This is a genomic window from Xanthomonas arboricola pv. juglandis (genome assembly GCF_001013475.1).
In the GTDB taxonomy this organism is placed as follows: domain Bacteria; phylum Pseudomonadota; class Gammaproteobacteria; order Xanthomonadales; family Xanthomonadaceae; genus Xanthomonas; species Xanthomonas arboricola.
The window spans coordinates 230,686-341,733 of sequence record NZ_JZEF01000001.1 but is presented as its reverse complement, the minus strand read 5'-3'; the positions used below and the strand labels follow the sequence as shown (position 1 = coordinate 341,733).

Below are 111,048 nucleotides of genomic sequence, written 5' to 3'. Positions count from 1 at the left end.
CGTCAGCATCAACGAGCCATTTTTTCAGGGCCATTTCCCCACCCGCCCGGTGATGCCCGGCGTGCTGATCATCGAGGCACTGGCGCAGGCCGGTGGCGTGATGACCCAGCTCGGCCTGGGGCGCGACGCGCTGTCCAAGCTGTTTTACATGGTCAAGGTCGACAATGCCCGCTTCAACAAGCAGGTGGTGCCGGGCGACGTGCTGATGCTGGAAGTGCAGATGAAGCGCCTGATCCGCAACATGGGGTGCTATTACGGCGAGGCCAAGGTCAACGGCGAAGTCGTGGCCAGTGCTGAAGTCATGTGCGCCGGCGCCAAGGAATAACCCGTTTTTGGAGGTGAGACACGATGCGTGATCAAGCACCCTTGATTCATCCCACCGCCGTCATCGATCCGTCGGCGCAGCTGGCCAGCGATGTGCGCGTGGGCGCGTTTTCGCTGATCGGCGCCGATGTGCAGATCGATGCGGGCACCGAGGTGGGGCCGCATTGCTCGATCCACGGCCCGACCCGGATCGGCCGCAACAACCGCTTCATCGGCCACGCCGCGATCGGCGGCGAACCGCAGGACAAGAAATACGCCGGCGAGCGCACCGAACTGGTGATCGGCGACGGCAACGTGATCCGCGAGTTCGTCACCATCAATCGCGGCACCGGCGGCGGTGGCGGCATCACCGTGGTCGGCGACGACAACTGGATGCTGGCCTACACCCACGTGGCGCACGACTGCCATGTCGGCAACCACTGCGTGTTCTCCAACAACACCACGCTGGCCGGCCATGTCACCGTGGGCGACTACGTGATCATCAGCGGCTTTGCCGGCGCGCATCAGTTCTGCCGGATCGGCGCGCACGCCTTCCTCGGCATGGGTGCGCTGACCAACGGCGACGTGCCGCCGTTCACCATGGTCGGCAGCGAATCGCTGGGCCGCCCGCGCGGCATCAACAGCGAAGGGCTCAAGCGGCGCGGCTTCGATGCCGAGCGCATCACCGCGATCAAGCGCGCCTACCGCACGCTGTACGTCGCCGGCCTGCCGCTGGCCGAAGCCAAGCTGCAGCTGGCCGAACAGGCCAAGAGCAGCGAAGACGTGCGCGGGCTGCTCGAGTTCATCGAGGCGGCGGAAAGGCCGTTGTTGCGATGACGGGAATCGGGAATCGGGAATCGGGAATCGATGCAGGCGCGCACGCTGACACGCCTGCCGCCGGCCCATCGCCGGCACTTCCGATTCCCCATTCCCCACTCCCGATTCCCAGCGCGCAAACGCGCGCCCCGCGCATCGCGCTGATCGCTGGCGAAGCCTCCGGCGACATCCTGGGTGCGGGTCTGATCGAACAGCTGCGTCGCCGCTATCCGGGCGCCGAATTCGTCGGCATCGGTGGCGATGCGATGCGTGGTGCCGGCTGCCAGACTTGGTTCGATGCCAGCGAGCTGGCGGTGATGGGGCTGACCGAAGTGCTGCAGCATCTGCCGCGGCTGTTGAAGCTGCGCCGCGCCTTCCGCGAACGGGTGCTGGCGTGGAAGCCGGACGTGTTCATCGGCATCGACGCACCCGATTTCAATCTGTCGGTCGAGCGTTGGCTCAAGCAGCGCGGCGTGCGCACCGTGCATTACGTCAGCCCGTCGGTCTGGGCCTGGCGCGAGAAGCGTGCGGAAAAGATCGGCGCCAGCGCCGACCTGGTGCTGTGCCTGTTTCCGATGGAGCCGCCGATCTATGCCAGGCACGGCATCGATGCGCGCTTTGTCGGCCACCCGATGGCCGACGACATCGCCTACCAGGCCGATCGCGAGGCCGCGCGCGCCAAGCTGGGTCTGTCCGCGTCCAGCACCGTGCTGGCGGTGTTGCCCGGTAGCCGCCACGGCGAAATCAGCAAGCTCGGCGATACCTTCTTCCAGGCCGCCTGGCTGGTGTCCGAGCACCTGCCCAACCTGCACGTGCTGGTTCCCGCGGCCAACCCCGGCTGCAAGCAGCTGCTGGCCGAACAATTGTCGCGGTCGTCGCTGCCGGTGCTGCGTTCGCACCTGCTCGACGGCCAGGCGCGCACCGCGATGCTGGCCGCCGACGTGGTGCTGCTCGCGTCGGGCACCGCCACGCTGGAGGCGATGCTGGTCAAGCGCCCGATGGTGGTCGGCTACAAGGTCGCCCCGCTCACCTACCGCATCGTCAGGACGCTGGGCCTGCTCAAGGTCAACCGCTACGCGCTGCCCAACATCCTGGCCAACGACGACCTCGCCCCCGAGCTGATGCAGGACGACTGCACCCCGGAACGGCTGTGCGTGGCCCTGCTGGACTGGTTCAAGCACCCGGAAAAGGTCGCCGCCCTGCAACCGCGCTATCTCGCCCTGCACGCCGAACTGCGCCGCGACGCATCGGCACGCGCGGCCGATGCGGTGGCTGGGCTGCTGGAGGGCCGGGATTCGGGAGTAGGGATTGGGGATTCGGCAGGAGCAAAAGCGTGAAAATCATCGCTGCGGGCGCCCACGCCGAGGCGCGCCAGTCGCCCTTGTTCGGCCAATCCCAAATCCCCAATGCCGAATCCCGGCGTCTGATTGCCGGTGTCGACGAAGCGGGCCGCGGCCCGCTTGCCGGGCCGGTGGCGGTGGCGGCAGTGGTGTTCGACCCGAGCAAGCCGCGCATCAACGGGCTGGACGATTCCAAGCAGCTGAGCGCGCAGCGGCGCGAGCAGTTGTATGCGCGCATCGTCGAGCGGGCGCTGGCGTGGTCGGTGGTGCTGATCGACAGCGAGGAGATCGACCGCATCAATATCTACCAGGCGACCATGCTCGGCATGCGGCGTGCGGTGGAGGGCGTGGCGCATGTGGCCGGGTTTGCGCGCATCGACGGCAACCGGGTGCCCAAGGGCCTGCCCTGCCCGGCCGAGGCCTTGATCGGCGGCGATGCGCTCGATCGCGCCATCATGGCGGCCTCGATCGTGGCCAAGGTCACCCGCGACCGCCTGATGCACGAGCTGCACGCCCAGCACCCGGAATACCGCTTCGACCAGCACAAGGGCTATGCCACGCCGGTGCATCTGGCCGCGCTGCGCAGCCACGGACCGTGCCCGCAGCACCGCCGCAGCTTCGCCCCGGTGCGGCGTGCGTTGGGCATCGAGGCGACGCAGTCGCCGTGGGACGTGCCCTGTGCGGCCCCGGCCGATGACCTGCTGCTGGCCGACTGACCGACCGCCCTCCGGGCGAACCTGAAACGGTAATGGCGTCCTCCATCGCTTGGCGCGCATGCCGCCGCTGCGGCCATGGCCTGGAGCGTCGCGTCCCGCACACGCAGCCCCGCACGCCCCCCGATCCGCGCAATCGCCGCCGTCGCGCTGCGCGCAGCTAGCCGAAGCCTGAATCGGCCGCACCGCCCAGCCCCCGTGGCAGCTGGCCGCGGCCCTGCGCCGGCGCTGTCAAGCCTTGTTCGACCCGACCACGCTCGCTACCCTGACCACGCATTATTCCGGTCTCGCATGTCCACTTCCCGCTTCGTCCATCTGCACGTCCACACCGAGTTCTCGCTGGCGGATTCCACCATCCGTGTGCCGGAGAAACCGGATCAGGCTGACCCGAAAAAGGCCAAGCAGGCCAACCTGCTGAGCCGCGCGGTCGAACTCGACATGCCCGCGCTGGCGGTCACCGACCTCAACAACCTGTTCGCGCTGGTCAAGTTCTACAAGGCCGCCGAAGGCGTGGGCATCAAGCCGATCGCCGGCGCCGACGTGATGATCGCCACCCCGGACATGACGCCCTGGCGCATGACCCTGCTGTGCCGGGACCGCGAAGGCTACCTGAGCCTGTCGCGCCTGCTGACCCGCGCCTGGATGGAAGGCCACCGCCCCGAAGGCGGCGTGGCGATCCACCCGGAGTGGCTGCAGAGCGGCCACGCCAACCTGTTCGCCCTGGCCGGGCGCGACAGCCTGGCCGGGCGCCTGTTCGGCGAAGGCCGCGCCGACCTGGCCGAGCAGCAGCTGGCCGACTGGCAGCGCGTGTTCGGCGACGGCCTGCACCTGGAACTGACCCGCACCGGGCGCGAGGGCGAGGAACGTTTCAACCAGTTCGCGCTGCATGCGGCCGGCGTGCGCGGCCTGCCGGTGGTGGCCAGCAACGATGTGCGCTTCCTGTACGCCAGCGACTTCAATGCGCACGAGGCGCGGGTGTGCATTTCCTCCGGCCGCGTGCTCGACGATCCCAAACGTCCGCGCGAGTACAGCGACCAGCAGTACCTGAAGTCCGGCGACGAAATGGCCGCGCTGTTCGCCGATGTGCCCGACGCGATCGACAACACGCTGGCGCTGGCGCAGCGCTGCAACATCGAGATGCGCCTGGGCACCTACTTCCTGCCCGCCTACCCGGTGCCGGAAGACGAGACGCTGGACAGCTGGATCCGCAGCCAGTCGCGCGATGGCCTGGCCGCGCGCCTGGAAAAGAACCCGATCGCGCCCGGCAAGACCCGCCAGGACTATGTCGACCGGCTGGAATTCGAGCTGGACACCATCATCAAGATGGGCTTCCCCGGCTACTTCCTGATCGTGGCCGACTTCATCCAGTGGGGCAAGAACCAGGGCATTCCGATCGGCCCGGGCCGCGGTTCCGGTGCCGGCTCGCTGGTGGCGTGGGCACTGCAGATCACCGACCTGGATCCGCTGCCGTACAACCTGCTGTTCGAGCGCTTCCTCAACCCGGAACGCGTGTCGATGCCCGACTTCGACATCGACTTCTGCATGGATCGCCGCGACGAGGTGATCGACTACGTGGCGCGCAAGTACGGGCGCGAACGGGTCAGCCAGATCATCACCTACGGCACCATGGCGGCCAAGGCGGTGGTGCGCGACGCCGGGCGCGTGCTCGGCTTCAGCTATGGTCTGGTCGACAGCGTCGCCAAGCTGATCCCCAACATCCTGGGCATCACGCTCAAGGATGCGATGGGCGAAGGCAAGGACTCGGAGATGGCCTCGCCGGACCTGATCCAGCGCTATCAGGTCGAGGACGACGTGCGCGACCTGATGGATCTGGCCCGTCAGCTCGAGGACCTCACCCGCAACGCCGGCAAGCACGCCGGCGGCGTGGTGATCGCCCCCGAGCCGCTCTCCGAGTTCTGCCCGCTGTTCGCCGAACACGACCAGGACGGGCGCGGCAAGAACCAGGTCACCCAGTTCGACAAGGACGACGTCGAAGCGGTCGGCCTGGTCAAGTTCGACTTCCTCGGCCTGCGCACGCTGACCATCATCGACTGGGCGGTCAAGGCGATCAACGTGCGCCACGCACGCGCCGGCATCGACCCGGTCGACATCAGCGCCATTCCGCTCGACGATGCCCCCACCTACAAGGGCGTGTTCGCCTCGGGCAATACCGGCGCGGTGTTCCAGTTCGAATCCTCGGGCATGCGCCGCCTGCTCAAGGACGCGCGCCCGGACCGTTTCGAAGACCTGATCGCGCTGGTGTCGCTGTACCGCCCCGGCCCGATGGACCTGATCCCGGATTTCAACGCACGTAAGCACGGCCAGCAGGAGATCATCTACCCGGATCCGCGCACCGAAGTCATCCTCAAGGACACCTACGGCATCATGGTGTACCAGGAGCAGGTGATGCAGATGGCGCAGATCGTCGGCGATTATTCGCTGGGCGGCGCCGACCTGCTGCGCCGCGCGATGGGCAAGAAGGTGCCGGCCGAAATGGCCAAGCACCGCGAGATCTTCCGCGAAGGCGCGGCCAAGGGCGGAGTGAGCGCGGCCAAGGCCGACGAAATCTTCGACCTGATGGAGAAGTTCGCCGGCTACGGCTTCAACAAGTCGCACGCTGCCGCCTACGCGCTGGTCAGCTACCAGACCGCCTGGCTGAAACGGCATTACCCGGCCGAGTTCATGGCCGCGACGCTGTCCTCGGACATGGACAACACCGACAAGGTGGTGGGCTTTCTCGATGAGGTGCGCAATCTCGGCCTGACCGTCAAGCCGCCGCGCGTCAATGAGTCGGCCTACATGTTCGAGGCCGCCAGCCCGGACACCATCCAGTACGGCCTGGGCGCGATCAAGGGCGTCGGCCAGGGCGCCTGCGAGGCGATCGTCGAAGAACGCCAGCGCGGCGGCCCCTACACCACCCTGCTGGATTTCTGCACGCGCGTAGGCACCGCCAAGCTCAACCGGCGCACGCTGGAAGCGATGATCAATGCCGGCGCGATGGACGGGCTGGGCAAGAACCGCGCCTCGCTGATGCTGCAGCTGCCGGAAGTGGTCAAGGCCACCGAGCAGCTGGCGCGCGAACGCGCCTCGGGCCAGAACTCGCTGTTCGGCGGGCCGGACCCGAGCGCGCCGGCGCTGCGTCTGGACCTGCCGGAAAGCAAGGAATGGCCGCTGGGCCAGTTGCTCACCGGCGAGCGCGAAACGCTGGGCTTCTATCTCAGCGGTCACCCGTTCGACCCGCACCGCGACGAAGTGCGCGAGCTGGTCGGCTGCGACCTGGGCGCGCTGGAGAAGATCCTCGCCTCGCAACAACGTGGCGGCGGCGGTGGCGGCGATGGCGAAAAACGCGCCTGGCGCCCGGAAGTCAGCGCAATCCTGGCCGGCCAGGTGATCGGCGTGCGGCGCAAGGGCGACAGCCAGGTGTTCGTGCAGCTCGAAGACGGCCGTGGCCGGGTCGAATGCAGCGCGTTCTCCGATGCGATGGCCGAGTTCGGACATCTGCTCACCCGCGACCGCATCCTGATCGTCAAGGGCGGCCTGCGCGAGGACGAATTCAACGGCGGCTACAGCCTGCGCATCCGCCAATGCTGGGACTACGAGCAGATCTGCGCCGACCACGCGCAGCGCCTGTCGCTGCGCCTGGACCTGCGCGAGAAACAGGCCTGGAAGCGCATCGACGCGCTGCTGGCCAAGCACCGCCCCGGCAAGACCCCCCTGCGCCTGGACCTGCTGCTGCGCGCCCCGACCGGCGGCGTGGCCGGCATGCTCGACCTCAACGGCAGCCACTCGGTGCGGATCGACCAGCAACTGATGGACAACCTGCGCGCCGACCCCGCGGTGCGGACCCTGAAGATCAAGTACAGCCCTCCGTGGGCTTGAGAATGGGGAGTCGGGAATGGGGAATCGCAAAAGCGAGGCCGCCATCCGCCCTGCTTTGATTCCCGATTCCCGATTCCCGATTCTCCTAACCCCACCGTACGGGTTCATCGGACGCATTCGGCTACACTCCCCGCCTTACGTTGACGACACCACTGCATGAATCCTAACTACCTCGACTTCGAGCAACCCATCGCCGATCTGGAAGCAAAGATCCAGGAACTGCGCAAGGCCAGCACCGGTCCTGCAGTCAACGTGGACACCGAGGTGCGTGCGCTGCGCGACAAGCTGCGCGTGCGTACCGCACAGATCTTCCGCGACCTGTCGGCCTGGCAGGTCTCGCAGCTGGCGCGCCACCCGCAGCGCCCGTACACGCTGGACTACATCAACACCATCTGCGACGAATTCCAGGAACTGGCCGGCGACCGTGCCTATGCCGACGACAAGGCGATCGTCGGTGGCCTGGGCCGCATCGATGGCCGCGCGGTGGTGATCATCGGCCACCAGAAGGGCCGCGACACCAAGAGCAAGGTCGCCCGCAATTTCGGCATGCCGCGCCCGGAGGGCTACCGCAAGGCGCTGCGCCTGATGAAGCTGGCCGAGCGTTTCCGCCTGCCGCTGCTGACCTTTATCGACACCCCGGGCGCCTACCCGGGCATCGGCGCCGAAGAGCGCGGCCAGTCCGAAGCGATCGCGCGCAACCTGCTGGAGATGGCCGAGCTTAAGATCCCGGTGATCTGCACCGTGATCGGCGAAGGCGGCTCCGGCGGCGCGCTGGCGATCGGCGTGGGCGACCGCACCTTGATGCTGGAATACGGCACCTATTCGGTGATTTCGCCCGAAGGCTGCGCCTCGATCCTGTGGAAGGACGCGGCCAAGGCCAAGGACGCGGCCGAGCAGCTCGGCTTGACCGCCAAGCGCCTGAAAGGCTTGGGCCTGGTCGACAAGGTGATCCGCGAACCCACCGGCGGCGCGCACCGCAATCCCGAGCAGATGGGCAAGCGCCTCAAGGCGGTGCTGCTCAACGAGCTGGAAGCGCTGGAAAAGCTGCCGGTCGAGGGCCTGCTGCAGCGTCGTTACGAGCGCCTGCGCAGCTACGGCGCCTACGAAGGCAACTGATCGGCGGCAAGCCGGGGCGATAGTGCTGCACGCAGCATTGCCAGCCAGCAAGACGATTGGCCACCATGGAAGGATCTGTTCGGATATGAGCCCGCTACTTCTGCTGTCGCTGGTATTGCAGGCTGCCTGCTGCGTGCACGTGGTGCGCAGCGGCCGCCCGCTGTACTGGATCTTCATCCTGCTGGCGTTTTCGTTGCTGGCAGTCCTGGTCTACGTGTGCGTGGCGGTGATCCCGGACCTGCGCAACGACCCGACGGCGCGCCGTGGCCTGCGCAAGGTGCGTCAGCGCATCGATCCGCAACGCGAACAACGCGATGCATCGCGCCAGCTGGATGTGGCCGACACCCCCGAGAATCGCCGCCGCCTCGCGCAGACACTGCTGGAACAGGGCGACTACGCGCGTGCCGCCGAGCTGTATCAGGGCGCGCTGCGCGGCATCTACCAGGACGATCCGGACCTGATGCTGGGCTTGGCCAAGGCCCAGTACGGGCTGGGCCAGGCCGCAGAGACACGCAAGACGCTGGACGCGTTGATCGCGGCCAATCCGAATTTCCGCTCGCACGACGGGCACCTGCTGTATGCGCGCGCAGTCGAAGACAGCGGCAGCATCGACGAGGCGCTGCACGAGTACGAAACGCTTGCGCAAGGCTATCCGGGCGAAGAAGCGCGCGTGCGTTATGCGCAGCTGTTGTTGCGCGCCGCGCGCCCGCAAGACGCCAGGGCCGTCTTCGAGCAGGTGCTGCGCCACGCAGCCGCCTCGCCCAAGCATTACCAGCGCGAGCAACGCGCCTGGATCGACTTGGCGCGCAAGGGACTGAGCGAGCTCGGCGCGCAGGCGTGATCTCCGCCTGACGCAATACTCGAGCTGCGAAACACGGATGGCGCGCGCATCGTGTTCCCAGAAGACCCGGTACGCAACCGAGGGCGCTGCCATGCCCAGAAGGATGGGATAGCGGCAAGCCTGAAGGCCCGGATCGATCACCTGCTGCAATTGTCGGTGCAGCCGTTTCGCAATGGCGCCTTGGCGGAATCCCTCGACTATCCGCGCCACATCACCGCAGTGCTGCGCGAACACACCAGCGACGACCGGCGCATCCGGCAAGCGCATGCACCGCCCGGGTGTTGTGTCAGAACGGCTTGGCCAGCACCAGCCAGATCACCCCTACCAGCAACACCACCGGCACTTCATTGAACAACCGCAATGCGCGGCCGCTGGGCAGGCTGCGGCCCTGGTCCACGCCCTTCAACCAGCGCCCGGCCACGATGTAATGCGCCAGGATCAAGGCCACCGCAAACAGTTTTGCGTGCAGCCAGCCACCGGCCACCATCGTCGGGAAATCCGGAATCACCCGATAGCCCTGCCACAGCACCGCGCCCAGCAGCAGCGCCAGCCCCAGCATGCTGTGGCCGAATTTGTAGAGGCGGCGCCCCATCAGCACCAGGCGCGTGCGCACCGCAGGCTCGGCACCGGCTTCGGCGATATTGACCAGGATGCGTGGCAGGTAGAACACCGCCGCCATCCACGCAGTAACGAACAACAGATGGAAGGTCTTGATCCACAGGTACAAGGTCATGTGCTGGCTTCGCTGGCTGGCGTAGGATGGCCCGCATTTTCACCTATCCGCCGACGCGAAAGCACCTGACGTCCATGTCCGAACCCGACGACAAGCAGTACGACGCCCACTATTTCCGCCGCTGGTACCGGGATGCCGGGCTGGCCGACCCTGCGCGCCTGCGACGCAAGGTCGCACTGGCGGTGAGCCAGGCCGAGTACTACCTGGAGCGCCCGATCCGCAGCGTGCTGGATATCGGCTGCGGCGAGGCGGCCTGGCGCGCGCCATTGTTGGCGCTGCGTCCCAAGCTGAGCTATCTGGGCTTCGACAGCAGCGCCTACGCGGTGCAGCGTTACGGACGCAGCCGACAGATCCACCCTGCCCGCTTCGGCGATTTCGCCTGGCTGCGCCCGTGCGCGCCAGTGGATCTGCTGATCTGCTCGGACGTGCTGCATTACGTGCCCACGCGCGAGTTCAACCAGGGCCTGCCGGGGTTGGCCGAGATGTGCGCGGGCATGGCATTTCTGGAGACCTTCGCCGAAGAGGACGCCTTCGAAGGCGACCACGATGGTTTTCAGGCGCGGCCGGCGCGCTGGTATCGGCGCCGCTTCGCCAGCGTGGGGTTTGCTGCGCTCGGCTCGCACTGCTGGTTGTCGCCGCAGTTGGCCGATGAGGCGGCTGCGCTGGAGCGCGGCTGAGCAGGACGTTGGCCGGTTGAGGCACGCACGGCGAGTGGCTTCGCCGCGCACCCTCACCCCAACCCCTCTCCCGCAGGAGGGGGGCTTTATTCCGCTCATCGCCCCGCAGGCAGAGCGGCTTCATTCCCTTCTCCCGCCGGGAGAAGGTGCCCCGCAGGGGCGGATGAGGTTGCGTGCGAAGCCTTGTGGGGATTGAACGCTGATAAAGGTTGAGTGCACTGCGCTTCGCCCTGCACCTCACCCATCCTCCCCTGCAGAAAAGAGGACTCGTCCAGCAGCCGTGGGTTCTGCGACGAACGCGCGCTTTCGGCTCGCGCAGCCATCCAAAGAATTACCACTAACGGCAAAGCAAATCACGGCAAATCAGGCCGCTGACGCCTGCCATAAGTCGTATGACAGCCTCTACCGTCCGCAGCCCCATTAAGGTGCAAATGCGCCAAAGGGGGTATGCTGCGCGGCAGCAAAGAGCCGCACGGATGGGTGGAATGCTTTATCAACTGCACGAGCTGACCCGCAATCTGCTAGCCCCTTGGGTGCACCAGGCCCAGGCGAACGCCAAGATGTTCTCCGACCCCGACAGTCTGTGGGCCTCGCTCCCTGGCGCCGAACGCATGGCGGCCGGCAACGAGCTGTTCCATCGCCTGGGCAAGGAATACGAAAAGCCGGCCTGGGCGCTCGACGACGTCGAGGTCGACGGCCATTCGTTGCCGATCATCGAACGCGAAGTGCTGAGCAAGCCGTTCTGCCGTCTGCTGCGCTTCAAGCGTTTCAGCGACCATGTCGAGCTGATCGGCACGATGAAGCAGCAGCCGGCCGTGCTGGTGGTGGCGCCCTTGTCCGGCCACCACGCCACCTTGCTGCGCGATACCGTGCGCACCCTGCTGCGTAACCACAAGGTCTATGTCACCGACTGGGTCGACGCGCGCATGGTGCCGCTGGAAGCCGGCGCTTTCCGGCTCGAGGACTACATCAGCTACATCCAGGAGTTCATCCGTCACATCGGCGCCGAGCGCCTGCATGTGGTGAGCGTGTGTCAGCCCACCGTGCCGGTGCTTGCAGCGGTGTCGTTGATGGCCACCAACGATGAGCCCACGCCGCGCTCGCTGGTGATGATGGGCGGGCCGATCGATGCGCGCCGCAGCCCGACCCAGGTCAACAACCTGGCCACCGAAAACGGCATCGAGTGGTTCCAGAACAACCTGATCCACACCGTGCCATTCCCGTATCCGGGCCACGGCCGGCAGGTGTATCCGGGCTTCCTGCAGCATGCCGGCTTCCTGTCGATGAACCCCAACCGGCACGTGATGTCGCATTGGGATTTCTACACCGATCTGGTCAAGGGTGACCTGCAGGACGCGCAGGCGCACCGGCAGTTCTACGACGAGTACAACGCCGTGCTCGACATGCCGGCCGAGTATTACCTGGACACCATCCGCGTGGTGTTCCAGGACTTCCTGCTGCCGCAGGGCAAGTGGAAAGTGGATGGCCAACTGGTCAAGCCGTCGGCGATCCGCAATACCGCACTGCTCAGCATCGAAGGCGAACTGGACGATATCGCCGGTCTTGGCCAGACCGAAGCGGTGCACGATCTGTGCACCGGGATCGACGCGGCGCATCGTCGTCATCTGGTAGTGGAAGGTGCCGGCCACTACGGCATCTTCAGCGGCCGTCGCTGGCGCGAAGTGGTGTACCCGCAGGTGCGCGAATTCATCGCTCGCTACGATGCCGACCCGGTCGGCAGCCGCGACCCCGCCACCGTCACCCCGATCCGCAAGCGCGGCAAACGCGCCTGATTGGCCGACAAATCGGCCGACAAAAACGCCCCTTGGTCGAGACCGATCAAGGGGCGTTTTTTATGCGCAGATTTTTGGTTTGAGTAGACATAGCGCACTGCGTGGCGACGTGCGCGGCGCCCGCACCAGACAGTTGCCGGTCGCTTTATTGAAAGTGCTTGCCACCACGCACACCGACCATCTTCGATGGTCCTTGCCCGCCCACCGTCGCGGGACCTTACGCGGCACGGATGCCGCGTAAGAGCCTACAAGGACGTACTTGCGGCGTGTCCTGCGATGGTGGGCGGGCAAGGGCCCTGCTGCCAAGCCGCAGATCAAACGCTACGCAGCCAACACCAGGCCTTCGCGCAGCAACGTCGGTTGAGTGCAGTCAAACACCTCGGGTCGTCGAGCGCGCGGTGCCCTCGCCGCTCGCGGGACACGCCGTGAATCCGTCCCTGGAGGCTCCTCAGCGGCGTCCATGCCGCTAAGGGTCCCGCAACCGGCGAGGACACCGCACCAGAGCGTTGGTCGGTTGCTTTGTCTAAAACCATGCACACCGACCATCTCGACTGGTCCTTGCCCGCCCACCGTCGCGGGACCTTACGCGGCATGGATGCCGCGTAAGCGCCTACAGGGACGTACTTGCGGCGTGTCCTGCGATGGTGGGCGGGCAAGGGCCCTGCAGCCAAGCCACAGAGCGGCCGTCCTGCAACTGCTCCATCCACACTACCCAATCACCCACGCGACAAACGAAATTCATATCGTCGCGTCTGTCAGGGTTTGCACTGCAGACCACGCAGCAGCAAGACGATCGCAGCCGCGTGCCACACAACCCGCAATCACACGATGCACTCAGCCTTCACCGTTCTTGACGAGCAAGTGCTTGGCGAACATGCCGTGCAGCTTACCGAAGGCGCGTGCCAGATGCAGCGTGACGAACAGCAGCAGCACGCCCACGACGAACAACGGCAGCGTCATCCAAGCGCTGGTGACATCCACGCCATCCCAGGTCAGCACCGCCGTGTTGTCGAACAGCAGCACCAGCGGAGATGCGGCCAGGCCCAGCGCCAACGACAACAAGGTGGTGAACACGCTGAAGTAGACGATGCCCAGCGGCAGCATCAGCAGGAAGTACAGCATCGTGCTCCAGGTGCGCGCATCGGTGAACATTGCGCCGATGCGTTGTAGCCAGCCACCTTGCGGCCCCGGATGGGCCGGACGACGCGGCATGCGCACGCCCAGCAGCGTCTCCACCACGCGGCCTTCCACCAGTGATAGCACCCGCACCGATCCGAAGAACAGCACCAGCAACGGCACGCCGATGATCAGGATCATCAAGCCGGCCGACAGGCTCGCACCGGTGATCACCCAGGTGAAATAGAACACGCCGGTGACCAGCGACAGCAGCATGTAGAACAGCGCGCCGTAACTGCGTGGATCGGCAGCCACGCCGAAGAACCTGCCGAGCCACGAAGTGCGTCTGCGCGGCAGCGGCGGGCGCAGTGCACGTGTCACCGTCACTTCGGTTTCGCGATAGATCTCGGCCACTTCATCCGGCGCACCGTAGCTGCCTGCCACGCCGGCGATTACTTCCGCTTCGCTCTTGCCGGCCTGCTCGGCCAGTTCGGCGCGTAGATACTCTTCGGCGTCGTAGAGCGCGTCCTGGATCATCGCCGGGTCCGCGCCGGCCAGGGCCTGGCGCAGTTGTGCCAGGTAATCGGGAATGGTGGTCGGCAACGGGCGTGCCTGCGCAATGGTCGTCATGAGTGGGTCCCCTCCAGCACTGAGTCAACGGAATCGCGGGTGGCGCGCCAGGCGGCGGTCCAGTCGCGCAGGCAATCACGCCCGGTTTGGGTGATGCGGTAATAGCGCCGCGGTGGGCCGGACGCCGACGGCTCGACATGGCTTTGCAGCAACCCTGCCCCCTCCAGATTGCGCAGCACCGGATACAACGCGCTCTGCTTGCCGCTCAGCACGCCATCCAGCCGCTCCATGCGCTTGGCGATCAGATAGCCGTACAGCGGCTCCTCGGCCTGCGCCAGCACTGCCAGTAGCGCCAGCGACACCGTGCCCGCACTCAGCTCTTTCTGAAATTTCCGCAGGTAGGCATCGGGTTCGCTCATCGGCCATCTCCGCTAGGTCGAAGGCAATGCTATTGCGAAGTTGGGTATAGTGGATGTGCCGGTAGTCATGAGAATTGAGAATCGGGAGTGGGGAATCGGAAAAGCACGTCCCGTCACCCGCGTCGCTTATGTGGTCTCCGATGGCTTTATTGCCGGTGTACCGAATCATTTTTTTGAGAGTCGTGCGCTGCCGACGAAGCGTGCTCTACCGACTCCCCATTCCCGATTCCCCACTCCCGGCTTCATCAACGCGCTCATGTGCTTAGAACCATTGGGTTACTCCCTTTGCGGCAGCGCTCCACTACAGTCATTGCCCACTGGGCCGATACCACTCGCTCAGACGACTCACTTTTTTCGATAGGGCGACACGATGCGACTAGCACGCTTGGCACAGCCGGCTATGGCTGAAACTTCCTTTGGTGCCACCCGGCGCCTGTGCCTGGCGATCGGGTTGTCACTGCCGGGACTGGGGTTTGCGCAGGCGCAGACCGGGCAGGTCAATGCCGAGCAGGCCCAACCGGAGCCGGTGAAGGCTGCACCCGCCGCTCCGGCAGCGCCCGCTGCTGCGAAGGGTTATCCGCTGGAAGCGCAGGGCTGGGGCGCCAAGCAGGGCGGCAACATGTGGCAGGTGCGTTGGGCCGAAGACTGGTCGTATCTAAAGGATCCGTCCAAGCGCAAGAGTCCGTTCGATCCGCTCAAGTACATTCCGCTCAATGAATCGGGCGATGTGTATGTCTCGCTCAGTAACGAATTGCGCGTGCGCAGCAACACCATCACCAATCCCGGTTTGATTCCCGGCAGCCATTCGCAGCAGCAGTATCTGTTGCGCGCGTTCTTCGGCGCCGACTTCCATGTCGGCGAGCACTTCCGTCTGTATACGGAACTGGCGCACGGCAGCCTGGACGGACGCAACGAAGGTGCCAAGGCCGGCACGCAGGAAAACAACGCGATCCTGCAGCAGGTGTTCTTCGATGTGAAGGGCCGTGTCGCCGATGCCGACCTCGGCCTGCGTGTCGGCCGTCAGGTGTTTGTCGATGGCCCCGTCACGCTGATGGCATTGCGCGACAACACCGATATCTTCGTGACCTTCAACGGCGTACGCGCCTGGGCGATCGGCGAAAAGACACGTGTGGACCTGTTCGATTTCAACTTCAACCTCGATGGCACCGAAGGCCTGGGCGACGATCGCATCGACCGCTCGCGGCACTTCCGCGGCGTGGTCGGCGGCTATCGCATGCCGACCGCCAAGCCGATGTATCTGGAACCGTTCTTCTACCAGTTCCGTAACGACAATCAGGTCTGGGGACGGCAGACCGCCGAAGAAAACCGCAACTATTACGGCCTGCGCCTGTGGGGCAATGTGGGCAAGCTGCGCACCGACTCGTTCGTGACCGTGCAGCGCGGCAGCTACGGCGGGCGCGATCTGCGTGCCTACATGGCCAGCACCTCCAATGCCTGGACGCTGAGCGAATCGGGCTGGAAACCGCGGCTGGGCTTCCATAGCGAAATCGCTTCCGGCGGCGGTGGCTCCTCCGGCACCGGCACGCTGCGCAACAACAACTTCCTCTATGGCAATACGATCTACTTCAGCTGGGCGACGTTCTTCGGCCCGGTCAACCTGGTCACCGCCGCGCCCACGTTCACCTTCTCGCCCACTTCCAAGATCACCGTGAACCTGGAATGGGAGACGCTATGGCGGCAGACCACCAGCGATGCGATCTACAACAACCAGGCACGCGCCTACGCCCGCACGCAGAGCACCGGCGAGCGCCGCATCGGCACCATGCCGCGCATCAACGCCACCTGGAACATCGACCCGAACTGGTCGGTGACCTTCCGCGCCGAACACCTGATGGCCGGGCCCGCGCTCGAAAAGGCCGGTTACGGCGATTCGACCTTCGTGATGGGCTGGTTGAATTTCCGGTTCTAAGCAGGGGCATCACACTGATGTAGCGACTGACAACGCCGTCCGGGATCCGTTCCTGGGTGGCGTTGTCCGTTATGCAATCAGCGATGCGTGCTTGCCTGCACTGGTGTCGCCTTCTTCAGCCGCAAGTGTCACGGCTTGCCCTGCATCGCTGCTGCCTGTGCCACCTTGCTTGCCGCCAATGGCATCTGCAGGTTGGCGTGATCGCTGCGCGCGTAACGCGGCAGTTCTAGCGTCTTTCCATCTTTTACAGCGGTGATGTCGCGCCCTGGTCGGATCAGCGTGGCGGGCAGTTGATCCAGGCGCTGCGCCAGCGTCTGTTGCTCGGCAGGATGCGCACGTAGCCACAGCACTGCCGAGGTCAGCCGCGTTGTCGCGGCCAGATCCTGCAACTGCCATTGATACTGCGCGCTATCCATATGCTCCACGTCGGCGAACAGGCAGCCGATTGCGTTAGCGATACAGGCGAAGGTCACTGTTGGCGCGGCGGGTATGGCACTGGTCGCCACCTTGCGGTCCTGCTCCAGCTGCGTGCGCACGTCGGTGTGGCAGGCCCAGGTGTAATACGGCGCGGTCAGTGCACGGGTTCGTTCAACGTCCAGCAGCGGCGGTACCAACCTGTCGTACCAGCGCCGCTGCTCGCCGCCGGCTTCGACGACCGCGCGGTAATTGGCGCTGACCAAGCGTGCTTCGCCGCGTAGACCTCTACACAGGCTGGTCTCATCCATCGTCAACGGCGCAAATGCCGCTTGGCAATGCGCAGGTAACGGCTGGGCGGACGGCAGTTCGCTCAGCATGTCGGTGAACAGCTCGGCGTTACCGCGCAACATGGCTGCCCCGATCATCGTCGCGATCAGTGTGTCCTGACCGCGCAGCAGCACGCGCGCCACCTGTGCGTCCGCACACACGCCAGACAACGCAGCCTGCTGGCGGCCCTGGACGAAGTCCAGCGCGTGCTGGGTCATCGGCACACTCAACCCCTGCAACTCCGGCAGCGGTGTGTCGGCACGGGTCGGAAACAGATTGCGGTAGTAGTCACGCGATGACAGCGTGGCGGCGCGCTGCAACAGCGGCGCCTGTGACATCAGCGCATCGGCATAGGCTTGGGGCTGAGCGCGCACCTTGTCCAGGCAGTCTGGGGTGGACCAGTTGCACTTGGGCGGTGCGGCGGCTGGCCACGGCGGCGTGCGCGGATAGCGCGCTGCGTCGCTGACAAAACCGGCCGCAGTCCTGGTGTTCGCAAACCGCTGCAGATCGCGTGCCATCACGACGTCCTGTTCGGTAGCCGGCACGGCATACGGCAGCAACCAGAGTGCAGCAAATAGATTCGAGCCTGCCGGCGGTGCGGCTGGTGGTTGATCGATCTGCGCCAACGCCTGGCGCTGCGCATCAGGAATCGGCCAGCGCGCGGAGATCGCGTACAGGGCCACCAGCAGGGCGATCAGGATGCATAGCCCCAGCAGGGCCGACTTGAGGAATTTGGCGAGCATGCGGGGGGGCAACCGTCCGTGGATGAGCTGTGCCATCTTAGAGCGGCCCGGACAGAGCTGCGAGTGGCATACGCCGATGCGCACTTGCCGTCTCCCCGGCGAACAAGGCGCGCCGCGCGCCTGCACCGGACGCGGCCGAATGCCTACAATGCGCGTATGTCCGAATCCCCCACTCCGCCCACCCGCCCTTCCCTGCAACGCGTCTTTCTGACCGGTTTGCTCACCCTGCTGCCGGTCTGGTTGACCTGGGTGGTGGTGAAGTTCGTGTTCTCGCTGTTATCGGGCATCAGCAGCCCGTGGGTGGTGCCGTTGTCCGAACGCATCGCCGCCTCGTTCCCCGACTATCTAGGCTGGATCAAAGCGCTGTGGGTGCAGAACACAATTGCGCTGATCGCCACCGTGGGCGCGATCCTGTTCGTCGGCATCCTGAGCCGGCGCGTGATCGGCCAGCGCCTGCTGCGCTGGTTCGAGGCGATCATGCGGCGCATCCCGCTGGCCAGCGTGGTGTACGACAGCGCGCGCAAATTGCTCGACATCCTGCAGACCCAGCCCGGCAGCACCCAGCGCGTGGTGCTGATCGACTTCCCGCACCGGGACATGAAGTCGGTCGGCCTGGTCACGCGGGTGATCAAGGAACAGGGCACCGGCCGCGAGCTGGCAGCGGTGTACGTGCCGACCACGCCCAACCCGACCTCCGGCTATCTGGAGATCGTGCCGGTGGAGCTGCTCACGCCCACCGACTGGAGCGTGGACCAGGCGATGAGCTTCATCATCTCCGGCGGCGCAGTGGCGCCCGAATCGGTTCCCTTTACCCGTACCGCGGATCGCTAAAGCCATGACACAGGTGCGCACCCTCGACGATCGTGCGGTTCGCCTGTTCATTGCGCTGGCCGCGTTCTTCTGCGTCAACGCGGCATTGGCCGAGTTCATCGGGGTCAAGATCTTCGCGCTGGAAGACACCCTCGGCATCGCGCCGTTGAACTGGAACCTGTTCGGCCAGACCGGCTCGCTCAGCTTCACCGCCGGCACCTTGCTGTGGCCGGTGGTGTTCATCATGACCGACACCATCAACGAGTTCTTCGGCAGCCGCGGGGTGCGTTTCATCTCGTGGGTGGCGGTGGCGCTGATCGGCTACGGCTTCGTGTTCGCGTTCGCCGCCATCGCACTGGCGCCGGCGGGTTGGTGGGTCACGGCGGCGCAGAGCCAGGGCGTGCCCGACTACCAGGCCGCCTTTGCAGCGGTGTTCGGCCAGGGGCTATGGACGATCGGCGGGTCGCTGGTGGCCTTCCTGTTCGGCCAGTTGATCGATGTGTCGGTGTTCCATCGCATCCGCCGCGCCACCGGCGAAAAGCACGTGTGGCTGCGCGCCACCGGCTCCACGGCGGTGTCGCAGTTGGTGGACAGCTTCGTGGTGATCTACATCGCCTTCGTGCTCGGCCCGCAGCATTGGTCTACCGACCAGTTCCTGGCGGTGAGCACGCTCAACTACGTCTACAAGATGGGCTTTGCGATCGCACTGATCCCGCTGCTGTATCTGGCGCGCCGCGCCATCGGCGCATACCTGGGCGCCGAGCGCGCCGAGCAACTGCGCGAAGAAGCCGCCGCCGGCTGACAACGCGAAAACCTGCCGGCCGCAGCGCTGCCAGGCGAGGGCCGGCGCCCGTGGCGGTGGCTTCCACTCGGCCTCATCGGTCATGCATGTCGCCGGCCTGACGGTCGCTCGCTGCGTTTGCCGATCACGCAACACCCGCAGCGACCGCCCATCGAAATTTTGTTCAATCCGTCGCCGCGCTCGCTGGCCATGCTGTTGCGCCCCGCTACGGATTCCGCGCCATGGACCATCTTGTCGCAATGGCCAGCTTCGCGCTGGTGTGCTCGATTTCGCCCGGGCCGGTCAACCTGGTCGCGCTGAGCACCGGCGCCAGCGCCGGCGCGCGTGCCGGGCACGGCCATGTGATCGGCGCCACCGTCGGCTTCGTCGCGCTGCTGTTGCTGGTGGGCATGGGACTGCAGCAGGTGCTGCTGCGCTGGCCGCTGCTCGGCCGTGCATTGCATCTGGCCGGGGTGGCGTTTCTGCTCTACATGGCCTGGCGCCTGCTGCGCGACGATGGCGTCATCCAGACCGCCGGGGCGCGCCCGGCGGCCTCGTTCTGGACCGGTGCGGCGATGCAATGGCTCAACCCCAAGGCCTGGTTGGCGGCGACCTCCGGCGTTGCCCTGTATGCGACGGCAGGCACCACGCAGCTGGCGGGTTTTGCGGCGTTGTATGCGTTGATCTGCTATCCCTCGCTAGGGTGCTGGTTGCTGGCCGGCGCCGTGCTGCGGCGGCATGTGCAGGTGCCAAGGCAGCTGCGGCGGTTGAACCGGGTGCTGGCCGCGCTGCTGGTGCTGAGCGCGGTCTATCTGTTGCTGGAATGGGGCACGGCATTGCGGTAATGCCCTGGCGTCACCGCCCAGGCACGTTTGAAGCTGCGCTGCAGATGCGCCTGGTCGGCGTAGCCATGCGCGTAGGCGACCTCGGCAATGTCACCGCCGCGCCGCAAGGCCTCGCGCGCACGCTGGAAACGGCAATCCAGCAAATACGCATGCGGGGTCAGCCCGTGCGCCTGACGGAAGCCGCGAATCAAGCGCGGTGCCGGCATCCCGGCCAGCGTGCACAGCTCGCGTAGCGAGACCGCACGTGCATGATGGGTCTGCAGATACTCGGCCACCTGCTGCATCGGCCCGGTATCGACCGCGAGCGCACGACTGATCGGCTCCACATGCAGATACAGCCGCGCCACGAACGCGATCAACGCACTCTCGCGTGCCAGCGCATCGGCGTTGCCATCGGTCAATACGGCATGCATGCGCTCGAAGGCGGTATAGGCTGCCGGGGTCTGACACAGCGGCGCTGCCAGCATGTGCACATCCGCATTGGCGGCCAGGCCGAGTGCGCGTTGTTGTTCGCGCAGCCACGCCACGTCCAGATACAGCATGCGGAACGACCAGTCCTGCTGCTGATCCGGATTGCAGGCATGCACATCGCCAGGGTTGATCAGGGTCAGCGACCGCGCACCCACCTGCGCTTGCATGCGTCCATTGCGATAGCGCGCCAGCCCGCGATCGATCGCGCCCACCGACCATTGCTCATGCGTATGCGCGGCATAACACAGGCTGCGGCTGTTGATCACCTGGCGCAGTTCGACGAAGGGCAACGCCGGATCGCGCCAGAAGCCCTGCCCACCCTGCACGGGCAGCTGCGTCCCGCATGTCGATTCATCCCTTGGCATATGCGCAAGCCTATCGCACTGCAACATGCCTGCGTGCTGCAGGCGTGCGCAGCGGACTTCATGAATTCCAGGCGCGCCCCGTGTGCCGCATGGGTGGCCGGAACGGTGCGGATCGGGCAAGCTCCCCGCTCGCTTGTTCCCGGAGCCGGTAATGCCCCTCAGCTTTTCCCGCCTGCTGTCCCTGGCCCTGGCCGCCGTGCTGAGCCTGTCAGTGGCAGCGCCCGCCGACGCGGCCAAGAAGAAAACCGGCAAGGCACAGACCACGCAAACCCGCGCCAAGGCGAGCAAGGGCAAGAAGACCGCCAAGCCGGCGGCCAAGACCACCAAGGCCGCCAAGGGTGGCAAAGCCGCCAAGCCAAGGCCGCGTGCCGTGGCCGCACCGGTGGTGCTGACCAAGGCGCAGCAGCTCAATTTGCTCTACGACCAGTACTGGGATGCCTCGCTCAAGCTCAACCCGCTGCAGGCCACCTTCCAGGGCGAGACCCGCTACAACGACCAGTTGCCCAACTTCCTGTCGCCGGCGTTCCGCCAGCAGTCGCACGACTTCACCGTGCTGTGGCTGGGCAAGGCCGAGGCGCTAGGACCGGACGGGCTGAGCGGGCAGGACCTGCTGAGCTACCAGATCTTCGTGCGCGATGCGCGCAGCGCACTGGCGGCCGAGCAGTTCCCCAGCTGGATGCTGCCGATCAACCAGTTCTACAACATCGCCAGCATCGCGGTGGTGTTGGGCTCGGGCACCGGTGCGCAGCCGTTCAAGACGGTCAAGGACTACGACAACTGGTCGCGGCGCGCGGTGGGCATCCCTGACCTGTTCGACCAGGCCATCACCAACATGCGCGCCGGCATGCAGGCCGGCGTGGTGCAGCCGAAGGTATTGATGCAGAAGGTGCTGCCGCAGCTGGACGCGATCATTGCGCGCAATGCCGAAGACAGCCTGTTCTGGGGCCCGGTGCGCAACCTGCCGGCAGACATGCCCGAGGCCGATAAGCAGCGCATCACCGCCGAGTACAAGCGGCTGATCGAAGTGCGGATCATGCCGGCGTACCGGGCACTGCGTGGCTTCATCGCCACCGAGTACCTGCCGGCCTGCCGCGACACCGACGGCCTGACCGCGCTGCCCAATGGCGCGGCCTGGTACGCCTACGACGTGCGCCAGAGCACCACCTCCGAGCTGACCCCGGAGCAGATCCATCAGGTCGGGCTGGACGAGGTCGCGCGCCTGCAGGCAGAAATCGCCACGCTGGCCAAGCAGGTCAGGTTCCGCGGCAACCTGCCCAAGTTCTACAAGTTCATGCAGACCGACAGGCGCTTTGCGTTCCGCAGCGAGACCGAACTGCTGGGCTATTACCGCGGCCTGCAGGGACGCGTGCAGGCTGCGGTGCCGCGCCTGTTCAATGTGCAGGGCATGCCGGCGCTGGAAGTGCGCGTGGTGGAACCGCAGCGTGCGCAGTCGGCCGCCAGCGGCTCGTACATGCGCCCCAGCGGCGACGGCAGCACACCGGGCGTGTTCTACGTCAACACCTCCGACCTGGACACGCGCCGGACCTGGGAGACCGAGAGCCTGTATCTGCACGAGGCCATCCCCGGCCACCATTTCCAGCTCGGGCTGCAGCAGCAGCTGACCGACCTGCCCAAGTTCCGCCGCCTGGGCGGCGAGACTGCCTATATCGAGGGCTGGGGGCTGTACGCCGAATCGCTGGGCCGCGAACTGGGCCTGTATCAGGACCCGTACAACTACTACGGCTATCTGCAGAATGCGTTGTGGCGCGCAATTCGCCTGGTCACCGACACCGGCCTGCACAGCAAGGGCTGGACCCGTACCCAGGCGATCGACTACATGCTCAACAACTCGGCCATGACCCGGACCGATGCCGAGGCCGAGGTGGACCGCTACATGGCCATCCCCGGCCAGGCGTTGGCCTACAAGGTCGGCGAGATGAAGATCGCGCAGTTGCGTGAGCAGGCGCAACGCGAACTGGGCCCGCGCTTCGATGTGCGCGCCTTCCACACCGAAGTGCTCAAGGACGGCTCGGTGCCGCTGGATATCCTGCAGGACAAGATCCAGCGCTGGATCGCCACGCAGAAGGGCTGAGGCAGCTCAGCCCGCCACCCGCGCACGCGCCAGCGCGGCGATGTCGCGCGGTGTGGTGCGGCAGCAACCGCCGATCAGCCGCGCACCGGCCGCCAGCCACTGCGCATGCTGGTCGGCCAGGGTGCAGGCGGTCGTGCTGCCGGCATGCCACTGTTTTGCGCCGGCATCGTAGTGCTCGCCGGAATTGGGGTACACCACCAGCGGCAGCGCCGTCAGCGCGGACAATGTCTGCAACGCGGCGGTGACCTGCTCCAGCGCAATGCAGTTGATGCCCACCGCGATCACCTGCGCGCACGCATCCAGCGCGGGGATGACCTGCGCCAGCGCGGTGCCATCGCTCAAATGTGCCGCATCGCGCAGGGTGAACGAGAACCACGCATGCAGCTGCGGGAACTCCTCCAGCAGCAGGCGCAGCGCGACGATCTCGTTGGCCGACGGCAGCGTCTCGCAAGCCAGCACATCCACCCCCGCCTCAGCCAACGCGGCGATGCGCGGGCGATGGAAGTCCATCAGTTGCGCCAGCGGCAGGGCGTAGTCGCCCCGGTATTCCGAGCCATCGGCCAGGTAGGCGCCATACGGCCCGACCGACCCGGCCACCCATAACGGCGCGTCCTGTGGTTGCGCCTGCAGATGATCGACACGCGCCTGCGCGGCCAGGGCCACGCTGCGTGCGATCAGCGCCTGCGATTGCGCCAGGTCCAGCCCGCGCGCGGCAAAGCCCAGCGGCGTGGCCTGGTAGCTGGCAGTGATGGCGCACTGCGCGCCGGCAGCGAAATAGTCGCGATGCACCTGATAGATCAGCTCCGGCTGTTCCATCAGCACCCGCGCCGACCACAGCGCATCGTTGAGGTCGCAGCCGCGCTGCTCCAGTTCGGTGGCGAGCGCGCCATCCAGCAGCACGTAGCCGTCCTGCTGCAGCGCCTGGCTGAAAGGCGCACCGGCACGCGGCTGGCGCGGAAGAATCGTCATGCGGGTTGCCTCCTGCTCGCAAGCCATTGGGTGAATGCATAGGCGCCATAGCACAGCGCCACAAACGGAATGCCGCACCACAGCGCAATGCGCTGCTGCGGATCGAATGCTAGGCCGATGCAGGCCAGCAGACAGAGTGCAAAGCCCAGCAGCGGCGTCCACGGATACCACGGTGCGCGATAGGCCAGGCTCTCCGGCGCGATGCCATCGCGCAGCAACTGGCGACGGAAACGGTAGTGCGAGGCGCAGATGCTCAACCACACCACCACCACCGCAAAGCCGGACACCGCCGAAATCGCCACGAACACGGTATCGGCCGCATAGACGCCGGTGAGCAGCGCCAACAGGCCGCCCAGCATGCTCAGTACCAGGGCCGGCAACGGGATGCCGCGCCGGGTCAGGCCTGCGAGCCGCGCCGGCAGCGTGCCTTCGTTGGCCAGCGACCACAGCATGCGCGCGGCCGCATACAGGCCGGAATTGGCCGCCGACAGGATCGCGGTCAGGATCACCGCATTCAACACATCAGCCGCATACGGGATGCCCAGCAACTCGAACGCGCGCACGAACGGGCTGGTGTCCACCGCCGCCTGCTCGGCCGGCAGCAACGCGGCCAGCACCAGCACGGTGCCGACGAACAACACCACCAGCCGCACCAGCGTGGTGCGGATCGCCAGCGGAATCGCACGCGCCGGCTGCGCGGTTTCGCCAGCGGCCACGCCGATCAACTCGGTGCCGGAAAAAGCGAAGTTCACTGCCACCATCGTCATCAGGATCGGCAGCGTGCCTTGCGCAAACCAGCCGTCGGCGCGCAGGTGGCGCAATCCGGGGGCCGGCGACCCATCGGCCAACGGCAGCACGCCGATCACCGCCGCGCCGCCAAGCACGATGAACAGCACGATCGTGATCACCTTGATCAGCGAGAACCAGAATTCGCCTTCGGCAAACCAGCGCGCCGACACCGTGTTCAGGCCGAAGATCAGCGCGCAGAACAGCAGGCACCACGGCCATGCCGGCGTGTGCGGGAACCAGTACTGCATGCAGAACGCCGCCGCAGTCAGGCTCGATCCCAGCGCCACCGTCCAGGTGAGCCAGTACAACCACGCCACCACGTACCCGGTGGCCGGGCCGAGATAACGCGCGGCATACACATGGAAGGCGCCGGTCTGCGGCATCGCCACCGCCAGCTCGCCCAGGCACTGCATCACCAGATACACCACCAGCGCGCCGATCAGATAGGCGATCACCGTGCCGAGCGCGCCGGTGCTGGCGATGATGTAGCCAGTATTGAAGAACAGGCCGGTGCCGATCACGCCACCCAGCGACAACATCACCAGATGGCGCACCTGCATGCTGCGCTGGAATTGCGGTGCGGCGGTCGGCGACGATTCGGGCATGGGTGCATCTGATCGGGGGGAAGCTGCATCCTGCCACGCGCAGGCAGACGGGCACAGCCGTGTGCGGGCGAGCCGTGAGCCATGAGCTTTCGCTGACTGACGGGCGGCGATGCTGCCGATTGGTTTCCGCAGGCCCTCGGCATGCCGCATCATCGCCATCCAGCTGCGCAAACATCTGCGCGCGGCCGGTTTGCCCACAAACCTGCCAATGCCACAGCACGGTGCATGCGATGACCTTGCTGCGCTCTGCATCGTGGGCACACGCCTGCCCTCTATGTGCGACGCGCCCTTGACCGTGCCGGGTCGAGCTGCACCTGCACGCGGGCATGCGCGCCGCTGTCTTCGTCTTCGATGACTACGCCGCCGACCTTGGGATGCTGCGCGTTGGCGCCGAGCGTGATCGCCGGCGCCTCGATCATGCCGTGCCGCAGGCTGCGCGGTGCGCCCAGCGAAGCGCTGCGCGAGACCTGCACCTTCGGCCGCAAATCATGCAGCAGTTCGCGCGAGATCTCGCGCAGGAAGCGCGAGGGCAGGACGTTCGCCGTGCCGGTCAGGGATCGAGCCGGCAATAGGCGCCCGGTGTATAGCCAAAGCTCGCACTCATCGCGTTGCGAAACTCGGCGAACGTAAAGTCGGTCGCCACCCGCATCAACACGCCGGCATAGGCACCGCCGGTTCTGCCGCCGCTGCCGGTGCCCCACTGCACCTGCCAGGTCGCGTAGGTGTTACCGTCGTGGGTCTGGGCGCGCTGCAGGTCCACGCGCAGGCCTTTGACCTCTTCCATGTCCGCAATCACGCCTTCGCTGTTGGCGTAGTTGGCGGGGACTTGGATCACGGTAGCGTCGTTGACCTCGCTGCGGCGGATGCCGACATGGTTGGCGATCTTCGCCGCCAGGTAGTCGTCGAGCACATGCCTGCGGATCTTGGTGGTGGCACTGCTGAACGTGCCGGTGCCGTTGTTGGTGTAGGTGGTCATGGAGACAGTCATCTGGTGTTGGGTGGATGCGCGGATGGACGACGGCGCCGGGCCGGTCAAAGTTGGTGCAGGCGTTCGATGAACCCGGCGCGGTCCTCGATGCGCTGTTCGGTCGCGATCAGCGGCCTGTCCTGCCAGGTCGCCCTGCCCACGCGGGCGAGAGTTGCCTCGGCACCGCGGAGATCGCAGGCAGTCATCACTCCCTCGCTCGCGGTCAACTGCGCATAGCGGATCAGCACCCGTTCGTGTGCGGTGTAGACCACCTGGCTGGACGTAGCCGCGGTCATCTCGGCCAGCACGGTCTCGGGCTGCTCAACTAGCGCAGGCAACCGGCCCGATGTCAGCGATTCGATGCGACTGCAGTTGCAGATGCCCGTCCAGCCGGCGAACACGCCGTGCTCGGTGAGCAGTGGGGCCAGTTGCGGCAGCGAGGCCAGCGAAAAGCAGGTATCAACGATCAGCGCCGGCGTGCGGATGCCGATGGCGACCAGATCCGCGATGAAGCGCTGGAACATGGCGACATCGCAGCAGCCGTTGAACTGGGTCGGTGCGCCGTGGTTGTCGACGTCGCCGTGGCCGCCGCCGATCCACAACGTGTCGTAATGCAACTGCGGCGTGTCCTGCTCGGTGCGCGGCAAGGCTGCGACGATCGCGTCGCGACCGGGCATCGCGTCGGCCGGGTGCAGGATCACATGAACGCCCTGCGGGATGGATTTGAGATGCGGCGGGTGGAACGCGAGAATGGACATGGGTAGGCTCCGCTGGCATGGAAGGACGATGCCCCGGCGGCGTCATGCAAACGCGCACCGATACGACATCGGTGTCCAGCATCGGTTGCGTCGACAATGCAGCCCATCGGCAAACCCCTGACATCGGCCTGCCACGCGGAGGATGTTGGCGCTGCACGTCCGTGCTGGCGCCATTTGCGAGTCAGCCGTGCCGTGGTCCTCGATGTGCACGCACGGAGCGCTGCGTCACGCGCATTGCATGACTCCCGCCCGATGTCGACCGGCTATCGTGCCAAGCGCACGCAGACGGGCACAGCCGTGCGTAGACGAGCGGTGAAACAGGGCCTGCGGCTAACTCTCGGGCGGTTATGCTGCCGATTGGTTTCTGCTGGTCCTCTGACATGCCGCACCATTACCTTCCGTCTGCGCAAACATCCGCGCACTGCCTGCTTGCTGGGGGCGTGCCCACAAATCTGCCAATGCCACAGCACCCTGCGTGCGATGACGCTGCTGCGTCCTGCATCGTGGGCACGCGCCCGCCATCTGCATGCGAGGCGCCGCCGAGCGTGCCGGCACTGCCCGGCTGGTCGACGTCAATGCGTTGGAGCGCGGCATGATGCTCGCCGGCATCCACCATGTGGCGATCATCGCCGGCAACTACGCGGTGTCCAAACGGTTCTACTGCGACATCCTGGGCTTGCGGGTGCTCGATGAGCATTATCGGCAGGCGCGCGATTCCTGGAAGCTGGATCTGGCACTGCCCGATGGCGGCCAGATCGAGCTGTTCTCGTTTCCCGCCGCACCGCTGCGTCCCAGCCGCCCGGAAGCACGCGGCCTGCGCCATCTCGCCTTCCGCGTCGAGGATCTGGACGCGGCCGTGGCGCATCTCACTGCGCATGGCGTGGTCACCGAAGACATCCGCATCGACGAGTACACCGGCCGCCGCTTCACCTTCTTCGCCGACCCGGATGACCTGCCGCTGGAGTTGTACGAAGTGGGTTGAGCGCAGCATCCCCTGCGGGTTCGGTCACATCCGCCGCACGGTCATGTCGAGCAGGCGTAGTCGATCGTCTCTGTGACTTTCGGCGCATGCGGCACTGCGGTCACGCCGTGAAGATCAAGCCACCCAGGACACAGGAACCGTCCATGCTGCAGATCCGTGCGCTGTCCAAGACCTACGCCAACGGCGTGCATGCGCTGCAAGGCATCACGCTCGACATCCCGCGCGGCATGTTCGGCTTGCTGGGGCCAAACGGCGCCGGCAAGTCGTCGCTGATGCGCACGCTGGCCACGCTGCAGGAACCCGACTCGGGTAGCGTCAGCCTGACCGACGCCGATGGCAGCAGCATCGACGTACTCGCCGACAAGGACGCATTGCGGCGCCGGCTGGGCTATCTACCGCAGGATTTCGGGGTGTACCCGAAGGTGAGCGCGCTGGACATGCTCGATCACTTCGCCGTGCTCAAGGGGCTCACCGATCGCGGCCAACGCAAGGAGGTGGTCGAGCGACTATTGCAGCAGGTCAACCTGTGGGACGCGCGCAAGCGCAAGCTCGGCACCTATTCCGGCGGCATGCGGCAACGCTTCGGCATTGCGCAGGCGCTGCTGGGCAATCCGCAACTGGTCATCGTCGACGAGCCCACCGCCGGGCTGGATCCGGAGGAGCGCAATCGTTTTCTCAATCTGCTGGCCGAAATCGGCGAAAACGTGGTGGTGATCCTGTCCACCCATATCGTCGAAGACGTCACCGACCTGTGTCCGACGATGGCCATCATGAACAAGGGCCAGGTGCTGCTGAGTGGGCGGCCTGCCGATGCGATCGACATGCTGCATCAGCAGGTCTGGCGCAAACAGGTCAGCAAGCAGGCATTGCCCGATTACGAGGCGCGCTTCACCGTGCTGTCCACACGTTTGATTGCCGGCCACCCGGTGATCCACGTGTTCAGTGCCGACTGCCCGGAGCCGGGGTTCGAACAGGTCGCTCCCGATCTTGAGGATGTCTATTTCCAGCGCCTGCGCAAGCAAGCGCTGGCCGCCTGACGGAGCGCGGCGATGATCATGGCGTTCCTGCGCTTCGAGCTGCGCGAACAACTGCGCTCGCCCTTGCTGTGGCTGCTGGCCGCGCTATACGCGTTGCTGGCGTTTGCCGCGCTGTCCAGCGATGCGGTGCAGATCGGCGGCGGCATCGGCAACGTGCTGCGCAATGCGCCCACGGTGATCGCCACGCTGCTGGGGCTTTTCAGCCTGCTTGGCCTGCTGGTGATCACCCTGTTCGTCAGCAATGCCCTGCTGCGCGACTTTGACCTGGGCACTGCCGAGCTGGTGTTTTCCACACCGATACGGCGGCGCGACTACCTGCTCGGCCGCATCGGTGCTGCACTGATCGCCGGCATGCTGATGTATGTGGTGATCGCGCTGGGCATGTTCGCCGCGCAGTTCATGCCGTGGATCGATCAGGCGCGGCTCGGGCCGGTCGCGGTGCTGCCCTATCTGTGGTCGCTGCTGGTACTGGTGCTGCCCAACCTGCTGTTCACCACCGCGCTGCTGTCGGTGCTGGCGGTGACCACGCGCAGCATCCTGTGGGTCTACATCGGCGTGATCGTGTTCTTCGTACTGTACGGCGTGAGCCGTGCGCTGATGGCCGACCTGGACAATGTGTGGATTGCCACGCTGGCCGACCCGCTCGGCATTCGCGCGCTATCGCAGACGTTGCGCTACTGGTCGGTGGAGCAGCGCAACCACCAGTTGCCGCCGCTGACCGGTTACCTGCTCGCCAATCGCGCGGTGTGGCTGGGTATGAGCGGTGTGTTGTTTGCCGCCACCTTCGCGCTGTTCCGTACCGAGCGCAGCGGGACGCGGCGGCGCCGTGGTGTGGCGTCGGTTACGCCCGCTGATGCACCTCCCGCCAGCACGCGCGTCAGCACGACACGCCTGACGGTCACCCCGCGCTTTGGCGCGGCCACTGCATGGCGGCAACTGCTGCGCCAGATCCGCTTCGACACGCTGGGCGTGCTGCGCAGCGCGCCGTTCGTGGTGCTGCTGATGCTGGGCCTGGCCAACTTCATTCCGACCGCGCTGTTCAAAGCGCGCTATTACGGCACTGCCGTGCTGCCGGTGACCTCGTTGATGCTGGAGGCGCTGCAGAACAGCTACAGCTTTCTGCTGATCATCGTGGTGCTGTTCTATGCCGGCGAACTGGTGTGGAAGGAGCGCAGCAACCGCATCGACGGCATCACCGACGCGATGCCGGTCCCCGATTGGGTGCCGCTGCTCGGCAAGTTCGTCGCCTTGCTGGCGGTGATCGCCAGCTTCCAGGCCGCCGGTGCGTTGACCTCGATCGCGCTGCAGCTGGGCCGTGGCTATACCAGCATCGAGCCGCTGCTGTATCTCAAGACGCTGGCGCTGGGCTCGGTGCTGTACGTGCTGATGGGCGGCATGGCGCTGGCGCTGCAGGTGCTGAGCAACAACAAGTTCGTCGGCTATGCGCTGCTGATGCTGGTGTTGATCGGGCAATCGGTGCTGTCGATGCTCGACTACACCCAGAACCTCTACACCTTCGGCGGTTGGCCCAACGCGCCATATTCGGACATGAACGGCTACGGGCACTTCCTGCCCGGCCAGTTGTGGTTCCAGGGCTACTGGGGCGTGTTCCTGCTGGCGCTGCTCCTGCTGTCCTCGGCGTTCTGGCCGCGCGGCGTGGGCCATGGCCTGCACCAGCGCGTGCGGCTGGCGTTACGGCGCCTGCGCAGCCCGACCGGTGCGGCCCTGGCGATCACCCTGCTCGGCTTCGCGGCGATCGGCGGCTGGCTGTACTGGAACACCAACGTCTACAACAGCTTCCTGTCGCCGGAACAACAGCTGGACCTGCAGGCACGCTACGAGCGCGATTACCGCAAGTACAAGGATCTGCCGCAGCCGCGCATCGTCGCCGTCGACAACCACGTCGACCTGCATCCGGAAACCCAGTCGGTCGTGGTCGATGCCACCTGGACGGTGCGCAACACCCACCCCACACCGATCAGCGAAGTGCACATCGGCATGCAGGGCCGCACTGGCGACCGCAGCCTGGTCAAGGTGGATCTGGGCGGGCAGACGCTGACCACGCACGATATCCCAGCCGGCTATCGCATCTACCGCCTGCAGACACCGCTGCAGCCCGGGCAGGAGCGCGTGTTCCGCTTCCGCGTGGACCAGCACCCGCACGGCCTCACCGCCGAGCAGGCGCAAACCGAACTGGTCGCCAACGGCAGCTTCTTCAACACCACCCGGCTGCCCTGGTTCGGCTACAACACGCAGGCCGAGATCAGCGACCGCAACGAGCGCCGCAAGCGCGGCCTGGGCGAACCCACCCGCATGCCCAAGCTCGAAGACCAGGCCGCGCGCGCCAACACCTACGTCAGCAACGATGCCGACTGGCTCGCTTTCGCCAGCACCGTCTGCACCGCGCCGGACCAGATCGCGCTGGCGCCGGGCTATCTGCAACAGGAATTCCAACGCAATGGCAGGCGCTGCTTCCGCTACGTGATGGATCGCCCCATGCTCAATTTCTACGCCTACCTGTCGGCACGCTGGGAAGTGCGCAAGGCGCGTTACAAGAACATCCCGATCGAGATCTATTACGACCCCAAGCATCCGTACAACGTGCAGCGCATGATCGAGAGCGTGCAGAAATCGCTGGCCTATTACGAAGCCAACTTCAGCCCGTATCAGCATCATCAGGTGCGCATCATCGAGTTCCCCGGCTACGCGCGGTTTGCGCAGTCGTTCGCCAATACCATTCCCTACTCCGAGTCGATCGGCTTCATCGCCGACCTGCGCGACAAGAACGACATCGACTACGTGTTCTATGTCACCGCGCACGAAGTGGCGCACCAGTGGTGGGCGCACCAGGTGATCGGTGCGAACGTGCAGGGCGCCACCCTGCTGTCCGAATCGCTGGCGCAGTATTCGGCGTTGATGGTGATGGAGCGCGAGTACGGACGCGCGCATATGCGCAGTTTCCTCCGCTACGAGCTGGATCGCTACCTGGAAGGCCGTGGCGGCGAAGCCATCGAGGAATTGCCGCTGTATCGGGTGGAGGATCAGCAATACATCCACTACCGCAAGGGGTCGCTGGCGTTCTATCGGCTGCGCGAGGACATTGGCGAGCAGGCGCTCAATCGCGCATTGCAGCGCTTTCTAGCGGCCAAGGCCTTTCAACAACCGCCTTACACCACCTCGGCCGAGCTGCTGCAGGCCATTCGGGCCGAGGCACGCCCGGACCAGCAAGGCCTGATCACCGACCTGTTCGAGAAGATCACCTTCTACGACAACCGCGTGGTCAGCGCGCAGGCACGCAAGCGCCCCGATGGCCGCTTCGAGGTGACCGTGCAAACGCAGGCGGCCAAGCTGCAGGCCGATGGCAAGGGCAAGGAGCATGCAGTGCCGCTGGACGACTGGATCGAGGTGGCGATCTACGGCGCTCCGGCCGGCAAGGACGCGCAAGCGCCGGTGCTGGCCTTGCAACGGCAGCACGTCACCAGCGCCGCGCCCAGTTTCACCATGACCGTGGACCGCCTGCCGGTCGAAGCCGGCTTCGATCCGGACAACAAGCTGATCGACCGCGTGCCGGCAGACAACCGCAAGCAGGTGACGCTGCAGTAGCCGAATGAACGCATTCCGCAGCGCGTCTTTCCGCCACCATACTCCACGGTATACATTCCGGTCAGGCCGTCGACGGCGGCCATAGCAATCCCTGGGAGGGGACACATGCGCAAGACCTTCAAGACCCTGATGCTGGCCCTGCCGCTGGCCGCCGCCTCGCTGCTGGCCCAGGCCGCCGATTCGCCGGTGGGCCGCTGGAAGACCATCGACGACGAGACCGGCAAGCCCAAGTCGGTGGTGCAGATCGAACAGCTCGGCAACGGCACGCTGAGCGGCAAGGTGGTCGACATCCTGCAGTCCAACCACGGGCCCAACCCGACCTGCGACAAGTGCGATGGCGCGCTCAAGGGCAAGCCGATCAAGGGCATGACCATCCTGTGGGGCCTCAAGCCGGACGGCACCGCGGTGTGGAGCGGCGGCTCGGTGCTCGACCCGGCCAAGGGCAAGACCTACAAGGCCAAGGTCACCCTGACCGACGGCGGCAAGAAGCTGCAGATGCGCGGCTATGTCGGCATCGAGGCGTTGGGCCGGACCCAGACCTGGATTCGCGAATAGCCGGGAATCGGGAATCGGGATTGGGGAATCGGTACGAGCAGGCGCCCGTGAGGGCGCCTTTTTTGCATGTGCCCATCCTGACGCTACGCGCGCGGCCAAACACCTACGCGCTTCGACAACATGGCCGCATGACCCTGCTTTGACCGATTCCCCAATCCCGATTCCCGATTCCCAGCCCCAATCCCGGCTCTCGACTAATGCGATAATCGGCTGTCCCCCGCATTACGCCTGCCATGACCCGCACCGCACTCGTCACCACCGCCCTGCCCTACGCCAACGGGCCGCTGCATCTTGGCCATCTGGTCGGCTACATCCAGGCCGACATCTGGGTGCGCGCGCGCCGGCTGCGCGGCGACAAGACCTGGTTCGTCTGCGCCGACGACACCCACGGCACGCCGATCATGCTCGCCGCCGAAAAGGCCGGGGTCACCCCGGAAGCCTTCATCGCCAACATTCAGGCCAGCCATGAGCGCGATTTCGCCGCGTTCGGGGTGACCTTCGATCATTACGATTCGACCAATTCGCCGGTCAATCGCGCGCTCACCGAGGCGTTCTACACCAGGCTGGAGGCCGCCGGTCACATCAGCCGGCGCTCGGTGGCGCAGTTCTACGACCCGGCCAAGGGCATGTTCCTGCCGGATCGCTACATCAAGGGCATCTGCCCCAACTGCGGCAGCGCCGACCAGTACGGCGACAACTGCGAGATCTGCGGCGCCACCTACGCGCCGACCGAGCTGAAGGAGCCCAAATCGGTGATCTCCGGCGCCACGCCGGAGCTGCGCGACTCGGAGCATTTCTTCTTCGAAGTGGGCCATTTCGACGGATTTTTGCGCGAGTGGCTGGCCGGCGATGTGGCGCTGCCCGGGGTCAAGGCCAAGCTCAAGGAATGGCTGGACACCGAAGGCGGCCTGCGCGCCTGGGACATCTCGCGCGATGCGCCGTATTTCGGTTTCCAGATTCCCGGCCAGCCGGGCAAGTATTTCTACGTGTGGCTGGACGCGCCGATCGGCTACCTGTGCAGCTTCAAGACGCTGTGCGCGCAGATGGGCGAAGACTTCGATGCGCATCTGGTGGCCGGCACGCAGACCGAGCTGCATCACTTCATCGGCAAGGACATCGTCAATTTCCACGGCCTGTTCTGGCCGGCGGTGCTGCACGGCACCGGCCATCGCGCGCCGACCCGGCTGCACGTCAACGGCTACCTCACCGTGGACGGCGCCAAGATGTCCAAGTCGCGCGGCACCTTCGTGATGGCGCGGACCTTCCTGGACGTGGGCCTGGAACCGGAGGCGCTGCGCTATTACTTCGCGGCCAAGTCTTCCGGCGGCGTGGACGACCTGGACCTCAACCTTGGCGATTTCATCGCGCGGGTGAATGCGGATCTGGTCGGCAAGTTCGTCAACCTGGCCAGCCGCTGCGCAGGCTTCATCGGCAAGCGCTTCGACGGCAAACTGGCCGACGCCCTGCCCGACCCGGCGCAGTACGACCGCTTCGTCGCCGCGCTGGCGCCGATCCGCGAGGCCTACGAGCGCAACGATGCGGCCAGCGCGATCCGCCAGACCATGGCGCTGGCCGACGAGGCCAACAAGTACATCGACGACACCAAGCCGTGGGTGATCGCCAAGCAGGACGGCGCCGATGCGCAACTGCAATCGGTGTGCACGCAGGGCCTGAACCTGTTCCGGATCCTGGTGGCCGCGCTCAAGCCGATCCTGCCGCGCACCTGTGCCGAGGCCGAAGCCTTCCTGTCGGCACCGATGACCAGTTGGGAAGACGTCGCCCGCCCGCTGACCGCGCACGTGATCCAGCCCTACACCGCCCTGTTCACCCGTATCGACCCCAAACTGATCGACGCCATGACCGACGCTTCAAAAGACACCATGGCCGCGCCCGCAACCCAGGCTGCGGCCACCGTCAGCACTGCAAAAGTGGCCAAAACCGATGCAAAAGCGGCTACGCCGGCCAATCCCCCTACGTCCGTTTCGAATACAGGTCTTATTGGCATCGACGATTTCGCCAAGCTCGACCTGCGCATCGGCAAGGTGCTGGTGTGCGAATTCGTGGAAGGCTCGGACAAGCTGCTGCGCTTCGAACTGGATGCCGGCGAACTGGGCAAGCGCCAGATCTTCTCGGGCATCCGCGCCAGCTATGGCGAACCGGAAGCGCTGGTCGGCCGCAGCGTGGTGTTCATCGCCAACCTGGCCCCGCGCAAGATGCGCTTCGGCATCAGCGAAGGCATGATCCTGTCGGCCGGCTTCGACGGCGGCGCGCTGGCACTGCTGGACGCCGATGGTGGTGCGCAGCCGGGGATGCCGGTGCGGTGAAGCGGGATTGGGGGCGGGAATCGGGAATCGGGAATCGGGAATCGTAGAAGCTACAGCTCATTGTTGAGGGAGACCTGACACGCGTGCCTGGCCCGACCCCTCATCCGCCCCTGCGGGGTACCTTCTCCCGGTGAGAGAAGGTACAGACACTACGCCTCCAACCAATCCCCACTCCCGACTCCCCAATCCCCGCCCCCATGCACCTGGCCCTGTTCGACTTCGACCACACCATCACCACCTGCGACAGCTATGCGCGCTTCCTGCGCAAGGTGGCGACGCCTGCGCAGCTGGCGACGGCGAAGTGGCAGGCCGGTCCGTGGGTGTTCGGCTATCGGGTCGGGCTGGTCTCCGCACACGCCTTGCGTGCGCGCGTCACGCACCTGGTCTTCAGTGGTCGCTCGCTGGATGAGATGGCCGCCCATGGGGCTGACCATGCACGCAACGCCTTGCCCGGGATGTTGCGTGCCCAGATGATGCGACGCATCGACTGGCACCAGGCGCAGGGGCATGAAGTGGTGCTGGTGTCCGGCTCGCTGGACCTGTATCTGCAGCCGTGGTGCGCCCAGCATGACCTGTCGTTGATCTGCAACAAGCTGGAACACCACGCCGGCGTGCTGAGCGGGCGCTATGCGGATGGCGATTGCGGTCCGCACAAGGCCGCGCAGATCCGCCTGCGCTACGACCTGTCGCACTACGAATGCGTGCATGCCTACGGCGATAGCCGCGAGGACAAACCGATGCTGGCGCTGGCGCAGCAGCGCTGGTATCGCGGCAACCTGCTGCACTGACATGCACATCGCAACGCCTGCCTCATCGCCCGATCTGGTCGAACGCCTCGACCGCCTGCTGCCGCAGACCCAGTGCGGCCAGTGCGGTTACGACGGCTGTCGCCCGTATGCGCAAGCCATGGCCAATGGCCTGGCCGACGTCGATCACTGCCCGCCCGGCGGCGACGCCGGGGCACGCGCGTTGGCGCACGTGCTGCAGCGTCCTGCACGCCCATACGACCGCAGCCGTGGCAGCCACACGCCGCCGCAGGTGGCCTGGATCGTGGAGGCCGACTGCATCGGCTGCACCAAATGCATCCAGGCCTGCCCGGTGGACGCCATCGTCGGCGGCGCCAAGCACATGCATACGGTGATCGCCGCGCTGTGCACCGGTTGCGAGCTGTGCCTGCCGGCCTGCCCGGTGGACTGCATCACGCTGCACCCAGGCGGCTGACACGCTGGCGAGTCGGCATGCATCCGACACAGCGCTGGCCAGCGTTGCGCGTATCGCACCGCGACGCCATCCCTGACCATCGGCACCGGCCGCCAACGACGCCCTGTTTGTCGGGAACGTCCTGACGCGTCCGGCGCATCCGTGCTGCGGATGCGCTCGTATTGGTAGGCACTCCCATCGAGGAATCCGCCGATGCGCCCACTCGCCGCCGCCCTTGCCGCGCTCGCCACCGTCTGCCGGCCGATTCCGCCGTTGTTGCTGCTGGTGCTGGGCGGCCTGCCGCTGAGTGCGGCTGCGGTCACCCGTGTGGATGGCGATGCCTTCGATGGCGACAGCGGCGCGCTGCGCTATCGCGAGTCGCACTGGCTGCTCGGCGATGGCGGACGCGTGGTGCTGTATCGCTGCCCGGATGGGCGCCCGTTCGCGCGCAAGCAGGTCGATGGCGGCGGCAGCTCGCCCGACTTCAGCCTGATCGACGGCCGCGACGGCTATCGCCAGGGCGTGCGGCAACGCAACGGCGTGCGCGAGATGTTCCAGCAGGAGCCCGGCAAGGCCGAGCAGCGCACGCCACTGCCGGCCGACGACGGCCCACGCGTGATCGATGCCGGCTTCGATGCCTACCTGCGCAACAACTGGGAGGCGCTCGCCAGCGCGCCGCAACGCGTGGACTTCGTGCTGCCCAGCCTGCAACGCCAGCTGGCGTTCCGTGTCGAGCGCATCGGCGATACCGGCGGCGAGCGCCGGTTTCGCTTGAGCCTGGATGCCTGGTACGGCGCGGCGGTGCCCTCGCTCGAAGTGCGTTATGCCATCGCCGACAAGCGTCTGTTGCAATTCCGTGGCGTGGGCAATCTGCGCGACGACCACGGCCGCTATCCGCATGTTCGCATCGTTTTTCCGGACACCGCTGCGCGTGCCGTCGGCGCCGATGAGCTGCGCCAGGCGCGCGAGCAGCCGCTGGCCAGGAGTTGCAGCGCCCCGTGAGCCAGACACCTGCCATCTTCACGTTCGACCACACGCGGTTGCGTACAACGGCCCGGTCATCCCTTTCCCCTACAGGACCATCGCCATGGCCAAGGCCTACCTCTGGATCAACGCAGTGCTCTACGTCGTCCTGGCGATCTGGTGCACGCTCTCGCCGGCCAAGACCGCCAATGTCGTGGGTTACACCCAGCTCTCGCCGGCCGGGCAATCGGAATACCTGGTCATCTACGGCGGCCTGCAGCTGGGCATGGCGTTCCTGTTCGGCTACTTCGCATGGATCGATCAACCGCGCACCGGCCTGCTGGTCGCACTCGCGTTCTACGTGCCGATCGTGCTGTTCCGCAGCGTCTCGCTGGCGCGCCTGTGGCCGGTCTCCGCACCCACGGTGGCATTGGCAGGGGTCGAGATCCTGTTGCTGCTCGCGGCAGTGCTACTGTGGTTTCAGCGCAAGTGAAGGACAGCATCAGCACAGTCCGGTAGCATCGCCCTCACCTCAAAAAACGCCCGACCGCATGAGTGCCATCCCTGGCCACGACGACGATGAAGCCGGACGACTGCTGACCGCCACCGCGGGCGGCGACCGGCATGCCTTCGAGGCGCTGTACCGGCAGACCTCGCCCAAACTGTTCGGGGTTTGCCTGCGCATGATCCCGCAACGTGCCGAAGCCGAAGAGGTGCTGCAGGACGTGTTCACGCTGATCTGGCACAAGGCCGGGCAGTTCGATCCCACCCGTGCACGCGGGCTCACCTGGTTGGCGATGATCGCGCGCAACAAGGCCATCGACCATCTGCGCGCCAATGCACCGCAACGCCGCAATGTGGCGCTGGACGATGCCGGCGAATTGCGCGCCGGCGATGCCTCGCCGCTGGAGCGCACCGAGCGCGCCAGCACGCGCCGCCGCATCGACCATTGCCTGGCCGAGCTGGAGCCGCCGCGCAGCGAATTGATCCGCACCGCGTTTTTCGACGGCATCACCTACGAAGAACTCGCCGCGCGCACCGACACACCGATCGGCACGGTCAAAAGCTGGATCCGCCGCGGCCTGGCCAAACTCAAGGCATGTCTGGAACGATGAGCACGCCCTTTCCCATCGACCAGGAACCGCCGCGCGACGTGCTGGCCGGCGAATACGTGCTGGGCCTGCTCAGCGCCGACCAGCGCCTGGCTGCCGAACAACGCGTCGCCACCGACGGCCAGTTCGCCCAGGCGGTGACGCAGTGGCAGGAACATCTGGCGCCGTTGCTGGACGAAATCGCCGCAGTGACGCCGCCCGGCCAGGTCTGGGCACGCATCCGCCAGACGCTGGGCTTCGATACGCCGTTGCATGCGGTGGCCTCCGCGCCATCGGCAACGCCGCCGTCAGGCACGCCAAAGCCAGCGGTGTGGAACAGCGTGCGGTTCTGGCGCTGGGCAAGCGCCGCTGGCCTGGCCACTGCCGCGGTCTGCGTGCTGGCGCTGTTGAACCTGCGCACGCCGCCGGCACCGGTGCAGCCGCCGCCGGGCACCGGTCCGGTGGTGCAGACACCGGTTACGCCGCCTGCGACCACCGCGCCGGCAACCGGTATCGCGATGACCTCCACGCTGGCCACCGAAGACGGCCGCCCGGGTTATGTCGCCTTGATGGATGCCGACAAGCACACCATCACGGTGACGCCGCTGGACCGCACCGCCACCGCCGACAAGGTGCCCGAGTTGTGGCTGATCACGCCGGACGGCAAGGCGCATTCGATGGGTACCTTCGACGACCAGCGGGCACGCCGCGCGCAGATTCCCGATCAGCTGATGCCCATGCTCAGCAACGAGGCCATTCTGGCCGTTACGCTGGAGCCGCCAGGCGGCGCACCGGGCGGCATTGCCACCGGGACCGTAGTGGCCAAGGGCGGCATCAGCACACTGGCAATGGCGCCCTGATCCGGCGCGCCTGACGCCGCCTGCGACCACGTCGCAGGCGGCGGCTTCCAAGCAACAGCCTCATCCGCCTCAACCCTGGCGTGCGCCGTTGAATGTGTGCGCAATTGCGCGATTCGTTCGCACCGGCACGCCAAGCGCGCGCACGCATGCGACGATCAAACCGGCTGGTGCATCTGTTTGCCGGCGGCGTCCGTAAAGGGTCACGACTACACACGGAGAACCACGCGTGCCGAGTACTGGCTTTGACCCACATGCCGCGCCGCCGCAGCCTGCCGAAACCCGCTGTCTCGGGTGGCTCGCAGCACGCACCGGCAGCCTGCGTCGTTGGGTGGATTCGCAAACCGACGAGCCGCTGGACGAGGCACGCGCAGACCGCATCGACTGGCTGCGTGCCCTGCCCTTCATCGCGCTGCACCTGGCCTGCCTGGCGGTGTTCTGGGTCGGTGCGTCCTGGTTCGCGGTCGGCGTGGCGGTGGCCTTGTACGCACTGCGCATGTTCGCGCTGACCGGGTTCTATCACCGCTATTTCTCGCACCGCGCGTTCAAGACCTCGCGCGTGCTGCAGTTCCTGTTTGCGGCCCTCGGCGCCACCTGCGTGCAACGCGGGCCGCTGTGGTGGGCCGCGCATCATCGCAACCATCACCGCCATACCGACACCGGCCGCGATCCGCATTCGCCGGCGCAGCACGGCTTCTGGTGGAGCCACACCGGCTGGTTCCTGACCCCGCGCAACTTCCGCACCGATTGGGAGGTCATCCCCGACCTGCGTCGCTTTGCCGAGCTGCGCTTTCTGGACCGCTTCGACATCGTGATGCCGGTGCTGCTGGCGATCGGGCTGTACCTGCTCGGCGACTGGCTGGCGGTTGCCGCGCCCGCATTGAAGACCAACGGTGCGCAGCTGCTGGTGTGGGGCTTTGTGATCTCCACCGTGGCCTTGTTCCATGCCACCTTCACCATCAATTCGCTGGCGCACCGCTTCGGCAGCCGGCGCTTCGACACCCGCGACGACAGCCGCAACAACTGGCTGCTGGCACTGCTCACCTTCGGCGAGGGCTGGCACAACAACCATCATTTCTTTCCCGGCTCCGCGCGCCAGGGCCTGCGCTGGTGGGAGTACGACGTCACCTGGTACGGGCTCACCGCGATGTCGTGGGTGGGCCTGGTGTGGGACCTCAAACCGATGCCGAAATCGCTCACCCAACGTGCCGAGCGGGTGAGCCGATGAGCGAGGGCAGGATTGCCGTGGTCGGCAGCGGGATCGCCGGCCTGGGCGCAGCGTGGCTGTTGTCGCGCCGCTACGAAGTCACCTTGTTCGAGGCCGCCGATTATCTGGGCGGGCATACGCATACGCACGACATCCAGCTGGACGGCCAGCGCTATGCGGTAGACAGCGGCTTCATCGTGTTCAACCCGCAGCACTATCCGCTGCTCACGCGCATGTTCGCCGAGCTGGACGTGGCCGCGCAGCCGACCACGATGAGCTTTTCGGTGCACGATGCGCGCAGCGGGCTCGAATACAACGCCGGCAGCCTGAGCGGACTGTTCTGCCAGCGCAGCAACCTGCTCAGCCCGCGCTTCTGGGGCATGCTGGCCGACCTGCGCCGTTTCTATCGGCAGGCACCGGCGGTGCTGCACAGCGAAGAGCGCTTCAGCACGCTGGGCGCGTATCTGCAGCGGCATGGCTACTCGGACGCGTTTCGCGACCAGCATCTGGTGCCGATGGCTTCGGCGTTGTGGTCATCGCCCTCGCAACGCATCCTGGAATTTCCGATGGGCCAGCTGATCGGCTTCATGGCCAATCACCACATGCTGCAGCTCAGCGGGCGTCCGCAATGGCAGGTGGTGCGCGGCGGCTCCAACAGCTACGTGCGTGCGCTGCGTCGGCGCTGGCAGGTGCTCGAGCGCCTGTCCACGCCGGTGCATGCGATCCGGCGCGCGCCCAACGGCGTGGTTCTCAGCTCCCTGCGTGGCGAGGAGCACTTCGACAACGTGGTGCTGGCCTGCCATGCCGACGATGCCCTGGCCTTGCTCAGCGACGCCACGGCGGCCGAGCAGCAGATTCTGGGCGGCATCACCTACCAGGACAACGACACCGTCCTGCACACCGACGCCAGCGTGCTGCCGCGCGACCGCCGCGCCTGGGCAGCGTGGAATGCGCATGTGCCGGCCGACCCGCAGGCGCCGTGCACGGTCAGTTACTGGATGAACGCCCTGCAGTCGATCGATGCGCCGCAGCCGTTCATCGTCAGCCTCAATCGCGATCACGACATCGCGCCGGACAAGGTGCTGCGGCGCATGCGCTACCGCCACCCGGTGCAGAACGCCGCCGCGCTCGCCGCGCAGACGCGCAAGGCCGAGATCCAGGGCCTGCAGCACACCTGGTTTGCCGGCGCTGCATGGGGCTTCGGCTTTCACGAAGACGGCCTGCGCAGCGGCGTGGACGTGGCCCGTGGCCTGGGAGTGGACTGGTGATGCAGCTGCTGCGCGAAGCCAGCCCCGATGCGGTACCGCTGCCTCCGGGCGAGGACAGCGGTGCGGGTAGCGTGGCCGGCACACTGCGCAGCGCAATCTACACCGGCTGGGTGCGGCACCGTCGGTTTGCGCCCAGAGCGCTGGCGTTTCGCTACCGGCTGTTCCTGATGTACCTGGATCTGTCCGAGCTCGATGCGGTGTTCGCGCGGCGTTGGCTGTGGTCGGTGGGGCGCGCCAACCTGGCGCAGTTCCGGCGCAGCGATTATCTCGGCGATCCGAACGTTCCGCTGGACCAGGCCGTGCGCGATTGCGTGCAGACCCAGACCGGCGAGCGCCCCGATGGCGCGATCCGCCTGCTCACGCATCTGCGCTACTTCGGCCACGTGTTCAATCCGGTCAGCTTCTACTACTGCTTCGATCGCCACGGTGGCCTGCGCTGGATCGTTGCGGAAATCACCAATACGCCCTGGCAGCAGCGCCATACCTACGTGCTGCCGGTCGCGCAGGCGCGCACGCATCGCGACGTGCATGCCTGGCGCTTCGACAAGCGCTTCCATGTCTCGCCGTTCATGGGCATGCAGCATCAGTACGACTGGCGTTTCAGCGTGCCGGATGCGCAATTGCGCGTGCATATGCAGGTGTTGGATGCGCCCGGCGGCGATACGCCGGCCGCTCATCCTGACGCCGGTGGCGCAGGCAGCGAGCGTGGCACGCGCCGCTTCGATGCCACCCTGGTCCTGCAACGCCAGCCGCTCAACGCACGCACCCTGGCGCGCACGCTGCTGGCCTACCCCTTGATGACCGTGCAGGTGGTGCTGGCCATCCACTGGCAGGCCCTGCGCCTGTGGCTACGCGGCAACCCCGTCCACGATCACCCTCATCCGCCTGTGCGAGAACCCCGATGAACGCCACGTCCCTGCCCGACACCGCTGCGCCGCGCGCGGCTTCCTGGACGGACCGCCTGTTGCGCAAGCGGCTGCTGGCCACGCTCGGCGAGCTGCGCGATGGACAGTTGCAGCTGCACGAAGCCGATGACGTCACCACCCTCGGCAACGCCAGTGGTGCGGATGCGCTGCAGACGCAGTTGCGCGTCATCGACCCCGGCTTCTATCGCCAGGCCGCGCTCAATGGCAGCGTCGGTGCCGGCGAGTCGTACATGGACGGGCAATGGCAATGCGACGATCTGGTCGCGTTGATGCGCCTGCTGCTGCGCAATCGCGAGCGCCTGGATGCGATGGAGACCGGTACCGCGCGACTGGGCGGCTGGGCAATGCGCAGCCTGCATGCATTCGCACGCAATACCCGCAGCGGCAGCCGGCGCAACATCGCCGCGCATTACGATCTGGGCAACCCGTTATTCCGCCTGTTCCTGGACGAGAACCTGATGTACTCCTCGGCGATCTTCGTCGAGGGCGAAGAAGCCCAGGGCGAGGCCGCACTGGAGCGCGCAGCCACGCGCAAGCTCGAACGCATCTGCCAGAAACTGCGGCTCGGCCCGCAACACCATGTGGTGGAAATTGGCACCGGCTGGGGCGGCTTTGCGCTGCACGCTGCACGCGAGCATGGCTGCCGCGTCACCACCACCACCATCTCGCGCGAGCAGTTCGAACTGGCGACCCAGCGCATCGCCGCGGCCGGCCTGAGCGACCGGGTCAGCGTGTTGTTGCGCGACTATCGCGATCTGGACGGGCGCTACGACCGGGTGGTGTCGATCGAGATGATCGAGGCGATCGGCCATCAGTATCTGGACACCTATTTCGCCAAGGTCGGCAGCCTGCTGGCCGACGATGGCGAGGCGCTGATCCAGGCCATCACCATCGAAGACCATCGCTATGCGCAGGCGTTGCGCTCGGTGGACTTCATCAAGCGGCACATCTTCCCCGGCAGCTTCATTCCGTCGGTGGCGGCGATGACCGGCGCAATCGCACGCGCCAGCGACCTGCGCCTGTTCAACCTGGAAGACATCGGGCCGAGCTACGCGTTGACGCTGCGCGCCTGGCGGCAGCGCTTCATGGCGCAGCTGCCGCAGGTGCGCGCGCTCGGCTATGACGAGCGTTTCATCCGCATGTGGGAGTTCTACCTGGCCTATTGCGAAGCCGGCTTCCTGGAACGCTCGATCGGCGATGTGCATCTATGGCTGAGCAAGCCGGGCGCACGCCCGCCGCAGTTCGTGCCCGGCCTTCCCGTTCACGCATGAAGCAGCTCGGCAACTATTTGGGCCTGCAGGTGCTGTGGCTGGTGGCCGTCAGCGCGGCCGCACAGGCGCGCGTCTGGCCTACCCTGCTGGTACTGGCGCTGTTCGCGCTGTATCAGCTGTGGCCGTCGCGGCGTGCGCCGGGCGATCTGCAGTTGCTGGTCGCCGCGCTGTCGCTGGGCTTGCTGCTGGACACCACGCTGGCCGCCGCAGGCTGGGTGCGTTATGCCGCACCGTGGCCGGGCACCCTGCTGGCGCCGGCCTGGATCCTGGCATTGTGGCTGGGCTTTGCGCTCACGCTCAATCATTCGCTGGCGTCGGTGATGCAGCGGCCGTGGCTGGCGGTGCTGCTGGGCGCGATCTTCGGGCCGTTTTCGTACTGGTTGGCGCAGCGCAGCTGGCAGGCAGTGCAATTCCAGCCGCCGCAGCTGCATGCGGCGGTCGCGGTCGGCATCGGTTGGGGCGTGGCCTGCGGTCTGTTGTCGCTGTATGCACGCCGCCTCGCGCGACCATCGCCTGAACACCTGAGGGGAGAACTGCAATGAATGCCTGGCCGCTGCTGCATGTGGGCGTGTTTGCGAGCGTGGTGATGGTGGTCGGCTGGCTGTGGCAACGCCGCAGCGGCAATGCCGGCCCGGTCGACGTGCTGTGGGCCGCGTGTCTGGCGGTGGCAGCGCCGTATTGCGCGTGGATGTCCGATGGCGCGCTGCTGCCGCGCGTGCTGGTCGGCGTGCTCGGCGGTGTCTGGGGCGCGCGCCTGGCGTTGCATCTGGGCGTGCGCGTGTTCGGCGACCCGCACGAAGATGGCCGTTATCGCGCCCTGCGCGAGCACTGGAACGGCGACCAACGCAAATTCCTGGGCTTCTTCCTGGCGCAGGCGGTGGTCGTGGTGCTGTTTTGTGTGCCGTTTCTGGCCGCTGCCAGCAACCCGACTCCGGCCTGGAGCGCGTGGAGCACGCTGGCGATTGCGGTGTGGTTGATCGCGGTCGGTGGCGAAGCCCTGGCCGACCGGCAACTGTCTGCGCACAAGGCCAACCCTGCCAATCGTGGCGTCACCTGCCGCAGCGGATTGTGGCGGTATTCGCGCCATCCCAACTACTTCTTCGAGTTCGTGCACTGGTTCGCCTATCTGGCGCTGGCCGTCGGTGCCGGGCCGTGGCCGCTTGCCCTGGCTGCGCTGGGGCCGGTGGTGATGTTCGTATTCCTGTATCGCTTCACCGGCATTCCCTACACCGAGCAGCAGGCGCTGCGCTCGCGTGGTGAGGACTACGCGCAATACCAGCGCAGCACCAGCGCGTTTTTCCCACTTCCCCCTTCGTCCTGAGTCGCCTAGAGAGTCGTATGTCCACTGTCACCATCCCGCCCTCCTCGCTGCCCGAAGAATCCTTCGCCACCCGGCTGGCCGAATCCGGCGTGCTGCCCGACGCCGCACTGCGTTACGGCATCCGCCGGCTGTGTGCGCAACGCCTGCACGATGAGCGCACCGGCGGTGCCGACGCCAGCGGCGAACGCCAACGCGCCTTCATCGACAGCCTGCGTGCCAGCGCCATCGCGATCGAAACCGATGCCGCCAATCGCCAGCACTACGAATTGCCGCCGCAGTTCTTCACCCTGTGCCTGGGCCGCCGGCTCAAGTACAGCAGCTGCTACTGGGACGCCACCACGCCGGATCTGGATGCGGCCGAAGAACGCATGCTGGCGCTGTACGGCGAGCGCGCCGAACTGGCCGACGGCCAACGCATCCTGGAGCTGGGCTGCGGTTGGGGCTCGCTGACCTTGTGGATGGCCGAGCGCTATCCCGGCGCCACCATCACCGCGGTGTCCAACTCGCGTCCGCAGCGCGCGCACATCCTGGAGCAGTGCCGCGTGCGCGGATTGAGCAACGTGCAGGTCATCACCGCCGACGTCAACGCGCTGGCGCTGCCGCCGGGCAACTTCGACCGCGTGGTGTCGGTGGAGATGTTCGAACACATGCGCAACTACCGCGAGCTGCTGGCACGTGTCGGCAGCTGGCTGGCGCCAGGCGGCAAGCTGTTCGTGCATATCTTCTGTCACCGCGACCTGGCCTACCCGTTCGAAGTGGCCGGCGAAGACAACTGGATGGGACGGCATTTCTTCACCGGCGGGCTGATGCCGGCGGCCGACACCCTGCTGCATTTCCAGCAGGACGTCATCATCGAACAGCGCTGGGTGCTGTCGGGCGAGCATTACGAAAAAACCGCCAACGCCTGGCTGGAAAACCAGGACCGCCACCGCGAGCAGATCATGCCGCTACTACGGCAGACCTATGGCGACGATGCGCAGCGCTGGTGGCAGCGCTGGCGGATGTTCTGGCTGGCCTGCGCCGAGCTGTTCGGTTACGACCAGGGCCGCGAATGGGGCGTGGCGCATTACCGCTTCGTCAAACGCTGATCGCGCACGCGCGCGCGTCGAAACGACGAGGCGGCCCACGTGAGTGAAGCGCGACATGTCGGCGCTCCAATCATGGGGTGCGCCGACAAGCGCGCTGGCGATGCTGTCAAGCCGACCTGCGATCAGCTTTCGCCACTGTCCTTCAGACAATGCTGCGACGCTTGTCCGAGCGCATGCGCGCAGATGACACGGCGTCGGCGCGCGATCGAGCCGCGCTCCGCGCGCCGCGCTGTGATCAGCTCGCCGCAGCGGTGATCACGATTTCCACCTTCCATTCCGGCCGCGCCAGTCTGGCTTCGACCGTGGCGCGCGCCGGGGTGAAGCCGTGCGGCACCCATTCGTCCCAGGCCTTGTTCATGCCGTCGAAATCGGCGATGTCGGCCAGGAAGATTTCCGCACGCAGGATCTTGGTCTTGTCGCTGGCCGCCTGCGCGAGCAACTTGTCGATTTCACCCAGCACCTGGCGGGTCTGCCCGGTGATGTCTTGGCTGGTGTCTTCGGCAATCTGGCCGGCCAGGTAGCACACGCCGCCATGGACGGTCATTTCCGACATCCGCGGACCCGCATCGAATCGCTGCAGCATTTTCAGACTTCCTACGGTTGATTGACCCGGGCATTGTCCCGCGAATGCGGCAAACGTGCAGCCCCGGCGCGCACGTGCTGCGCCAACCACGCCCCCACCCGCACCATCCAGGCCACGATCAACACGATGGCGCTCTTCTGGCTGATGCCCAGCGGCGCGCTGGTGACCGTGACGTGGAACAGCAATACCGCAAATGCGCACAGCCCCAGGCCGAACGCGGCGGCGAAGTGGCCTTGCCACATCCGGTCGCGGCGGAAGTACCAGGACTGCAGCAACACCGCCGCGATCACGCACAGAAACGTCATGTCGGCCGAGAGCAGGTGCACCGGCATCGCCGCATCGGGCGCCAGCTCCGGCATCCAGCTATCGCCGATCGACACCATGCACAGGCCCACCGCCGCCGCCCAGAACAGCCCCACCACGGTGCGGCTGCGCGCGGGCGGTGCAAGTGCCGCATGCAGGCCCAGCGCCATCCACGCCATCGCGGCAGCCAGCACGCAATAGGCCGTGCGCAACAGCAGCCCGTAGGCGCCGTGCAGATACGCGCTCAGCTGTGCGTCGATCCAGTCCAGATCGCCGCGCAGCCATTGCAGCAGCAGGATCAAGGCGATGAAGGCCAGGCCCGTGCAGGCGGCGACTGCGCCGGCCTGCCCGGCCCAGCGTGGCGGGCGGGAAGACCCGGGTGGCATCGCAGTGCCGCTGTTGTGTTGATCTTCCATCAGCAGCCTGTCTGTGTTGCAACAGTCATCGTGTCCATATCGGTCTCCTGCGGCACGTGGGCGCGGCGATGCCCTATGATGCGCGCGGCCGTCCTGAGCCGACACCTGTCGGCGCGACCGAACCCTGCGTTCACCTCATTCGGCATCCACGCGATCACCCTGCATGTACCTTGACACCGACCGTCCCATGCAGAGCAACCGCCCGCACGGCACGCACCGTGCATGTGCCCTTCTTCCCCTTCAGCAGATCCCGTTTCCCTCATGACGGATACCTCCGTGTCTTCCCAAGCGCCGGCCAGCGGCTGGCGCCGCGCCTTGCCGGTGATCATCAGCCTGGCAATCCTGGCAATGGCGCTGCACGCGCTGTCGGGGCAATTCACCGACCATGGCTATCGGCAGATCCGCCAGGCCTTCCGCGCCCTGGGTGCCGGCCAGATCGCGCTCACCCTGTTGCTGGGCTTGAGCAGCTACGCCTGCCTGGTGGGCTTTGACTGGATCGGGCTCAAGCGCACCGGCAAGCGACTGCATCCGGCGCGCGTGGGCATCACCGCCTTCATGGCGCATGCGGTGGGGCAGACGCTGGGCTTTGCCGCCCTGACCGGCGGCGCGGTCCGCCTGCGCGGCTATGGCAGCGTCGGGCTGACCCTGGCCGAAATCGGCCAGGTGGTGCTGATGAGCACGCTGGGCTTCATCTTCGGCGCCTGGGTGTTGCTTGGCCTGGCGCTGCTGCTGGAACCGGAAGCGGCTGCGCGTGCCTTGCCGATTGCCGCAGAAGGCATCCGCATCGCCGGCATCGCCTTGCTGGTCGGCTACGTCGCGATGCTGGGGCTGGTCGGCAGACAGGGCCGCGAATTCGGGATCCGCAGTCATCGCTTCTGGCTGCCCGACCGCACCACGGTACTGGGCGTGACCGCGCTGAGCGTGGTCGAGCTGGGCCTGGCGGCCGCCGCGTTCTACGTGCTGCTGCCGCCGGACCCGGGCACCGGCTACTTCGGGTTTATCGGCATCTGGCTGGTGGCGGTGGTCGCCGGGCTGATCTCCACAGTGCCGGCCGGCCTGGGCGTGTTCGAGTGGAGCCTGCTCAAGCTGCTGCCGCACGTCACCCCCGCCGCGGTGCTGGCCGCCGCGCTGGCCTACCGGGTCACCTACTACATCGTGCCGCTGCTGATCTCGGTGGCGATGGCGGCAGCCTCCGGCCTGGGCGCACCGGTGCGCGCCAGCGCCAGCACCGCACGCACGGTATGGAAGGCCTTGCGCCCGTGGCTGCCGCAGATCCTGGCGTTGGCGGTGTTTGCGGTGGGTGCGGCGCTGGTCATCGACGGCACCTTGCCCACCCCGCGCGCGCGCCAGGAAGTGGCGCCGCTGCCACTGATCGAAACCTCGCATCTGCTGGTCAGCCTGGGCGGCATGGTGCTGCTGCTGATCGGCCAGGGCCTGCAACGCCGCAGCCATGCGGCCTGGGTGCTGGCGCTGGGCGTGTGCATCCTGCTGCCGCCGCTGTCGCTGTTGCGCGGCAGCCATATCTCGGTGTCGTTGTCGGCGGCACTGGCCGCAGTGGCGCTTTGGGCGGCACGCCGCGAGTTTTACCGCCAGGGCGCGCTGCTGGACGAAGCCTGGTCGTGGCGCTGGCTGAGCAACCTCGGCCTGGTGCTGGTGGCCACGTTCTGGCTGCTGTTCTTCGTCTACAGCCACGTCGAATACAGCAACGACCTGTGGTGGGAATTCGCCACCTCGGCCAACGCGCCACGTGCGCTGCGCGCGGCGCTGATCCTGTGCGTGGGCGTGATCGTGTTCGGCATGGCGCGCCTGCTGCGTGGCGGCCGCCGCCCGATGCCGTCCGCCGATGCGCAGACCCTGCAGACGCTGGCGCCGATCCTGGCTATCAGCACCGACACCCAGGCCTGCCTGGCGCTGACCGGCGACAAGGCCTTCCTGCTCGACGAGCAGGGCCGCGGGTTTGTGATGATGCAGCGTTACGGTGGCTCGCTGATCTCGATGGGCGACCCGGTCGGCCCACCGGAGGTCGCGCGCGCCCTGATCTGGCGCTTCCGCGAGGAGGCCGACCATATGGGCCTGCGCCCGGTGTTCTACCAGGTCGGCGAAAAATACTGGCAGACCTACCTAGACATGGGCCTGACGCTGGTCAAACTGGGCGAAGAGGCGATCGTGCCGTTGGAAGGCTTCACCCTCGAGGGCCGCGACCGCGCCGATCTGCGCCAGGCCTGGAACCGCGGCAAGCGCGGCGGCCTGACCTTCCGCATGCTGCAGCCCGAACAGGTGGATGCGGTATTGCCGCGCCTGTCCGAAGTGTCCGAACAATGGCTGGAAGAAAAGTCAGGCGAAGAGAAGGGCTTCTCGCTGGGCAGCTTCGATGCGGACTATCTGCGCCGCTTCCCGGTGGCCGTGGCCGAGGCGGAAGGCGAAATCGTGGCCTTCGCCAATGTGTGGTGGGCGCCGGCCGGCGGCGAGTTGTCGGTGGACCTGATGCGGCACAGCGCACAGGCACCCAAGGGCACAATGGATTTCCTGTTCATCGAGCTGTTCCTGTGGGGGCAAGCCAACGGCTATACGCGCTTCTCGCTGGGCATGGCACCGCTGTCGGGCCTGGCCGAGCATCGCCTGGCCGGCCGCTGGAATCGCTTCGCCAGCCTGGTCGCACGTCATGGCGAGCGTTTCTATGGCTTCAGCGGCCTGCGCCGCTTCAAGTCGAAGTTCGCCCCGACCTGGCGCCCGCGCTATCTGGTCGCACCCGGCGGCATGCATCTGCCGGCGGCGCTGCTGGATGTCACCCGATTGATCTCGGCGGATCCGGGCCGGCAGGAGTAAGGCCGCTCGATACCTGCGGTTTTACGCGAATGCCTCGCTCTACTGCGGGCGCTTGCACGTGTGCCTGAAAGCATTGCTTGCCGATCAGCGGTAGCAATATCGGGAGCGTGGTGCCGCGTCCGGTGGCGGGACCGTGTGGCGACATGGATGTCGCCACCGAGCCTCCAGGGATGGATTCACGGCGTGTCCCGACACTGGATGCGGCGCCGCGCCGCCGACCAGCTCCGCACACCGATCAATCTGTGCAGAACATCTATCTTTTACGCGCGAATGCTTCGGTCTGCTGCGGGCGCTTGCACGCGTACCGGTGTGGGACACGCCGCAAGTACGTCCATGTAGGCTCTGGCGCGGCATCCATGCCGCTCAAGGTCCCACACCGCCACCCGCGCAAGCACCACCAGTTGGGGTCGGTTGCGGAAAAAAATGCGAAGGGCCTGTTGGCGCTGCACATCCTTCGGAACGTCACCACTTTTTGGCGACATGACAGCAGGTAGATGGCTTACCGATTACATCGGCCACGAAGTCCGCAGGCATCAACACGTGCTTGAAGCATTGCTTGCCGATCAGCAGTGGCAACGCTGGGAGCGTGGTGTCGCGTCCGGGGGCGGGACCGTGTGGCGACATGGATGTCGCCACCGAGCCTCCAGGGATGGATTCACGGCGTGTCCCGACACTGGATGCGGCGCCGCGCCGCCGACCAGCTCCGCACACCGATCAATTTGTGCAGAACATCTTTCGTTTACGCGCGAATGCTTCGGTCTGCCGAGGGCGCTTGCACGTGTACCGGCATGGGACACGCCGCAAGTACGTCCATGTAGGCTCTGGCGCGGCATCCATGCCGCTCAAGGTCCCACGCCGGCACCCGCGCAAGCACCACCGGTTGTTGTCGGTTGCTGAAAGAAAAGCAGAGGGCCTGCCGGACTGCAGGGGGCCAAACCGAACGGTGACAACCAGGTTGTTGACCTGGTTCGGCCTGGAGTTGGGCCGAACCAGGTCAGATATGCCGCGCTCGCTTACGGCTTCGACAGCGCGTGCAGCTGCTCCATGATCACTTTGGCCAGGGTCGCGTAATCGCCCTTGAAGTGGTGATCACCCGGCAGCGCGACCCGCTTGGCGGCCTGTGCCGACAGGCTTGGGCAGAGCGCGTCCTGATCGTCCTGGCCGTAGATGCACACGGTGGTGCCGGCGGGCAGCCGCTGCACCTCCGGCGCGATCGGCAGGCCTTCGTCGTCCGAGCCCAGCCAGTTGCTGACATGGAATTCGTAATCGGCCAGCTTGCCCACCGACAACAGCGCGGTCATGCGCAGGTTCTGCTTGGTCTGCGCCGGCAACTTGTTGATTGCGGCAGGCAACACGTCCGCGCCCTGCGAGAAGCCGATCAGCACCACCCGCTGACGTTGCCAGCGCTGCGCATAGAAACGCGCGATGCGATCCAGATCGGTGGCAAAGCCCTGCGGTGTGCGCTCGGTCCAGAAGTAACGCAGCGAATCCAGGCCGACCACCGGGATGCCTTGCGCGGCCAACGCATCGGCCACCTCTTCGTCCAGACCCGCCCAGCCGCCGTCGCCGGAGACGAAGATCACGAAGGTGTCGTCGTCGCTGTCGCCATCGGGCTTGGCCGGCAGTTCCACCACCGGCAGATCTTCCAGCCCGCCCGGTGGCGGCGGCAGCGCCACGCCCTTCTGCTCGCCCAGCGAACGCGCCGCCGCGCGCAGGCCCGGCAGGATGTCGCCCTGCGCCGAACGCGTGAACGTGCGCGCCTGCGGTACCTGCTTGAGGAAGCCGTCTTCGGCCGCGGCCGGGCAACGCTTGTCCTGGCTGCCGGCAAGCACCCAGGGAATCTGCAATGGCACCGGCAGCAGCGTATTGCTGCCCGGGCGCACGCCCGGCTGGCAGATCGCCTGGTCGGACACCGTCGCCGGGCACAGCCCGTCGGTCAGCACGCCGGCCAGCACATGCGGCTTGGCTTGCGCCGCGATCGCATAGGCCAGCGCAGCCCCCTCGCCGTCGCCGACCAGCAGCGGCAGGCGGTAGGTGGGGATGTGGTAGAAGGCCTGCACGTAGCGCGAGAAATTTTCCACATCTCCGACCGAAAACGCGCAGGTACCGCCGGCCTTGCGCAGCACCGCGTACAGATGCGCGGTATCCACCATCGCCACCATCGCGCCATCGGCGCGCAGGCTTTCTGCCTGGGTCTGGCGCTTGACGTTGTTGCCGGTGCCGGTCAGCCAGATCACCACGCGCTGCGGCTCGCCCTTGGGCATCAGCACCGGCACCTGCTCGAAACGGCCGTGGCTCACTGGCTGCGTGGTCTGCGCAGCCGCCATGCCCGATAGCGTCAACACCGCCGCGCCGCAGAGCGCGCTCCACATCTCAAGTCGTCGCATGTCGCACCATCGGGAAAAGTGGTTCAAAGATAATCGTTCCAGGCAGCCACGCGAAGCGCGGCGCTTCGCTTATCGCGCATGTGCTCGCTGACGCGCTTCCCAGGCGGCCAAGGCCTGCCGGTAGCGCGCCAGGTCCTCCGCGTACAGATCGTGCACGCACAACGGGCAACCGCTTTCGCAGCACTCGTTGGGCGCAGGCGGCTCGGGCGGCTGCGGGCGTGGATCGTGATCGGAAGCTGCGCGGTCGTGCATGCACGCATTGTAGCGTGCGCCATGGCTGCGCCTGGATGAACCACTGCGCGCAGCGTGCCAGGTCAGCGCCCCAGTCGCCGGCGCAGATTGGCCCGCGCTGCAGCGTCGCAGCGTGCATGGAAGTAGTCGCTCAGGAAGATGCGCGGACGCTCGAGCAGGCCGGCCAGAAAGCGCCTGCGGTTGAGCCGGAACAGCAGGCTGGGGACATGCCCACGGTATTCGGCGGCAATGCCCTCGTCATACGCATCGAACACCGCTGCCGGTGCGGCCAGGATCGCCATGTCGCAATCCAGGAACAACGCCGCCTCGGCGTCCACGTCCGCTGGCTGCAGTTGTCCGTGGCGTGCGGTGAGCAGAATCAGGCGCTGCACGCGCTGCAGATCCACCGACGCTTGCGGCCACCAGCGCGGGATGCAGTCCGTCGCCCAGTTGGCGGACTCCGCCTCGTTGTCGCTGCGTCCGGGCTGATACACCGCATCGTGAAACAGTACCGCCAGCCAGACCTCGACCGGCTGCTGCCAACCCGGCCCGGCGGCGACCTCGGCGTAGTGCTGCAGCAGCGCACGCACATGGCCGAAGTGGTGATAGGCGCGCGGTGGCGTGGCATAGGCCTGTTCGAGCGCGGCCAGGTGCTCGGGCTGCAGTGGCAGTGGTGTGGTGGTGGCATCCATGCACGCAGGCTACCGCGTACGCATCTGCCTGCACATCAGCGCAGCGCCCACTGCCCTTCGATCTGGTAACGCGACTGGCCCAGGAAGCTGCGCACCAGCGCGAACTCGCGCACCGTCCACGCCAGCGCATCGCAGCGCCGTTGCGGCAACGACTGGTTGCAATACAGCAGCGTCATATGCGGCGTGTACTGCGCGTCGCCGGCAATGCCCGCATGCGCCAGCTGCCGGCCCAGCGCGCCCTGCAGTTCGTACAGCCCGCGCACCTTGTCTTCGCCACGCAACACGCATGGCAGCTGCGAGCGCCGTCCACCAAAGGTGCCAACCCGATCGAACTCCACCTCGAACGCATCCAGCATCACGCGCTCGGCTGCCTGACTGGCGCGGCTCACCAGCGAAGGCGGCAAGCCGCCCGCGTAATCGCCCAGATGATGCAAGGTCACATGCAAGCGCTCGCGCGCCAGCGGCTTGCCGTCGACATGAGCACTGTGCAGCAGCCCATCGGCGATTGCCGCAGCGCGTTGGGCGGTGGTCGCATCGGCCATCACCGCAAAGAACAGCCGCTCGGTGGTCTTCTCCTCACCAAGGCCAAGCGACAACTGCGCCTCGGCCGAAGACAGGTACAGGAACTGATGTTTCATGGGCTGATTCCACGACCGCGTACGCGGACCTGCCGGAAGAAGGGCGGCGGATACTAGCAGACCAGATGCATGCGTGGCACGCATTCACCATCAATGCAAAAACGTGGAACGCGTACAGTGCGTGGAACAACAATCGCGCAGCTCTGACCACTTGCGACACAAAAAGAAACGGGCAGCTTGCGCTGCCCATTTCCGCCTTTATCGGTTCACTCCGCAAGCTGCATCACCTGGATGCGCCTGGGTCACGCGCGCAGCTTATGCAGCGCTCTTCATCGCATGCTTGCGGTTACGCATCACGTCGTGACATGCGCGCACTTCTGGCAGCAGACGCAGTGCGGCGTCGCGTGCAGCGGCCGGGGTGTCCTGGTCGGCGATGGTTTCGTCGAATGCCTTCAGCAGACGGTCTTCGGACTCTTCCAGTTCGGCAACGTAGCCATACTTGGTATCGCCCAACGTGGCGCGCACCTTACCGTAGAACTGCTGCATGCTGCCGACCATGGTGCCGCTGGTTTCCGGCTTGCCACCGACCGATGCAACCACACTGCTCAGATTGCTGACGATGTCGGACTTCACGCCGGCGATGCGGCGGAACAGCGTTGCAAGTTCCGCATCACCCACCTTGGCGGCTGCTTCTTCGTAGAAGTCCTTGCCGTCACGGGAAATGGCGATGAGGTCGTTGAGGCTATGCTCGGTCTTGCTCTGAATGCTCATGTGTCGCTCCTGGTTGCGATGGGCCAGCGCTGCGCAAGTTGTGGATGCGTTTGCGCTGGCTTTCGGGGATGAGGCAATCGATGTGCTGATTGCATGCCTTGGCGTTGTGTACGGCCTTAGCTTGGCGGGACACACATAATCGACATGTGAGTGATGTGGTGATTGTCCTCACGCGATCATGTAGGCAATGAATGGCGATTCATCGATGCCAAGAGCAGGTCAAACCTACTTCGGCTGCCGGCTCGCCCACATATTGTCAACCAGGTTGGGATAGGGACGACCGGCCTCCTCGGCGCGCTGCTTGGCAGCGGCCTTTTGGCTTGCGGTCAGCGGCGTGGAGGCGGATCTACCCTTGGGCTTGCCGCGCTTCCAGGGCGGTGGCGTGTATTCGGTCATGGCGCTGTACGGTCCGCTTGCAGTTGAGCATGCAGTCTCGACGTGCGCTCGTGAGTTGGCCGTGGATATGGCCTTGCGTCCGGTACGACCCAACGTCGCAACCAGCACGCCATCCGCCAGCCCTGCCACTCATCACTCCAACTGCAACAGGCAGTGCAGGCCGGCAGCGCCTCAGCAGCTCGCCAACGACGCGCGTTGGCGGCGCTCCTGCCAGACCGCCAGCGCGTACACCAGCAAGCCGCCCAGCGCAGTGGCCGCGCCCACGTAGCCGGTTGAGGTCCAGCCCCACCCGGCCGTGATCGCCATACCGCCCAGCCACGGGCCCAGCGCATTGGCGGTATTGAACGCGGCATGGTTGGACGCCGCTGCCAGGGTCTGCGCCTCCGCGGCCACATCCATCAGACGCGTCTGCAGTGCAGGTGCCAGTGCGCCCATGGTGCCGACCGCCACGATGGACACAAACACCCACAGGCCCGACTGCGCAGCCAACGGAAAGGTCAGCATCACCACCACCGACCACACCAGCAATACCGGCACCGCGCGGAACTGCATGCGGTCAAACAGCCAGCCGCCCAGGATGCTGCCGAGCACGCCGCCGACCCCGAACGCCACCATCGCCAGCGGGATCCGCGCCGGCGCCACGCCGGTCACCGCGGTCAGGGTGGGTGCCAGATAACTGAAGACGCAGAACATGCCGGAAAAACCCACCGCGCCGATCGCCAGGGCCAGCCATACCTGCGGCTGATTGAACGCGCGCAGCTCACGCAACGGCTGTTGCCGCGGTTCGTCCGGCGCAGGCGGCAGGCGCGCCGCCACTGCCGCAACCGTGCACAGCGCAAGCACCGACACCGCCGCGTAGGCCCACCGCCAGCTCACGATCTGGCCCAGCCAGGTCGCCAACGGATTGCCGACCAGCAAGGCGATGCTCAGGCCCAGCAACACCCGGCCCACCGCAGTGGCGCGTTGGTTGGGCGGGCTGATCGACGCGGCCACCAGTGACGCAACGCCGAAGTACGCGCCATGCGGCAAGCCGGCGATGAAACGGCACAGCAACATCATGTGATAGCTCGGCGCCAGTGCACTGGCGAGATTGCCCAGCGCGTAGAACACCATCAGCAGCAGCAACAAGGTGCGCCGCGGCCAGCGCGCGCCAATAATCGCCAGCAACGGTGCACCGACCACCACGCCCAGCGCATAGGCGCTGATCACGTGACCAACCTGCGGCTCGCTGATCTGCAGGCCCTGCGCAATCTGGGTCATCAGGCCCATGGTGGAAAATTCGCTGATGCCGATCGCAAAGCCGCCCATCGCCAACGCAAATAGGATCAGCACGTAATCGCGCCGTGACACGCGCGGCGTTGAAAGATCGGTATCGGACATGCCCGACTCCAGGATGACGGGGCGGCTTATTATTGTGCAACGCAGCAATCGACGAAAGCGCGGTGCCTGCTGCGATTCATCGCCAGGCCCCGGCACGTCACAGTCTGGCCGCTTTCGGCGCGCCAGGAGACGCTGTGTCCTATCGCTATCGCTCGAATCCGCTTTGCGCCGCCACCATCGCTAGGGGGCACTCGCGATCGGCGCGGTGTCGCGCCTGGCGCGTGATCCACACCCAATTGGTTGCTGATGTCCAAATCCACTGAATCCCCGTTGTTCTCCCCCGTGCGCCTGGGCGCGCTGGATCTTGCCAACCGCGTGATCATGGCGCCGCTGACGCGCAATCGCGCCGCCGCCGGGCAGGTGCCCTCGCCGCTCGCCGCCGAGTACTACGGCCAACGCGCCAGTGCCGGCCTGATCGTGGCCGAGGGCACGCAGATCAGCCCGCTGGGTCAGGGCTACCTGGATACGCCCGGCATCCATACCGCCGAGCAGGTCCAGGGCTGGCGTGCGGTCACCGATGAGGTGCATCGCCGTGGCGGCAAGATCGTGCTGCAGCTGTGGCATGTGGGCCGCGTCTCGCACACCAGCGTGCTGCCGCCGGGCGAATCGCCGGTGGCGCCCAGCGCCATCCGCGCCGAAGGCAAGACCTACACCAAGGACGGCTTCCAGGATGTCTCCGAGCCGCGTGCGCTGGCGCTGGACGAAATCCCCGCCCTGATCGAGGACTACCGCATCGCCGCGCGCAACGCCATCGATGCCGGTTTCGATGGTGTGGAAGTGCATGCGGCCAATGGCTACCTGCTCGACCAGTTCCTGCGTGACGGCTCCAACCGGCGCACCGACGCGTACGGCGGCGACATCGAAAACCGCACCCGCCTGCTGACCGAGGTGGTGCAGGCGATCGCCGACGAGATCGGCGCCGAACGCACCGGTGTGCGGCTGTCGCCGGTCACGCCGGTGTACGGCATGCACGACTCCGATCCGCAGCCGCTGTTCGAACGTGCGGTGGAGCGTCTCAACCTGATCGGCGGGCTGGCCTTCGTGCACGTGATCGAAGGCGCAACCGGCGGTGCGCGCGACAACGTCGCCTTCGACTATGCCGCGCTGCGCGCAAAGTTCGACGGCGCCTGGATCGCCAACAACAGCTACGACAAGGCGCTGTCCGACCACGCCATCAACAGCGGTTACGCCGATGCGATCGCCTTCGGCCGGCCGTTCATCGCCAACCCGGATCTGGTGCGTCGCCTGCGCGAGAACGCCCCGCTGGCCGAGCTCGACCAGGCCACCCTGTACGGCGGTGGTGCCAAGGGCTACACCGACTACCCCGCCCTGCCGAACTGAGCGCGGCTGCAAGACGCCTGCGCTCACCGCCAGGCAGGCGCGACCGATGTCTGGAATCGGGATGTACCACGCGTACATTCCGGTTCCTGCGCGCCGTCCGCACCCACCTGACGACTGATCGTTAGATTTTGTCAGTCGCTCCAAGTCTCGCCGCCACAGCGGCTGCGCTCGGCATCAAGCGAGCGCAGCTGCCGTACCGGATCGACCGGTCCGCACGCGCACGTTGGACCTGAGCACGTCGCCGGCCCGGCGTCTCGTGCAAGCGCGATACGCATCCCTTGCCCGATCGCCTAGCGCTAGGCGGCGGCCATCGTGCATCTGCCAACTCAATCTTTGAACCGGCGCGCAAGGCCAGGCGCTTGTGCGTGTGTTCGCCCCAGGCTCGGCGAATACGCAAACGCGTACACAGCACGCCCCCCTCGTAACGCGGATGCCTTCGCAACGTAGCCATCCCGGTAGCAACCACATGACGCGTACACCCGGCCCCGCTAGGATCGTGCACACACTGCTCTCTGGAATGCCGATGCGGCCCCTGCTCATTGCTGTTGTTTTCTGCACGCTGCTGATCTGCGGGCCAGCGCTTGCGGTGCCGTTCTGGGGCGCGCGCCAGTCCAGCCCTGCCGAAACGGCGCCGGCCGACCTCCAGCCGGGCGAATGGATCTGGGGCGGCGTCAGCAAGGGCTGGGGGCCGATGGCGGTGATTGTCAGCCTCACCGAGCAACGCGCGTATGCGTATCGCAACGGCATCCTGATCGGCGTTTCCACCATCAGCTCCGGCAAGCCCGGGCACGAGACACCGACCGGCGTGTTCACCATCCTGCAGAAGGACAAGGACCACCGCTCCAACCTCTACAACGCCGCGCCCATGCCGTATCAGCAACGCCTGACCTGGGACGGCGTGGCCCTGCACGCAGGCGGCCTGCCCGGTTACCCGGAATCGCATGGCTGCGTGCATCTGCCGTCGGAATTCGCGCGGCTGCTGTTCGACAATTCCAACATGGGCATGGTGGTGGTGGTTGCGCAGGCCGGCGTCGATGCGGACGCGGTGGTGCACCCCCGCGCGCTCAGCCCGATCGACCCGGCCACCGGTGCGCAGCGGGCATTGCTGCCGCTGCCCAACGGCCATAGCTTTGCGTGGCAGCCGGAGCTGGCACCTACCGGCCCGATCTCGATGCTGGTCAGCAGCAGCGATCAGCAACTGGTGGTGTATCGCAACGGCGTGGAAATCGGACGCGCGCAAGTGGCATTGCGCGCGCAGACCGGCGCCGCGCCGCTGGGCACGCAAGCGTTCATCGTCGGCCAAGGCTTCCTGCCTGGCGAAGTGCCCGGCTTGCCCGGTCAACGCATGCCCAACTGGATGCGCATCGGCATCCCCGGCAGCAGTGCCGCGGCAGGACAGGCCCTGGATGCCGACACCATCGCTCGGCTGCAGGTGCCGCCGGCATTCCTGGCCGGCCTGCTGCCGCTGCTGACGCCTGGTGTGGTGCTGGTGGCCACCGACCAACGCATCCTTCCCGAAACCACCGGCGGCAAGCTGCAGGTGCTGGATTCGGACCCGCCCGAGGCACCCTGAGCAACGAACTGCGCCGCGTTATCGCGGCGGCGAGTTGCAAGCTGCGCGTAAGCTCGCGCGCGCACATGCTTGCAGCCCGGGATCGGCATGCACTCGTATGCGCTGGCGGCCCGCCCGATGTTGTTGAGCGCCGCGACCCGACACGCGTTGCTGCGATTGTCAGCGCGACCTGCTTGGCAGATGATGCGGACATCCCTCATTGCCAAGGATGTGCGTGATGCGTTTACTCACTGCGGTTCTGCTCGGCAGCACGCTATTTGGTTACGCGTCCTCCACTGCAGCGGCCGAGCCGCTGCGCCCTGCCGCACCGAACGCCGAGTGCCTGGATGCGCGCAAGGTGACGGAGCTGCATCAAGCCGATCCGCGCACGCTGGCAGTGGCCGAACAGGGCGGGCGGCTGTTCCGCATCAGTCTCGCGCAGGACTGCCCGCAACTGGCCGCACGAGCGGATGCGAGCCTGCTGGCGGCGCACGGCTGGGTCTGCAACGGTGCGCCGGCATACGTGAGCTCGGGCCAGCAGCACTGCGCGGTCAGCCAGATCGCCACACTGAGTGCGCGCGAATACGCCAGTGCGGCACGACAACGCGACAGCGGCATTCCGACCCTGGACGGGGTCAGCGTGCGCGAAGCGCGCCGGCGTAATTTCGCCGGCTCGTCCAGCTACTGCTTCAATCCCAGCATGCTGCGTTCGTGGTCGGAAGACGGCCAGGGCCTGGTGGTGGAAGTCTCGCCACGTCACCCCGGCACGCATCGCCACTACCGTGTCGAACTGATGGACAGCTGCCGAGAACTCAGCGGCGCGCCGCCGATCCGCTTCGTCTCCGGCATGGGCCTGAATGCGATCTGCGGCAATCCCGGCGACAAGGTCGATGTGCTCGACGAAATGGCGCTTGCCGGCGCGGCTGCCGGATCCGGCCAGCAGGGCGACCTGAGCACCACGCGTGGCGGCCTGGCCGCGCGGATGCGCCAGAGTTGCACGGTGGCGGCGGTGTATCCGCGCGATTGAGCGACCCGCAACGCAAGAGCGCGCTTGCGCGCGATGAGGCGTTGGCGAGCATCCCTCATCGCGCGCAAGCGCGCTCCTACACACGCTGCAGGCTGTGCTGCTACCTCCGCAACAGCCTCAGGCCTTGCGCAGGAAACAGGTCTTCAGCACCAGGCCCTTGATCTTTTCTGAATTGCCTTCGATGTGCTCGGCATCGTCTTCGACCAGGCGGATGTTGCGGATCAGTGTGCCCTGCTTGAGCGGAATCGATGAGCCCTTGACCTTCAGGTCCTTGATCACGGTCACCGTGTCGCCGGCCTGCAACAGGTTGCCGTTGCTGTCGCGCACCACCGTCGCAGCCGCGGCGGACTCGCCCGCGCTCCATTCGAAGCCGCAGTCTGCGCAAATCAGCAACGCGCCATCGGCATAGGTATTGTCCAGGCCACATTGCGGGCAGGCGGGAACGGAAGACATGCGATTCCTAGGTTCAAAACGGGCGTGGATTGTAGCCTCCCGGCAGCGCGATCACGTCCCCGGCACGGCGCCGGCGCGATAGTGCAGAGCTTGTCGAATGCCCTGCAGGTCGCACGTGCCCAACCCATCGCTTCCCCAAGCCCCCGGCGCTGCGCCAGGATCCACCGCGCCTGCGGCTGGCGAACCGGGCGCGGCAAAGAAAACCGGCTCGCATCTGGTCGTCTATGTCGCGCTGGCCGGCAACCTTGCCATCGCGATCGCAAAATTCATCGCCGCAGGCATTTCGGGCAGCTCGGCGATGCTCAGCGAAGGCGTGCACTCGCTGGTGGACACCGTCAACGAAGTGTTGCTGCTGTACGGGCTGCGCCGCGCCGCGCAGGCCCCCTCGCCGACCCATCCGTTCGGCTACGGGCGTGAGCTGTACTTCTGGAGTTTCATCGTCGCGCTATTGGTCTTCGCGATGGGCGCAGGCGTGTCGCTGTACGAGGGCATCGTGCATCTGCGCAATCCCGAGCCGGCCAAGAGCCATCTGCTCGCCTACATCGTGCTCGGCGTGTCGATCGTGTTCGAAGGCATTTCCTGGGTGGTGGCGCTGCGCGAATTCCGCGCCAAGAAAGGCCGCATGGGGTATTTCCAGGCATTCCGGCAGAGCAAGGATCCCAGCACGTTCACCGTGCTGCTCGAAGACAGCGCCGCCTTGATCGGCCTGTTCATGGCGGTGCTTGGCCTGGCCGGCGCGCAGCTGCTGGACATGCCCGAACTCGATGGCATCGCCTCGATCGGCATCGCTTGCGTGCTGGCTTTTACCGCATTCCTGTTGGCGCGCGAAACCAAGGGCCTGCTGATCGGCGAACCCGCGCATGCGCACGTTACCGAATCGCTGCTGCGCATTGCCGCCAGCGATCCGGATGTGCGTGCCGCCAACGGCGTATTGACCATGCAGATGGGCCCGAACCAGGTGGTTGCTGCGTTGAGCGCCGAGTTCGAAGACAGCCGCACCACGCCACAGATCGAAGCCTGCGTCGGGCGCATCGAAGCGGCCGCCAAGCGTCAGCACCCCGAGCTCACCGCGCTGTTCATCAAGCCGCAGACGCCGGAAACCTGGCACGCACGCCGCGCCCAGATCGAACGTGGCGCAGAGAAGGATTAGCGCACGGCAGGCCGTGGAATGCGTGCATCGCCACGCGGCCAAACACCGCAGGTAACGCGCATCGATCGGCTCACCTTCGCATACCGGCGCATCGCGCAGCATTCAATTGCATCGCAGCGGTGACATCGTCACCACCAAGCTGATCCTCGCCCTAACCGCAGCCCCGGCTGCGGTTGCATCATCCGGGTCGATTGCCTACGGTATGCGGGCACCATCTCTTGGCGTCGTGAGTCAGCCGACGCATCCCACTCGATCACAAGTCATGGAGGTTTCCAATGGAAATCAGCCAGGGTCGCGTTGCGACCATTCATTACACCCTTTCCGACGACAGCGGCCAGGTCCTGGACCGTTCGACGCCGGACGCGCCATTGAACTATCTGCACGGCGCCGGCAACATCGTGCCCGGCTTGGAACAGGCGCTGGACGGCAAGCGCGTCGGCGAGACACTCACTGCCGATGTCGTGCCAGAACAGGGCTATGGCCCGCGCCATGAGCAGTTGATCCAGCAGGTGCCGCGCGAGGCGTTCCCGACCGATGTCGAGGTCGTGCCGGGTGTGCAGTTCGAGGCGCGCACCCAGCAGGGTCCGGTGCTGGTCACCGTCACCGAGGTCGGTCCGGAGCAGGTCACCGTCGACGGCAACCATCCGCTGGCCGGCCAGACTCTGCATTTCGCGGTCGAAGTCATCGAGGTGCGCGAAGCCACTACCGAAGAACTGAACGAAGGCCAGGTCGCCAGCGTCGCGGCCTGATCGGGTGCGCCGCGTGCCTGCGGGCATGCGGCAGTTCGGCTGCTGCGACGTCCGAACGCAGCGCGATGGGCGTCGCCGGCGGCAGAAGTAGTAAAGTGCGCGGCCCGCTCACAGGCCCGCTTGCATGAAACTCGGCATCGACTTCGGTACCAGCAACTCCGCCGCCGCGGCGATCGTCGATGGCCAGGTGGTCCCGGTGCGCTTCGGCGAGGCCTTGCAGTTCCGCACCACGGTGTATTTCCCCGAGACCATGCGCGACCCGGACGATTTCAGCCTGACCCCGGCGCTGGAATACGAGGTCGAACGGCTGATCGACTCCGGCCGTCGCGATGCCGCCGCGGCCGGCCGCACGTCCAGCAACGACAGCCTGCGCCGCGACGCGATCCGCATCGTGCGCCGCCAGTGGATGGAAGAGCAGGTGCGCGAGCCGCGCAGCTCCGCCGCCCTGCTGCAGAACGCGGTCTACGGCGACGACGCGCTGGATGCGTATTTCCTGGAAGGCGAAGGCAGCCTGGTGCAGAGCCCCAAATCGATGCTGGGCTACAACCTGCATCCGCGTGCGCGCCAGACCATCACCGGCATCGCCACGCACGTGCTGGAACACATCCGGCTCACCGCCTCGCGCCAGTTCGACATCAATATCCGCAGCGCCACGCTGGGCCGTCCGGTGCAGTTCCGCAGTTCCATCGGCGAGGCCGGCAACGCGCAGGCGCTGGAGATTCTGCAGACCGCCGCCATCGCGGCCGGCTTCGACAGCGTGGATTTCCTCGAAGAACCCGCAGCGGCCGCGATGCATTACCACGTCAGCCACGACAGCCGTCACGACACCGTGGTGGTGGACATCGGCGGCGGCACCACCGACATCGCCCATGCCAGCGTCGGCGGCAACGCCGCACCGCAGGTGCACCGCGCCTGGGGCATCGCGCGCGGCGGTACCGATATCGATCTGGCGCTGAGTCTGGCCGCCTACATGCCGCTGTTCGGCCGCGGCATCACCCGCGTGCCCACCCACCATTACGTGGAAGCGGCGATGGTGCAGGACATGACCCGCCAGCGCGAATTCCGCTTGCACAAGTACCAGGACGTCCCCGCCCCGTTCGACAAGCGCCTGCAGGCGCTGCAGGACACCGGCAACACCGCGCGCCTGTACCGCGGCGTGGAAGCCTGCAAGATCGCGCTCAGCGAGCGCGACCGGCACCAGGCCGGGCTGGACTTCATCGAACGCGGGCTGGAGGTGGAGGTGCAGGCCAGCGCGCTGGTTGCGTCCGCTTCCAGCTACCTGGGCGAACTGGAAGGCTTGCTTGCGCAGGTCCGTGCCGACCTGGACGCGCCGCCGGCCACGCTGTTCCTCACCGGCGGCATGTCGCGTGCCGGCTATATCCGCGACACGGTGGCAGCCGCGTTCCCGGAATCGCGCCTGGTGCAGGGCGATCCGTCCTTCGGCGTGGTGCAGGGCCTGGCCTGGGCGGCGGCCCGCCAGGCCCGTCTGTCGGACGGTTAAGGCAACGCGGGCGCCTATCCGTTACAATGCGCGGTTGCTGCATACCGCTTAGCCGGCTTGTCAGCAAGGCACGCTTGCCGTGCCGCCGCGATTGCGCACCGAACGCGACCGCACTTCTCGACACCGCTTCCGCGCGCGCCACCCTAGCCGCACGCGGTGTCATCGCACTTCCCCGCTACAGGAGGCCACATGGCACGTCCCGCGACCAAGCAGAAATCCCAGCCCAGCATCGCTCGCAGCGAAGGCAAGTCGCAGCCGCTCAGTCGTGAGCGTATCGCTGCCGACATCGCCGCGTTCCGCAAGACCGGCGGCCGGATCGAAGTGCTCACCACCAACTTCGGCCCTGCGCGTAACGATGGCGACAAGATCGCCTAAGCGTTACCCGCAAACCGAAGCGTTGTACCGACGTGCCACCGCAAGGTGGCACGTTCGTTTCCGGCCAGAGATGGCGCAGCCGCTCAGTTGCCGTAATCGATACGCACCGAACCGGAATGCGATTCGAGCTTGATGTCGCCATTACCGGTCCCCAACCGGGTTCTCAGGCTCTTGCCCGGGCCGTACTCCGGCCGCTCCACCTGCCCGGCCACCGAACGGATGTCGCCGCTGAACACCTCCACCTGCAGCGCTGCCGACACGTTGCGCGGCACGCCCAGGCTGATGGTGCCACTGACGCTCTCTGCAGCAATGCTGCCGCCCGGCGCCAGACCGGCCACCGTCAGCGCCGTTGCGCCGGACACGCTCTCGGCGCGCAGCTGCGACACCTGCCCCGCGCCGACCCGGATCTGGCCGGAAACGGACTCGACCGACACTACGCCGCTGGCGCCGGCCGGCGCATCGATCTGGCCGCTGACCGTGCCCAGGCTCAGCCGTGCGCTGGCCACCGTGCTGCGCAGCGCGCCGCTGACGGTTTCCAGTTGCGCTTCCCTGGCGCGTCCGGCTGCGACCACGTTGCCGCTGACCGACTTGAGCTGCAATCGCGCCAGATCGACCTGATCGACATCCACCGAGGCACTCACTGCCTCCACCTCCAGCAGCGCCGCGCGCGGAACCCGCAGCTCCAGTTGGGCACCCCTGCTGTTGCGGTTGTTACGCGGGTAGATCACCTCGAACTGCAGCCGGTCCGGGCTTTCATCCACCTCCAGGCGCTGCCCTTCGCCCAGGGTGCCGGTCAGCGCCACGTCGTCGCGGTCCCAGCCGCGCACGCGGATCTGCCCGGCGATGTTGTCCAGCTCCACGCGCCCGCCGCGCGTCAGCGGATGGCTCTGCTTCACGGTGGTCTGCGCTGCCGCCGGCAGTGCGCAAAACGCAACCAGCAATAACATGGATAAATGGGCGTAACGCATGGGCATGCTCCTCAGCTTGGAAAGGACGTCTCGCCCTGCGAGGCAAGACGGGTCAGTTGCAGGCGCTTGGCATAGGTGCGTTGCAGCTGCGACAACAGGAATGCAGAGCGCGGACTCTGCGCGATGGCGGCGTGGATGGCCTGCGCACTCTGGTCCAGCTCGACCAGCGCCGGGCGCAGATCGGCCGGCACCTGCTGCACCGGCACTGCGTCGATGGCCTGCTGGTATTGCCCGGCCATTGCCTGTGCCTGCGCCACCAAGCCAGGGCGCGCCGACGCTGGCGCTGGCGCCTGCGTCGAGCGATCGAGCCCTGGCACGATCGCCACCACCGCCAGCGCAGCAGCAAGCGCCACACCGAACGCAGGCCAGGCCCAGGCACGCTGGCGGCGCGGCTGCAGGGCAACCACGTTGGTGTGCGGCGTCAGTGCGGGCGCGATGCGCTCCCAGAGCTGCGCCGGTGGCTGACGTTGCTGCGGCAACGCACGCAGACGCGCGGACAACGCAGCGTCATCGGTTGCGTGCGGATCAAGCGGATCGTGATTCATGCGATATCTCCCAGCCGCACGCGCAGCAGGCCGCGCGCGCGATGCAGTTGCGCCTTGGAACTGCCGACCGCCATCTGCAGTTCGTCGGCAATTTCCTGATGTTTCCAGCCTTCGATGTCGTGCAACACCAGCACCGCGCGTGCGCGCGGCGGCAGCGTCTCCAGCGCGCGCTCCAGATCCATCTGGGTGGCCTGGCAGGCTGCGGCGCCTGGAATGGCAGCGAGGATCTCGCCATCGGCGTCGTCCACCATCTGATCGCCCGCAACCGAGCGCGCCCGCAGCTCCATCAGGGCCGTATTGACGGCCAGCCGGTGCAGCCAGGTGCTCAGCGCGCTCTGGAAGCGGAATTGCGGCAAGGCCTTCCACGCGGCAATGAAGGTCTCCTGCAGCACATCATCGGCACGCGCCGCGTTACCCCCACATAGCCGCCACACCACCGCATACAGGCGCGGCGCATGACGGCGATAGATGGCCTCGTAGGCGGTGCGATCGCCGCCTGCGGCGGCACGCGCCAGCGCCGCGTCGTCGCGTCCGGCCGGACCGTCACAAGCTGGGGCATCGATGGGCATGGAGGTGTCGAGCATATCCACTTCGATGCGCCGGGTAGCGCAAAGGTTTAAACCGCGCCCAGGTATTTTTTCGAGCATGGTTACAGAAGCGGCCGACAAACCTACTGCGCCGCCGCCCGGCGGGTCTTGCGGTGCTCGGAATCGACATGGACCACTCGTACACCCCGGTTCCGAGCGTGCCTTCCGCATCCGCCGGACGACTGCTCGCTCCCTTTTGGGCCGCTCTAAACCTTTTCGCCGGCCGCCGCATCCAAGCCTGCGATGGCGCAATCCTGCGCCGCATCGCTTGCCGGGAGCACGGCCGTTGGCCGCTTCAGGCGCAGGCCCCCTGATCGGACGTCGCCATGCCGCATGTTCTCGGAATACTGCTGAGCCTGTGCTCCACCCAGTGCCCGGCCCCGCTGCCGACGGATGCAGTGCAGCTCACGTTGACGCCTGCGCGCCTGCAGGCCTGCCTGCTGCACCTGCCGTCGACGCGGCTGTCATGCGTCGAGCTGAACTCACCGGCGCACTGGTTGCCGGTACGCCGCGCCGAGCAGCTGTGGCGGCGTGTTGTCGCATTGTCCGCGCATGGCCGCAGTTCAACGCGTTGACCGGTTGCAGCGTCATCGTGGATTTCGGCGCTGCTGTATCGCCGTGTTGGCCTTCATCGATGCGCATAGCAGCGAGCGCCCCGGCCACGCACAGCTGTGATACCGCAATCCATCGCAGCACCCTTGAATCAATCTGGCTGCCGCCACCGCTAGGCGCGCGTTCACCCCGCGCACCGGCTGCGCAATGATGCCCCCGTTACAATGGGCGTTCTCTGTGAACCTGCACGATCCGATGTCCGCGTCCGACGCTTTGCCGACCATGATCCGTAGCCTGCTGCCGCACTGGAATCCGCAGTGGCTGACCGTGGCAGTGGTGACGGTCCAGATCGTGCTGATCCTTACCGTTGCCGCGCTGGTTCGGTTACTGCTGCGGCAAGTGCTGCGCCGTCTGTGTACGCGCTACAGCCTGCCGGCGGAAATGATGATCGGTATCCGTCGCGTGGGCAGCTTCGTCATTTCCGTCACTGCGGTGCTGACGGTATTGAATGTGCTGGGCGTCTCCAGCGGCACCTTGTGGACCGCGTTCACCGGATTCGCGGCGGTCGGTGCAGTGGCGTTCTTCGCGGCATGGAGCGTGCTGTCCAATATCTTCTGCACCTTCCTGATCATCACCACGCGCCCGTTCCGCCTGCACGACCACATCGAGCTGCTGGAAGGCGGCGACAAGCCCGGCCTGAAGGGCCGGGTGATCGACATCAATGTGATTTACACGACCCTGGAAGAAACCGGCGATCACGCCGGCAGCGTACTGCAGGTTCCCAACAGCCTGTTCTTCCAACGCACCACGCGCCGTTGGCGCGAGACCAGCCATTTCAACGCCAACTGAGGGCGTCTGACAAGACGTAGTGAGCCGTTATCGGGTGACTCGGTCGGCGCGTCGCAAGGACACGACGTGCGAATGTCGCATGTAGATCAAAGCAATCGCCGCAGCCGCCTGGCGACAAGCGCAGTCGTTTGCCGGTTATTCTGAAGCCGCGTGGCAATCAACGCAGCTGGCTGTCCTTGCTGCCCCGACGGTTGTAGCCGCCTTGCGCCGCCTGCTCCTGGTCATGCGCCTGCTGACAGTTCACGCACAGGTGCACGCCAGGCACTGCCTTGCGACGCGCCTCGGGAATGGGCGCATCGCACTCCTCGCAGTGAGTCAGGCTCGGGCCCTGATGCAGCTGGCTCCGCGCGCGCTTGATCGCATCCTCGACGGTCGCATCGATCTGGTCCTGCACCGCCCCATCACCTGCCCATCCGGTCGCCATGTTCGCCTCGGCTTGTCTGCTCAGAACTCAAATATGGGCATGCGCCCGGGCAAATCCAAGCCGGACGTGCACAGCGCGCTCAAATCAGGTGCTTTAGCATCCGCCCATTCGCACTCTTCGAGGAAGTCGCAATGGAACAACACGTCCACCCGTTCTCCGAATTATTCGCCCAGTTGGGCCTGCCGTCGGATGAGGTCAGCATCCGCAGCTTCATCGACGAACACTCTCCGCTGCCGGGCGACATGCGCCTGGAGGAAGCGCCCTTCTGGACACCGGCGCAGGCGCAGCTGCTGCGTGAAGAGCGCCTCGACGATGCCGACTGGATCGTGACCATCGATCAACTCAATATCGCCCTGCACACCACTGCCGACGACACCGGCGTCTGAGTCGCGCAAGGACGCAGCGAGTGCCCTGCGCTAGACCTCGCTCGCGGCCCCGCTTGTCATTGCGTTGGGTGATCAGCTTGCAGGAACAAAAAAAGGAGCGGCCACTGGCCGCTCCTTTGCATTCCGGGCGATGTAGCCGGCATGCGAGTCGCACACCAAAGCCACGCCTCGGGCGTCAGGTCACCTTCTTGGCGATCGTCATGCCGAGCACGAACAGCACGATGGCGATGATGATGCCGGCCCAGAACAGGAACTTGGCAATCCCCATTGCAGCGCCCGCCATGCCGCCAAACCCGAGCGCACCGGCAATCAGTCCGATGATGGCGAAAATAATGGCCCACTTGATCATGTTTGTTGTCTCCTCATCCGGCACGGTGCCGTGTTCAGTCGTGTGCTTGCGCGGTCGTGCCGCAGAACATGCGCTGCACGCTACGCATCCGGATGTGCCGCATTCGTGAATACGCCTGACACACGCCGCCACATTCGCGCGTGCAGATTCGCCAGCAGCGCCTGCATCGGCGATCATGCGCAGCTCGCCGCAATCGATTGGCATGGACACTCTTCGCTATCTCGCCGGTTACCCGCCCGCAGTCCTGGATCAGGTGCGCGAGCTGATCGCGCAGGACAAACTCGCCCTGGTGCTGGCACGCCGCTACCCGGATCGCCACAGCATCCGCACCGACCGGCAGTTGTACGACTACGTCAAGGCCATGAAGGAGCGCTACATGCGCTCCTCGCCCACCCTGCACAAGGCGCTCTACGACAACCATCTGCAGGTGGTGAAGCATGCGCTGGGCACGCATACGGCGATCTCGCGCGTCCACGGCAGCCGGCTCAAGGCCAGCCGCGAGATCCGCATTGCCTCGATCTTCCGCGATGCGCCCGAACCGTTCCTGCAGATGATCGTCGCCCACGAGCTGGCGCATCTGAAGGAGGCCGATCACAACAAGGCCTTCTACCAGCTGTGCAACCACATGAGCCCGGACTACCACCAACTGGAGTTCGACCTGCGCTTGTATCTGACCCACCTGGCGCTGTCCACGGACGCGTGATCGCGCACCGGCTAGACGAGGCAGCACATCGCCGCGACCACCGGTCCATGGCGACCGGTCCCCCGCCGGGGACGCACGACCTGCATTGATCTCGGCGAGGCTGCCGTCGACCTATGCGGGCAGCACCGACGCCCGCCTGGGATCAGGCACGACAGGGTTGCCGGCCTCTCCTAGAATGCCTCCATGCAGGCACCGTCCCTCCAGCAACTCACCCAGGCCGCACAGACCTCCCACCCCGCGGCAATGACGGCGCTGGCACATGCGTTGGTGCGCACCGGGCAGCCCGAGCAGGCGCTGGCGTGGTACATGCGCAGTGCGGCCGCAGGCGATGCCGGCGCGCAGATCGAAGCCGGCCGCATGCTGGCCTACGGTGTGGGTTGCGAGGTGGACCTGGCCCGTGCGCAGGAGCACTGGCAACACGCCGAGCGCCAGGATGTTGCGGCAGCGCGCTATCTGTTGGCGACCGTGGCCGTCACCGACGCCCCGTTGATGCTCGACACGCAGGCGCAATCCCGCTTGCATGCAGCGGCCGCAGCCAACTACCCGCCTGCGCTGCGCGCGCTGGCCATCCAGCACGGCCGGATCGATCACCCCGCGCAGCAACGTAGCTGCGTTGCCTTGCTGGAGCGCGCCGCCGCAGCCGGTGACGCATTGGCTGCCGCGCTACTGGCCGAGCGCCTGCTGCGTGGCGAAGGCGTCCCGCCGCAACCCGACGCCGCGGCGCAGTTGCTGCGGCAATTGCAGCCGCTGGGTATCGCCGCGGCGCCTGCCGTGCAGATCACACCGCCGGATCCGCTCGTCGACGATCCGCGCATCCGTTTTGCTGCCCGACATGTCGCAACGCGCCGCCACGACGCGCCCATGATCGAAGAAGTCTGCGGGGTGCTGTCTGCCGACGAGTGCCGCTTGTTGATGTTGCTGGCGCGGCCGCACCTGCGCGCCTCCGAAGTGGTCGACCCCGACGATGCGCGCACGCGCCGCGCGCCGATCCGCACCAGCCGCGGTGCCACCCTGGACCCGATCCTCGAAGACTTTGCCGCGCGTGCGGCACAGGCGCGCGTGGCGGCCTGTGCGCAGCTGCCGCTGACCCATGCCGAAGCGCTGTCGGTGCTGTGCTACGCGCCGGGTGAGCAGTACCACGCGCATCGCGACTACCTGCCGCCCGGCACGATCGCCGCCGACCGCCCCACTGCCGGCAATCGCCTGCGCACCGCCTGCGTCTACCTCAACGACGTCGAAGCGGGTGGCGACACCGACTTCCCGGTCGCGGGCGTGCGCGTGCGTCCACGTGCCGGGTCGGTGGTGTGCTTCGACAATCTGCATGCCGATGGCCGCCCCGACCCCGACTCACTGCACGCCGGCCTGCCGGTCAGCGCAGGGAGCAAATGGCTGGGAACGCTGTGGTTCCGGCAGCAGCGCTATCGGCATTGGTGAACAGATTCATACACTAGCCCCCGCCGACGTGGTTTAAAATGTTGCAGCGCGACGTGATCGGACAGGGTCTGCAGACGTCGCGTTTTTGTTTCCCATTGCACGGGTTTCGGCCCGGCCTCAGGGAAGGCACATCACGCAGCCCCGCGGAGCCTTCGATGCTTTTCGAAACCCTCGACACCACCGGCCACGAGCAGGTGATTTTCTGTCACAACCGCGACGCCGGCCTGAAAGCGATCATCGCGTTGCACAGCACCCGTCTCGGGCCCGCGCTGGGCGGCGTGCGCATGCGCCCCTACCCCAATAGCGAGGCGGCGCTGGACGATGCGCTGCGGCTCAGCCGCACCATGACCTACAAGAACGCGCTGGCGGGATTGAATGTCGGCGGCGGCAAGGCGGTGATCATCGGCGACCCAAAGAGTGACAAGAGCGAGGCTCTGTTCCGCGCATTCGGCCGTTTTGTCGACACCCTGGGCGGGCGCTACATCACCTCCGAAGATGTCGGCACCGACGTCAACGACATGGAACAGATCTACCTGGAGAGCGAGTACGTCACCGGCGTGCACCAGGTGCATCGCGGCTCCGGCGACCCCGCCCCGTTCACCGCCTACGGTGCGTTGCAGGCGCTGATGGCCTCGCTCAATCGCAGGCTCGGCCACGAGGAAGTCGGCAAGACCAGCATTGCGATCCAGGGCCTGGGCCACATCGGCATGGAGCTGGTGAAGCTGCTCAAGGAACGCGGCGCCAAACTCTATGTGGCCGATCTGAACCCGGCGCTGGTGGATCGCGCGGAGGCCGAATACGGTGCCGAAGCGGTCAGCATCGAGGAAATCTACCAGGTGCCGGCCGATGTATTCGCACCCTGCGCGCTGGAAGGCGCGATCAACGAAGACACGTTGCCGCGGTTGAAGGCCAAGATCATCTGCGGCACCGCCAACAACCAGCTCGCCAGCGCCGCCATCGGCGAAGAGCTGCACAAGCGCGGCATCCTGTATGCGCCCGATTACGTGGTCAATGCCGGCGGCGTAATGAACGTGTCGCTGGAGATCGACGGCTACAACCGCGAACGTGCGATGCGCCTGATCCGCAGCATCTATCACAACCTGGAAAAGGTCTTCGACCTGTCCTCCCGCCTGGGCGTTGCGCCGCAGCAGGCGGCCGACCAGATTGCCGAGGCGCGTATCGAGGCCATCAGCAAGCTCAAACTGCCGCTGGGCCGCACTGCACCTCGCTTCCTGCACAAGCTGCGCGGCGAGTGAGCCACCTGTCCAGGCATCTTGCCTGGACAGGTGAACCACCGATCAGACGCGCCGATCAGAAATCGGCGCTGTAGCGCAGGCTCAGCGCGCGATCGTCACCGCGCTCGCCCACCCGCTGGTCGTAGCCGAAGCGCAACTGGCTCTGCGGCCCCAACGGCGCGGCCGCGGTGATGCCGAACAGACCACCCGAGCGCGCCGGCTGCATGCCGCGCAACGGCGCCCAGGCGTCCACGCCGATGAAGCTGGCATCCAGCGTCAGGCCGTCGCTGCTCAACGCCTGCTGCCATTCGGCATAACCGCCGAGCTGCACGCCGCGCCAGCGATAGGACGAACGCACGCCGGCCAGCACCTGGGTGCGCGAGGAGGTGCTGGCATCGGCGCGCAAGCCGAAGCCGTCGCCACCGCTTTCGCGGAATCCCTCGCTGCGCAGACGCACGTAATCCAGCCCCATGTAGGGTGTCAGGCTGGCGCGCGCGCCACCCAGGCGATACCCGGTTTCCAGGTTGCCGCTGAGGTAACTGCCGCTGTAGTCGCTGAAGGCACTGCTGCGGTCTTCGCCCAACTGCAGGCTGCGCTCGATCTGCCGGTTGACGTTGCCAAAACCCAACTGGCTCAGCGTGTACGCCGACCCCAGCGTGGTACCCCAGTACAACTGCCCCTGCACCTGCCGATCGCGCCCGCGTGCACCGTCCAGATCGCCCAGGCTGTTGGAGCGCGTTTCGCCGAAGGCAAAGCCGGTGACTGCGCCCGACGCCAGGCGCAGGTCGTTGCCCATCATCCAGCCGGAGGTGGCGAATCCTGCGGTAGTCACGCCACCCTCGCCCGGCCCACCGAGCGCACGTTGCCAGACGCCCAGCATGCGCGGCTGCTGCGACAAGCCGTCGAAATGCGACGCCAACGCACGCCTGCCCAGATCGATGGTGTCGAAGGTCATCGCTGCCGACTCGGCATGCGCGCGGCCGGACAGACTGCGCAGCGAATCGGCGGCAGCCTTGGCATCCGGCGACTGCTGCAACGCCGCTGCGGCGTGGATGAACCCGCTGCTGATGCCGCCAGTGCCCTGCAGTTGCTGCGCATCCACTTGCTGGAACGCTTGCTCGACGCGGATTGCCGAATCCATCGCTGCCGTGCCGGTCATGCCCAGCGTGGCGGCGACGGCGGTGGCATTCAAGCTGCGCAAGGCAAGGTAAGCCGTATTGCTGTCGTACGTCAGCGAGGCATCCAGGAAGGTCACGGCCGCGCCGCGGCTGAGCGTGTCGAACGTGCCCTGCAACCCGCTGCTGGCCTGCAACAGCGTGTAGGTCGCGTTGTCGACCACGTAATCGCGGCGGCCGAGCACTTGCAGATCACCTGCAATCGTCGCGGTCCCGGTCACGTTCACCCGGTCGCCCACGTTCAAGGCAAGGCGACCGTTGCTGGCCTGCGTGTAATTGCCCGCGATCGACAGCGCCGCACTGTTGACCTGCAGGGTGCCGGCGTTATCGACGCGTCCGCCGATCCTGCCCGCACCGATCAACGTCGCACCATTGGCGATACCAACGCGCGCACTCTGCAGACTGGCCGTCTGCAAGGTGCCGCCCAGCACCTGGGTGTCGCCGTTGAACGTATTGGCGCCACTGCTCAACACCAGCGTACCGGTGCCGCGTTTGGTCAGGCCACCCGTGCCACTGATGTCGTTGGCCCAGGTGGAACGCAAGGTGTTGACGGTGACATCCACCGTGCCCCAATCAAAGCGCGCCGGCCCCAGCACCGCCTTGCCGACATTGAGCAGGCCGTAGCCGAAGGTCGGGTCGACGCCGGCCACGCCCAGATCAGTGGCCGTTCCCAATAGCGTCTGCCGCACCAGATCGTTGCTGAAATACGGAAACGCCTGCCACACCAGTGCAGCCGCGCCGGAGACCAACGGCGCCGCAAACGAGGTGCCGCTGCCGTAGAAGTAGCGGATATTGCTGGCAGTCGCATCGGGGTCGAGGAACATCGAGGTGCCCGGCGCCACCAGGCAATAGCGCATCGCCACGCCACAGGCATTGGAGTACGAGGCCAGCTGCGTAGGATTGGCGGTATCCAGCGCAGCGACGACCAGCCAGCCGCGCTCCAGATCGGCGGCCGGCAGCGTGCCGTTCGGGCCCAGTTGGCTGGGCAGCGCTGCGGTATCGGAGGGTTGCGATCGCGATTCGTTACCCGACGCGAACACCACCAGCCCATCGTTGCCGATGACGAACGGCCGGTATTCCTGCGCAATCTGGTTGGTGACCGCCGGGTCGTTCCAATACAGCCCGCCCCAGGAATTGTTCATGATGCGCACGCCAGCGCTGATCAGATCGGCATGCACCGGACCCAGACCAAGCGGGCCGTCGACCTCGTTGCCTTCGCCGCTGCCGTCATCGTCCGGTGCTTCGTCGCTGATGATGCGTGCCGACACCAGGCCGGCGCCGCTGGCGATGCCGCCCGGCCACTGGCCCACTGCGCGCCCGGCTGCAAGCTGCGCGACCACCGTGCCGTGGCCCACCACGTCGCCCGCAGCGACGTTGTTCGTGCGCGGATCCACATAGATGAAGCTGTTGCTGACCCGCCCCTGCAAGGCCGGATGATTGGTATTGATGCCGGTATCGATCACGCCGATGCGATAGCCCGCACCGGTGAACCCCAACGCCTGCGCAGCGCGTGCGTTGGTCAGCGCCAGATGCGCGTCGAATGCAGGTTCCGGCGTCGTCGGCGGTGCGACCACCGGCGGCGGAGGCGGCGGCGGTGAAGTCGGCGGCGGTGGTGGCGGTGGCGACGTCGGTGGTGGTGCCGTCGGTGTGCTCGGACGAATACCACCGCCCCCACCACCGCCGCCACACGCGGTCAATGCCACGGCCAACGCCGAGGCCAGGACAGTCCTGGCGACGTCTATCTTCTTCATTTGGATGTTCTCCCCGAACCCATTCCATGGATAGGGCCCAATCCCGGGCCCGAACGCCGTCTTTATACTGCATCCTCACACGGCTGTCGCAGCTGATTGCGTAGCGAATGTCGCAGCGCCGGGAGCGTGCTGGCGCGAACCGACCATGAGGCAGATAATCGTTTCACTTTAAACGGTATCTCCTTTATGTCCGACATCGTCATCGTTGCTGCCAAACGCACTGCCATCGGCTCGTTCCTTGGTCAATTCAACGGTGTGCCGGCGCCGACGCTCGCCGCCACTGCGATCCGTGGCGCGCTGGCGCAGTCCGGCGTCGCGCCGGCCGACATTTCAGAAGTCATCGTTGGCTGCGTCCTGCCGGCCAACCTGGGCCAGGCGCCCGCACGTCAGGCGGCGATTGCCGCAGGCATTCCCACCTCCACCGGCGCCACCACCATCAACAAGGTGTGCGGCTCGGGCATGAAGGCGATCATGTTCGGACACGATCTGATCAAGGCAGGCTCGGCCAGCATCGTGGTCGCCGGCGGCATGGAGTCGATGAGCAATGCGCCGCATCTGCTGCCTAATTCGCGCACCGGCAACCGCTACGGCAACTTCCAGGCGGTCGACCACATGGCCTGGGATGGTCTGACCAATCCCTACGACGGCCAGGCGATGGGCGTGTTCGGCGAGGCCACCGCCGAGAAGTTCGGTTTCAGCCGCGCCGATCAGGATGCGTTTGCGATCGCCTCGGTCGAACGCGCGCAGGCTGCCCAGCGCAGCGGTGCGTTCGCCGATGAAATCGTTCCGGTCACCGTGGCCACGCGCAAGGGCGAGGTGGTCGTCGACAGCGACGAGCAACCGGGCAAATCCGACATCGCCAAGATCCCGACCCTGAAGCCTGCCTTCAGGAAGGACGGCAGCGTCACCGCCGCCAGCTCGTCCAGCATCTCCGATGGCGCGGCGATCACCGTGCTGATGCGCGCAGACGAGGCGCAACGTCGCGGCATCGCACCGTTGGCGCGTATCGTGGGGCATGTCACCCACTCGCAGGAACCTGAGTGGTTCACCACCGCGCCGGTCGCTGCCATCCAGAAGTTGATCGGCAAGATCGGCTGGCAACTGGACGAAGTGGATCTGTTCGAAATCAACGAAGCATTCGCGGTGGTGGCGATGACGCCGATCGCCGAGTTGGGTATTTCGCACGACAAGGTCAACGTCAACGGCGGTGCCTGCGCTTTGGGGCATCCGATCGGCGCATCCGGTGCCCGCCTGGTGGTGACATTGGTGAATGCGTTGCGCACGCGCGGTGGCAAGCGCGGAATCGCGACCCTGTGCATCGGCGGCGGCGAAGCGACTGCCATCGCTATCGAATTGATTTAATTGTTTTTAACGGCGATTTTGCAAAACTGAATGCGCGCACGCTTGACACTGGTCTTTGGACCGTCATCATGTCTGGGGCGCGCAATAGCGCGTTGCCTAATCTAACGACGAGGATTGAAACAATGACCATTAACAAGCTGCTGATCGCAATGGCTCTGGGCCTGGCCCTGACCGCTTGCTCGAAGCCGGAACAGGCTCAGGACGCTGCTGCTTCGGCTAACGAAGCTGCTGCCGACGCTCAGACCGCTGCTGACCAGGCTGCTGCCTCGGGCTCGCAGTCGGCTGACGCCGCTCAGGCTGCTGCCAACACCGCCGCTGCTTCGGCTGACACCGCTGCTGACGCTGCCCAGGCTGCTTCCGGCGCCGCCACCGACGCTGCTGCTGAGCAGGCTGCCGACGCTGCCAAGACGGCTGAAAACACCGCCGAAGCTGCTAAGGACACCGCCGAAGAAGCCAAGAAGTAATCACTTCTTAGCTCCAAGCAAGTTCGGAGAAAGCCGCTGGTTTCCAGCGGCTTTTTCTTTGCCCGCGATTTACCGGTGACTGGACTGCGTCACTGTCCAGACCATCGAACCTGCGCCATGTCGCGACGTGTACGGCGCATACCGCCCATTGGCTGAATGGCCGGCCGCGCATTGACGCCGGCTGCATCGGCCCGTGCATAAGCTCGCTCTTCCAACACCGGAACAGGAACAGGACCACCCATGAAGACGATCCGCATGCTGTCGTTGAGCGCCATCGCCGCTCTCACCCTCGCCGCTTGCCAGGGCCCTGACGCCGAGCAGGCGCAACGCGATGCCGCCTCCGCTGCCAAGCACGCTGCGGCTGCGACCGAACAAGCTGCCGATCGCGCCGCCGTGCAGGCCAAGGCCGCCACCGCCGATGCACGCGTGGCAGCACGCGAACTGGCCGCCGATGCGAGCCGCGCAACCGCCAATGCCGCAGACGCCACCGCCGACAAGACCCGCGAGATGGCCAACAAGGCCGAGCAGAACGCCGACAAGCACGACGCCGAACATCCGCAGCATTGATTGACCGTGTGACCGTATCAACAGTTTGCAGACGCGCCGGCCGGATTGGGCCGGCGCGCTTGTTTCCCGCCAACGGCGACCTCGTGTTGTCGAGGCTGGCAGGCTAGCATTCGTCCATGCCCTCCTCTTTTACTGCGCGCCGCCGCAACCAGCTGGCGCTGGCGTTCTCTGCCCTGATCTTCATCGCCATTGGTGTCGGCATCTTTGTCGGTGCCCGTCGCTCGTTGGCCGATGCAGCGCTCGTCTCGCATACGCATGAAGTGATCGGCCGGGTCGACGAGATCCAGGCGCGCGTGCTGGATGCCGAATCGGCGCAGCGCGGCTTTCTGCTCACCGGCAACGATGCCTATCTGCTCGACTATCAAACCAGCGTCGAGCGCCTGCCGATCCTGCTCGACAACCTGCGTCGCCTGATTGCCGACAATCCCGGCCAGGTGCAGCACCTGGACACCCTGCAGCGACTGGTGGAAACGCGCCTGCAGCAGATCCAGCACGTGCTCGACGTGTATTCGCAGCAGGGCCTGGAGCCGGCCCGCGCCGGCATCCGGCAGACTGCCTTCCGCACCACCAGCGCGATCCGCGAGCAGGCGCTGACCATGGTGCAACGCGAGCAGGAGCTGCTAACGCAACGAGCCGAAAGTAGCCGGCAGAGTGCGGCCTTGCTGCTGGTGCTGGCACTGGCCGGCATCCCGTTCGGGCTGGCGGTGGTCGGCACCGTCTATGCCTTGCTGATGCGCGAACTGCGGCATCGCTCGCAGGCCGAGAAACGCGCAGCGCAAGCCAATCGCGAGTTGGGCGACAGCGTCGTTGCGCTGCAACGCAGTACCGCCGATCTCAATCTGCTCAGCCGCTATACCGGCCTGCTGCAAAGCTGCATCAGCGCAGAAGAGGCGCTGATGGTGAGCAGTCGCACCCTGGCCAGCCTGCTGCCGGGCGTTGCCGGAAGCGTGTATCTGCTACGGGCCTCGCAGGATCGCGCCGAGGCGATCAGCCACTGGGGCGAGCCGCTGGTGCACAGCGCACCGCATCTGCTGCCCGAAGAATGCTGGGCGCTGCGCCGTGGTCAACCGCACATCGTCGACGACCTGGGCCGGGATGCGCTGTGCGCGCATATCGGTGCGCCCGAGCACGGCAGCGCCGTCACCACCGCATGCCTGCCGATGTCCGCGCAAGGCACCCAGCTCGGCTTCCTGTTCCTGTCTTCGCCGGGTCCGGGGCCGATGCCCCGCCTGGAAATCGCCGAGGCGGCCGCCGAACAGTTGTCGCTGGCGCTGAGCAACCTGCGCCTGCGCGAATCTCTGCGCCGGCAGTCGATCCGCGACCCGCTGACCGGGCTGTACAACCGCCGCTATCTGGAAGAATCGCTCAGCCACGAACTGGCGCGCTGCGCACGCCGCGGCCTGCCGTTGTCGGTGCTGATGCTGGACGTGGACCACTTCAAGCAATTCAACGACAGCCAGGGCCACGCCGGCGGCGATCTGCTGCTGGCGGCGCTGGGCGAGTTGCTGCTGACCCGGCTGCGTGCCGAAGATGTCGCCTGCCGCTACGGCGGCGAAGAGTTCACGGTCATTCTTCCCGAGGCCGATGGGGTCGAGGCGCTGCGCGTGGCCGAGGACATCCGCGGCCATATCGCGGCCCTGGCAGTCAGCGACGGCCCGCGCTCGTTGCCGCGGGTGACGGCCTCGATCGGCGTGGCCAGCTTCCCGGTCGATGGCGAACTGGGAGCCAGCCTGATCCAGAAGGCCGATGCGGCCTTGTATGTCGCCAAGCACGGCGGTCGTAACCGGGTCGAGCGGCATGGCGCCGCCACGCCCGCAGTGGACTGAGCACGCGCGCCATCGGTGCTGGTTTGCGTAACCCGTCACACAAAAGATCGGTCAGCGCGGCGATAGTCGGTTTTGACCCCCGAGCGAGGTAGTCCGATGTCGATGTGGCGCGATCAAGGTCCCAACAAGAAAGACGGCGTTCCCGCAGCCCCTGAGGTCCCGGCTGCCGATGGGCGGCTGTTCACTGCCGAGGCCAGCCCGGCACCCCCGGTGCCCGCCGCCGCGCCACCGAGCGCCGCGCCCGCCGCGGCCACACCGCAGCGCCACAGCGAGGCCAAGGAATCGCTGATCGCCGCCGACATCAGCATCGAAGGCAAGATCGAGGGCGCCGGTCACGTGCGTCTGGCCGGCCGCTTCAAGGGCGATGTCAACGTCAAGGGCGATCTCACCATCGAGCGCGGCGCCAAGCTCAACGGCGGCGTGCGCGCCAACAAGGTGATCATCGCCGGAGAGCTGGAGGGCAATATCGAATCGGCCGCGCAGGTGGAGCTGCAGACCTCCGGCGTGCTGGTCGGCGACGTCAAGGCCGGCAGCCTGACCGTGGCCTCGGGTGCGCGCATGCGCGGCCAGGCAGATTTCGGCTGGGGCGAGGACACTGGCAAACCGGTCGTTGCGGCCAAGCCGGTCGTCAGCGGAGACAGCGACGCCACATGAGTGCGCCCCGCCCGGGCACGCCCGGTGCCACGCGCAGCTGCCCGCATTGCAAGGCGACGATCCTGGAAAGCGCCAGCGTCTGCCCTGCATGCAAGCACCACCTGCGCTTCGACTCGGCGGCGGCGCAGCACGCACAGCCGGCACCGATCGTGCCGCTCAAGGTCGACGGCACCATTCGCCATCCCGCCGATGGCGATCCATGGGAATACACCGTGGTGGTGGTGGTGCGTAACGGCAAGGGCGAGGAGATTCGGCGCCAGGTCGTGGACGTCGGCGCGATGCAGGGCGGCGAAGAGCGCGGCTTTACGCTGGCGGTGGAGGCGACTGCCGTGCGTTCGCCTGGACGGCGGTCGCGGCATTAGTGGTTGGGGCGGGGAATAGGGAATTGGGAATTGGGAATCGGCGCGGATGATGCCGGCTAGCGCGTGCGTGGGTGTTCGCTTTTGCGCGTCTTATTTTCCTGGTCTCAATTGACTGCTCCGATAAGGAACCGGGCGAGGCGTTGAGGTGCCCGTTGCATTCAAGGCGCAGCTCGCACCGCGCCAGGCGTTTGATCGATTCGCTCAATTTGCCTTGATGACGCACTCACGCAATGAGCAACCGGCGTCTGCAAGCGCTTGCCGCACCACAGCACCGATGCGTGCCATTCCCATTCTCAGGATCTGCACACCGGCTTGGCCAGAGTTGCCGCATGCGCAACGGCAACGAACAATCTGGCGACCTGGTGGTGCTTGGGCCCGAAGGCCTGTATTGCCCGCAGGGCGACTTCCATATCGATCCCTGGCGGCCGGTGCCGCGTGCGGTGATCACCCATGGGCATGGCGACCACGCACGCAGCGGCATGGGCGAATACCACTGCACGCACGAGAGTTTGCCGATCCTGCAGTGGCGCCTCGGCGAGCAGGTCTATCACACGCACGCCGACGGTGAAGCGTTCGAGCTGGGACGTGCGCGGGTGTCGTTGCACCCGGCCGGGCACGTGCTCGGCTCGGCGCAGGTGCGCATCGAAGTGGATGGCGAAGTCTGGGTCGCCTCCGGCGACTACAAACGCCAGCACGATCCCACCTGCAAGCCATTCGAAGTGGTGCCCTGCGACACCTTCATCACCGAAGCGACCTTCGGGCTGCCGGTGTATCGCTGGCCGGACACCTCCGATGTCGCGGCCGACATCGTCGCCTGGCGCCACGAATGCGCCGAGCGTGGCGAGGCGGCCATTCTGTACTGCTATGCCTTGGGCAAGGCGCAACGCGTGCTGGCCGAATTGCGCGCCTGGGACACGCAACCGGCGTTGCTGCATGGTGCGATCGCGGTGGGCGTGGAGGTGTATCGCCAGGCCGGCATCCCGATGCTGGACACCCAGCCGGTCAGCGAACATGCGCGTGGCGCCGACTATGCCGGGCAATTGGTGTTGGCGCCGCCATCGGCGGCCGGCAGTGCCTGGATCCGTCGCTTCCGGCATGCGCAGCAGGGCTTCGCATCGGGCTGGATGCGCATTCGCGGCAACCGCCGTCGGCGCAATTACGACCGCGGTTTTGTGGTCTCCGATCATGCCGATTGGCCGGACCTGCTGCGCACCATCGAAGACACCGGCGCACGGCGGGTGATCGCCACCCACGGCAACACCGATGCCTTGATCCAGCATCTGCTGGAACGTGGCATCGCTGCCGAAGCCTTCCGTACCGATTTCGGAGCCGAGGAATGAACCCCTTGCCTGCACATCGTTATGCGCGCGCCCGCCCACGGATCCGTTTGACCGGCGCGCTCGCGTTCGGCCGCCACGCATTGGCATTTCGCGTGCATCGCGCACTGCCGGCGGCAGTGATCGGGCCGCCACGGCCCTACCGGCGTGCGCGCTGCCTGGGCGCATTTACGCGGCGCGCGCTGGAGCTGCGTGCTGCCGACAACCGCACCAAGCTGCAAGGCCAGGCGTGAAGCGATTTGCCGCGTTGTACCGCACCCTGGACCGCAGCACCGGCACGCTCGACAAGCGTGCGGCCTTGGTCGCTTATTTCAGCAGTGCGCCGCCGCTGGATGCGGCGTGGGCGCTGTATCTGCTGGCCGGTGGCAAGGTGGCCGGCACGCGCATGCGCATCGCCAGCAGCGGCGAATTGCGCGAATGGATCACCGACACCGCCGGGATCGCCGACTGGCTGGTGGCCGACAGTTACGACCATGTCGGCGATCTGGCCGAGACCTTGGCCTTGTTGCTGGACGACCCGATCACCGACGCAGCCGATCTGCCGTTGGCCGACTGGATCGAACAACGGTTGCTGCCGATCGCCAACCAGGACATCGAGGTGCGCAAAGCCTGCATCGTGCAGGCGTGGCGCAGCCTGGCCTTCGACGAGCGCCTGGTGTTCAACAAGCTGCTGACCGGCGCCTTGCGCGTGGGCGTGTCGCAGCGCCTGGTGCAGCAGGCGCTGGCGGAGATGTCCGGGATCGAGATCGCACGGATTGCACAGCGCATGCTGGGCAGCTGGCGGCCGCATCCGACCTACCTGGCCAACCTGCTGACTGCCGAAGAACTGCCCGGCGATCGTCAACAGCCCTACCCGTTCTTTCTCGCATCGCCACTCGAATCCGAGGTCGAAACGCTGGGCGCGGTCGATGACTGGTTGCTGGAATGGAAGTGGGACGGCATTCGTCTGCAGCTGATCCGACGCGCTGGCGAAGCGGCGCTGTGGTCGCGTGGCGAAGAACGCCTGGATGGCCGCTTCCCGGAAATCGAACAGGCCGCGTTGCAGTTGCCCGATGGCACCGTCATCGACGGTGAGCTGTTGGCCTGGCAACCGGAACAGCCCTTGCCGATGCCGTTCACTGCCCTGCAAACGCGCATCCAGCGGCTCAAGCCCGGGCCAAAGACATTGGCAGCGGCGCCGGCGCGGGTGGTCGCCTACGATCTGCTCGAGCTGGATGGCGAAGACTTACGCGAGCGCCCCTTGCAGGAGCGCCGCGCGTTGCTGGAAGGGGTGCTGGGCACGCTCGCCGACCCGCGTATCGTCGCCTCGCCGCTGGTGCAGGTCGGCGACTGGCAGGCGGCCGCGCAGGTGCGCCTGGATGCACGCGAGCGCGGTGTGGAAGGGCTGATGCTCAAGCGCGCCAGCTCGATCTACCAGTCCGGCCGCCGACGCGGCGACTGGTGGAAATGGAAGATCGACCCGCTCACCATCGATGCGGTGCTGCTGTACGCGCAAGCCGGCCACGGCCGCCGCAGCACGCTGTACACCGACTACACCTTCGGGCTATGGCACGAGGGCCAACTGGTGCCGATCGCCAAGGCCTACTCGGGGCTGGACGACAAGGAGATCCTGCAGCTGGATCGCTGGATCCGCGCCAACACCACCGAGCGCTTCGGCCCGGTGCGTGCAGTCACCGCGCATCATGTCTTCGAGCTGGGGTTCGAAGCGGTCAACCGCAGCGCGCGGCACAAGTCCGGCATTGCGGTGCGTTTCCCACGCATCCTGCGCTGGCGGCAGGACAAGCCGATGAGCGAGGCCGATCACCTGAGCAGCCTGCAGGCGCTGGCACGGTGAGCGCTGCGGCGCAGACACGCGGCACGCCCTTGCAACAATGGCGTGCCTGGTTCGCGCAGCGCGGCTGGGCGCCGTTGCCGTTTCAACGCGATGTGTGGAAGCGCTATCTCGCTGGCGAATCCGGCTTGCTGCACACGCCGACCGGCAGCGGCAAGACGCTGGCGGCCTTCGGTGGGCCGCTGCTGGAGGCCTTGTCCACCCGTGGACGCAAGCCGGCGATCAAGCCCGCGCCGGCCGCGCGGCGACAACAGCAACGCACGCTGCAGGTGCTGTGGATCACGCCGCTGCGCGCACTCGCCGCCGATACCGCACGCGCCCTGCGCGAGCCGGTGGAGGCCTTGGGGCTGGATTGGCAGGTGGGCCTGCGTACCGGCGACGCCAGCGCGCGCGACAAACGGCTGGCGCGCAGCGGCAAACTCGATGTGCTGGTCACCACGCCCGAATCGCTGGCCTTGCTGTTGTCCTACCCCGACACCGCGCCGCAGTTGTCGGCGCTGCGCTGCGTGATCGTCGACGAATGGCATGAGCTGCTCGGCAACAAGCGCGGCGTGCTGCTGCAGCTGTGCCTGGCGCGCCTGCGCGGTTGGGCGCCGGAACTGCGCATCTGGGGCCTGTCGGCAACGCTGGGCAATCTGGCCCAGGCGCGCGACGTGCTGTTGCCGCATCGCCCGGATGCAGCGCTGGTGTCGGGCGTCAAACCCCGCGCGATGACCCTGGAGACGCTGCTGCCCGACAGCGGCGAGCGCTTTCCGTGGGCCGGGCATCTGGGTCTGGCGCAGCTGGCGCGCGTACTGCAGAAGATCATGCAGCAGCGCACCAGCCTGGTGTTCACCAATACGCGCGCACAGGCCGAGTTATGGCACCAGGCCTTGAGTGCGGTGTGGCCGGACGATCTGGCCACGCTCGCGTTGCATCACGGCTCGCTGGACCCGTCCTTGCGTGCGGCGGCCGAACATGGCTTGCGCGACGGCAGCCTGCGTTGCGTGGTCGCCACCTCCAGCCTGGACCTGGGCGTGGATTTCCCCGCCGTCGATCAGGTGCTGCAGGTCGGCAGCCCCAAGGGCATTGCGCGCCTGCTGCAACGTGCCGGCCGCGCGCGCCACCGTCCGGGCGAGTCCGGACATGTGGTGTGCGTCCCCTCGCATGCGCTGGAACTGGTGGAATACGCCGCGGCGCGGCGCGCCATCGTGCATGGTCAGATCGAGGCGCGACCACCGCCGCGCTTGTCGCTGGATGTGTTGGCGCAACACTGCGTCACCCTGGCATTGGGTGGCGGCTTTCAGGCCGATGCGTTGTTCGAGCAGGTGCGCGGTACCGATGCGTTTGCGGCGCTGGATCACGCCACCTGGCAGGCGGTGCTGGACTTCATCGTGCAAGGCGGCAGCGCGCTGGCGCATTACCCCGATTTCCATAAGGTCGTGCGCGACGAAGAGGGCGTGTATCGCGTCGTCGATCGGCGCGTCGCGCTGCGGCATCGCCTGTCCATCGGCACGATCACCAGCGACGGCAGCGTGCGCGTGCAGTTCCTGCGCGGCGGGCGTCTGGGCGCGGTGGAAGAACAGTTCGTCGGCCGTTTGCGCCGTGGCGATCGGTTTCAATTTGCCGGCCGTTTGCTGGAGCTGGTGCGGCTGGAAGACATGACCGCCTATGTGCGCGTGGCCAAGGGCGGTAGCGGCGTAGTGCCCAAGTGGATGGGCGGGCGAATTCCGTTGTCGTCGGCCCTGGGGCGTGAGGTCGAAGCGGTGTTTGCCGATCCCGGCGATGCACCGGAAATGCAGGCGCTGGCACCATTGCTGCGCCTGCAATCGTCCCTGTCCGCGTTGCCCGGCCCTGACCATTTAGTGGTGGAAAGCATCAAGGCGCGCGATGGCCGGCACGTGTTCGTGTATCCGTTCGCCGGCCGCCAGGTCAACGAAGGGCTGGCCGCGTTGCTGGCGGCGCGCTGGGGCCGGCGTCAGCGCAATACCTTCAGTTTTGCCGCCAACGATTACGGCTTTGTGCTGTCGCCGGCGCAGGACGTGGAACTCGACGCGGGCGTCCTGCAGGCGCTGCTGTCGCCGGAGGGCCTGTTCGCCGATCTGCGCTACAGCCTCAACCTGGGCGAGCTGGCGCGCCGCCAGTTCCGCGAGATCGCGCGCGTTGCCGGGCTGCTGTCGCCATCGCTGCCCGGCCGTGCACCCCGCAGCCTGCGCCAGCTGCAGGCCTCCAGCGGATTGCTGTACGACGTGTTGCAGCGTTTCGATCCCGATCATCTGCTGATTGCGCAGGCTGAGCGCGAAGTGTTCGAAGGCCAGCTCGAACTGGCGCGGCTTGCGCACGCACTGGAAGATTGCGCGCGGCGAGAACTACGCCTGTGCAAACCGCGCAGCCTCACCCCGTTGTCGTTTCCGTTATGGGCCGAACGCGTGCGCGGCCAGCTGAGTACCGAAGACTGGAAGGCCCGCGTGTTGCGCGCTGCCGAACAACTGGAGCGTAAACATGGGCGATAGCGTGCAGCTGCAGCTGGCCGGCGAAACGGTGGAACTGCTCGGCGAACGCGCACTGTATCGACCGGCACAGCGCGCCTTGTTGATCGCCGACCTGCATCTGGGCAAGGCCGATGTGTTCCGTCGCGCCGGCATCGGGATGCCGGCCGGCGGCACCGCGCACGATCTGGAGCGGCTGGATGCGCTGCTGGAGCAGCGCAGAGTGGACGCGTTATGGATACTCGGCGACCTGCTGCACGGACCGGCACCGCGCGCGGCCTGGCATCGCCGCTGGAGCGCATGGCGCGAGCGCCATTGCGCGTTGCGCGTGATCGCCATCCGCGGCAATCACGACCGCGCCTTGGCGGGCGCCGATCTGCATATCGAGCCGGCCGGCGAACAGGTCGAAGATGGCCCCTTCGTGCTGCGCCACGATCCGCTGCCGCATCCGACCGGGCACGTGCTGTGCGGGCATCTGCATCCGCTGGCCGCGCTGCCGGGCATGTCGCGTCGCTGGCCGGCGTTCTGGTTGCGCGAGCGCGTCACCATCCTGCCGGCGTTCTCGCATTTCACTGCGGGCGTCGTGCCGACGCTGGTCGAAGGCGAACGCCTGGTCGCCTGCGTGGAAGACGATGCGCTGGCATTGCCGGTGCGTTAGCGGGCGCGGCCGTGCGTGGGCCGCGACGGCCTCTATGCGGCCGCTTCGGTCTTGTCGACGGCCACACGCGGCACCGGTTGCGACAACGCTTCCACAAACTCCGGCGCCAATGCCAGTTTGCCGAACCAGCCGTGCTGGGTGCCGCTGAGCACGCGCAACATGTGTCCGCGCCCGCCGGGCACGCGCCCCATCGGGTGCAGCAGCAGGTCGCGCCCGTGCGCCCACAGATCGCGTTCGGACTGGAACAACGGCGTCAGCCAACGGCTCCAGCGGTGGTAGATCGCCACATGCGCCTGGCGCTCGCGCTGGTAGCGCTGCAAGGCCGCATCCAGATCGGCACCGGCCCGCAAGGCATCGCGCAGCGCCAACGCGTCCAGCAGCGCCATGTTGACGCCCTGCCCCAGCTGCGGACTCATCGCATGCGCAGCATCGCCGGCCAGCACGAAACGGCCGCGATGCCAGCGCGTGACCACTGCGTCGCGATAACTGGCACGCGCCAGTGCGCCCTGCACTTGCACGCTGTCCAGACGCGCATGCGCCTGCGGCCACATCTGCGCGATCTCCTCGCGCCATGCGGCAATGCCGCGCTGTTCCCACGCGGAAAAATCGCTGCACGGCAGGCTCCAGAAAAAACTCAGCCGCGGAGTGTCGTCGCCCGAGCGCGTGCCCACCGGCAGCAGGCCGATCATCTTGCGCGCGCCGATGTAGCGCTGGCGCAACTCGTCGACAAACGGCCAGTCCTCGCGCGGCAGCAGACACCACAATGCCCCCCACGGATACACCCGATCCAGCCGCGTGCCCTGGGCCTGCGCGCGCAAGGTCGATGCGGAACCATCGGCGGCGATGATCAGATCGTAGCGGCCATGCCATTGCCCGCGTTGGTCCTGCACGCGCACGCCGTCGTGATCGATGGCGGTGATCTGCGTATCCACATGCAGTTGCGCGTGCTCCGGCCAGGCCTCGCGCAACAGCGTGAACAAGGCGCCGCGCTGCATCCCCAGGCCCATCAGCCGCGCATCCAGGTCGCGATACTGCATGTCCATCACCGCGCGTCCGCACGGCGTTTCGCCATACAGCCGGCGCACCGGCGCGCCATGCGCAAGCGCCTGCGGCAGCAATCCCATCTTCCACAGCACCTGCAAGCCGCTGGGCTGCAGCAGGAACCCTGCGCCCACTGGCCCGGGCGCGGCAGCGCGTTCGAACACGTCCAGTCGATGCCCGTCGGCGCCCAGCAGCACGGCCAGTGCCTGCCCCGCCGTGCCATAGCCCACTACCGCAATGCGCAATGCTCGCTGCATGTCCTTCGCTCTTTAGGACGGCACCGACCCCGCATGGACCGATGCAAAAAAACCCCGCCGTGGCGGGGTTCTTCAACCGCACAATCGAGTCACATCACTCGACCGGCGTGATGTTCGAAGCCTGGGCACCCTTTGGGCCCTGGGTCACGTCATAACTGACGCGCTGGCCTTCCTGCAGGCTGCGGAAGCCCTTGGAGTTGATCGCGGAGAAGTGCGCGAAGACATCGGCGCTGCCGTCCTCCGGTGAGATGAAGCCAAATCCCTTGGCGTCGTTGAACCACTTGACGGTACCGTTCGGCATGGTGATGCGAGACCTTTGCAATAATTAATGGGTGGTGTACGGCGATGCGTACGCGCCGAGTATGCAAAGCTTATGCCCCGATGACAATCACCCGCGTGCAAGTTCGCCGATCAGCTCCGGCAATCCGGACGAGGCGGCATCGACGTTGGCCAACACCTCCGCCATGGTGATTTCCTGCGCGTCGCCGCAGCCGGCCGCCCAGTTGGCCACGATCGCCAAACACGCGTATTCCAGGCCTTTTTCGCGTGCAAGACCGGCTTCCGGCATGCCGGTCATGCCGACCAGATCGCAGCCGTCGCGACGCATGCGGGCGATCTCTGCAATCGTTTCCAGTCGCGGCCCCTGGGTGGCGCCGTAGCATCCGCCGGCAACCATCGTGACGCCGGTCACCTTGGCGGCGGCGATGACCTTGCTGCGAAACATCGGCGAATACGGATGGCCGAAATCCACGTGCTGCACCTCGCTGCCCGGCTCTTCGCAGAAGGTGGACACGCGGCCCCAGGTGTAGTCGATCAGCTGATCCGGGCACGCCAGCACACGCGGACCGAACTGCTCGGTGATGCCGCCGACGGTGTTGAGCGCCAGCACGCGCGCAGCGCCGATTTGCTGCAGCGCAGCGATGTTTGCGCGGTAATTCACCTTGTGCGGCGGCAGCGAATGGCCTTCGCCATGGCGCGCCAGGAATGCCACGCGGTGGCCCAGCAACATGCCCACGCGGATCGGGCCGGAAGGCGCGCCATACGGCGTTTCGATAGCGTACGTCTGCACCTGATCCAGCTGGGCGAGCTTGTAGACGCCAGTGCCGCCGATGACGGCCAATGCGATGGAAGTGGGGGACACAAGCAACCTCTGCTACAAAAGACATGACGGTGCGCGCAGGCCTGCGCGCCGGGCTGCCCGCAGCAACGCGGGCAAACTGCGGCAGTTACTGCTTCATCGCGTAGATGGCGGGAATGCCGCGCAGCTGCTCGTTGACGTCCATGCCGAAACCGAACACGTAACGGTCGGCCACTTCCACGCCGACATAATCGGCGGCAACGCCGGGCACGCAACGGTCGTGACGCTTGACGGTCAGCACCGCCACGCGCACGTCGGTGGCGCCCTGCTCCAGGCACCACTGGCGCACGCCCTGCAGCGTGTAGCCCTCGTCGAGGATGTCGTCGACCAGGATCACCCGGCGGCCGAACAGCGCAGTGGCCGGACGGTGCTTCCACACCAGCTCGCCGCCGGTGGTTTCGCCGCGATACCGGGTGGCGTGCAGGTAATCGAACTGCAGGTCCTGGCCGCGTGCACCCAGCTCCAGCGCCAGCTGGCCGGAGAACGGCAGCGCGCCGTGCATGATGGTGAGATACACCGGCACTTCGCCGGCATAGTCGCGCGCGATCGCGTCGGCGATGCTGGCAACGGCCGCATCGATGGCGGGGCGGTCGACCAGCAGGTCGGCTTGGGCCAGGGCCTGGGAAATGGTGAGCGTGGACATCAGGCAGTTGTTCCGAAAGAGGCGGAAAGGGGAGTGGTGAATGCGGCGTCGGAGCCGGCGAGCAGGCCATCCCAGCCCAGCGCGCCGCGGCCGATCAGGCCGATCAATGCTGCGGTATTGAGGCTGCGGCCTTGTACGGCCTGCAGGGATTCATCGACCAGCTCCGGGTGGCAGACCAGTACCACGTCGCAGCCGGCGTCCAGATGCGCATGCACCCGGCCCGCCACGCCGCCAGCGCTGAACGAGGCGGCCATGCCGATGTCGTCGGAGAACACCACGCCGCGAAAGCCCAGTTGCCCGCGCAGGATCTGCTCGATCCAGCGCTGCGAATAGCCGGCCGGTTCCGGGGCGACCTGCGGGTAGACCACGTGCGCCATCATCACCGCGTCGGCACCGGCTGCGATACCGGCCACGAACGGCAGCAGATCTTCGGCCAGCAGGACATCAAGCGGCCGCGGGTCGCTGGCATGGTCGACGTGGGTATCTTCCAGCACGGTGCCGTGGCCGGGGAAATGCTTGAGCGTGGCGGCCATGCCAGCGCCGTGCAGCGCCTGCACATAGGCGCGGGTGAAGCTGGCCACGATCTGCGGATCGTCGCTGAAGGCACGATCGCCGATGGCGCGGTTGCCACGGCCCAGATCCACCACCGGCGCGAAGCTCAGGTCCACACCGCTGGCACGCACTTCGCTGGCCATCAGCTGCGCATGCGCGCGCGCCGCGGAGAGCGCGGCCTCGGGATCCTGCGCATACTGCGCGCCGAAGCTCTGCAGCGGCGCCAGGGCGCTGTAACCGTCGCGGAACCGCTGTACGCGCCCGCCTTCCTGGTCCACGCAGATCAGCACCGGGCGCGGTGCGGCCGCGCGGATGGACGCAGACAGCGCGGCCACCTGCGTGCGCGAGGCGAAGTTGCGCGTGAACAGCACCACGCCGGCGACCGCGTCGTGCTGCAGCCAGTCGCGCTCCTGTGCGCTGAGTTCGGTACCGGCGACGCCGATCAGAAGCATGTTGGGGGGACTCCCGGGCCAGGCGCCACGTTGGCGCAGCGCGGCATTGTCGCAGATGCGCGTTGCAGCGTCAGATCGCGCATTCAGGCAAGTCCGTGTTTCCGGCCGTCTCGGCCCGGCCGCCGCCTTCCGGCTGCCCCTCAGAGCCGCTCCAGATTCGCCCGCCAATGCACGGCCTGCGCCTGCACCTGCCCCAGCGCCTCCGGTGCCATGCCGTCGAGCTGTCGGTACGGCAACGCCAGGCGCTCGTTGGCGCCCAGCAGCGTGCGCTGCCGCGCCAGGAAATCCCAGTACAGCGCGTTGTACGGGCAGGCCTGCGCGCCGACCCGCGCCTTGCGCTGGTACCGGCAGCCACCGCAGTAATCGCTCATGCGGTCGATATAGGCCGCGCCGCTGATGTACGGCTTGCTGCCCAGCAGGCCGCCGTCGGCGAACTGGCTCATGCCGACCGTATTGGGCAGCTCCACCCACTCAAACGCATCGATATAGACGCCCAGGTACCAGCGATGCAGCGCCTGCGGATCCAGTCCTGCCAGCAGCGCGAAATTGCCGATCACCATCAGCCGCTGGATATGGTGCGCATGCGCGTTGGACAGCGAATTGCCGATCGCATCGGCCAGGCAGCGCATGCCGATCTGCCCGTCCCAGAACCAGTGCGGTAGCGGCGCATGCTGAGCGAGGCGATTGGATTGCGCATAACCGGGCATCTGCGACCAATACACGCCGCGCACGTATTCGCGCCAGCCCAGGATCTGGCGGATGAAGCCCTCCACCGATGCCAGCGGCGCATGCCCGTCATGCCATGCCGCTTCCGCACGCGCAATCACCTCGCGCGGATGCAGCAGCTTGACGTTGAGCGCAAACGACAACAGCGAATGGAACAGCCGCGGGCTGCGCGTGCTCATCGCATCTTCGTAGCGACCGAAGTGCGGTAGCGCATGCGTGACGAAGGCATCCAGGTGCTGCAAGGCTTCGTCGCGGTCCAGCGGCCACGGCAGCGCGTCGGCATTGGGCGCGCCGAAGCTGCGTACCCCGGCTGCCTCGATGACGCTCCACAGCGCGTGGTGATCGTGCGCTGCGCGCCACTCCTGCGGCGCGGGCGGATCGCCCGGCCATGGCGCACGGTTGTCGTGATCGAAATTCCAGCGCCCGCCTTCCGGCTCGCCTGCGGCATCGAGCAGGATCCGGTGGCGCCGACGCATGCGCCGATAGAACGCTTCCATGCGCCATGCGCCGCCCGCGCGGAAACACCCCGCCACCTCATCGCGTTCGCTCAGGAAATGCTCGCTGTCGACCACGCGCGTGGCGAACGGCTGGCGTGCGCGCCAGTGCTGCAATGCTTGGTCCAGCCGCCATTCGTCCGGCGCCTGGTACTCCAGCTGGCCGGCGCGGTAATGCGCCATCAGCGCGTCCAGATTGGCGGGAATCGATTGCCGATTGCTGGGGCTGTCGATGGCCACGTAACGCACCCGATGACCGGCCTGCCGCAAGCGCGCGGCGAACGCGCGCATCGCCGCGAAGATCGCCAGGATCTTCTGCGCGCGGTGCAGCACGTAGTCGGTTTCCTCGCGCACTTCCATCAGCACGTAGACCACGCCCGCCTCGGTTGCATCGAACCAGCTGTGTTGTGGATTGAGTTGATCGCCCAGGATCAGGCGCAGCGTGTGCGCGGCTACCTGCGGATTACGCCCGGCTGCGGTCGCGTTGGGATCGCTCATCTATGCCGGACTCCTGCATGCCAGCAACGCCTGGCAACGATTGAGCTCGCAAGGGCATGCGCACTGCACGACGGCACGTGCTCCGTCATGCCTGCGCGACCAATCTGCGTTGGCGAACGGCCTGGTGTGCGTAGGCCTGCTGCCTCCAAGTGCCAGTGCCTCTCCCGCTGCGCATGCCACCGCATCAATCCTGCCCGCTGCAGGCGGCATCGCCGGCGCACACACGCCTTGCCAACGCCACACCGCTCTGCCAGGCACCTTCGACCTTGCCCCCGGCCAACCAGTCGCCGCAGATGCCGATACCCAGCCGCGCCTCCCAGGCACAGCCGATCTGCAAGGCCGGATCGGTGCTGGCAACCGTCCAGCGATAGGCGTCGCAGGACTGCGGCAGAGGCAGGCCAAGCGCGGCCAACGCGGGCAACACGCGGGCAATCACTGTTTCAGGCGTTGCGTCCAGATTCGCCCGACTCCAATCGGCAGTGGCATGCAGCAGCCAGGTTCCCACGCCCTCTCGCCCCGGCTTGCTGGAGTTGCGGGCCGCCCAGCGCAACGGGCCGGCGTTGACGAACAGGGCGTCGTACCCGGGGTCGACCGGCATGTCGAAACGCGCCACCACTGCCCAGGCCGGCTGCATCCGCGCGCCGGCGGCAAGCGTCGCCAGTGTGGGCGCGATGTCCGCCAGCAACGTAGCTGCAAGCGGTGCCGGCACCGCCAGCAGCACGGTGTCGAAGCAGCAACTGCGTGTGGTCGCATCTTCCGCCACCTCCAGTTGCCAGGTGTCGCCCTCGCGCTGCAGCGATCGCACAGAGCTGCCCAACCGAACATTGAGGGCCGCCGCAAGCGCACGCGCCGGTGCGGCCATGTCCGGCACCCCGACAAAGCGCGTCAACCCGCCGTGTGACGCACGCATGTCGGCGCCATCCCAACTGGCGACGCGCGCAGGCCAGACCGCCGCGACGCCGCGCGCGATCCATGCCTCCACCACCGCGGCAAACGCCCGGTCACGTGCGGTGAAATACTGCGCGCCGTGATCGCATTGCCAGCCATCGCCGCCACAGCTGCGCATGCGTCCGCCGGGCACATCGCCCTGCTCGAACAGCGTCACGGCCAATCCTGACGCCTGCAGACGTTGCGCGCAGGCAAGCCCGGCCAGCCCGGCGCCGATCACCGCAACCGTCTTCGATGGGGTGGGCCGCGTCATCTCGTCAGCGGCAGGCCGTTGCCACACGCCGCCAGCCGTTCACACCGCGCAGCCGTCCGGCCCGCAGGTATCGGGACCGCCGATCGGCGCCGATTCGGCCGCCAGCTGCAACAGTGCCTGCGCGAAGCTTTCCGGCGGCTGCGCGCCCTGGATCAGGCTGCGTCCATCGATGACGAAACTGGGCACTGCACGGATTCCCAACGCAGCGGCTTGCGCCAGTTGCGCTTCCACCGCAACGACGCCTTCGTCGCAGTCCAGCAGGGCGCGCACGCGGGCCTCGTCCAGACCGCCGGCGGCCCCGGCGGACACCAGCGTTTGGGTCGCGCCGATGTCCTGGCCTTCGGCAAAATACGCATGGAACAGCGCTTCGATCACGGCCTGGACATCGCCCTCGCGGCTGGCCAGCCAGATCAGCCGATGCGCGCGCAGGGTGCTGACCTGCACCTGCCCACGCGCGAAATCGAACGGCAGGCCTTCGGCGCGCGCAGTGGCCTGGGTCTGCGCCAGCATCTGCTCCACGCGCGCGGCACCGCCGAACTTTTGCGCCAGCGCATCACGCAGCGGGGTCGGCTCCAGGCCAGCATCTGGGTCCAGCTGGAAGGCGTGGTAATGGATGTCCAGCGCCGCTGCCTGCGCACCGAGTGCGGCCACCGCCTGCTCGAAACGGCGCTTGCCGATCCAGCACCAGGGGCAGACCACGTCAGACCAGATATCGATGCGCATGGGCGGGGATTGGAGATTCGTCATTGGGGACTCGCAAAGCATAAACCCAATACCAAGGCAGGGACTGGGGGGGGGCGCAACGCAATCAGCCCCAACTCCGACGCATCGCGTTAGCTTTTACGAATCCCGAATGCCCAATCCCGAATCCCGACCTACAAATCCCCGCTCCAGTGCTTGAACGGGTGCGAGGCCAGCGCCAGGTTGTAATAGCGCACGTCGTCGGTGACCTCCGCGCCAGTCCATTCGGGTTTGGCGAAAGCCTCGCCCGCATCGTCGAGTTCGATCTCGGCCACCACCAGCCCGGCGTTGTCGCCGAGGAATTCGTCCACTTCCCACACATGCCCCTGGTACTGGACCAGATGCCTGCGCTTGTCGATCAGGCCGCCGACACACAGCGCCAACAGCGCACGCGCCTCGACGACCGGAATCGGATACTCGAACTCCTGCCGCGTGTGCCCCACCTCACGCGATTTCAGGTTGAGAAACGCGCTCTCGCCCTGGATGCGCACCCGCACCGACGCGTTCTGCGCACCGCTGCGCAATGCCGCCTGGTCGTTGATATAGCCCTGCGCCATCGGGATCACCGCATGGGCGGCACTGCGCCAGCCATCGCCGGTCACCAGGAATTTGCGTTCGATTTCGATGGGCATGGGATTTTGGGGATTAGAGATTCGGGATTGGGGATTGGTCACAGCGGCTAACTGGCGGGCTTAGGGAATGCGCTCCTGCGAATCCCCAATGCCCAATCCCCAATCACCGCCTTTCGAACACCGCAATGCTCTCCACATGTGCGGTGTGCGGAAACATGTCCATCGCGCCGGCGGCCTTGAGCGTGAAGCCCTGCTCGTTGACCAGGTAGCCGGCATCGCGCGCCAGCGAGCCGGGGTGGCAGCTCACATAGACGATGCGCTCGAACTTTTTCAGCGGCAACTGCTGCAGCACTTCCAGCGCGCCCGAGCGCGGCGGGTCCAGCAGCAGCTTGTCGAAGCCCTGCCGCATCCACTCAGCGTTGCGCTGGTCTTGGGTCAGGTCGGCCGCATAGAACTGCGCGTTTGCCAGACCGTTGCGCTGCGCGTTGTCCCTGGCGCGCGCCACCAGCCCGGCATCGCCCTCCACACCGACCACTTCACGCACGCCGCGCGCCAACGGCAGGGTGAAATTGCCCAGCCCACAGAACAGGTCCAGCACGCGGTCGTCCGGCCTGGCGTCGAGCAGTGCCAGCGCATGCGCGATCATTTTCTGGTTGAGCGAGGCGTTGACCTGGATGAAGTCCAGCGGCCGGAACGCCAGCTCCACATCCCACTGCGGCAGGCGGAACGACAGTGGCACTTCCTGCGGCCACAGCGGATGCACGCTATCCACGCCGCCCGGCTGCAGGAAGATCGCAAAGCCCTGCGCCTGGGCGAACGCGGTCAGCGCCTGCAGATCGCGCTCGCTGAGCGGCTGCAGATGACGGATGGTCAATACCACCGCGTCGTCGCCGGCGATGAATTCGATCTGCGGGATGTCGCGCTTTCCGTCCAAACCTTCGACCAGCGCCGCCAGCTGCGGAACCTTCTCGCCGATCTGCGGGATCACCGTGTAGCAGACCGACAGATCGGCCACGAAACGCGGATCCAGCTCGCGAAACCCCACCAGGGTCTTGTCCTTCTTTTCGACGCGCCGGACCGAAAAGCGGCCCTTGCGCCGATAGCCCCAGGTATCGCCGACCAGGGCCGGCAACACCGCCTGCGGCGTGACGTGTCCGATGCGCTCCAGGTTGTCCATCAACACGCGCTGCTTGGCCACGATCTGCTGCGACTCTTCCAGATGCTGCAGGACGCAGCCGGCGCAGACGCCGAAATGCGGGCAGCGCGGGGTCACCCGCTGCGGCGACGCCTCCAGCACCTCCACCGTCCTGGCCTCGTCGAAATGCCGGCTGCGCGCGGTGGGTTCGGCACGCACCAGTTCGCCGGGCAAGGCGCCACTGATGAAGGTGACCTTGCCGCCCTCGCCGTCGCGGCGGGCCACACCGCGCCCGTCGTGACTGAGGTCGGTGATCGCGGTCTGGAACGGAGTACGGTCGAGGCGGTTTCGGGTTCTGGCCACGTGGCGACAAGCTGCGGGCAAAAAGGGTGCGTATTGTCGCAGATGCGATCGATCGCGGCCGCTTCGCGCGATGGAACAATTGTCGCGCCCTGCAAACACAGGCACACTTCCGCTGCACGCGCCTGCTAGGACGCGGCATCGCTGACAAGGAGGCAGCATGAACATGGCCACACGCCACGAACCCCAACCACGACTCTTGCTGGTAGAGGACGACCCGATCAGCCGTGGCTTTCTGCAGGCGGTGCTGGGAGGTCTTCCCGCTCATGTGGACTGCGCAGACTCCTTGTCTTCGGCACTGGACCGCGCGCGCGAACGTCGCCACGACCTGTGGCTGATCGATGTCAATCTTCCCGATGGCACCGGCAGCGGCCTGCTACGCGCATTGCGCCTGCTGCACCCGGACGTGCCTGCACTGGCTCATACCGCGGACACCGCTACGGCGATGCAACGCAGCCTGCAGTCCGATGGCTTTCTGGAAATGCTGGTCAAGCCACTGACCTCCGAGCGCCTGCTGCAGGCGGTGCGTCGCGGACTGGCGCGCGGCCGCTACAGCGTGGCGCCGGTGGGTGTGGTCGACATCGCCGCCAGCGATTGGGACGAAGCGGCCGCGCTCAGCGCCCTCAACGGCCAGCAACATCATCTCAACGCGCTGCGCGAGTTGTTTCTGGCCGAGTTGCCGGGCACCCGCGACGCGGTGGACTCGGCCTTGCAGGTCAGCGACGATCAGGCACTGCGCGGCCATCTGCACCGGCTGCAGGCCAGCTGCGGATTTGTCGGCGCGGCGCGGCTTGCCGGCGCAGTGCGCCTGCTGCGCGGCGACCCGCATTCCAGCACGGCGCAGACGCAGTTCCATGCGGCGGTGGCCGCATTGCTGCACTGAGGGGCGACTGCGTCGATGTCCCCGGGCTCGGCACAGCGTCAGCGATCGGAACAGGCGACATCGAGCACCACGCGTGCACGATGGGTCCGCATGGAGTCCAACGCGCATCTGTCTACTACTGGCCAGGTTTGGTTGACCGGCCTTTCGCTCCTCAACGCCGCCGCGCCAGATCCTCGAGCATTTCCCAGGATTTCAGCCCGCGTCCGCTCAGATGGTGCAGCAGCACGCCCCGCATGCTGCGACGCAGGCCCGGCATGTCGTCGGCTGCGGGCATGACATCCTGGCCCAACGCCAGCAGCGCCGCGCCGGTGACGGTGTCGCGCCGATCCTGTGCCATCGCCTCGCTCAAGACGCGCAACGCGCCTTCCTGAGGATCGAGCCGGTAGCGCGCCGCCGGGTCGATCGGTTGGCCGTCGCGGTCGTGCTGCAGATCGAACGCCACGCCCAGGCCATCGAGCACATCGCGCTCGAACTGGCGCAGCCCCCAGGCCAGCGGCAGGTCCGATGCCAGATGCGCACGCGCCTGCGCATAGCAATCGAACAGCTCTGGCACCGGGTCGTTGCGCGGCGCCAGGCGCAGCAGCAATTCGCTGATATAGAAGCCGGCCAGCATGGATTCGCCCGCCAGCCGGGGTGCGGTATCCAGCGCCTCGGCCTGACGCAACTGGGCCAGTTCGCCGCGTTGCACCGCCGTGAACTGGATCAGTTGCAGTGGCTGCAGCGCGGCCCGCAAGGCCTGCTTGCGTGGCCCGTGCACCCCGCGCGCCAATAGCCCGACCCGACCATGCTGCTCGGTCAGCACCTCCACCAGCAGGCTGGTCTCGCGCCAGGCGCGCACATGCAGGACGAAACCGCGTTCGTGTTCGATCAGCATGATCTGTTATGCGGCAAGGGGCGCAACTGCAGGACAGAAGACCGGCTGCCGGCAGTGACCGCTGTGAGCCACTCCCGGCAGCGCACATGATCGCACCGGCCACCGATATCAGCCGCGGTGGCCAGGCGCGATCCGGTGCATCGGGACATCGCTTGCATCGCAGCTCCACGCCAGTGCCGGTGTAGGCGATCACTTCGGCAGGCCGTCAGCATCTCATCTGCACCGGCGCCGGCCAGGACCTCACTCGTATCCGAACGCCTTCAATGCCGCTTCGTCGTCCGACCAGCCTTCGCGCACGCGCACCCAGGTCTCCAGGAACACCTTGGCACCGAACAGGCGCTCCATCTGCAGCCGCGCCTTGCCGCCGATGTCCTTCAGACGGGTGCCGCCCTTGCCGATCACGATCGCCTTCTGGCCTTCGCGCTCGACCCAGATCACCGCGCCGATGCGCAGCAGCGCACCATCTTCGGCAAAGCGTTCGATCTCCACCGTGGTGGCATACGGCAATTCTTCGCCGAGTTGCCGCATCAACTGCTCACGTACCAGTTCCCCGGCCAGGAAGCGCTGACTGCGGTCGGTGATCTCGTCCTCGCCGAACATCGCTTCGGCCTCCGGCACCAGCTTGAGCAGGTCGCCGACCAACGCCTCCAGGCCCTTGCGCTTGAGCGCCGACACCGGATGCACCGCAGCGAACGTACGCCCCTGGCTGACCTGGGCCAGGAACGGGAACAGCGCGGTCTTGTCCTTGAGCCGGTCGACCTTGTTGACCACCAGCACCACCGGCACGTCGGCATCGCTCAGGACATTGAAGGCCAGGGTGTCTTCCTCGTCCCAACGGCCGGCTTCGATCACCAGCACCGCCGCGTCCACGCCTTCCAGCGAGCCGCGCGCGGCGCGGTTCATCACCCGGTTCATGGCGCGCTTCTGCTCGCGATGCAGTCCGGGCGTGTCGACCAGCACCAGCTGCCCCTCGGGAAAGGTGGCAATGCCCAGCAACCGGTGGCGCGTGGTCTGCGGCCGGTTGGACACGATGCTGACCTTGGCGCCGACCAGGGCATTGGTCAGGGTGGACTTGCCGACATTGGGACGGCCGATCACGGCGACGCTGCCGCTACGGTGGGGGGAAGAGGTTTCGCTCACGTGTTTGAATCCAGTTGTGCGATGACGAGGGTGGCCGCCTGTTGCTCGGCAAGGCGACGCGAGGTGCCCTGGCCTTCGGCGCGGGCGACGGGCTGTTCCAGAATGCAGGCGACATGGAACTGCTTGGCATGTTCGTCGCCGCTTTCACTGATCAACGCGTAATTGGGCAGCGGGAGTTGCCGCGCCTGCAGCCATTCCTGCAGCCGGGTCTTGGGATCTTTTTCAGCCTTGCCCACCGGCAGCGCAGCCAATGAAGGCTCGAACCAGGGCAGCACCACCTCACGGCAACGCTCGAAGCCACAGTCCAGATAGATCGCTGCGACGATCGCTTCGACCGCATCGGCCAGGATCGAATCGCGCCGGTGTCCACCGGATTTCAGCTCGCCCGGACCGAGCGTCAGCCGCTCGCCCAGATTCAGCGTGCGGCCGATGACGGCCAGCGCCCCCTCGCGCACGAGTTCGGCGCGTGCACGGGTCAATGCGCCTTCGTCGGCCTTGGGCCAGCGCTGATACAGCGCCTCGGCGATCAGCAGATTGACGATGCCGTCGCCGAGGAATTCCAGCCGTTCGTTATGCGGGGTCCCGGCGCTGCGATGCCGCAGTGCCTGGGCGAGCAGACCCGGATCGGCAAACGCGTGCCCGATCGGATCGCCACGCTGGAAAGTTCTATTGCCCACCACGTCCAGTCATGTCCTGCGATGTATCGAATTTGCCGACCACATCGAGATTGCCGATCATTTCGCGACGCACTTCGTAGTTGACCTTCATGCGCCAGCCACCTTCGATACGCTCGAACTTGACGTCTTCTTTTTTGACGTTTTCCGAGTAATTGATGTACAGCCGACGGAAGAACAGATCCTGCAACTTGGACGGATCCATCTCACCGGCGCCGGGCTCTTTGGCCAGCCCCTTCATCGCTGTGCGCACGGAATAATATTCCTGATACATCGGAAACAGCTTCATTCCCAAGTACAGGCCAAACCCCACCACCGCCAGCACCACCACGAACGACGTCAACGTCATACCGCTCTGCTTGCGCTTCATTGTGCTTCCCCTGGCACGCCGTGCGTGCATTTACTGGATTCCGGTCCCGATCCGCGACGGATCGAAACTCCCCTTGCAGAACCACCCTTCGCAATTGAGCCAGATCAGGAACGCCTTGCCGCGCAGATTGGCTTCCGGCAGAAAGTGCGTCTGGGTCCAGAATCGGCTGTCTTCGCTGTTGTCGCGATTATCCCCCATCACGAAATAGCTGGCGGCCGGTACGGTCCAGTCGCCCTGCCCGGCCGGCATGTTGCGATCCACCCATTCCAGCACGGTGTGCGTGCGGCCCGGCAAGTCCTCGACCAGCAGCGTGGTGCCGGTCATCTCGGCGCCCTTGCCCTTGCCGATGTACTCGCCCTTGACCGTGTAGCGCATCGGCTTGTCGTTGATGTACAGCGTATCGCCGTGGAAACCGATCTTATCGCCCGGCAGGCCGACCACGCGCTTGATCCAGTTCTGGTCGGGCGCATGCGGCGGCTTGAATACCACCACATCGCCACGCTTGGGCTCGCCGGTGGGGATGAACTTGGTGTTGGTGATCGGCAGACGGAAGCCGTAAGCGAACTTGTTGACCAGGATGAAGTCGCCGATCAGCAGATTGGGCATCATCGAACTGGACGGAATCTTGTACGGCTCGGCCACGAAGCTGCGCAGGATCAGCACCACCGCCAACACCGGAAAGAACGCGCGCGAGTAATCGATGATCGCCGGCTCGCTGTCCAGCAGCCCGGCACGTGCGGCGCGGCGCTTGGCCAGAAACAACTTGTCCAGCAGCCAGATGAAGCCGGTGCCCAGCGTCAGTACGACCAGGGCGATTTCAAACCATTTCATTGATGTTCCTTTCGGAAAGGGAATCGAGAATCGAGAATGGGGAATCGGAACAGCAGGAGCGCTTGCGCCCTTACGATTCCCGATTCCCGATTTAACATTCCCAGCTACTTATCCATCTGCAGGACAGCCAGGAAGGCCTCTTGCGGAATCTCCACGCGGCCGACCTGCTTCATGCGCTTCTTGCCTTCTTTCTGCTTTTCCAGCAGCTTTTTCTTGCGCGAAACGTCGCCACCATAGCACTTGGCCAACACGTTCTTGCGCATCGCCTTGACCGTGGAGCGCGAGATGATCTGCGCGCCGACGGCGGCTTGAATTGCCACGTCGAACATCTGCCGCGGGATCAATTCCTTCATCTTCTCGCACAGTTCGCGGCCACGCCGATCGGCGTAGCTGCGGTGCACGATGATGCTCAGCGCGTCGACCTTGTCGCCGTTGATCAGCGTGTCCACACGTACGAACGGGCCGGCATCGAAACGCAGGAAGTGATAATCCAGCGAGGCGTAACCGCGCGAGACCGACTTGAGCTTGTCAAAGAAATCCAGCACCACTTCGGCCATCGGCAACTCGTAGCTGATCTGCACCTGGCTGCCCAGGTAATTGATGCCGATCTGGCTGCCGCGCTTTTCTTCGCACAAGGTGATGATGTTGCCGACGTAATCGGGCGGTGTGAGGATGTTGGCGCGAATGATCGGCTCGCGGATCTCTTGCACATGGTTCAACGGCGGCAGCTTGGACGGGTTGTCCATCGGGATCACGCTGCCGTCGGTCTTGAGCACTTCATAGACGACGGTCGGCGCGGTCGAAATCAGATTGAGGTTGTACTCGCGCTCCAGCCGCTCCTGCACGATTTCCATGTGCAGCATGCCCAGGAAACCGCAGCGGAAGCCGAAGCCCATCGCCTCGGAACTTTCCGGCTCGAAACGCAGCGCCGCATCGTTCAGACGCAGCTTGTCCAGCGCTTCGCGCAGGTCCGGATAATCCTCGGCATCGACCGGGAACAGGCCGGCGAACACGCGCGGCTGCATTTCCTGGAAACCGGGCAGCGCATGCGGTGCCGGGTCGGCCGCCAGGGTCAGTGTGTCGCCGACCGGTGCGCCGTGCACGTCCTTGATCGAGGCGTTGATCCAACCCACTTCGCCGGCGCCCAACGCGGGCAATTCCTTGCGCTTGGGGGTGAACACGCCGACCTTGTCGACCAGATGCGTGCGGCCGGTGGACATCACCAGGATCTTGCTGCCCGGCTTGATCTCACCCTGCATCACGCGTACCAGCGAGACCACGCCCAGGTAGTTGTCGAACCAGGAGTCGATGATCAGCGCCTGCAGCTTGTCGGTATCGCGCGGCTTGGGCGGCGGAATGCGCTGCACGATCGCTTCCAGCACCAGATCGACGTTGAAGCCGGTCTTGGCACTGACCGCCACCGCGTCTTCGGCATCGATGCCGATCACCGCTTCGATCTCGGCCTTGGCGCGCTCGATGTCGGCGGTGGGCAGGTCGATCTTGTTGAGTACCGGCACCACTTCCAGGCCCTGCTCCACCGCGGTGTAGCAATTGGCGACCGATTGCGCTTCCACGCCCTGGGCCGCATCCACCACCAGCAACGCGCCTTCGCACGCGGCCAGCGAGCGGCTGACTTCATAGGAGAAGTCCACATGCCCGGGGGTGTCGATGAAGTTCAGTTGGTAGACCTGCCCGTCCTTCGCCGTGTACGGCAAGGACACCGACTGCGCCTTGATCGTGATGCCACGCTCGCGCTCGATCGGGTTGGAGTCGAGCACCTGGGCTTCCATCTCGCGCGCCTGAAGGCCGCCGCACAGCTGGATGATCCGGTCGGCCAGGGTAGATTTCCCGTGGTCGACGTGGGCGATGATGGAGAAGTTGCGGATATGATTCATAGGGGGTGGGATCTAACCACCATTATAAAGCTCACAGCCTTTAATGATGTCACCTCACGAGAATTATTGCAAATAAAATTAAACTATCCCGGCACGTCATCTCCCAACACTTCGTTCGTTTACCAACCTTCCAACAACATCAAGCAATGACAACTGAGAACCCAAACCGTACTCTATAGCATCGGAAGCGCCTCGTGCCAACAATGAAATATTTTGTACGAACTCTTTGTCACCTAAGATACGCAAAACAACATCCCTAAGTTGATCAAGATTAGCCACATCATCTATGAAAGCCACATTTTCACCATCAATCAGAACATCATAAATTCCCTTTCCGATTGAAATATTTCGCGGCATCACACAACATTTGGAACGCGCCAAGACCTCACGCGGAATTCTCGACCCGTGATAGGGAACATCCGCATTTTTTTCTAGAATAAAAATAGCGTCACATCTATCAATAAAACGCGGAACTTTCCATGGCGCACAGGGAGGAATATACCAGGCACGAGCGGCCAACGTCGGATCTGAAGTCACACTCTTAAAAAAACGATCCATCAAGCGAGAGCTACCCGTCGGCATAAATAGAAACCTGAAAGGCACACCAGCCTTAGCGATTTTAGATAGCACCTCCAACAGAGCAAAGCTTCCCTTGGCATATCCAATTTTCCCATAGATTCCGAGAACAACCCCATCAATTGAATCGAAATCTTTTTTATTTATATCAATTACAGCACTTACCGCCCTCGCAGATAAATCAAGAGCACGCAGATGCTCTACGGCCTTAGTACAGACATCATTAACTTCAATGGGATTTGGAGAAGAATAATAAATATCCTCCAATCCTGACCCGCCATAATACATCAACTTTTGATCAGCCACACCAAGCCTTCTTAGATCGCTCACGGAGCGCGCCGAGCCAAGCTTAGTTAAAACAAAATTGTGCCACTCAAGAATGCATCGAAAGGTCGCCTCAAGCTCAGGATACTTTGAAAGCCTCGCCAAATCACTGCCTGCATGAAGAGCTATTGACCTTATTTTTAACTCGCGAGAAACAAAAGCTCCTGCGACCACATATGGCTCAAGATACCAACCTATTATGAGATCAGGCTTAGCTGAATGTGCCTCTCTAAGTCCTGCACCAATCAACAACGATAAAAACGGAACATCTCCCGGAATAGTTTTTCCTCGTAGAACATCCACATTGATAACATTTACTTCATAGCCTGCCCCAGCGCTTTTCAGCATTAATAAGTCATCACTTTCGAGCAACTGCTTGAAGTTACTCTCCACGCCCTCTGCATTTGTTATTACCGTGATTATATGCCCAGCTCTAGCTAAATTTTGCGCCAACCAATATAAGGATCTGGAAACCCCTCCCTGTATAGGAGGATATTTCCCAAAAATCATAATGCGAGCCATATTACCCCCTCTAAGGCGCCACCCAACCGGATGGCGCCCAAATACTGCAGTTAGACTACATCCTCATCAGACATAACCCAACAGTTAAAGCAATCCCCAAAACCACCAGGACCAAGTTCCAAATTTGGCCAGAACTGAGGCGGCGGCGCCTCACCAAAGTGCCGCTCATATGCAAACCTAAAGAACTTGTAATCACCCATTAAATCAACGCCACCATCATTCGCGGAAGAACCCGCAGGCTTATGATGTATGTAGCGGCCAGCGACAGCTTTACAAAAATTAACATAATCCACAGTGTTCACGATAAATTCATGCCAAAACCTGTCCACAGTCCTCGCCATCGGAAACTTTTTTTGTGGATATAGCGCACACAAGGCCAGATATCTAATCACTTCAGAAGCATGCTCAGACGCATTTTTTTTGGAAATACCCACCTCATTTGCATACTTCATGACAAGATTGTCTATAGGAAAAGATAGCGCCCTTAGAATAAGGCCACTAGAATCCTCAAAAACTACCTTAGATTCAACACTCCTATCTCGTGAGACGACCGAGTCAACCTCTACATTTTCATCAAGATCAAGAGCCATCTACACTCTCCTCTTACGCATGTTGAGACAACCCCCTGCCATTTCTACTTACTACAGGCCGCTGACCAAGTCAATGATGTCAACTAGTTTGGGCATCAATGTGCTACTGAGCTCAGCAACATATTACTCAGCTTTGATAGCTACGTAGCTGTTTGCTTGCCCGTTGGAGATTAATAGCATGATCACGTCGTCTCGCTTATAGCTAGCTAGTGCGTGATTCAATTCAGTAACACTACCCACTGATATCCTACCTACCCGGAGAATTACTTGGCCAGGAGAAAGCGGCGGCGAAGTGTTGCGTGCCTGCGAACCCGTCACTGCCGCGATGCGTACGCCCTGTCCCGTCTCTAGACCCATGTGGTTCCGCTCGGCGGTGGTCAGGTCGGCCACCTGCAGGCCGAGCAGCTTCACACTCGCCGGGGCGCTGGGCTTAGCCTGGTCAGCAGTGGTGCGCGGTGCGGTGTCGCCGGCGGGGTTGTTCAGCGTCGTCAGGGTGACAGCTACCTTGCGCGGCTTGCCATCGCGCAACACGTCCAGGTTGACCTTGGTGCCCGGCGCCATCAGGCCGATCATCGGCGGCAGATCGCTGAAGACATCGATCGGCTTGCCGTTGACGGCGGTGATCACATCGCCCACTTCGATCCCGGCCTTGGCGGCCGGGCTGCCGGCGGGAATGTCGTTGACCAGCGCGCCGCGCGTGTCCGGCAGGCTAAGGCCCTGCGCCTTGAGCGAATCGATCGGGCCGACCGCCACACCCAGCATGCCGCGACTCACATGGCCGGTGGCCTTGATCTGTTCGGCGGCACTGAAAGCCAGATCGATCGGGATCGCAAAACTGATCCCCATGTAGCCGCCCGAGGCGGAGAAGATCTGCGAGTTGATGCCGACCACTTCGCCACGCGTGTTGAGCAGCGGGCCACCGGAGTTGCCCTGATTGATCGCCACGTCGGTCTGGATGAAGGGCACGTAGCGCTGATCCGCATACGGGTTGCTGCGGCCGATGGCACTGACGATACCGGCGGTGACCGAGTGATCCAGCCCGAACGGCGAGCCGATCGCCACCACCCACTGGCCCGGCTTAAGCGAATTGGAATCGCCCAGGCGCACCGTTGGCAGGCCCTTGGCCTCGATCTTGAGCAGCGCCACATCGAACTGCTCGTCGCTGCCGACCACCTTGGCCTTGAACTCGCGCCGGTCGGTCAGCTTGACGGTCACTTCGCTGGCGCCATCGACCACGTGATGGTTGGTCAGCACATAGCCATCGGCCGAAATGATAAAGCCCGAGCCCATCGACTTGCCGGCAATGCCGCCATCGTCATCGCCCTGCCCTGGGCCACCCGGCCCCTGGCGCGGCCCGCCCGGCATCTGGAAATCCGGCCCGAAGAAGCGGCGGAAGAACTCCGGCATCTGCTCATCGCCCGGCATCGCGCCGCCGTCCTGCCCACCCGGCCCACCGCGCCGCTGGCGCGCCATGGCGTCCTTGCGGGTGATGGTGGTTTCGATATTGACCACGCCCGGGCCAACCTGTTCAACCAGATTGGTGAAGTCCGGCAGGCCCGCCACCAGCTGCGGCGCCGGCGTGGCGCTGCGGTTGGCGGCAATCGGTGCGGCGTCCTTGGCGGCGGGCGCGGGCTGCTGCGCGCAGGCGGCCAACGGCAGGGTCATGGCGATCAGGCCGAACATCTGGGTGCGGATGCGATGGTTCATCAGGTTGCCTCCGATGGCAGGGCGACAGGGGCCAAAGCCCCTGCCTTTGCAAGGGGTCCGGCACGATAACGGAAGGGAGGACGCCGAACCGATGAAGGTCGGCGGCGGGATCAGTCTTGCGGCGGCTGCACCGGCAGCGGCCGGCTCGCTGCCGGGCTGGCAATCGCTTGCGGCGCAGGCTCGAACGGATAGAACGCCGGACCCTGGCGGCCTTGACTGTAGCTGGCATTGAGCGGACTTTCACCAGCGCCGGACAAGGCCGCGCGGGGCCAGGGCCGCGCCTGCAAGGTCATCTCGGAATGCGTGAACGGGTTCGACGGCGCGGCCGGACGCACAGCCGGAGCAACCGGTGCCGGCGTGGCAGCGGCCACCATGCGGGTGGGTGCCTGCTGCTGGCGGGCAGCAACACTGCGGGCCGCCTGCTGATTGCGCGTGGCCGCACCGCGACGGGTGGAAGCCAGCGCAGCGGCAGGCACCGCTGCAGCGAGCGCGACACCCTCGTCGGGTGTGGCCGGATCCGGTGTCGCCGGCGCTTTCGGCGCTGCAGGCGGCTGCACTGCGGCGGGCATCTGCGCGGCCGAGGCGAACACCGGCACCTGGGCGGCAGGCGGCGCCGTCTCGGGCAAACGCTCGCGCGCCATGAACAAGGCGATCGCCGCCACAGATGCCGCAATCGCCGCGCCACCACCCCAGCGCCAGCGCGCCGCCGGACGCGTGGCCGGCTGCGCCTGCGGCACCGGCTCATCGGCGATGGCGCTGCGCACGCGCGCGGCAAATTCCAGCGGTGCCGGCGCGCTGGCCGCACCGCGCAGCACATCGCCGCACAGCTGCCAACGTTCGTGGCAGCCGGCCAGTTCTTCGTCGTGGGCCAAACGGCGCAGCAGGAAGCGCGACTCGTCGGCGCTCAATTCGCCATCCACCAGCGCAGACAGCTGCTGGCGGTAGTGACGCTCGAACTTGTCGGTGGTGGACATGGCAGGGTTATGGCTCATACACGGTGTCGCTCACGGGTAGCGCTTTCGGTCTCCAATAGAGGCCGCAGCTCGATGTCGATGGCCTCGCGCGCCCGGAAGATGCGCGAGCGCACCGTTCCGATCGGGCAATCCATCTTTCGCGCGATTTCGTCGTAGCTCAGCCCCTCCACCTCGCGCAGGGTGATGGCCGACCGAAGTTCTTCCGGCAGGGCTTGGACCGCACGCATCACCGTTTGTTCCAGCTCCTGTCGCATCAATTCGCGCTCCGGGGTGTCGGTATCGCGCAGGCGGGTGGCACCATCGAACTGTTCGGCATCGCTGATCTCGATATCGTCGGTGGGCGGACGGCGGTTGTGCGCAACCAGATGGTTCTTGGCAGTGTTGACGGCAATGCGGTGTAACCATGTATAGAACTGCGAGTCGCCGCGGAAACTGTTGATCGCGCGGTAGGCGCGCACAAACGTATCCTGAGCCACGTCCTGACACTCGCTCCAGTCAGCGATGTAGCGCCCGATCAACGCAACGATGCGGTGCTGGTATTTGCGTACCAGCACATCGAACGCTGCGCTCTCGCCGCGCTGCACACGCCGGACCAGTTCCAGGTCCAGCTCCTGAGGTGTATCGACTTCGGCCATGTCGGGCCGCACTCCTGTCAGCCCACCGAAGTCGGGCAATGAGACAACCATTGAAGGGAAAAGTTCATACCGATCCGTACGATCGTCACGCATCAGACTAGCTGCACCGATGCGCCACTGGCGACGCCTCGCACCAGGCACGCGCCGCCTTGCCGACAGGTATGGGTATTTGACGTGAAGGAAACAACCTCTGGATGATAACGACCTTTCCTTATATCTCCGGACGGCCAGACGCATGCTTCCAGGTTTCGACGGGCTCCGATTCAGCCATTGGCAGGCCGATCTGCGCGAGGACGGCGTGGTCGTGCTCAGCCTTGATCGCCAGGGCGCACCGGTCAACGCATTTTCGCAGCAGGTGCTGCTCGAACTGGGCGCGCTGGTCGAGCGCCTGGCGCTGGACCCGCCAAAGGGCGTGGTGCTGCGCTCGGGCAAGCCCAACGGCTTCATCGCCGGCGCCGACCTCAAGGAATTCCAGGAATTCGACCGCAAGGGCACGGTCAACGACGCGATCCATCGTGGCCAGAGCGTCTTTCAGAAGCTGGCCGAACTGCCCTGCCCCACGGTCGCGGCGATCCACGGCTTCTGCATGGGCGGCGGCACCGAGATCGCGCTGGCGTGCCGGTATCGCGTGGCCTCCGACGACGGCAGCACGCGCATCGGCCTGCCGGAAACCAAGCTCGGCATCTTTCCCGGCTGGGGGGGCAGCGCGCGTTTGCCGCGCCTGATCGGTGCGCCGGCGGCGATGGATCTGATGCTGACCGGTCGCACCGTATCATCCAAGGCCGCACGCGCGATGGGCCTGGTCGACAAGGTCGCCGCGCCCGCGGTGCTGGTCGATGTCGCCGCCGCGCTGGCGCTCACCGGCAGCAAACGTCCGTTCAAGCAGCGCGTCACCGCCTGGGCCACCAATACCTTGCTCGCGCGCAAGCTGCTGGCCCCACAGATGCGCAAGCAGGTCGCACGCAAGGCGCGCAAGGAGCATTACCCGGCGCCCTACGCTTTGATCAACGTGTGGGAACGTGCCGGCGGCAGTGGCATCCAGGCGCGCCTGGCGGCCGAGCGCAAGGCGGTGGTCAAGCTGGCCAGCACGCCGACCGCACGTAACCTGATCCGCATCTTCTTTCTGACCGAGCGTTTGAAAGCGCTGGGCGGCAAGGACGCCGGCGC

The 111,048-nt window shown here is 65.9% G+C and carries 104 protein-coding genes, 2 other RNA genes and 2 pseudogenes (2 of these 108 cut by a window edge); 61 read left to right on the top strand and 47 right to left on the bottom strand.

Translation table 11 applies throughout. The features are described 5' to 3' along the window. The 7 genes and pseudogenes from fabZ to XARJCFBP2528_RS01365 form a co-directional block, all read left to right on the top strand. Window positions 1-325, top strand: partial view of a 3-hydroxyacyl-ACP dehydratase FabZ gene (gene fabZ / locus XARJCFBP2528_RS01395; protein WP_016902400.1) — the 3' portion only. Its footprint begins 137 nt before the window's first position; 325 of the gene's 462 nt are visible here — the last part of the coding sequence; its start codon lies beyond the left edge, outside the window; the stop codon is at window positions 323-325. A gap of 23 nt (window positions 326-348) precedes the next feature. Further along, the gene (lpxA, locus tag XARJCFBP2528_RS01390; protein ID WP_024940381.1) at window positions 349-1,140 is read left to right on the top strand and encodes an acyl-ACP--UDP-N-acetylglucosamine O-acyltransferase; all 792 of its coding nucleotides are present in this window, start codon (window positions 349-351) and stop codon (window positions 1,138-1,140) included. Then, window positions 1,137-2,456: a lipid-A-disaccharide synthase gene (lpxB, locus tag XARJCFBP2528_RS01385; protein ID WP_016902402.1), complete on the top strand. Its 1,320-nt coding sequence runs from the start codon at window positions 1,137-1,139 to the stop codon at window positions 2,454-2,456. Before lpxA ends, lpxB begins: the two co-directional genes overlap by 4 nt. After that, window positions 2,453-3,100, top strand: a pseudogene (locus tag XARJCFBP2528_RS01380) (ribonuclease HII); the annotation flags it as partial. The gene lpxB and the pseudogene XARJCFBP2528_RS01380, both read left to right, overlap by 4 nt. Window positions 3,101-3,463: 363 nt before the next feature. Next, window positions 3,464-7,051 carry a DNA polymerase III subunit alpha gene (gene dnaE, locus XARJCFBP2528_RS01375; protein ID WP_016902404.1) on the top strand — a complete coding sequence of 1,196 codons (3,588 nt, stop codon included), beginning with the start codon at window positions 3,464-3,466 and terminating at the stop codon, window positions 7,049-7,051. Between the two features lie 156 nt (window positions 7,052-7,207). Continuing rightward, a complete protein-coding gene (locus XARJCFBP2528_RS01370; RefSeq protein ID WP_016902405.1) occupies window positions 7,208-8,167 on the top strand; it encodes an acetyl-CoA carboxylase carboxyltransferase subunit alpha in 960 nt (319 codons plus the stop codon). Window positions 8,168-8,252: 85 nt separating this feature from the next. Then, a complete protein-coding gene (locus XARJCFBP2528_RS01365; RefSeq protein ID WP_016902406.1) occupies window positions 8,253-9,008 on the top strand; it encodes a tetratricopeptide repeat protein in 756 nt (251 codons plus the stop codon). A gap of 286 nt (window positions 9,009-9,294) precedes the next feature. Here XARJCFBP2528_RS01365 and XARJCFBP2528_RS01360 read toward each other — a convergent pair whose 3' ends face one another. Further along, window positions 9,295-9,741 (bottom strand): CopD family protein, encoded by a 447-nt coding sequence (locus XARJCFBP2528_RS01360; protein ID WP_016902407.1) that lies wholly within the window; start codon window positions 9,739-9,741, stop codon window positions 9,295-9,297. Window positions 9,742-9,815: 74 nt separating this feature from the next. Here XARJCFBP2528_RS01360 and XARJCFBP2528_RS01355 point away from each other — a divergent pair, with 74 nt between their 5' ends. Continuing rightward, a complete protein-coding gene (locus XARJCFBP2528_RS01355; protein ID WP_026064299.1) occupies window positions 9,816-10,418 on the top strand; it encodes a methyltransferase in 603 nt (200 codons plus the stop codon). Between the two features lie 485 nt (window positions 10,419-10,903). Further along, window positions 10,904-12,211 carry a polyhydroxyalkanoate depolymerase gene (locus XARJCFBP2528_RS01350; RefSeq protein ID WP_016904270.1) on the top strand — a complete coding sequence of 436 codons (1,308 nt, stop codon included), beginning with the start codon at window positions 10,904-10,906 and terminating at the stop codon, window positions 12,209-12,211. An 834-nt stretch (window positions 12,212-13,045) separates the two neighbouring features. Here the strand turns inward: XARJCFBP2528_RS01350 and XARJCFBP2528_RS01345 are convergent. After that, entirely contained in the window at window positions 13,046-13,957 is a 912-nt protein-coding gene (locus tag XARJCFBP2528_RS01345) for a sensor domain-containing protein (RefSeq protein WP_016904271.1), read from the bottom strand. After that, window positions 13,954-14,316, bottom strand: a complete 363-nt coding sequence (locus XARJCFBP2528_RS01340) for a PadR family transcriptional regulator (RefSeq protein ID WP_016904272.1) — start codon at window positions 14,314-14,316, stop codon at window positions 13,954-13,956. Before XARJCFBP2528_RS01340 ends, XARJCFBP2528_RS01345 begins: the two co-directional genes overlap by 4 nt. Window positions 14,317-14,686: 370 nt before the next feature. Between XARJCFBP2528_RS01340 and XARJCFBP2528_RS01335 the strand changes: the two genes are divergently transcribed. Then, complete coding sequence (locus XARJCFBP2528_RS01335; protein ID WP_026064762.1) at window positions 14,687-16,246, top strand: alginate export family protein; 1,560 nt, start codon at window positions 14,687-14,689, stop codon at window positions 16,244-16,246. A 128-nt stretch (window positions 16,247-16,374) separates the two neighbouring features. Here the strand turns inward: XARJCFBP2528_RS01335 and XARJCFBP2528_RS01330 are convergent, their stop codons facing one another. Continuing rightward, window positions 16,375-17,733: a hypothetical protein gene (locus XARJCFBP2528_RS01330; RefSeq protein ID WP_016904274.1), complete on the bottom strand. Its 1,359-nt coding sequence runs from the start codon at window positions 17,731-17,733 to the stop codon at window positions 16,375-16,377. A gap of 156 nt (window positions 17,734-17,889) precedes the next feature. On the opposite strand from XARJCFBP2528_RS01330, the gene XARJCFBP2528_RS01325 reads away from it, so the two are divergent. The 3 genes from XARJCFBP2528_RS01325 to XARJCFBP2528_RS01315 all read left to right on the top strand — a co-directional run bounded on the left by XARJCFBP2528_RS01325 (window position 17,890) and on the right by XARJCFBP2528_RS01315 (window position 20,169). Beyond that, window positions 17,890-18,564: a DUF502 domain-containing protein gene (locus tag XARJCFBP2528_RS01325; RefSeq protein ID WP_024940643.1), complete on the top strand. Its 675-nt coding sequence runs from the start codon at window positions 17,890-17,892 to the stop codon at window positions 18,562-18,564. 4 nt (window positions 18,565-18,568) lie between these two features. Further along, window positions 18,569-19,345 (top strand): queuosine precursor transporter, encoded by a 777-nt coding sequence (locus XARJCFBP2528_RS01320; protein WP_016904276.1) that lies wholly within the window; start codon window positions 18,569-18,571, stop codon window positions 19,343-19,345. 221 nt (window positions 19,346-19,566) lie between these two features. Continuing rightward, window positions 19,567-20,169, top strand: a complete 603-nt coding sequence (locus XARJCFBP2528_RS01315) for a LysE family translocator (RefSeq protein WP_026064763.1) — start codon at window positions 19,567-19,569, stop codon at window positions 20,167-20,169. Here XARJCFBP2528_RS01315 and XARJCFBP2528_RS01310 read toward each other — a convergent pair. Then, entirely contained in the window at window positions 20,133-20,966 is an 834-nt protein-coding gene (locus XARJCFBP2528_RS01310; RefSeq protein WP_016904278.1) for an AraC family transcriptional regulator, read from the bottom strand. The genes XARJCFBP2528_RS01315 and XARJCFBP2528_RS01310 overlap by 37 nt on opposite strands. A gap of 190 nt (window positions 20,967-21,156) precedes the next feature. Between XARJCFBP2528_RS01310 and XARJCFBP2528_RS01305 the strand changes: the two genes are divergently transcribed. Further along, entirely contained in the window at window positions 21,157-23,097 is a 1,941-nt protein-coding gene (locus XARJCFBP2528_RS01305; RefSeq protein ID WP_039528291.1) for a DUF885 domain-containing protein, read from the top strand. Window positions 23,098-23,103: 6 nt separating this feature from the next. Here the strand turns inward: XARJCFBP2528_RS01305 and mmuM are convergent, their stop codons facing one another. From mmuM to XARJCFBP2528_RS01280, 5 genes and pseudogenes are all read right to left on the bottom strand, one after another. After that, window positions 23,104-24,066, bottom strand: a complete 963-nt coding sequence (mmuM, locus tag XARJCFBP2528_RS01300) for a homocysteine S-methyltransferase (RefSeq protein WP_016904116.1) — start codon at window positions 24,064-24,066, stop codon at window positions 23,104-23,106. Then, window positions 24,063-25,460, bottom strand: a complete 1,398-nt coding sequence (gene mmuP, locus XARJCFBP2528_RS01295) for an S-methylmethionine permease (protein ID WP_016904115.1) — start codon at window positions 25,458-25,460, stop codon at window positions 24,063-24,065. Before mmuP ends, mmuM begins: the two co-directional genes overlap by 4 nt. A gap of 272 nt (window positions 25,461-25,732) precedes the next feature. After that, window positions 25,733-25,993, bottom strand: a pseudogene (gene uvrD, locus XARJCFBP2528_RS01290) (DNA helicase II); the annotation flags it as partial. A 17-nt stretch (window positions 25,994-26,010) separates the two neighbouring features. Further along, entirely contained in the window at window positions 26,011-26,436 is a 426-nt protein-coding gene (locus XARJCFBP2528_RS01285) for a hypothetical protein (protein WP_016904113.1), read from the bottom strand. A 56-nt stretch (window positions 26,437-26,492) separates the two neighbouring features. Further along, window positions 26,493-27,074, bottom strand: a complete 582-nt coding sequence (locus XARJCFBP2528_RS01280; RefSeq protein WP_026064725.1) for a hypothetical protein — start codon at window positions 27,072-27,074, stop codon at window positions 26,493-26,495. Between the two features lie 703 nt (window positions 27,075-27,777). On the opposite strand from XARJCFBP2528_RS01280, the gene gloA2 reads away from it, so the two are divergent. The 18 genes from gloA2 to XARJCFBP2528_RS01190 all read left to right on the top strand — a co-directional run bounded on the left by gloA2 (window position 27,778) and on the right by XARJCFBP2528_RS01190 (window position 46,878). Further along, complete coding sequence (gloA2, locus tag XARJCFBP2528_RS01275) at window positions 27,778-28,167, top strand: SMU1112c/YaeR family gloxylase I-like metalloprotein (RefSeq protein ID WP_026064724.1); 390 nt, start codon at window positions 27,778-27,780, stop codon at window positions 28,165-28,167. A 143-nt stretch (window positions 28,168-28,310) separates the two neighbouring features. Next, window positions 28,311-29,204, top strand: a complete 894-nt coding sequence (locus tag XARJCFBP2528_RS01270) for an ABC transporter ATP-binding protein (protein WP_016904110.1) — start codon at window positions 28,311-28,313, stop codon at window positions 29,202-29,204. Window positions 29,205-29,216: 12 nt separating this feature from the next. Next, window positions 29,217-32,807: an ABC transporter permease/M1 family aminopeptidase gene (locus XARJCFBP2528_RS01265; RefSeq protein ID WP_016904109.1), complete on the top strand. Its 3,591-nt coding sequence runs from the start codon at window positions 29,217-29,219 to the stop codon at window positions 32,805-32,807. 105 nt (window positions 32,808-32,912) lie between these two features. Next, complete coding sequence (locus XARJCFBP2528_RS01260) at window positions 32,913-33,362, top strand: DUF2147 domain-containing protein (protein WP_016904108.1); 450 nt, start codon at window positions 32,913-32,915, stop codon at window positions 33,360-33,362. Between the two features lie 233 nt (window positions 33,363-33,595). Next, window positions 33,596-35,686, top strand: coding sequence for a methionine--tRNA ligase (metG, locus tag XARJCFBP2528_RS01255; RefSeq protein WP_047124208.1), 2,091 nt, complete (start codon window positions 33,596-33,598; stop codon window positions 35,684-35,686). A 197-nt stretch (window positions 35,687-35,883) separates the two neighbouring features. Next, complete coding sequence (locus tag XARJCFBP2528_RS01250) at window positions 35,884-36,474, top strand: HAD family hydrolase (RefSeq protein WP_047124207.1); 591 nt, start codon at window positions 35,884-35,886, stop codon at window positions 36,472-36,474. Window position 36,475: 1 nt separating this feature from the next. Beyond that, a complete protein-coding gene (rnfB, locus tag XARJCFBP2528_RS01245; RefSeq protein WP_016903520.1) occupies window positions 36,476-36,907 on the top strand; it encodes an Rnf electron transport complex subunit RnfB in 432 nt (143 codons plus the stop codon). A gap of 192 nt (window positions 36,908-37,099) precedes the next feature. Then, complete coding sequence (locus tag XARJCFBP2528_RS01240) at window positions 37,100-37,888, top strand: hypothetical protein (protein ID WP_016903519.1); 789 nt, start codon at window positions 37,100-37,102, stop codon at window positions 37,886-37,888. A gap of 85 nt (window positions 37,889-37,973) precedes the next feature. Beyond that, a complete protein-coding gene (locus tag XARJCFBP2528_RS01235; protein ID WP_016903518.1) occupies window positions 37,974-38,342 on the top strand; it encodes a DUF4345 family protein in 369 nt (122 codons plus the stop codon). Between the two features lie 58 nt (window positions 38,343-38,400). Next, window positions 38,401-38,964 carry a sigma-70 family RNA polymerase sigma factor gene (locus XARJCFBP2528_RS01230; protein ID WP_016903517.1) on the top strand — a complete coding sequence of 188 codons (564 nt, stop codon included), beginning with the start codon at window positions 38,401-38,403 and terminating at the stop codon, window positions 38,962-38,964. Further along, complete coding sequence (locus XARJCFBP2528_RS01225; protein ID WP_016903516.1) at window positions 38,961-39,800, top strand: anti-sigma factor; 840 nt, start codon at window positions 38,961-38,963, stop codon at window positions 39,798-39,800. The genes XARJCFBP2528_RS01230 and XARJCFBP2528_RS01225 overlap by 4 nt, the downstream gene beginning before the upstream one ends. 226 nt (window positions 39,801-40,026) lie before the next feature. After that, on the top strand, window positions 40,027-41,025 hold the full coding sequence (locus XARJCFBP2528_RS01220; protein ID WP_047124206.1) for an acyl-CoA desaturase: 999 nt from the start codon (window positions 40,027-40,029) through the stop codon (window positions 41,023-41,025). Continuing rightward, entirely contained in the window at window positions 41,022-42,272 is a 1,251-nt protein-coding gene (locus tag XARJCFBP2528_RS01215) for an NAD(P)/FAD-dependent oxidoreductase (protein ID WP_016903514.1), read from the top strand. The genes XARJCFBP2528_RS01220 and XARJCFBP2528_RS01215 overlap by 4 nt, the downstream gene beginning before the upstream one ends. Continuing rightward, window positions 42,272-43,177 carry a DUF1365 domain-containing protein gene (locus XARJCFBP2528_RS01210; RefSeq protein WP_026064580.1) on the top strand — a complete coding sequence of 302 codons (906 nt, stop codon included), beginning with the start codon at window positions 42,272-42,274 and terminating at the stop codon, window positions 43,175-43,177. Before XARJCFBP2528_RS01215 ends, XARJCFBP2528_RS01210 begins: the two co-directional genes overlap by 1 nt. Beyond that, window positions 43,174-44,469, top strand: a complete 1,296-nt coding sequence (locus XARJCFBP2528_RS01205; protein WP_016903512.1) for an SAM-dependent methyltransferase — start codon at window positions 43,174-43,176, stop codon at window positions 44,467-44,469. The genes XARJCFBP2528_RS01210 and XARJCFBP2528_RS01205 overlap by 4 nt, the downstream gene beginning before the upstream one ends. Further along, window positions 44,466-45,011: a DUF2878 domain-containing protein gene (locus tag XARJCFBP2528_RS01200; protein WP_016903511.1), complete on the top strand. Its 546-nt coding sequence runs from the start codon at window positions 44,466-44,468 to the stop codon at window positions 45,009-45,011. Before XARJCFBP2528_RS01205 ends, XARJCFBP2528_RS01200 begins: the two co-directional genes overlap by 4 nt. Further along, window positions 45,008-45,790, top strand: a complete 783-nt coding sequence (locus XARJCFBP2528_RS01195) for a DUF1295 domain-containing protein (RefSeq protein WP_047124205.1) — start codon at window positions 45,008-45,010, stop codon at window positions 45,788-45,790. Before XARJCFBP2528_RS01200 ends, XARJCFBP2528_RS01195 begins: the two co-directional genes overlap by 4 nt. Window positions 45,791-45,807: 17 nt before the next feature. After that, window positions 45,808-46,878, top strand: coding sequence for an SAM-dependent methyltransferase (locus tag XARJCFBP2528_RS01190; RefSeq protein ID WP_016903509.1), 1,071 nt, complete (start codon window positions 45,808-45,810; stop codon window positions 46,876-46,878). 235 nt (window positions 46,879-47,113) lie between these two features. Here XARJCFBP2528_RS01190 and XARJCFBP2528_RS01185 read toward each other — a convergent pair whose 3' ends face one another. Next, window positions 47,114-47,461, bottom strand: a complete 348-nt coding sequence (locus XARJCFBP2528_RS01185) for a RidA family protein (protein ID WP_016903508.1) — start codon at window positions 47,459-47,461, stop codon at window positions 47,114-47,116. Between the two features lie 11 nt (window positions 47,462-47,472). Next, a complete protein-coding gene (locus tag XARJCFBP2528_RS01180) occupies window positions 47,473-48,180 on the bottom strand; it encodes a DUF998 domain-containing protein (RefSeq protein WP_016903507.1) in 708 nt (235 codons plus the stop codon). Between the two features lie 261 nt (window positions 48,181-48,441). Here XARJCFBP2528_RS01180 and mprF point away from each other — a divergent pair, with 261 nt between their 5' ends. Continuing rightward, window positions 48,442-51,006 (top strand): bifunctional lysylphosphatidylglycerol flippase/synthetase MprF, encoded by a 2,565-nt coding sequence (mprF, locus tag XARJCFBP2528_RS01175; RefSeq protein ID WP_016903506.1) that lies wholly within the window; start codon window positions 48,442-48,444, stop codon window positions 51,004-51,006. Window positions 51,007-52,019: 1,013 nt separating this feature from the next. Here the strand turns inward: mprF and XARJCFBP2528_RS01170 are convergent. From XARJCFBP2528_RS01170 to XARJCFBP2528_RS01140, 7 genes are all read right to left on the bottom strand, one after another. Next, window positions 52,020-53,393, bottom strand: coding sequence for a virulence factor (locus XARJCFBP2528_RS01170; protein WP_026064579.1), 1,374 nt, complete (start codon window positions 53,391-53,393; stop codon window positions 52,020-52,022). Between the two features lie 69 nt (window positions 53,394-53,462). Further along, on the bottom strand, window positions 53,463-53,645 hold the full coding sequence (locus tag XARJCFBP2528_RS01165; RefSeq protein ID WP_016903504.1) for an oxidoreductase-like domain-containing protein: 183 nt from the start codon (window positions 53,643-53,645) through the stop codon (window positions 53,463-53,465). 62 nt (window positions 53,646-53,707) lie between these two features. Further along, window positions 53,708-54,316 carry an HD domain-containing protein gene (locus XARJCFBP2528_RS01160; protein WP_016903503.1) on the bottom strand — a complete coding sequence of 203 codons (609 nt, stop codon included), beginning with the start codon at window positions 54,314-54,316 and terminating at the stop codon, window positions 53,708-53,710. A gap of 35 nt (window positions 54,317-54,351) precedes the next feature. Then, entirely contained in the window at window positions 54,352-54,954 is a 603-nt protein-coding gene (locus XARJCFBP2528_RS01155) for a 2'-5' RNA ligase family protein (protein ID WP_016903502.1), read from the bottom strand. A gap of 255 nt (window positions 54,955-55,209) precedes the next feature. Beyond that, complete coding sequence (locus XARJCFBP2528_RS01150; RefSeq protein WP_016903501.1) at window positions 55,210-55,665, bottom strand: PA2169 family four-helix-bundle protein; 456 nt, start codon at window positions 55,663-55,665, stop codon at window positions 55,210-55,212. A 225-nt stretch (window positions 55,666-55,890) separates the two neighbouring features. Further along, window positions 55,891-56,061: a hypothetical protein gene (locus XARJCFBP2528_RS23770; RefSeq protein ID WP_016903500.1), complete on the bottom strand. Its 171-nt coding sequence runs from the start codon at window positions 56,059-56,061 to the stop codon at window positions 55,891-55,893. A 171-nt stretch (window positions 56,062-56,232) separates the two neighbouring features. Further along, window positions 56,233-57,441, bottom strand: coding sequence for an MFS transporter (locus XARJCFBP2528_RS01140; RefSeq protein WP_047124204.1), 1,209 nt, complete (start codon window positions 57,439-57,441; stop codon window positions 56,233-56,235). 246 nt (window positions 57,442-57,687) lie between these two features. Here XARJCFBP2528_RS01140 and XARJCFBP2528_RS01135 point away from each other — a divergent pair, with 246 nt between their 5' ends. The 4 genes from XARJCFBP2528_RS01135 (at window position 57,688) to XARJCFBP2528_RS21790 (ending at window position 61,361) form a co-directional block, all read left to right on the top strand. Next, window positions 57,688-58,782 carry an alkene reductase gene (locus XARJCFBP2528_RS01135; RefSeq protein WP_026064809.1) on the top strand — a complete coding sequence of 365 codons (1,095 nt, stop codon included), beginning with the start codon at window positions 57,688-57,690 and terminating at the stop codon, window positions 58,780-58,782. Between the two features lie 61 nt (window positions 58,783-58,843). Then, window positions 58,844-58,919: non-coding RNA, sX9 sRNA (locus XARJCFBP2528_RS21795), on the top strand. Window positions 58,920-59,299: 380 nt separating this feature from the next. Continuing rightward, on the top strand, window positions 59,300-60,355 hold the full coding sequence (locus XARJCFBP2528_RS01130; protein WP_026064810.1) for a L,D-transpeptidase: 1,056 nt from the start codon (window positions 59,300-59,302) through the stop codon (window positions 60,353-60,355). A gap of 217 nt (window positions 60,356-60,572) precedes the next feature. After that, window positions 60,573-61,361 carry a hypothetical protein gene (locus XARJCFBP2528_RS21790; RefSeq protein WP_016904452.1) on the top strand — a complete coding sequence of 263 codons (789 nt, stop codon included), beginning with the start codon at window positions 60,573-60,575 and terminating at the stop codon, window positions 61,359-61,361. A gap of 117 nt (window positions 61,362-61,478) precedes the next feature. Here the strand turns inward: XARJCFBP2528_RS21790 and XARJCFBP2528_RS01120 are convergent, their stop codons facing one another. Continuing rightward, window positions 61,479-61,814, bottom strand: a complete 336-nt coding sequence (locus tag XARJCFBP2528_RS01120; protein WP_016904453.1) for a zinc ribbon domain-containing protein YjdM — start codon at window positions 61,812-61,814, stop codon at window positions 61,479-61,481. A gap of 97 nt (window positions 61,815-61,911) precedes the next feature. Here XARJCFBP2528_RS01120 and XARJCFBP2528_RS01115 point away from each other — a divergent pair, with 97 nt between their 5' ends. The 4 genes from XARJCFBP2528_RS01115 (at window position 61,912) to XARJCFBP2528_RS01100 (ending at window position 65,589) form a co-directional block, all read left to right on the top strand. Then, window positions 61,912-62,964 (top strand): cation diffusion facilitator family transporter, encoded by a 1,053-nt coding sequence (locus XARJCFBP2528_RS01115; RefSeq protein ID WP_024937999.1) that lies wholly within the window; start codon window positions 61,912-61,914, stop codon window positions 62,962-62,964. Window positions 62,965-63,239: 275 nt separating this feature from the next. Continuing rightward, window positions 63,240-63,713: an FKBP-type peptidyl-prolyl cis-trans isomerase gene (locus XARJCFBP2528_RS01110; RefSeq protein ID WP_016904455.1), complete on the top strand. Its 474-nt coding sequence runs from the start codon at window positions 63,240-63,242 to the stop codon at window positions 63,711-63,713. Window positions 63,714-63,837: 124 nt separating this feature from the next. Continuing rightward, window positions 63,838-65,214: an Hsp70 family protein gene (locus tag XARJCFBP2528_RS01105; RefSeq protein WP_016904456.1), complete on the top strand. Its 1,377-nt coding sequence runs from the start codon at window positions 63,838-63,840 to the stop codon at window positions 65,212-65,214. 189 nt (window positions 65,215-65,403) lie between these two features. Continuing rightward, window positions 65,404-65,589, top strand: coding sequence for a hypothetical protein (locus XARJCFBP2528_RS01100; protein ID WP_010366034.1), 186 nt, complete (start codon window positions 65,404-65,406; stop codon window positions 65,587-65,589). A gap of 83 nt (window positions 65,590-65,672) precedes the next feature. Here the strand turns inward: XARJCFBP2528_RS01100 and XARJCFBP2528_RS01095 are convergent, their stop codons facing one another. From XARJCFBP2528_RS01095 to XARJCFBP2528_RS01085, 3 genes are read right to left on the bottom strand one after another with little or no spacing between them, the layout of a single operon-like run. Continuing rightward, window positions 65,673-66,557: a DUF4097 family beta strand repeat-containing protein gene (locus XARJCFBP2528_RS01095; protein WP_026064811.1), complete on the bottom strand. Its 885-nt coding sequence runs from the start codon at window positions 66,555-66,557 to the stop codon at window positions 65,673-65,675. An 11-nt stretch (window positions 66,558-66,568) separates the two neighbouring features. After that, complete coding sequence (locus XARJCFBP2528_RS01090) at window positions 66,569-67,102, bottom strand: hypothetical protein (RefSeq protein WP_039809863.1); 534 nt, start codon at window positions 67,100-67,102, stop codon at window positions 66,569-66,571. Further along, window positions 67,099-67,686 carry an RNA polymerase sigma factor gene (locus XARJCFBP2528_RS01085; protein ID WP_039809865.1) on the bottom strand — a complete coding sequence of 196 codons (588 nt, stop codon included), beginning with the start codon at window positions 67,684-67,686 and terminating at the stop codon, window positions 67,099-67,101. The genes XARJCFBP2528_RS01090 and XARJCFBP2528_RS01085 overlap by 4 nt, the downstream gene beginning before the upstream one ends. Window positions 67,687-67,817: 131 nt before the next feature. Here XARJCFBP2528_RS01085 and XARJCFBP2528_RS21785 point away from each other — a divergent pair. The 3 genes from XARJCFBP2528_RS21785 to XARJCFBP2528_RS01075 all read left to right on the top strand — a co-directional run bounded on the left by XARJCFBP2528_RS21785 (window position 67,818) and on the right by XARJCFBP2528_RS01075 (window position 69,090). Next, window positions 67,818-67,895, top strand: a non-coding RNA gene (locus XARJCFBP2528_RS21785) — sX9 sRNA. A gap of 120 nt (window positions 67,896-68,015) precedes the next feature. Further along, window positions 68,016-68,264 carry a hypothetical protein gene (locus tag XARJCFBP2528_RS01080; protein ID WP_016904105.1) on the top strand — a complete coding sequence of 83 codons (249 nt, stop codon included), beginning with the start codon at window positions 68,016-68,018 and terminating at the stop codon, window positions 68,262-68,264. Window positions 68,265-68,496: 232 nt separating this feature from the next. Beyond that, on the top strand, window positions 68,497-69,090 hold the full coding sequence (locus XARJCFBP2528_RS01075) for a mechanosensitive ion channel family protein (RefSeq protein ID WP_026064722.1): 594 nt from the start codon (window positions 68,497-68,499) through the stop codon (window positions 69,088-69,090). 157 nt (window positions 69,091-69,247) lie between these two features. On the opposite strand, the gene XARJCFBP2528_RS01070 is transcribed toward XARJCFBP2528_RS01075, so the two are convergent. Then, the gene (locus XARJCFBP2528_RS01070) at window positions 69,248-69,514 is read right to left on the bottom strand and encodes a DksA/TraR family C4-type zinc finger protein (RefSeq protein ID WP_024938007.1); all 267 of its coding nucleotides are present in this window, start codon (window positions 69,512-69,514) and stop codon (window positions 69,248-69,250) included. Between the two features lie 131 nt (window positions 69,515-69,645). On the opposite strand from XARJCFBP2528_RS01070, the gene XARJCFBP2528_RS01065 reads away from it, so the two are divergent. Then, on the top strand, window positions 69,646-69,900 hold the full coding sequence (locus XARJCFBP2528_RS01065; protein WP_016904102.1) for a DUF2789 domain-containing protein: 255 nt from the start codon (window positions 69,646-69,648) through the stop codon (window positions 69,898-69,900). Between the two features lie 175 nt (window positions 69,901-70,075). Here the strand turns inward: XARJCFBP2528_RS01065 and XARJCFBP2528_RS01060 are convergent, their stop codons facing one another. Continuing rightward, window positions 70,076-70,249 carry a DUF1328 domain-containing protein gene (locus XARJCFBP2528_RS01060; RefSeq protein WP_003489471.1) on the bottom strand — a complete coding sequence of 58 codons (174 nt, stop codon included), beginning with the start codon at window positions 70,247-70,249 and terminating at the stop codon, window positions 70,076-70,078. Between the two features lie 175 nt (window positions 70,250-70,424). On the opposite strand from XARJCFBP2528_RS01060, the gene XARJCFBP2528_RS01055 reads away from it, so the two are divergent. The 3 genes from XARJCFBP2528_RS01055 (at window position 70,425) to XARJCFBP2528_RS01045 (ending at window position 73,642) form a co-directional block, all read left to right on the top strand. Beyond that, window positions 70,425-70,952 (top strand): M48 family metallopeptidase, encoded by a 528-nt coding sequence (locus tag XARJCFBP2528_RS01055; RefSeq protein ID WP_016904101.1) that lies wholly within the window; start codon window positions 70,425-70,427, stop codon window positions 70,950-70,952. Window positions 70,953-71,135: 183 nt separating this feature from the next. Continuing rightward, window positions 71,136-72,386: a 2OG-Fe(II) oxygenase gene (locus XARJCFBP2528_RS23660; RefSeq protein ID WP_026064721.1), complete on the top strand. Its 1,251-nt coding sequence runs from the start codon at window positions 71,136-71,138 to the stop codon at window positions 72,384-72,386. Window positions 72,387-72,541: 155 nt separating this feature from the next. Continuing rightward, window positions 72,542-73,642, top strand: a complete 1,101-nt coding sequence (locus tag XARJCFBP2528_RS01045; protein WP_016904099.1) for a Glu/Leu/Phe/Val dehydrogenase dimerization domain-containing protein — start codon at window positions 72,542-72,544, stop codon at window positions 73,640-73,642. 55 nt (window positions 73,643-73,697) lie between these two features. On the opposite strand, the gene XARJCFBP2528_RS01040 is transcribed toward XARJCFBP2528_RS01045, so the two are convergent. Next, window positions 73,698-76,547, bottom strand: coding sequence for an autotransporter serine protease (locus tag XARJCFBP2528_RS01040; protein WP_026064720.1), 2,850 nt, complete (start codon window positions 76,545-76,547; stop codon window positions 73,698-73,700). A 186-nt stretch (window positions 76,548-76,733) separates the two neighbouring features. On the opposite strand from XARJCFBP2528_RS01040, the gene XARJCFBP2528_RS01035 reads away from it, so the two are divergent. The 11 genes from XARJCFBP2528_RS01035 to pdeM all read left to right on the top strand — a co-directional run bounded on the left by XARJCFBP2528_RS01035 (window position 76,734) and on the right by pdeM (window position 88,076). Beyond that, complete coding sequence (locus XARJCFBP2528_RS01035; protein WP_016904097.1) at window positions 76,734-77,909, top strand: thiolase family protein; 1,176 nt, start codon at window positions 76,734-76,736, stop codon at window positions 77,907-77,909. 122 nt (window positions 77,910-78,031) lie between these two features. After that, on the top strand, window positions 78,032-78,373 hold the full coding sequence (locus XARJCFBP2528_RS01030) for a hypothetical protein (protein ID WP_016904096.1): 342 nt from the start codon (window positions 78,032-78,034) through the stop codon (window positions 78,371-78,373). A 240-nt stretch (window positions 78,374-78,613) separates the two neighbouring features. Further along, complete coding sequence (locus XARJCFBP2528_RS01025; RefSeq protein WP_016904095.1) at window positions 78,614-78,940, top strand: XAC1346 family secretion chaperone; 327 nt, start codon at window positions 78,614-78,616, stop codon at window positions 78,938-78,940. 116 nt (window positions 78,941-79,056) lie between these two features. Next, entirely contained in the window at window positions 79,057-80,766 is a 1,710-nt protein-coding gene (locus tag XARJCFBP2528_RS01020; RefSeq protein ID WP_039809910.1) for a diguanylate cyclase, read from the top strand. A 96-nt stretch (window positions 80,767-80,862) separates the two neighbouring features. After that, window positions 80,863-81,420 carry a bactofilin family protein gene (locus XARJCFBP2528_RS01015; RefSeq protein ID WP_016903722.1) on the top strand — a complete coding sequence of 186 codons (558 nt, stop codon included), beginning with the start codon at window positions 80,863-80,865 and terminating at the stop codon, window positions 81,418-81,420. Then, entirely contained in the window at window positions 81,417-81,782 is a 366-nt protein-coding gene (locus XARJCFBP2528_RS01010; RefSeq protein ID WP_016903723.1) for a hypothetical protein, read from the top strand. Before XARJCFBP2528_RS01015 ends, XARJCFBP2528_RS01010 begins: the two co-directional genes overlap by 4 nt. 329 nt (window positions 81,783-82,111) lie before the next feature. Beyond that, complete coding sequence (locus tag XARJCFBP2528_RS01005; protein ID WP_016903724.1) at window positions 82,112-83,122, top strand: ligase-associated DNA damage response exonuclease; 1,011 nt, start codon at window positions 82,112-82,114, stop codon at window positions 83,120-83,122. Beyond that, complete coding sequence (locus tag XARJCFBP2528_RS01000; RefSeq protein ID WP_016903725.1) at window positions 83,119-83,352, top strand: hypothetical protein; 234 nt, start codon at window positions 83,119-83,121, stop codon at window positions 83,350-83,352. The genes XARJCFBP2528_RS01005 and XARJCFBP2528_RS01000 overlap by 4 nt, the downstream gene beginning before the upstream one ends. Then, complete coding sequence (locus tag XARJCFBP2528_RS00995) at window positions 83,349-84,953, top strand: ATP-dependent DNA ligase (protein WP_016903726.1); 1,605 nt, start codon at window positions 83,349-83,351, stop codon at window positions 84,951-84,953. Before XARJCFBP2528_RS01000 ends, XARJCFBP2528_RS00995 begins: the two co-directional genes overlap by 4 nt. After that, window positions 84,950-87,442: a ligase-associated DNA damage response DEXH box helicase gene (locus tag XARJCFBP2528_RS00990; RefSeq protein WP_016903727.1), complete on the top strand. Its 2,493-nt coding sequence runs from the start codon at window positions 84,950-84,952 to the stop codon at window positions 87,440-87,442. Before XARJCFBP2528_RS00995 ends, XARJCFBP2528_RS00990 begins: the two co-directional genes overlap by 4 nt. After that, window positions 87,432-88,076: a ligase-associated DNA damage response endonuclease PdeM gene (gene pdeM, locus XARJCFBP2528_RS00985; protein ID WP_016903728.1), complete on the top strand. Its 645-nt coding sequence runs from the start codon at window positions 87,432-87,434 to the stop codon at window positions 88,074-88,076. Before XARJCFBP2528_RS00990 ends, pdeM begins: the two co-directional genes overlap by 11 nt. A gap of 32 nt (window positions 88,077-88,108) precedes the next feature. On the opposite strand, the gene XARJCFBP2528_RS00980 is transcribed toward pdeM, so the two are convergent. The 10 genes from XARJCFBP2528_RS00980 to rlmD all read right to left on the bottom strand — a co-directional run bounded on the left by XARJCFBP2528_RS00980 (window position 88,109) and on the right by rlmD (window position 97,889). Then, on the bottom strand, window positions 88,109-89,374 hold the full coding sequence (locus tag XARJCFBP2528_RS00980; RefSeq protein WP_016903729.1) for an FAD-dependent oxidoreductase: 1,266 nt from the start codon (window positions 89,372-89,374) through the stop codon (window positions 88,109-88,111). Window positions 89,375-89,468: 94 nt separating this feature from the next. Further along, the gene (gene cspE / locus XARJCFBP2528_RS00975) at window positions 89,469-89,675 is read right to left on the bottom strand and encodes a transcription antiterminator/RNA stability regulator CspE (protein ID WP_003488188.1); all 207 of its coding nucleotides are present in this window, start codon (window positions 89,673-89,675) and stop codon (window positions 89,469-89,471) included. 87 nt (window positions 89,676-89,762) lie between these two features. Then, entirely contained in the window at window positions 89,763-90,515 is a 753-nt protein-coding gene (locus XARJCFBP2528_RS00970) for an S-methyl-5'-thioinosine phosphorylase (RefSeq protein WP_026064628.1), read from the bottom strand. An 85-nt stretch (window positions 90,516-90,600) separates the two neighbouring features. Next, a complete protein-coding gene (locus XARJCFBP2528_RS00965) occupies window positions 90,601-91,155 on the bottom strand; it encodes a hypoxanthine-guanine phosphoribosyltransferase (RefSeq protein ID WP_016903731.1) in 555 nt (184 codons plus the stop codon). Next, window positions 91,155-92,159: a beta-N-acetylhexosaminidase gene (gene nagZ, locus XARJCFBP2528_RS00960; RefSeq protein ID WP_016903732.1), complete on the bottom strand. Its 1,005-nt coding sequence runs from the start codon at window positions 92,157-92,159 to the stop codon at window positions 91,155-91,157. The genes XARJCFBP2528_RS00965 and nagZ overlap by 1 nt, the downstream gene beginning before the upstream one ends. A 140-nt stretch (window positions 92,160-92,299) precedes the next feature. Continuing rightward, window positions 92,300-93,877, bottom strand: a complete 1,578-nt coding sequence (locus tag XARJCFBP2528_RS00955) for a cryptochrome/photolyase family protein (RefSeq protein WP_016903733.1) — start codon at window positions 93,875-93,877, stop codon at window positions 92,300-92,302. A gap of 184 nt (window positions 93,878-94,061) precedes the next feature. Continuing rightward, window positions 94,062-95,078 carry an NAD(P)/FAD-dependent oxidoreductase gene (locus tag XARJCFBP2528_RS00950; RefSeq protein ID WP_026064629.1) on the bottom strand — a complete coding sequence of 339 codons (1,017 nt, stop codon included), beginning with the start codon at window positions 95,076-95,078 and terminating at the stop codon, window positions 94,062-94,064. 39 nt (window positions 95,079-95,117) lie between these two features. Then, the gene (locus tag XARJCFBP2528_RS00945; protein WP_016903735.1) at window positions 95,118-95,801 is read right to left on the bottom strand and encodes a DsbA family oxidoreductase; all 684 of its coding nucleotides are present in this window, start codon (window positions 95,799-95,801) and stop codon (window positions 95,118-95,120) included. 152 nt (window positions 95,802-95,953) lie between these two features. Next, complete coding sequence (locus XARJCFBP2528_RS00940) at window positions 95,954-96,451, bottom strand: CYTH domain-containing protein (protein WP_016903736.1); 498 nt, start codon at window positions 96,449-96,451, stop codon at window positions 95,954-95,956. Between the two features lie 103 nt (window positions 96,452-96,554). After that, window positions 96,555-97,889 (bottom strand): 23S rRNA (uracil(1939)-C(5))-methyltransferase RlmD, encoded by a 1,335-nt coding sequence (gene rlmD / locus XARJCFBP2528_RS00935; protein WP_026064630.1) that lies wholly within the window; start codon window positions 97,887-97,889, stop codon window positions 96,555-96,557. A gap of 157 nt (window positions 97,890-98,046) precedes the next feature. Here rlmD and XARJCFBP2528_RS00930 point away from each other — a divergent pair, with 157 nt between their 5' ends. Beyond that, complete coding sequence (locus tag XARJCFBP2528_RS00930) at window positions 98,047-98,769, top strand: response regulator (protein WP_026064631.1); 723 nt, start codon at window positions 98,047-98,049, stop codon at window positions 98,767-98,769. A gap of 151 nt (window positions 98,770-98,920) precedes the next feature. On the opposite strand, the gene recO is transcribed toward XARJCFBP2528_RS00930, so the two are convergent. The 11 genes from recO to rpoE form a co-directional block, all read right to left on the bottom strand. Next, a complete protein-coding gene (gene recO, locus XARJCFBP2528_RS00925; RefSeq protein ID WP_047124203.1) occupies window positions 98,921-99,643 on the bottom strand; it encodes a DNA repair protein RecO in 723 nt (240 codons plus the stop codon). 240 nt (window positions 99,644-99,883) lie between these two features. After that, window positions 99,884-100,783 (bottom strand): GTPase Era, encoded by a 900-nt coding sequence (era, locus tag XARJCFBP2528_RS00920; protein WP_026064645.1) that lies wholly within the window; start codon window positions 100,781-100,783, stop codon window positions 99,884-99,886. Then, window positions 100,780-101,460, bottom strand: a complete 681-nt coding sequence (gene rnc, locus XARJCFBP2528_RS00915; protein WP_023903249.1) for a ribonuclease III — start codon at window positions 101,458-101,460, stop codon at window positions 100,780-100,782. The genes era and rnc overlap by 4 nt, the downstream gene beginning before the upstream one ends. After that, window positions 101,450-101,857 (bottom strand): DUF4845 domain-containing protein, encoded by a 408-nt coding sequence (locus XARJCFBP2528_RS00910; protein WP_026064646.1) that lies wholly within the window; start codon window positions 101,855-101,857, stop codon window positions 101,450-101,452. The genes rnc and XARJCFBP2528_RS00910 overlap by 11 nt, the downstream gene beginning before the upstream one ends. Beyond that, a complete protein-coding gene (lepB, locus tag XARJCFBP2528_RS00905; RefSeq protein WP_016903795.1) occupies window positions 101,858-102,658 on the bottom strand; it encodes a signal peptidase I in 801 nt (266 codons plus the stop codon). A 104-nt stretch (window positions 102,659-102,762) separates the two neighbouring features. Continuing rightward, window positions 102,763-104,553, bottom strand: a complete 1,791-nt coding sequence (lepA, locus tag XARJCFBP2528_RS00900; RefSeq protein ID WP_016903796.1) for a translation elongation factor 4 — start codon at window positions 104,551-104,553, stop codon at window positions 102,763-102,765. A 96-nt stretch (window positions 104,554-104,649) separates the two neighbouring features. After that, on the bottom strand, window positions 104,650-105,975 hold the full coding sequence (locus XARJCFBP2528_RS23095) for a glycosyltransferase family protein (protein WP_155410681.1): 1,326 nt from the start codon (window positions 105,973-105,975) through the stop codon (window positions 104,650-104,652). Window positions 105,976-106,025: 50 nt separating this feature from the next. Next, a complete protein-coding gene (locus XARJCFBP2528_RS23090) occupies window positions 106,026-106,565 on the bottom strand; it encodes a glycine-rich domain-containing protein (RefSeq protein WP_144422101.1) in 540 nt (179 codons plus the stop codon). 123 nt (window positions 106,566-106,688) lie between these two features. Then, a complete protein-coding gene (locus XARJCFBP2528_RS00895) occupies window positions 106,689-108,272 on the bottom strand; it encodes a DegQ family serine endoprotease (protein WP_016903797.1) in 1,584 nt (527 codons plus the stop codon). Between the two features lie 110 nt (window positions 108,273-108,382). Further along, window positions 108,383-109,264, bottom strand: a complete 882-nt coding sequence (locus tag XARJCFBP2528_RS00890) for a sigma-E factor negative regulatory protein (protein ID WP_026064647.1) — start codon at window positions 109,262-109,264, stop codon at window positions 108,383-108,385. Further along, entirely contained in the window at window positions 109,261-109,881 is a 621-nt protein-coding gene (rpoE, locus tag XARJCFBP2528_RS00885; RefSeq protein ID WP_016903799.1) for an RNA polymerase sigma factor RpoE, read from the bottom strand. Before rpoE ends, XARJCFBP2528_RS00890 begins: the two co-directional genes overlap by 4 nt. Window positions 109,882-110,116: 235 nt before the next feature. Here rpoE and XARJCFBP2528_RS00880 point away from each other — a divergent pair, with 235 nt between their 5' ends. Beyond that, window positions 110,117-111,048, top strand: partial view of a 3-hydroxyacyl-CoA dehydrogenase NAD-binding domain-containing protein gene (locus tag XARJCFBP2528_RS00880; RefSeq protein WP_016903800.1) — the 5' portion only. Its footprint extends 1,150 nt past the window's final position; only the first 932 of its 2,082 coding nucleotides appear in the window; its start codon is at window positions 110,117-110,119; the stop codon falls past the right edge of the window.

What these genes read in the sequence shown, in the direction of transcription:
- lpxA (WP_024940381.1), top strand. Translation starts at nt 349, where the DNA reads ATGCGTGATCAAGCACCCTTGATTCATCCCACCGCCGTCATCGATCCG.
- lpxB (WP_016902402.1), top strand. Translation starts at nt 1,137, where the DNA reads ATGACGGGAATCGGGAATCGGGAATCGGGAATCGATGCAGGCGCGCAC.
- dnaE (WP_016902404.1), top strand. Translation starts at nt 3,464, where the DNA reads ATGTCCACTTCCCGCTTCGTCCATCTGCACGTCCACACCGAGTTCTCG.
- XARJCFBP2528_RS01370 (WP_016902405.1), top strand. Translation starts at nt 7,208, where the DNA reads ATGAATCCTAACTACCTCGACTTCGAGCAACCCATCGCCGATCTGGAA.
- XARJCFBP2528_RS01365 (WP_016902406.1), top strand. Translation starts at nt 8,253, where the DNA reads ATGAGCCCGCTACTTCTGCTGTCGCTGGTATTGCAGGCTGCCTGCTGC.
- XARJCFBP2528_RS01360 (WP_016902407.1), bottom strand. Translation starts at nt 9,741, where the DNA reads ATGACCTTGTACCTGTGGATCAAGACCTTCCATCTGTTGTTCGTTACT.
- XARJCFBP2528_RS01355 (WP_026064299.1), top strand. Translation starts at nt 9,816, where the DNA reads ATGTCCGAACCCGACGACAAGCAGTACGACGCCCACTATTTCCGCCGC.
- XARJCFBP2528_RS01350 (WP_016904270.1), top strand. Translation starts at nt 10,904, where the DNA reads ATGCTTTATCAACTGCACGAGCTGACCCGCAATCTGCTAGCCCCTTGG.
- XARJCFBP2528_RS01345 (WP_016904271.1), bottom strand. Translation starts at nt 13,957, where the DNA reads ATGACGACCATTGCGCAGGCACGCCCGTTGCCGACCACCATTCCCGAT.
- XARJCFBP2528_RS01340 (WP_016904272.1), bottom strand. Translation starts at nt 14,316, where the DNA reads ATGAGCGAACCCGATGCCTACCTGCGGAAATTTCAGAAAGAGCTGAGT.
- XARJCFBP2528_RS01335 (WP_026064762.1), top strand. Translation starts at nt 14,687, where the DNA reads ATGCGACTAGCACGCTTGGCACAGCCGGCTATGGCTGAAACTTCCTTT.
- XARJCFBP2528_RS01330 (WP_016904274.1), bottom strand. Translation starts at nt 17,733, where the DNA reads ATGCTCGCCAAATTCCTCAAGTCGGCCCTGCTGGGGCTATGCATCCTG.
- XARJCFBP2528_RS01325 (WP_024940643.1), top strand. Translation starts at nt 17,890, where the DNA reads ATGTCCGAATCCCCCACTCCGCCCACCCGCCCTTCCCTGCAACGCGTC.
- XARJCFBP2528_RS01320 (WP_016904276.1), top strand. Translation starts at nt 18,569, where the DNA reads ATGACACAGGTGCGCACCCTCGACGATCGTGCGGTTCGCCTGTTCATT.
- XARJCFBP2528_RS01315 (WP_026064763.1), top strand. Translation starts at nt 19,567, where the DNA reads ATGGACCATCTTGTCGCAATGGCCAGCTTCGCGCTGGTGTGCTCGATT.
- XARJCFBP2528_RS01305 (WP_039528291.1), top strand. Translation starts at nt 21,157, where the DNA reads ATGCCCCTCAGCTTTTCCCGCCTGCTGTCCCTGGCCCTGGCCGCCGTG.
- mmuM (WP_016904116.1), bottom strand. Translation starts at nt 24,066, where the DNA reads ATGACGATTCTTCCGCGCCAGCCGCGTGCCGGTGCGCCTTTCAGCCAG.
- mmuP (WP_016904115.1), bottom strand. Translation starts at nt 25,460, where the DNA reads ATGCCCGAATCGTCGCCGACCGCCGCACCGCAATTCCAGCGCAGCATG.
- XARJCFBP2528_RS01285 (WP_016904113.1), bottom strand. Translation starts at nt 26,436, where the DNA reads ATGACCACCTACACCAACAACGGCACCGGCACGTTCAGCAGTGCCACC.
- gloA2 (WP_026064724.1), top strand. Translation starts at nt 27,778, where the DNA reads ATGATGCTCGCCGGCATCCACCATGTGGCGATCATCGCCGGCAACTAC.
- XARJCFBP2528_RS01270 (WP_016904110.1), top strand. Translation starts at nt 28,311, where the DNA reads ATGCTGCAGATCCGTGCGCTGTCCAAGACCTACGCCAACGGCGTGCAT.
- XARJCFBP2528_RS01265 (WP_016904109.1), top strand. Translation starts at nt 29,217, where the DNA reads ATGATCATGGCGTTCCTGCGCTTCGAGCTGCGCGAACAACTGCGCTCG.
- XARJCFBP2528_RS01260 (WP_016904108.1), top strand. Translation starts at nt 32,913, where the DNA reads ATGCGCAAGACCTTCAAGACCCTGATGCTGGCCCTGCCGCTGGCCGCC.
- metG (WP_047124208.1), top strand. Translation starts at nt 33,596, where the DNA reads ATGACCCGCACCGCACTCGTCACCACCGCCCTGCCCTACGCCAACGGG.
- XARJCFBP2528_RS01250 (WP_047124207.1), top strand. Translation starts at nt 35,884, where the DNA reads ATGCACCTGGCCCTGTTCGACTTCGACCACACCATCACCACCTGCGAC.
- rnfB (WP_016903520.1), top strand. Translation starts at nt 36,476, where the DNA reads ATGCACATCGCAACGCCTGCCTCATCGCCCGATCTGGTCGAACGCCTC.
- XARJCFBP2528_RS01240 (WP_016903519.1), top strand. Translation starts at nt 37,100, where the DNA reads ATGCGCCCACTCGCCGCCGCCCTTGCCGCGCTCGCCACCGTCTGCCGG.
- XARJCFBP2528_RS01235 (WP_016903518.1), top strand. Translation starts at nt 37,974, where the DNA reads ATGGCCAAGGCCTACCTCTGGATCAACGCAGTGCTCTACGTCGTCCTG.
- XARJCFBP2528_RS01230 (WP_016903517.1), top strand. Translation starts at nt 38,401, where the DNA reads ATGAGTGCCATCCCTGGCCACGACGACGATGAAGCCGGACGACTGCTG.
- XARJCFBP2528_RS01225 (WP_016903516.1), top strand. Translation starts at nt 38,961, where the DNA reads ATGAGCACGCCCTTTCCCATCGACCAGGAACCGCCGCGCGACGTGCTG.
- XARJCFBP2528_RS01215 (WP_016903514.1), top strand. Translation starts at nt 41,022, where the DNA reads ATGAGCGAGGGCAGGATTGCCGTGGTCGGCAGCGGGATCGCCGGCCTG.
- XARJCFBP2528_RS01210 (WP_026064580.1), top strand. Translation starts at nt 42,272, where the DNA reads ATGCAGCTGCTGCGCGAAGCCAGCCCCGATGCGGTACCGCTGCCTCCG.
- XARJCFBP2528_RS01205 (WP_016903512.1), top strand. Translation starts at nt 43,174, where the DNA reads ATGAACGCCACGTCCCTGCCCGACACCGCTGCGCCGCGCGCGGCTTCC.
- XARJCFBP2528_RS01200 (WP_016903511.1), top strand. Translation starts at nt 44,466, where the DNA reads ATGAAGCAGCTCGGCAACTATTTGGGCCTGCAGGTGCTGTGGCTGGTG.
- XARJCFBP2528_RS01195 (WP_047124205.1), top strand. Translation starts at nt 45,008, where the DNA reads ATGAATGCCTGGCCGCTGCTGCATGTGGGCGTGTTTGCGAGCGTGGTG.
- XARJCFBP2528_RS01190 (WP_016903509.1), top strand. Translation starts at nt 45,808, where the DNA reads ATGTCCACTGTCACCATCCCGCCCTCCTCGCTGCCCGAAGAATCCTTC.
- XARJCFBP2528_RS01185 (WP_016903508.1), bottom strand. Translation starts at nt 47,461, where the DNA reads ATGCTGCAGCGATTCGATGCGGGTCCGCGGATGTCGGAAATGACCGTC.
- XARJCFBP2528_RS01180 (WP_016903507.1), bottom strand. Translation starts at nt 48,180, where the DNA reads ATGGAAGATCAACACAACAGCGGCACTGCGATGCCACCCGGGTCTTCC.
- mprF (WP_016903506.1), top strand. Translation starts at nt 48,442, where the DNA reads ATGACGGATACCTCCGTGTCTTCCCAAGCGCCGGCCAGCGGCTGGCGC.
- XARJCFBP2528_RS01170 (WP_026064579.1), bottom strand. Translation starts at nt 53,393, where the DNA reads ATGCGACGACTTGAGATGTGGAGCGCGCTCTGCGGCGCGGCGGTGTTG.
- XARJCFBP2528_RS01165 (WP_016903504.1), bottom strand. Translation starts at nt 53,645, where the DNA reads ATGCACGACCGCGCAGCTTCCGATCACGATCCACGCCCGCAGCCGCCC.
- XARJCFBP2528_RS01160 (WP_016903503.1), bottom strand. Translation starts at nt 54,316, where the DNA reads ATGGATGCCACCACCACACCACTGCCACTGCAGCCCGAGCACCTGGCC.
- XARJCFBP2528_RS01155 (WP_016903502.1), bottom strand. Translation starts at nt 54,954, where the DNA reads ATGAAACATCAGTTCCTGTACCTGTCTTCGGCCGAGGCGCAGTTGTCG.
- XARJCFBP2528_RS01150 (WP_016903501.1), bottom strand. Translation starts at nt 55,665, where the DNA reads ATGAGCATTCAGAGCAAGACCGAGCATAGCCTCAACGACCTCATCGCC.
- XARJCFBP2528_RS23770 (WP_016903500.1), bottom strand. Translation starts at nt 56,061, where the DNA reads ATGACCGAATACACGCCACCGCCCTGGAAGCGCGGCAAGCCCAAGGGT.
- XARJCFBP2528_RS01140 (WP_047124204.1), bottom strand. Translation starts at nt 57,441, where the DNA reads ATGTCCGATACCGATCTTTCAACGCCGCGCGTGTCACGGCGCGATTAC.
- XARJCFBP2528_RS01135 (WP_026064809.1), top strand. Translation starts at nt 57,688, where the DNA reads ATGTCCAAATCCACTGAATCCCCGTTGTTCTCCCCCGTGCGCCTGGGC.
- XARJCFBP2528_RS01130 (WP_026064810.1), top strand. Translation starts at nt 59,300, where the DNA reads ATGCCGATGCGGCCCCTGCTCATTGCTGTTGTTTTCTGCACGCTGCTG.
- XARJCFBP2528_RS21790 (WP_016904452.1), top strand. Translation starts at nt 60,573, where the DNA reads ATGCGTTTACTCACTGCGGTTCTGCTCGGCAGCACGCTATTTGGTTAC.
- XARJCFBP2528_RS01120 (WP_016904453.1), bottom strand. Translation starts at nt 61,814, where the DNA reads ATGTCTTCCGTTCCCGCCTGCCCGCAATGTGGCCTGGACAATACCTAT.
- XARJCFBP2528_RS01115 (WP_024937999.1), top strand. Translation starts at nt 61,912, where the DNA reads ATGCCCTGCAGGTCGCACGTGCCCAACCCATCGCTTCCCCAAGCCCCC.
- XARJCFBP2528_RS01110 (WP_016904455.1), top strand. Translation starts at nt 63,240, where the DNA reads ATGGAAATCAGCCAGGGTCGCGTTGCGACCATTCATTACACCCTTTCC.
- XARJCFBP2528_RS01105 (WP_016904456.1), top strand. Translation starts at nt 63,838, where the DNA reads ATGAAACTCGGCATCGACTTCGGTACCAGCAACTCCGCCGCCGCGGCG.
- XARJCFBP2528_RS01100 (WP_010366034.1), top strand. Translation starts at nt 65,404, where the DNA reads ATGGCACGTCCCGCGACCAAGCAGAAATCCCAGCCCAGCATCGCTCGC.
- XARJCFBP2528_RS01095 (WP_026064811.1), bottom strand. Translation starts at nt 66,557, where the DNA reads ATGCGTTACGCCCATTTATCCATGTTATTGCTGGTTGCGTTTTGCGCA.
- XARJCFBP2528_RS01090 (WP_039809863.1), bottom strand. Translation starts at nt 67,102, where the DNA reads ATGAATCACGATCCGCTTGATCCGCACGCAACCGATGACGCTGCGTTG.
- XARJCFBP2528_RS01085 (WP_039809865.1), bottom strand. Translation starts at nt 67,686, where the DNA reads ATGCTCGACACCTCCATGCCCATCGATGCCCCAGCTTGTGACGGTCCG.
- XARJCFBP2528_RS01080 (WP_016904105.1), top strand. Translation starts at nt 68,016, where the DNA reads ATGCCGCATGTTCTCGGAATACTGCTGAGCCTGTGCTCCACCCAGTGC.
- XARJCFBP2528_RS01075 (WP_026064722.1), top strand. Translation starts at nt 68,497, where the DNA reads ATGTCCGCGTCCGACGCTTTGCCGACCATGATCCGTAGCCTGCTGCCG.
- XARJCFBP2528_RS01070 (WP_024938007.1), bottom strand. Translation starts at nt 69,514, where the DNA reads ATGGCGACCGGATGGGCAGGTGATGGGGCGGTGCAGGACCAGATCGAT.
- XARJCFBP2528_RS01065 (WP_016904102.1), top strand. Translation starts at nt 69,646, where the DNA reads ATGGAACAACACGTCCACCCGTTCTCCGAATTATTCGCCCAGTTGGGC.
- XARJCFBP2528_RS01060 (WP_003489471.1), bottom strand. Translation starts at nt 70,249, where the DNA reads ATGATCAAGTGGGCCATTATTTTCGCCATCATCGGACTGATTGCCGGT.
- XARJCFBP2528_RS01055 (WP_016904101.1), top strand. Translation starts at nt 70,425, where the DNA reads ATGCGCAGCTCGCCGCAATCGATTGGCATGGACACTCTTCGCTATCTC.
- XARJCFBP2528_RS23660 (WP_026064721.1), top strand. Translation starts at nt 71,136, where the DNA reads ATGCAGGCACCGTCCCTCCAGCAACTCACCCAGGCCGCACAGACCTCC.
- XARJCFBP2528_RS01045 (WP_016904099.1), top strand. Translation starts at nt 72,542, where the DNA reads ATGCTTTTCGAAACCCTCGACACCACCGGCCACGAGCAGGTGATTTTC.
- XARJCFBP2528_RS01040 (WP_026064720.1), bottom strand. Translation starts at nt 76,547, where the DNA reads ATGAAGAAGATAGACGTCGCCAGGACTGTCCTGGCCTCGGCGTTGGCC.
- XARJCFBP2528_RS01035 (WP_016904097.1), top strand. Translation starts at nt 76,734, where the DNA reads ATGTCCGACATCGTCATCGTTGCTGCCAAACGCACTGCCATCGGCTCG.
- XARJCFBP2528_RS01030 (WP_016904096.1), top strand. Translation starts at nt 78,032, where the DNA reads ATGACCATTAACAAGCTGCTGATCGCAATGGCTCTGGGCCTGGCCCTG.
- XARJCFBP2528_RS01025 (WP_016904095.1), top strand. Translation starts at nt 78,614, where the DNA reads ATGAAGACGATCCGCATGCTGTCGTTGAGCGCCATCGCCGCTCTCACC.
- XARJCFBP2528_RS01020 (WP_039809910.1), top strand. Translation starts at nt 79,057, where the DNA reads ATGCCCTCCTCTTTTACTGCGCGCCGCCGCAACCAGCTGGCGCTGGCG.
- XARJCFBP2528_RS01015 (WP_016903722.1), top strand. Translation starts at nt 80,863, where the DNA reads ATGTCGATGTGGCGCGATCAAGGTCCCAACAAGAAAGACGGCGTTCCC.
- XARJCFBP2528_RS01010 (WP_016903723.1), top strand. Translation starts at nt 81,417, where the DNA reads ATGAGTGCGCCCCGCCCGGGCACGCCCGGTGCCACGCGCAGCTGCCCG.
- XARJCFBP2528_RS01005 (WP_016903724.1), top strand. Translation starts at nt 82,112, where the DNA reads ATGCGCAACGGCAACGAACAATCTGGCGACCTGGTGGTGCTTGGGCCC.
- XARJCFBP2528_RS01000 (WP_016903725.1), top strand. Translation starts at nt 83,119, where the DNA reads ATGAACCCCTTGCCTGCACATCGTTATGCGCGCGCCCGCCCACGGATC.
- pdeM (WP_016903728.1), top strand. Translation starts at nt 87,432, where the DNA reads ATGGGCGATAGCGTGCAGCTGCAGCTGGCCGGCGAAACGGTGGAACTG.
- XARJCFBP2528_RS00980 (WP_016903729.1), bottom strand. Translation starts at nt 89,374, where the DNA reads ATGCAGCGAGCATTGCGCATTGCGGTAGTGGGCTATGGCACGGCGGGG.
- cspE (WP_003488188.1), bottom strand. Translation starts at nt 89,675, where the DNA reads ATGCCGAACGGTACCGTCAAGTGGTTCAACGACGCCAAGGGATTTGGC.
- XARJCFBP2528_RS00965 (WP_016903731.1), bottom strand. Translation starts at nt 91,155, where the DNA reads ATGTCCACGCTCACCATTTCCCAGGCCCTGGCCCAAGCCGACCTGCTG.
- nagZ (WP_016903732.1), bottom strand. Translation starts at nt 92,159, where the DNA reads ATGCTTCTGATCGGCGTCGCCGGTACCGAACTCAGCGCACAGGAGCGC.
- XARJCFBP2528_RS00955 (WP_016903733.1), bottom strand. Translation starts at nt 93,877, where the DNA reads ATGAGCGATCCCAACGCGACCGCAGCCGGGCGTAATCCGCAGGTAGCC.
- XARJCFBP2528_RS00950 (WP_026064629.1), bottom strand. Translation starts at nt 95,078, where the DNA reads ATGACGCGGCCCACCCCATCGAAGACGGTTGCGGTGATCGGCGCCGGG.
- XARJCFBP2528_RS00945 (WP_016903735.1), bottom strand. Translation starts at nt 95,801, where the DNA reads ATGCGCATCGATATCTGGTCTGACGTGGTCTGCCCCTGGTGCTGGATC.
- XARJCFBP2528_RS00940 (WP_016903736.1), bottom strand. Translation starts at nt 96,451, where the DNA reads ATGCCCATCGAAATCGAACGCAAATTCCTGGTGACCGGCGATGGCTGG.
- XARJCFBP2528_RS00930 (WP_026064631.1), top strand. Translation starts at nt 98,047, where the DNA reads ATGAACATGGCCACACGCCACGAACCCCAACCACGACTCTTGCTGGTA.
- recO (WP_047124203.1), bottom strand. Translation starts at nt 99,643, where the DNA reads ATGCTGATCGAACACGAACGCGGTTTCGTCCTGCATGTGCGCGCCTGG.
- XARJCFBP2528_RS00910 (WP_026064646.1), bottom strand. Translation starts at nt 101,857, where the DNA reads ATGCACGCACGGCGTGCCAGGGGAAGCACAATGAAGCGCAAGCAGAGC.
- lepB (WP_016903795.1), bottom strand. Translation starts at nt 102,658, where the DNA reads ATGAAATGGTTTGAAATCGCCCTGGTCGTACTGACGCTGGGCACCGGC.
- lepA (WP_016903796.1), bottom strand. Translation starts at nt 104,553, where the DNA reads ATGAATCATATCCGCAACTTCTCCATCATCGCCCACGTCGACCACGGG.
- XARJCFBP2528_RS23095 (WP_155410681.1), bottom strand. Translation starts at nt 105,975, where the DNA reads ATGGCTCGCATTATGATTTTTGGGAAATATCCTCCTATACAGGGAGGG.
- XARJCFBP2528_RS23090 (WP_144422101.1), bottom strand. Translation starts at nt 106,565, where the DNA reads ATGGCTCTTGATCTTGATGAAAATGTAGAGGTTGACTCGGTCGTCTCA.
- XARJCFBP2528_RS00895 (WP_016903797.1), bottom strand. Translation starts at nt 108,272, where the DNA reads ATGAACCATCGCATCCGCACCCAGATGTTCGGCCTGATCGCCATGACC.
- XARJCFBP2528_RS00890 (WP_026064647.1), bottom strand. Translation starts at nt 109,264, where the DNA reads ATGAGCCATAACCCTGCCATGTCCACCACCGACAAGTTCGAGCGTCAC.
- rpoE (WP_016903799.1), bottom strand. Translation starts at nt 109,881, where the DNA reads ATGGCCGAAGTCGATACACCTCAGGAGCTGGACCTGGAACTGGTCCGG.